Origin of the sequence: Chryseobacterium oncorhynchi, assembly GCF_002899895.1 — a bacterium.
In the GTDB taxonomy this organism is placed as follows: Bacteria; Bacteroidota; Bacteroidia; order Flavobacteriales; family Weeksellaceae; genus Chryseobacterium; species Chryseobacterium oncorhynchi.
Genome location: NZ_PPEI02000001.1, coordinates 1 through 115,343 on the forward strand (window position 1 = coordinate 1; position 115,343 = coordinate 115,343).

Consider the following 115,343-nt stretch of genomic DNA (forward strand, 5'->3'; position numbering starts at 1 on the left):
ATAGAGGGCTTCCCACCACCCGTATGACAGATTATCTGGATGGATTTCAGTATTCCTATCTAGAAGATGGAAGCACATGTTCTACATGTAGAACAGAATCTGCATATGAAATACAGGCCTACTCGAAGGCTATTGGTCCAATAATTTCAAAACCTAAGTGGAACCTAGATTTTGTACCTACTTCGGAAGGACTTTACAGTTTCACGGAAAACCGTTATATTTACCAGTATAAGGATCACTTGGGTAATGCAAGGGTGAGCTTTGCCAAAAACAGCGTAGGTGCTCTTGAAGTTACTGATACCAATAATTATTATCCGTTTGGATTAAACCATATTGGAGGATCTTCTTCAAACATTGGAAGTTACCACAGCTATAAGTACAATGGCAAAGAGCTTCAGGAGACTGGGATGTATGACTATGGTGCAAGGATGTATATGGCAGATCTGGGAAGATGGGGCGTTGTGGATCCGCTGGCGGAGAAGTATCCAGGATGGTCAACCTATGTTTATGTTAATAATAATCCTCTTAAATATATAGATCCCACAGGTATGTATCTTGAATTAGGATACTTGTTAAAAAAAGGAAATGAAGAGCAGTATAAAGCTTTTGTTTTATTTGCTAAAACGAAAGATGGTCAAGCATTTCTAAGTAAATTCATGGAAAAAGGACAGAAAATATCTTACGGTGGGAAAACTGTATTTGAGGCCAAAAATGATGGTGAATATCATAAAGAGGGTGTTAATTTAGTATATAATGTTAGAAATAATGAAGAAACAGGAAGTCATACTTTAATGCAAAGAACAACAGACAGAAGAGGAGAAAGGAATATTGTTGTTAGTTTATCTAGAAAACCACATGGTACATCGGGAAGTAATATGTTTAATACGGTGGGACATATTGCGCATGAATCTTTTTTCCATGCAGAAGATGATGCAGAAGACTTTTTAGATGATGGATATTCAAATAACTCAACTTTACCTAAGGAATATAGACAATATGATAATGTTCTAGGGTCACAAAATGCAGATCATTACTATATTTCTAAAGAATATATTAAGAACCCAGAAAGCACGAATGTTAATAAAGTTTATAATGTTTTAAAACAAGCTAATGAACAATTAAAACTTAAACTTGGAAATACTCAAATAAAGACGCAGGTTTGGAATTTTGATGGATCATTGGTAAAAGTAAATAGAGATGGAAAAGAAGAATATAATGCTAAAAAGTAGTTGGACTTTTTTACTCATTTGCTTAATGTTGTCAGGATGTGGTAAAAAAGAAATAGAATTTATTGAAATAACTGAAGGACGTAGTACGAATCCATCAGAGCCTAGAATAGGAATAAAAGTTACATCTAACAATGACTTATATTTGTGTAGAGAGATAATTATTGACGGAAGAAAAACTGAAAGATACATATATTATAAAAATATTGAATCTGTTAATTTTGAAAAATTTAAAAAGGATATTGTTGATAATTTTGAAACAAAAATAGACCCCACTTATATTAAAGCCAGCGATGCAAAATATTACCAATTGTTTTACAAGGTTTCGTCAAAAGTATATAAATCAAGGTTTATTGAAAGTGATTTAACAGACGTACAAAATAAAGTATTATTTGAAATAATAAATTTATCTAAATTGAGAAATTATAAAGAGATACCGAAATATGAATTTTCAAAAGAGTTGTTACAGGAGAAGCTTCCTCAACCCCCACCTTTATAATCTCTGCTGAGCTCATGACAGGAAGTACCTGGCTTTCGTACGATTGTATCGTGTGGCAGAAACAAGACCATCGCAATTGCGATGGTTTTTTATTTTATAATGCTACTGCGTTTTTAGCAAAAAAATCTTTAAATTTTTGCTAGTAATTATTTTATTTATCATTTTAAAAATCATGAGCTTAAAGACAAGGGTTTTGTATTTTTTCCTACTGCTGAGGGTATTATGATTATAAAAAAGATCAGTATATTTACCAGTATAAGGATCACCTTGGAAATGCAAGGGTAAGTTTTGGTAGAAACAGCGTAGGAGCTCTTGAGATAACAGATACCAATGATTACTATCCTTTTGGGATGAATCATTTGAAAACGGGAATTCGTTTTAAGGGTTCTTACAAGAACTATAAGTATAACGGTAAGGAGCTGCAAGAGACGGGTATGTATGATTATGGTGCAAGGATGTATATGGCTGACCTTGGTAGATAGGGTGTTGTTGACCCACTAGCGGAACAATATCGTAGATGGTCACCTTACAACTATGCTATGAACAATCCAATCCTTTTTATTGATCCTGATGGTCGAGGTACAGAAAGCACTCATACAGATAAATTTGGAAATGTAGTGAAAGTTATAGAAGACGGAGATTTAGGGATTTATCGTCATAACGGTAATACTAAAGAAACCCAACAGGAGCTTAATCAAAAATATTCGAAAGATAATACCTCGGGAGGTGGTGAGAGAATGGGAAGAACACTTGTTTGGAATTCATTTACTCAGTTTGATGGAGATAAAACACCAGCAGGTAAAATAAATTTTGGTTCTTACCAGGCAAGAGACTGGCTTAATAATTTTAGTGATGCAGTCTCTAAAGATACTGAGGCCAATGGAGGATTTGTAGCAAGGATGAATTATGCCTGGAATGGCGGCGGCGATAAATTTGATTATAAAACACAAAATGGAGGTGGGTTGTACGCTGGTTCACAAATAGCAGAGGGGATATACATTTCAGCCAGAGATGTTGGAAATTTTGCGGCAGGTAGGGCAGCTGCAATAACAGGACAAAATAAAATGGATTTCATGCTGAATGCAGGAGGGTTTAACATATCGAGGAATAGTAAAATGGGGTTTATATTTAACAATTCACACTGGAAAAATGAAGCCCAAAAAGAAGATTTTCCTGCTTATGGAGAACATTTTAACTCCAATCTATTTCAGCGTTTAGGGTATGAAAATGTAACAACAGCTCAAGGAATGATCAAAAAAAGCAAAATAATATGGGGGGACAAAAAATAAAAAGTATCTATTTGCTTTTACCATTATTGCTATCACTTATAGGATGTGGAAATTCCAATTTTGATAAATTGGAAGGCACCGGTTTTTCTTATCAAATAGGTGCAGGCAAAACAGATATAGTGCGTGTTAGATATACTACTGATGAAGGAGCACCTACAATACAACTTTTTGATACAGAAGGAAATTTTAAACAACAGGCTACCATTACTCCTTATAGTGGTTTAAAGTTGACCTCAGTAAAAAACGACACTATACAAATAACCTATATTACTGGAGAAAACGACCAGATGTTTTTAAATTGGTTTAAAAGAATTAATTATATTAATCCTACTCGCATAGGCAATTACTCGATCCGCTATAATTATGAAATACGAAATGAATATAATATAGATCAAGATTCACTACACGTAGATTCATTATATATTGATAAGAATACACAAATGATGTCCTTATTTTTAAAACAAAAATTAATAGCTAAAAAGCCGATGTATTTGTTTATGATCAGGTCTTCTGACATTGCACTCTACGACCCATTAAATAAATCAAATATACCCTATACATTTGCAGATAATAAAAGTATTGTTGAGGAGTATCTTAAAAAAGTTCTTGCTTTGTATTAATAAGGGGGCTCGCACGATTGCAACGTGTGACATAAATAACTAGGTGACTAGTTTTATAATTCAAATAGATTTAAATCAGAGTAGGATTTTTCCTATTCTGATTTTGTTTCTGTATAGTAGATAAATTAAATTGTAAAACTACAAAAAAAGAGCAGGACATAATCCCACTCTTTTTTATTAAATATTTAAAAATGATTGTTTTATCTTTCAATCAGAATATTCCTTACAATACTTTGTCCATCTGCCTTTAAAATTCCAAGATATACACCATTTTCTAATGTGGAAACATTAATTTTTGTTTCATTATCTACCTTAAGCAAAGACCTCCCAGTTAAGTTGGTAATTTCAAAGCTGAAATTTTTGGCCTTAAGATCGGATAGCTCAATATTGAGAAGATTATTTGCTGGGTTGGGGTAAAATTTTACTGATTCCAGTGTATTGGTAGATGCTGTTTTATTTGCTGTCAAGGTAACAGATGCAGACGCAAAATGTTGTAAAGCTCCTACAGTAGCCTTTCCAATTTTATACACATATACTGGGTCGACATTGGCAAAAGTATCCTTTGAAGTGTGAGGGTAGTTGCTTCTTATTCTTTCAAAAAATCCGGTGATAACTTCACCTTTCTGTTCAAAAGGAATATAATCTGTATCCTCAGCAGGATCTACTTCAGTGAGTAGAGTAGAGTAAAGTGCAGTACAGTTTCTAAGCTGTTGTGTTACAGAAGCAGAAGCCGCATTGTTGCTGGAAAGTCCTCCCATGTCTTCATCACAATACACCGTATTATTGTTATTGCCTTTTACACCTCCAACCTGATCAAGATTAAAGACCATTTTAATATCCAATTTACGTACGCCTCCCTGATATACAACATTATTTACGTAATGACTGCTTCCTATCAATCCTTGTTCCTCACCAGAAAAGTGGATAAATTTGATGGAATATTCTGTAGGTACATTTTTCAAGATTCTGGCTGCCTCTAAAATAATAGAAGTTCCACTTCCATTATCATTCACTCCAGGGCCATTAATCGTATCAAAATGTCCGCAAATAATCACATATTTGTTTGGGTAAAGTGTTCCTGTTTTTGTAATGATAAGATTTTTGGAAGTGGCAGATCCGTAGGTAAAAGGACTCTCTTCAATTTGACTGGCAGTATATCCGTAAGAGGTATATTTGTTTTTAATCCAGTTTAAAGCATTCGTATTGGCAACTGTTCCGGTTTTTTTAATACCAAAACTACCGAAATCCTGAAGATTGGCAGTAATGTTGGCCTGGGTTACCATATCAGCCCTGTCTTTATAAGTCTGGATAAAAGATTGTGCTACCATGCCCTGAATCATTAATGAGGTACATAATAATGTAGTAAATTTTTTCATATTATTTATTTTAGTTTGGTATTGCGAATGTAGTAATTAAATCACAATAAAGTGTTTAATATTTTATGGATAACATAAATTTTTAATACTAAAATAGAAATAGAGGTGATTGAGAAATGGATAAAGTATTGATTTATAATTATTCTCTATAATAATAAAAAAGCCCTTGAATTACTTCAAAGGCTTATATTTTTCTAATTATTAATAATAAACTTATTTAGCTACAAGAACTTTTCTCACCACAGTCTGATCTCCAGCCTTTAAAACACCTACATAAGCACCATTTTCAAGACTTGAAACATCAATTTTTGTTTCATTTGAGGTCTTAAACAAAGAGCGTCCTTGGAAATCCGTAATCTCAAAACTAAAGTTTTTTATTTTAGAGTCAGGAAATTCAATATTTATGAGGTTCTTTGCAGGGTTAGGGTAGATGTTTATCCCTTCCAATGAATTTTTTGAAATTACTTCATGGGTACCTAATGTACCTGTAGCAACTGCAAAATGCTGTAATGCTCCCACAGAAGCTTTTCCGATATTATAAATGTATACCGGATCTGTATTGGCAAAAGTATCATTAGCAGTATGAGGAAGATTACTTCTTATTCTTTCAAAAAAACCTGTGATAACTTCACCTTTTTGTTCAAAAGGAATATAATCTGTGTCCGCTGCAGGATCAACTTCTGTCTGAAGTGGTGAATATAAAGCTGTACAATTTCTTAATTGCTGAGTGACAGCAACAGATGCAGCATTGTTACTTTGGAGTCCTCCCTGATCTTCATCACAGTAAACAATTGTATTATTGGCGCTATTGCTCATTTTTCCGCCTACCTGATCAAGGTTGAAGACCAATTTAATATCCATAACACGGGAGTTTCCCTGATACGCAACTGTGTTGGCATAGTGATAACTGCCTTTTAAACTTTGCTCTTCTCCTGAAAAATGGATAAACTTAATGGAATATTCAGTAGGAATCGTTCGGAGGATTCTTGCTGCTTCTAGCATTATAGTAGTGCCACTACCATTGTCATTGACTCCAGGGCCGTTTATGGTGTCAAAATGCCCGCAAATAATCACGTACTTGTTAGGATATACCGTACCTGTTTTAGTAATAATAAGGTTCTTCGAACTAATTCCTGAAAAACTAAATGGATCCTCTGCAATTTGATCAGCAGTATACCCATAGGAAAGATATTTGTTTTTTAGCCAATTCAAAGCGTTAGCGTTTTCCTGAGAACCGGTTGTTTTTACTCCAAAACCAGCAAATTGCTGCAGATTGGTGATAATATCCGTTTGAGAAACAGCATCAGCCCTGTCTTTATAAGCTTGAATAAAAGTCTGTGCACTAATGCTTTGTGCTATCATTGAGGTTAGTAAGAAAGCAGCGATTTTCGTCATTATTGATTATATTTCTGAATTGCTAATATAGCAATTAATTATAAAATAAAATCAATAATTTAAAGAGATAGAGTGTATTTAGTTGTTTTATTAATAATAATATAAGTTATTATGTTGTTTATCATTATTTTAATTTAAAATCTTTTCATTTAGGAGTATCAATTAATTTTTTACATCTTATTGGCTTTTTGAATGATACTTTTACGGTTAAGTATCACTTAGCTGGTGTTGATGAATTAGGGAAATAAAAAATCCCGGGCAAAACCCGGGACCTATATTGATAACAAATACTATTCTACATTATTTTACTTGATCTACAACAGCTTGGAAAGCTTCAGGGTGATTCATTGCTAAATCTGCTAAAACTTTTCTGTTAAGTTCGATGTTGTTCTTTTTAAGAGCTCCCATAAATTGAGAGTAAGACATTCCGTGCTCTCTAGCTCCCGCGTTGATACGAGTGATCCAAAGTGCTCTGAAGTTTCTTTTCTTCTCTTTTCTACCACGGTAAGCATATTGCATTGCTTTTTCTACCGCGTTTTTAGCTACAGTCCAAACGTTCTTTCTTCTACCGAAAAAACCTTTAGCTTGCTTAAAAATTTTCTTTCTGCGAGCTCTTGAAGCTACGGCATTTACTGATCTTGGCATAATTTAAATTGTTTTTTTTGAAAAGGGCGGTAACTGTTGTTACTCTTTATTAGCACCGTTTCAGGGTTAAATTGTTGAATTTGTTTTGAATTCTTATAAACCGAATATAGATTTATAAAAACTACTTAATTGCTAATTGACGTTGAACGCTTTTTTCGTCCACTTTAGCTACGTAAGAAGTAGTAGTAAGATTTCTCTTCTGCTTAGTTTCTTTCTTAGTTAAGATGTGGCTTTTGTAAGCATTTTTTCTTTTGATCTTACCAGAACCAGTAAGAGCAAAACGCTTTTTAGCACCTGATTTCGTTTTTAATTTTGGCATTGTTTTGCTTTTTTATTGTTTTTGTTATCAATATCTGTTTTGGTTACCCCTAAGGACATTAGGAATAATAGTGTGCAAAGATACAAAAAAAATCAATTCGAACTTCCATAATCTTCGATTTTATCATATCTGTATAAAATCCCACCTCTGTAAACAAGCCGCTATTGTTTTTGATTATTTTAAGAATACTCATTAAAGCTTATCGGTTTTATTAGTGCTTTCCTTTCATTATTACTCTCCGAATAATTTTTATTATAACATTGTAATCTATTCATAATGAATATCTTAAGCAATTTTTAATATCTCTGGATTAAAAACAACGTCATTAATAGCTTAGTTTAAGTACAAAAGCCACATCCTATAAAATGTGGCTTTGAAATAGTATATAATTTAAAGATTATGATTTGAAGAATGCTAAAAGATCTTTATTGATCGTTTCCGCTTCAGTAGTCGGCATTCCATGTGGGAAACCGGGATAAGAAATAAGTTTTCCATTCTTAAGCAGGGTAGCAGCTACTTTACCTGTTGTTTCAAATGGAACAATTTGATCATCCTCACCATGCATTACCAGGACTGGAATATCCACACTCTTAAGGTCTTCTGTGAAATCTGTTTCAGAAAAAGCTTTTACACAATCATAATGAGCTTTAATAGAACCATTCATACCTTGTCGCCACCAATTTCTTTGGATGCCCTCAGAAATATTGGCTCCTTCCCTGTTATATCCATAAAAAGGGAATGTGATGTCAATAAAGAATTGCGACCTGTGTTGAGCTGTATTATTTCGGATGTCATCAAAAACAGAAATAGGAACTCCATTTGGATTATTTTCATTTTGAACCATGATAGGAGTTACTGCACTCACTAAAACAGCTTTTGCAACTTTTCCATTGCCGTGTTTGGCTACATATCGGATCACTTCACCACCACCTGTAGAGTGTCCAACATGGATTACATCCTTTAAATCTAGGGCTTCTACAATTTCGGCAACATCAGATGCGTAAGTGTCCATATTATGCCCGTAAGGCGTCTGTTCTGATCTTCCATGTCCTCTTCTATCGTGAGCGATAACTCTGTAACCTTGCTCCAGAAAGAAAAACAGCTGCGCATCCCAGTCATCACTGGATAGCGGCCATCCGTGGTGAAAAAATATAGTTTGTCCTTTTCCCCAATCTTTATAATAAATCTCTGTTCCGTCTTTTAAGGTAAGTGTACTCATTGTTTCTTTTTTTAATTATTAATAAATTGATTTGATTATTATAACAAATGTATGACTAAACCTTTTTATATGAATTGATGTAAGGTAATATTGAATAAAAAAAACCTCAAATTACTTTGAGGTTTTATATTTAAAATAATGACTTAATTATTTTGCTGGTTTTTTAGGACTCATCATCATAATCATCCTTTTTCCTTCAAGCTTAGGAAGCTGATCTACTTTCCCAACATGCTCTAGTTCTTGAGCTAGTTTTAAAAGCAAAATTTCTCCCTGATCCTTAAAGATAATCGAACGTCCTTTAAAAAATACGTAGGTCTTTAATTTAGAACCTTCTTCAAGGAATTTTTCAGCATGCTTTTTCTTAAATTCATAATCATGGTCGTCAGTCTGAGGCCCGAAACGGATCTCCTTTACTACCACTTTTACTTGCTTTGCTTTAAGTTCCTTTTGTTTTTTCTTTTGCTCATATAAGAATTTTTTATATTCTAATATTCTAGCAATAAAAGGTTCTGCTTTATCAGAAATTACTACTAAGTCCAATTCTTGTTCCGCAGCAATCTGTCTTGCTTTGTCAATTGGATAAATTCCTGGCTCTACGTTATCGCCCACCAAACGAAGCTCTCTCACACGAATTTTATCGTTGATCAAGTGTAAGTCCTCCTGTACAGGACGTCTTTGTGGGCCCCTGTTGTTAAATCTTTGTGCTATTGTATTATAATTTTATTGGTTAATTTTCTATTTAAATATTTAAAAATCAAATGATTAAAAGACTATTTTACTTTAGGTAATTTTGTTTTTTAATCTTTAATAATTAAATCGCTGCTTCCTTTTTGAAGTAAGTTACGAAATCTTCAAGTTTCATTACTCCAAGATCTCCTTCACCACGTCTTCTTACAGAAATCGTGCCTTCATTTTCTTCATTTTCTCCTACTACAAGCATGAAAGGAATTTTATTCAATTCAGCATCACGGATCTTCTTACCTGTCTTCTCGTTTCTATCATCAATCTGACCGCTAATATCGTGATTTTCCAAAAATTGTGAAACTTTTTTTGAATAATCTACATATTTTTCACTGATAGGTAGAATAATAAACTGATCAGGGCTTAACCACAGTGGGAAATCTCCGGCAGTATTTTCAAGCAAGATAGCAATAAAACGCTCCATAGAACCAAATGGCGCTCTGTGGATCATCACTGGTCTGTGCTTTTCGTTATCATTTCCGATATAGTGAAGATCAAATCTTTCCGGTAGGTTATAATCCACCTGAATAGTTCCTAATTGCCATTTTCTTCCTAATGCATCTTTCACCATGAAGTCAAGTTTAGGACCATAGAATGCTGCTTCTCCGTATTCAACAACTGTTTTTAAACCTTTCTTCTGAGCTGCATTGATAATTGCACTCTCAGCTTTTTCCCAGTTTTCATCAGATCCGATATACTTTTCTCTGTTTTCAGGATCTCTTAATGACACCTGAGTAACAAAATCTTCAAAACCTAAAGATTTGAAAACATATAGCGTTAAGTCGATAACTTTTTCAAATTCTTCAGAAAGCTGATCCGGAGTACAGAAAAGGTGAGCATCATCCTGAGTAAATCCACGAACTCTTGTTAATCCGTGAAGCTCTCCACTTTGCTCATATCTGTAAACAGTACCGAATTCTGCATATCTTTTTGGTAAATCTCTGTAGCTCCATTGTGAAGTCTTGTAGATCTCACAGTGGTGCGGACAGTTCATTGGCTTCAACAAAAATTCTTCTCCTTCATTTGGAGTTTTGATGGGCTGGAAGCTGTCTGCTCCATATTTATCCCAGTGTCCGGAAGTTACATACAATTCTTTTGCCCCGATATGTGGTGACATTACGAATTCATAACCTCCTTTTTTCTGAGCATCCGAAAGGAAATTCTCTAATTTTCTTCTTAAAGCAGTACCTTTTGGTAACCAAAGTGGTAGTCCTGCACCTACTTTTTCAGAGAATGCGAATATTCCAAGTTCTTTACCTAATTTTCTATGATCTCTTCTTTTTGCTTCTTCCAATCTTTCAAGATATTCAGTAAGGTCTTTCTGCTTAGGGAAAGAAATACCATATACTCTTGTAAGCTGAGGGTTCTTTTCATTTCCTCTCCAATATGCTCCTGCTGCATTTAAGATCTTAACTGCTTTTACAATTCCCGTGTTAGGAATATGTCCTCCACGGCATAGGTCTGTAAAGTTATCATGGGTTACAAAAGTGATTTCTCCATCATTAAGATTAGTGATCAATTCTACTTTGTAAGGATTGTCTGCATATGTTTTTAAAGCATCTTCTTTAGAAACCGGATACAAAGAGAAAGTAGAACCTTTCTTTGCATTTTCAAGGAGCTTCTTTTCAATCTTCTCAAAATCTTTTTCAGATAAGCTTTCATCCCCGAAGTCTACATCATAGTAGAATCCGCTTTCAATTGCCGGACCAATGGTCAACTTAGCATTAGGATAAAACTCAAGGATAGCCTGCGCCAAAAGGTGGGCAGAAGAATGCCAGAAAGCTTTCTTTCCAAGATCATCATTCCAGGTCAAAAGTTGTACCGTTGAATCCGTGGTTATAGGCGTGGTCGTCTCTACTTGTGTACCGTTAACAATTGCGGAAATGGTATTTCTAGCCAATCCCTCGCTTATCGATTTTGCCACATCTAGAGGAGTAACTGCTCCTTCGAATTCTTTGACACTACTGTCTGGAAGTGTAATTTTTATCATTGTTTACTAAGAAATTTTAAGAGGCAAAAATACGCATTTTTTAGATAAAATACTATATTAGCATATATTTAGAATGATAATTAATATTAAAAATGAAAAAGATACTGGTTGTTTTTGTCTCGCTGAGTTCTGTATTTAGTTTTTCACAACAAAATACATCCAAGTTTTCTGTTAATTACAATAAAAATATTGAAACTTATTTTCTGGCAGAAATCCTTTCAGCAGAACACCGAAAAAATAATAAAGATTTCGAACTCTATAAAATAAAAGAATGTTCTGAATACCAGCCTATTGTAAAGAGTGCGTTATCGAAGTATAAGAGATTGAAAAACTCAGATATTGCTATTTCTACAGCTAAAATCAATGATGTTTTGCTGGAAAAATATGGTTCAGGAAACGATATTCTGATGAAATCCTTACTATACCATAAAGAATTTCCTTCCACAGAATGGCTCAATAATTATGAATATAGCAGCAACAATCTGACAAAGGAACAGAACGAAGAAATTACTCAATTAATTAAAAATTATCTCTCAGAACTTTCAAAATTTTATATTCAGGAGAACATTGAACAGTTTTTTACAGAAAATAAAAGCTTTTACAGTGGTGGAATAAAAGAGTACAGCAAGCAGATTCCGTCTGGTTTTACCAAGGCAATGGAACAATTTTATGGTGAAAGTTTTAATGCGTATACCATTCTTATTTCACCCATGATGATGTGGCCTATTGAGGATAACGAAGGGAGAGGAATTGGTACAGACGTAGTTTTAAAATCGGGACTTAAGGATATTTATGAGATTGCAAGCCCGTTTATGAAAGTTCAGAAAGAAGGACAATTTGGGTATGATAACCAGTTTCAGGCAAGATTTCTAAGCATTCATGAGTTCGGGCATTCATTTGTTAATAAAGAAGTATACAAACATAAGAGTAGCCTCGAAAAATTCAAGAACTTGTTTGAAACTTCAAAATTAAAGGAAACAATGATCAAAACAGGTGGCTATGGCGATTATCAAACGTGTGTTGCTGAGCATTTGGTAAGATTGGGGGAAATTCAAACGGCAAGAATTCAAAAAGATTTTGAAAGAGCCAAGAGACTGGAGGAGTATCATTTAAGAAATAACTTCATTTTTATTCCACAGTTAGAAGAGAAATTGAAAGAATATAATTCCAATAGAAAAAAGTATAAAACATTTGGGGATTTTGTTCCTCAGTTGTTAGAGGTTTTTGAAAATAGCAGTATTGAATTTATCAATAATGCGTTGACAAGCGACAAGAAAGAAAAACCATAAATTGCATCTAACTATGAATACAATAAACATTGACTTACACTGCGATCTACTATACCATTTACTAAGAGCAAATTCAACCATTGATGATAAAGAAATAGGCTGTTCATTACCTTATTTAAAAGAGGGAAATGTAAAGCTTCAGGTGATGGCTATCTATTCTGGAACAGGCATAGATAGTACTGTTTATGGATTAGAGCAAAGCAAATTATTTTCAAATTTGATCAAAAATGAAAACTTTTTTCTCTTTGATCATGAGAATTATAAAAATCCAGAAAATAAAAATCGGGTAGGAGTTATTGCTTCCATTGAAAATGCTTCTTCTTTTTGTGATGAAACTGAAAGTCTGGAATCTGGTTTTAAAAAGCTGGAAACCATTATCCAGAACACCCAAAAAGTTCTTTATATAGGAATTACCCATCATTTGGAAAATCGTTTTGGAGGCGGAAACAATGCTAAAGCAGGCTTGAAAGAGGATGGAAAGATATTAATAGATTATATTGCTGATAAAAAGATTGCTATTGATCTTGCTCATACCAGTGATCAGTTAGCCTATGATATTTTCACTTATATTGATCAAAAAAATTACTCAATACCAATTCTGGCAAGCCATTCCAATTACAGAACAATCTATAAGAACAACAGAAATCTGCCGGATGAATTAGCTAAAGAAGTGATTAAAAGAAAAGGATTGATTGGTCTCAACTTTATCAAAGATTATATTGATCTTGAAAACTCCGAAAGACTGTATGAGCATATCCAATACGGCCTTGATTTGGGTGGAGAAGACTGTATTGCCTACGGAGCAGATTATTTCTACTGGAAAGATCACCCGGACACCTCGCGCCATCCGTTTTTCTTTGAAGAACATTCCAATGCTTCAGTATATCCGGCAATCAATAGTGAAATTGAAAAGAGATTTTCTTCTGAATTGGTAGAAAAGATCAGCCACAAAAATGCTTTGGATTTTATAAAAAATATCTATAAATAAAATATTGTACTAGAATATTTAAGATCATTTATTCGCTCACAGATTTAGCAAATTAAGCAGTTTTTTTGTATGCCTGCGATGTCAGCTAAATCTGTGAGGGAGTATTATCAAAATAAATTATTCATTTTTTTTAGGTTTAATTATACATTAAATAAAATATTCTAATATATTTTGATATAGTATTTTACGATATTTTATTTAATGTTTTCTTTTGTACTTTACTTTCTGCTTAATAATTTCAATTACATCCACATTCTGTACTTTAGATCTGATCCATCCATGAATATCAATATAAAATAATGAACGTCTGTAATATTCATTGTTAGAGAATTCTTCCAGTTTTTTATCAAAACTTTCAAATGCTTTTTGTCTTTGATCCAATACTTGATTATTAAGATTCTTAAAAAACTGAATACTTTCAAAATGAAACTCCTCCGGCTTTTTCATTTTTTTAGCAAACTTAAGCGTGGAAGTGATAAATTCATCATAATCTTCATCATTTCCTGACTCATATTTAGACATTAAAATCAATATTCGGGTATGGAATAGCAGATCTTCCTGTACATTACCTTTCGATTCAATGACACGCATGGAATATTCAATAGCTTTCTTATACATTTTACTTCCAAAAAACATGGCAGCCATTTTAAGGTAAAGGATCATAAAATGGTGTTCATCAATTCTCTCCCGAAGCTTTTCCATTTTCAATTCAATCTCCGGAATAAGCTTTGTCCCTGTGAAAAATTCACCTTTTACAAAATGAATATTCATCAATGTGTTGTAGCGCGTTAGAAAAATAAGGGATTGAAGGTTTTCATTTTGGGAAAAGTTTTCGGCATTAACCATGGTATTAAAATCTTCAAAATTCTCCTCTAGAATATCGATATTTCCATACAGGAAAAGAATTTTCAGTAGGTAAGTATTGCCTTTTATATACCAAACAGGATGGCTATGGATCATTTCAGGATTTTTATGAAATAAATCTACCCATTGATAAGCGTATTTCAGAGTATATTTATAATCTTGCAGAAGCTGATTTTTCCAAACATGTGCCTTAAAATACCAAAGTTTTTCAGTGAAATTCAATCTGTCAAATCTGATATTTTTAATCTGAGCATTAAAAACCTCCAGAACTTCTTCCCTGTCTACACCGTTTTTTACATAGCCATGAGTTAGCATTTCACTGTATAACTTCAGAGAAAGATTAGAAAGTTTTGTGGTATATCGATTCTGTTTACTAAGCTCCTGAGATTGTCTGATTAGCTCTTCAGCTCGCCCCTCAATACTTCTTGTAATAAATTGAGATTCAATTACTTTTTCAAGATCAATGATTTCAGAGGCAATACTTTTTTCATCAAGTTCCAGTGCTGTCTGCTTCGTTTTGTCAAGAATTTTTAAAGCTTGCTTATAAAGTCCTTTTTGATACAGAATATTTGCAAAATCAAGCTGTTCCCGAAGTTGAATCCTATAATTCTGATGACTCGGATTCATGCGGAGACTTACCAGAATTTGCTTATAAAGATGTGCCTTTAAATTGGAAAGCTGCTGCTTTGTAGATATTTTTTTCTCAATGATGATAGCTTCATCATACTCTTTCATCTTGTCCATTTCAGAAAAAAGGAGTAGAAATTTGGCATCTACGTTAATACCGAGACGGTTAACATACAACTTAAACTGTCGTTTCTCAGAGGTGGTCAATGACTTTACCAATACAAACAAAAAATCTTTCTGCAATTCTGCCATTGTAAATTTTTGGAATTTAAATAATTAATTATCAATTAGATAAAACTATCTCTTCAACTATTGAATATTGTAATTTTTAGGGAAAATAAAAATTTTAAAATATTGCAAGCTGTAGTTTTGAACCAAAATTAAGTAAAAAACTTCATTTATGAATTCCGAAAAAATTGAAATTTTTGATACCACACTGCGAGATGGGGAACAGGTTCCAGGATGTAAACTGAATACGGAACAAAAACTGATTATTGCTGAAAGGCTGGATGAACTAGGAGTTGATATCATTGAAGCAGGATTTCCGATTTCAAGTCCGGGAGATTTTGAATCTGTTTCTGAAATTTCAAAACTGGTAAGAAATGCAAAGGTATGCGGACTGACAAGAGCTAATAAAAAAGATATTGATACAGCTGCTGAAGCTTTAAAATTTGCAAAGAAACCAAGAATACATACCGGAATCGGAACTTCTGATTCTCATATCAAGTATAAATTCAATTCCACAAGAGAAAATATTATTGAACGTGCTGCTGAAGCAGTACGATATGCCAAGGGTTATGTAGAAGATGTAGAGTTTTATGCTGAAGATGCTGGAAGAACGGATAATGCTTATCTGGCTCAGGTATGTGAAGCAGTAATAAAAGCAGGAGCTACTGTTCTAAATATTCCTGATACTACAGGATATTGTCTTCCAGAGGAATATGGTCAGAAAATCAAATACCTGAGAGAAAATGTAAAGGGAATTGAAAAAGCTGTTTTATCATGTCACTGTCATAATGATCTGGGTTTGGCAACAGCAAATTCTATTGCAGGGGCCATCAATGGAGCCAGGCAGATAGAATGTACTATCAACGGATTGGGAGAAAGAGCAGGAAATACAGCTTTAGAAGAGGTTGTGATGATTCTGAAACAGCATAAAGATTTAAATCTGCACACTAATATCAATCCAAGAATGCTGAATGAAATGAGTACAATGGTTTCTGATCTGATGGGAATGTCTGTACAACCCAATAAAGCAATTGTGGGAGCTAATGCATTTGCACACAGCTCTGGGATTCATCAGGATGGGGTAATCAAAAACAGAGAAACCTATGAGATCATTGATCCTGCAGAAGTAGGTGTAAATGCTTCTACCATTATTCTTACAGCAAGAAGCGGGCGTTCAGCATTGGCGTATCGCTTTAAACATATTGGTTATGATGTAACGAAAAATGAGCTTGATTATCTGTATCAGGAGTTCTTAAAGATTGCAGACCTTAAGAAAGAAATAGACAATGAAGATCTAGCCTTGATCATGGAAATCTGCAGCAGAAAAATAGTATAGGTTTGATTTAATTCAAGATAAAGTAAAAAATGAACAACGATAAAAAGACACTTTTTGATAAGGTTTGGGATGCTCATGTGGTGGACACGGTACCTGACGGACCGCAAATTATTTATATAGACAAACATCTGATTCATGAAGTAACAAGTCCACAAGCCTTTGCAGAGCTTGAATCCAGAGACCTGAAAATATTCCGACCAGAGCAGATTGTAGCCACTGCTGATCATAATGTGCCAACACTTCATCAAGAGGAGCCTATTCGGGATGAGTTATCAAGAAATCAGGTTCAGCAACTGACGGAAAATTGCCAGAAAAACAATATTGAATTATTCGGGCTAGGCCATCAATATCAAGGGATTGTTCACATTATTGCGCCTGAGCTTGGTATTACACAACCTGGTATGAGCATTGTTTGTGGTGATAGCCATACTTCTACACATGGAGCATTTGGAGCTATTGCATTTGGAATCGGAACCAGTCAGGTTGCACAGGTTTTTGCCAGCCAATGCTTATTGCTTAACAAACCAAAATCCATGAGAATTACTGTGAATGGTAAGCTTAATGAAAATGTTCAGCCTAAGGACGTTATTCTTTACATTATTTCTAAAATAGGAACAGACGGCGGAACGGGATATTTCTGTGAGTATGCAGGAAACGTATTCGAGGAAATGTCTATGGAAGGAAGAATGACTGTCTGTAACATGAGTATTGAAATGGGAGCCAGAGGGGGAATGATTGCCCCTGATGAAACGACTTTTGAATATGTACAAGGACGAGAGTTTGCTCCAAAAGGAGAGGGTTGGGATGAAAAAGTAGCCTATTGGAATACCTTGAAAACAGATGAAGGAGCCGTTTTTGATAAAGAACTTTCCTTTGATGCTTCAGGAATTTATCCAATGATTACCTATGGAACAAATCCGGGGATGGGAATTTCAATCCGCGAGACTATTCCTGCACCACAAAGTGAATCTGAAGCAAAAGCTTTACAATATATGGGGCTGAAAGCAGGGCAGGCTCTTTCCAGTATCAAAGTAAATTATGTATTCATAGGAAGCTGTACCAATGCCAGGATAGAAGATTTCCGTTCTGCAGCTCAATATATTAAAGGGAAAAGTAAATCAGAGGCGGTAAAAGCATTGATTGTTCCCGGTTCACAGCAGGTTGTAAAGCAAATTTATGAAGAAGGATTGGATAAAATCTTTAATGAAGCCGGATTCCAGATCCGTCAGCCTGGTTGTTCTGCTTGTCTGGCTATGAATGATGATAAAATTCCTGAAGGAGAATATTGTGTGTCTACTTCTAACAGAAACTTTGAAGGAAGACAGGGGCAAGGAGCAAGAACTATTTTGGCAAGCCCGCTTACGGCAGCTAAAGCAGCAATAGAAGGTAGAATTTCAGCCTTTGAAAACTTAAACTAGATAGAGAAGTACATGCAAAAATTAGTTATTATAAAATCCCGAGCAGTTCCATTGCCGGCAGAAAATATAGATACAGACCAGATTATTCCGGCAAGATTCCTGAAAAGTATAGATAGAAAAGGTTTCGGAGAAAATTTGTTCAGAGATTGGAGATTTAATATTCATACAGGAGAACCGAATTCTGATTTCGTTTTAAATAATCCTAAATTCGAGGGTAAGATTCTGGTGGCAGGAAATAATTTTGGTTGTGGAAGTAGTCGTGAGCATGCAGCCTGGTCTTTAACGGATTATGGCTTTAAAGTGATTATTTCCAGTTATTTCGCAGATATCTTTAAAGGGAATGCACTGAATAACGGACTTCTTCCCGTAAAGGTTTCCGAAGGTTTTTTAAAAGAGATTTTAGAAGGAATCAATGAAAATCCTGACAATGAAATTGCTATTGATGTGGAATTACAGTCGATCAGCTTTAAAGATGCCACTGAAACCTTTGAACTTGATTCATACAAAAAAATATGCCTTTTGAACGGCTATGACGATATTGATTTTTTAATCAGCAAAAAACAGGCGATTACAGAGTTTGAACTAAAAACACAGAAAACAAATGAGCAACAATTATTTTAAAATCGCGGTTCTTCCAGGAGATGGAATTGGGCCGGAAATCATTAGTGAGAGTATCAAAATTCTGGATGTCATTGCGGAAGCTTTTCAATATAAGTTTCACTTTGACTATGGGTTAATTGGTGCAGAAGCAATTTTTAAGACTGGTAATCCTTTACCTGAAGAGACTTTAAAAATCTGTAAAGAATCAGATGCTGTACTTTTTGGGGCGATAGGAGACCCGATATTTGATAATAATCCTGACGCCAAAGTAAGACCTGAGCAAGGGTTATTGAAACTCCGTAAAGAACTGGGATTATTTGCAAACATCCGTCCATTAAAAACTTATGCTTCACTGATTGATAAAAGTCCGCTTAAGCGAGAAATTATTGAGGGTGCTGATATTCAGATTTTCAGAGAGTTAGTAAGTGGAATTTATTTCGGTGAAAAATTTACGGATCCTGAAGGCGAATATGCTTATGATGTATGCAAATATAGCCGTGAAGATATTCTTCCTATTGCTCATATGGCTTTTCAGGAAGCTCAGAAAAGAAATAAAAAACTTACTCTTATTGATAAAGCTAATGTTCTTGATACATCAAGATTGTGGAGAAAGATATGTCAGGAAATTGCTTCAGAATATCCGGATGTACAACTGGATTATATGTTTGTGGATAATGCCGCCATGCAGCTGATTCTTAATCCAAAACAGTTTGATGTGATTGTAACAGAGAATATGTTTGGCGATATTATTTCTGATGAAGCCAGTGTAATCGGAGGGTCTATAGGATTGCTTCCATCTGCGTCCGTTGGTGAGAATAATGCGTTATTTGAACCTATTCACGGATCTTACCCACAGGCAAAAGGAAAGGGGATTGCTAATCCTATTGCCTCTATTTTGAGCGTGGCGATGATGCTGGATCATCTTGGTTTGCAGCCTGCAGCCAATAAACTGAGACAGTCTGTAGAACATGCTATTGAAAATAAATATGTCACCATTGATCTTAACACGAAGCAATATTATTCTACCAGTGAAGTGGGGAACTTTATTGCAGACCATATCAGGTATTCTGAGAAGTCGTATTATAATTTTGAAAATGTAAAAATCGGAAAATCTACCATTGTATAGTTTATAGTTCACTTAAATTAGATAGTTAGTAGAAAGGTTCTGCCTCATAATGAGACAGAACCTTTCGTCTTTTTAATTATAAATAAGCTTTAACAGCTTTTTTATGTTATCTGTTTTTTCTGATCAGCCTCCAGTTTTTCCCGATTTGCTGGCGGAAGACTTTCGAATATCCTCTTTTTCAACTTTTTTAGGGGATGATTGGACGTTTTCTGATTCTTGTCGAATCTCTTCAGTTTCAGATTTGTTTTTAATGTTTTCTTTTGGATCCATAGTATTAAGTCTTAGAGACCTAATATACTAACTTTTCCGGTTTTATCCTCTATTGTATAATTCAGGGCTTTAGCCAAAACGAAGATATTATTAAGATTCTCTATGAGCTGCTTACGTCCCTCATTTCTCAATTGATTTTGATCAATGGATTTAATCGCAGTCTCCTTGGCCTTTACTGTTACATTTTTAATATCTTTTTCTGAAATTCTATTAAAAAAAGAGTCGTCCAAAGATTGAATTTCGACGCTCGGTGTAATTCTAATATCTGCATCAGGAAGTTCAGTAATAATGAGCTTTTTATTTATGGAATCTACTTCAATCTTCATTTTATTCAGATCATAGGATACCTGTGCATTGGTCTTTGTATAAGTAATAATGCTATTGCTGGATACTTCCTTACCCAATACTTCATATCCCATTTTGGTTTTCTGCATGCTGGAACTGTTTTGTTCCATCACTACCATTTTATTCATCTTGGAAATCTGGTTGGTCAGAATATAATAATCCGACTTCTCCGTTTTTTCACCAAGATTCAGGCAGGATTTAAGACCAAAGAACAGAAGAACCATAGCTCCTGCACCTGCAACAAATGATATGATTGTTTTATTATTTCTCAAAATCTATTTAAAAATTTCTTTAATTACAGAAGAGTCGTTCTTTTTCAAAATTTCAGCTAAATCTCTTTCAATATAACCGCTGGTCGGCATTTCTACAATTCTTCCTACCTCTTTTCCGTATCTTTTAAGGATAATGGTTGGAACTTTCTGTATATTATAAAGAGTTTCATCTCCGGCAGGAGATTCTTTTTTACGGTTAACAGCAATAATCGTTAGTTTGTTATCAGGATAGCCTATTTCATCCAGTATTTTCATTAATCTTGGAAAATCTCTGTGACTGTCTTCACACCAGGTTCCAATGAACGTGATGATGTCATAGGTACCTAGTTTTTCTTTTTTAAGTTCACTGATAGCTTTTTGATCAAGGGCATACTCATCATGCTCCTTTACATACCAGTCTGCATAAGGAGCTTTTAAGAATTGTGCTTTTAGTTGATTCCCCAAAAGCATTTTCCCGTCTTTCTGAGTTTCAACCTCGCGATTAACCACTACTTTTTGAGCGCTAAGCTGCTGAGTAGCTAAAAATAAACTTGAAGCGGCAACAATATTTGTAATAAATTTTTTCATATTTTATTTCTCAATAATTGATTTTAAATCAGCAGGAGAGTAGTATTTGTTCTTTAGCACTTTATGATCTGCCTTTCTGTATACATTAAATTTTTCTCCAGACTTTTCATAAAAAGATTCTACTTCCTTTTCTTTGTAAAATTCAACAGTTTCATTGGCCTGCTCTTCATTATCACATGCTTTCGACATATTAGAACGCTGAACTTCGTTGAATAGCTCTACAAATTTATTGCCAAGTCCAAATTCCAGCACTGCACCACTCAAAACATACTGTAAATCGGACAATGCATCTGCAATTTCTACGATATCGTTATCTGCAATGGCTTGTTTCAGTTCATTTAATTCTTCCTGTAGAAGTTCTACTCTAAGATTGCATCTTTCTGGGGAAGGGATTTGTGGGGTGTCTAGAATAGGGGCTTTGAAAGTAGTATGGAATTCTGCTACTTGGTTCAAACTATCAATTTTATCCATGAAATTTTTTATTTATGACAAAGATAGAAAACGATTTGTTAATGGTAAAATGTACAGCGTAAAATATGCCTATGAGAGAGAAAGAATAAGATATTATAAAAACACAAAAGCCACAACTTTGAAATTGTGGCTTTTGAATTAAAATTTATGATTGGTATTCAATTATTCTGCTTCTTCATATTCCCAGATTCCGGAAATGTTTAAGACCTCTAATCCCGGTTGCCATTCACCATAGCTAAATACACAAATATATGTTGATGAGCAAGATAAACAATTGGTTCCGAAATATAAGGTGGGTAAATCATTTACGGTAAGTTCCCCAAAATGCTGCATCCTTTGTGAAGTTTCCGTGGTCATACCATGTTTCAATAGTTCTGCTTTCGGTAATACTTTATCACCTGTATAGATTTGAACAATGGGAAATCCTGATTGATATGGTGAAATTTCAATGGTATTTTCCTGATTACAGCTACAGCAGGTGAAAGTGGTTTTTGCAGCGGGAATAGTTTCATCATTTATGAATTTATTCTTTGCAATAGTAGTTTTTTTACCAATGTTTATTTTTTTTGATATTGAATACATCTGAGTTTAATTTATTACTGAATAACGGTTCCTACCAAGTTATTGTATTTTCCGCTTGGACTTTTTTTGATGGTGATCTTTACATATCCTTCTTCTGCCAGTTTATTCCATGTTTTCTGAAATCCTGTTGTGATATCAATCGGAATTTTCCACATGGTTTGCTTGCCATTTCCTTTCTGATTAAACCAAGGGATAATGTCTGCAGTTTGAGACTTGAAAGGTAGTGCATTATTTAAAACATCAATTTCATAATAGAAATCATATTTATTTTCTTCCTGATTTAATGCTCTTTCTGTGAAAGTATACACATATCCATTGATGATAGGGCTGGTAAAGCTTCCTCCTAAAGTAGGATTTCCGCTCCCGCTGTAGTTGATGGCTCCACTATATCTGTCATATTTTTGTCCGGCCAGAATAGGAACTTCATCAACGATATTGAAACCTCCGTTTGCTGGTGGCCAGCCGCCATTAAGATTATTAGCTTTAAAAAGAGCTTCCAGTTCTTTCCATTTGCCTAGTTTGTATAAGTCGTAGGCCTGATTTCTGATGGTTTGATTGACTGTACCGTTTGTATCATAGGTTGCTGCAAGTTCATCAGCATTTTTATAGAATACAATCTTAACAGGGTTAGGTGTATTCTCAATTTCGTCTTCTCTATCCGAGCTACAAGCAATGGAAAAAGACGCAATGGTAAAGAAAAAAATGTACTTAAATAAATGTTTCATATATAAAAATTAAAATTATGTAGAAAATTTAGTCAGGTATTATCGGGGAAAAGCAGAAGGAATTTATATTGAAAAAGATTCTTTCTCAATTATTGACAATGTTTTTATAGTACAAAAATATTTTAAGCATTGTTTTGATGTAACATGTTTAAAACAGTGCTCATTCATAAAAAAATAAAGAAAAAGTACCATAATGGTCAAGAAAATAACCAAAGAGTCTTCCCTTAAATACAAACTGGGTAAACGGTACAATGATAAGAATAATATTGAGCGTAAATTTAATTAAAAAACTCAAATAGTAGTGATATTATTTTATAATAGCCAAATATTAAAAATAAACTACGCGTATTTCTATTTTTAAATGACTTTTTTTCATTTTAAATTAACCATGAAGTTGACATAAAAAAGACCGCTCATAATGAGCAGTCTTTTAATATCTGGATTTGGAAGTTATTTATTTTTTAATAAATCTCTTTGCAAATTTTCCAACTTGAATCACATAGGTTCCTTTTACCAATCTACTTACGTTTAGGGTTCCGCTCTGAAGGTTACCCTCCATTACTAGTTTTCCTGACATGTCATAGATTTTATATTCTTCATTCTTCGTATTTGAAAGAGTAAGGATATCTTTCACAGGATTAGGATAAAGCTTGATCTCGGTAGATCCAGCCAGTGTTGTTTCTGAAGTTGACAATTCATTTGCTGCTACGACAATATTGGCATTATTCACATCAAAGAAGATATGGTTACTTCCTTTAATCATAATTCTTCCTGTACTAGTTGTAGCATTAGGAATTGTTACCGCTTCCGAGCCATCATTTGGAGTCCCGGCTAATAGAGTAGTCCATGAATCTCCGTTGTCAGTTGACCAAAGAATATCCACATTAGCAGCATTGATATTGTTAGCCGTAGTTCCTGCTACATTCCATGTTACGGTCTGTGAACTACCTCCTGAATAAGAAGAAGCGCTGTTTTGTGAAGTTATTGTGAAAGGGCCAGCGGCAGCATTCACTGTAATTTTGGTGTCATCTGAGCTGTTTCCTGCACCTCCTAATTTATTATCTCTTACTGTAAATCTGAAATTAAGATCTCTTGCTACGGAAGATAGGGCTTCTACGTTAATTTCCATTCCGGCTGTAGTGGTTGCTCCTGTCAGAACAGAGGCCATTTTTGGGAAATATCTTACCGGAGAAGCTGTAGGTACCCATGATCTGAATGTCGGACCTGCAGTTTTTGTGGCCGTAGCAGCAGAATTACTTCCTGTTTGGGAAGAAGTTCCTTTATCCATCTGTTCCCAGATATAAGTAAGAGAATCCCCGTCTGCATCAGTTCCGGTACCGGTTAGTACAAAAGGTGTACTTTTAGGAATGGTATAATCTAATCCTGCATTGGCTGTAGGAACGGTATTTCCTGTAGGTGTATTTACAGAACAGGTTTTTGCCTTAATGGTGTTTGTAATTTGTTCTATACTTCTAGCATGAAAAAACGGATCTGAATTTTTTTGAACATCATAACTCGTAATTCCTGCATATCCCATAATGGTAGATCCTGAACCTGGTTCTACGGGCTGTAAGCTTGATTGAGAAGTATAAGACCATGTATGGTTTCCTCCAAATTGATGACCCATTTCATGAGCTACATAATCAATGTCAAAAGTATCTCCAGATGGGACACCGTTGGCTGGTGATGTATATCCGCTACCTTTATAATCGTTAGGGTAAGTTATCCCTTGATATACATAAGTAGACATATCATTGCTGCAGATACAGCCTATGCATCCTGCATTACCGCCACCACCATCTTTACCAAATAAATGGCCTATATCAAAATTTTCATTACCAATGGTAGAGTTTAGTGCATTCATAAGCTCAAAATTCCACTTATCCATTTGTGAAGAAACGGAAAATGGATCTGTAGAAGCATTGGTATAAATGATTGCATCATTGTTAGGAATAAGTACCATTCTTGCTGCAAAATCATTTTCAAATATTGCATTTACTCTTGTCATGGTATTGTTCATTGCAGCCAAAGCCTGCGATTTTGTTCCTCCGAAATACGTCGTATATTCTCCTGTACATGAAAGCGCCAGTCTGAATGTTCTCAATATAGCATCATTGGCATTTTTAGCCGCAACTGTATTGGAAGCTCCTTTTTCAGCAGTTTCCAGTACTTTACATTCAAGTTTATTTAAATCATCTCTTCTGTCAGACTTTTTATAAACAACATAGGTAGAAAGGTCCTTGGTATAAGGTTCAATAAAAACAGCGGATTTATCCCCATATATCTCCATGGAAGATAGCCCCAGAGGAGATACACTAAAATAAACCGTTGAAGATTGATCTTCTATTCCTTGACCTATATAAGATTTAATATCCGGATATTTTGCTGCTAATTCAGGATCGAAATTAGAGTTTTCAGTTACCCTGAAGTTTTCCATTTTTCCTACTGAATTAGGAAAAGAAATAATGATACCCGATTTTTCTGTTAATCTTTTAGGTGTTCTTGCTAATAAGCTTTTCAAACTATTGATATCCAAGTGGAAAAGTCTAGGTCCATCAATATTTGACATGTTTTCAAAAATTGATGAAGAATTTTTTTGAGATCCCTTAGTCCATAGACGATCTGTCTGCGCAAAAGAAATACCTGACAGGACAAGCATTCCCATCATTAATAGTTGTTTTTTCATGTAGCCACTAATTTTCTTTGTATTTATCAAATCTAGTAAAAATATTATAAAAAAAATAATTTTCTTTAGAACGATTTTAAATAATAATTAGAGGAAATATTCAACTTACTGAGTATAAATAAATAAAAAGACTGCTCTGTATAAGAGCAGTCTTCACATCGTTTAAAATTTTAATAGACTATTAATTCTTAATGAATCTCTGAGCCTTTTCTCCGATCTGGATCATATAAGCTCCTTTAATCAGGCCGCTTACATTTACAGAACCTCTTTGAAGTTTTCCTGAGTCAATTAGTTTTCCACCCATATCTAAGATTTTATAATCTTCAGATTTTGTATTTGAGATATTTAATATGTCTTTTGCAGGGTTAGGGTATAGCTTAATACCTGTGATCAAATCTTTGGTATTGCTAAGCTCACCTCTTCCGGAAGAAACAATATTAAGAGTATAATCCTCAACTTGTCCATACGTATAAGCTTCACATGAAGAAGTAGGGATAGAACTATACTTCATCATTACTCTCATTCTTGTAGAACCAACAGTAGCAGTTGCCGGAATCGTAATAGATCCTGTAACCGGAGAGGTTGTGGAACCTGCTTTTGACCAAGCTAATTCTCCACTGTCTGTAAAGTCTCCGTCTCCATTGTAATCAATATAAACTGCATATGCTTCACTATATTTTGTAGAAGTCCAAACTGGAGTGACAGAGATTGTATATGCACTTCCTTTTGTAACGTTTGTAGAAATAGAAGTGAAATTTTCGTAACCTGCTGTTCCTGTTGAAGTATTGTTAATGGTTCCGAAGCTCACATTTCCAATTCTTTCATCCGCTGTATTGGAAGCAGAAGATGAACAATAAGTAACAGTTCCTCCACTTGCAAGAGTAGTAACACTTACTGTATTACTCGAAGAAGAAGCATTCCCTGCAGCATCTTTTGCTTTAACGGAGAAGCTATACGTTGTGGAAGAAGTCAATCCTGTTGCTGTATAGGTTGTAGAAGCTGTAGAACCAATTAATGATGCTCCTTGATATACATCATAACCTGTAACTCCTACATTGTCAGTAGCTCCTGACCAAGAAAGGTTAGTGCTTGTGGAAGTTGTGCCTGAAGCGGCAAGGGTAGGAGCTGTAGGTGCAATCGTGTCAGGAGTTCCTGAACCTGCATTTACAGAAATATTAGCATTATTTACATCAAAGAAAATATGGTTAGATCCTTTTACCATAATTCTTCCTGTAGTCGTTGTAGAATTAGGAATAGTTACCGCTTGTGAACCATCATTTGGAGTTGCTGATAATAGAGTAGACCATGTATTACCACTGTCTGTTGACCAAAGAATATCTACATTAGCTGTATTTACTCCGTTTGCAGTAGTTCCTGCCACATCCCAAGTTATATTTTGAGAACTTCCTCCGGCATATGTTGTTGCAGAGTTTTGTGAAGTTACGGTAAACGGACCTGCTGTTCCATTAACTGAGATTACTGCATCGTCAGAATTATTTCCAGAACCTCCGGATCTATTATCACGAACAGTAAATCTGAAGTTTAATGTTCTGGCTACTGAAGAAAGAGCTTCAACTGTAATTTCTGAACCAGCCGTTGTTGTTGCACCCGCTAAAATAGAAGCCATTCTTGGGAAATATCTTGTAGGGACAGTAAGCGGGGTCCATGATCTGAAATTAGGACCAGAAGCTTTTGTAGCGCTTGCTGCGGAACTTGCTCCTGTTTGAGAGGAAGAAGCATTATCCATCTGTTCCCAGATATAGGTTAAAGAATCTCCATCAGTATCAGTTCCGGTTCCGGTTAATACGAATGGTGTTCCTTTTGGAATAGTATAATCTAATCCTGCATTAGCTGTAGGAATTGCATTTCCTGTACTTGTATTTACAGAACAGGTTTTCGCTTTAATATTATTGGTGATTTGCTGAATACTTACTGCATGGAAAAACGCATCCGAGTGAGGTTGAACATCCTGGCTGGTAATTCCTGCGTATCCCATAATCGTTGATCCTGATCCAGGTTCCATATTAACACCTGTTCCTTCATTTCCATGGGAGAATGTATGATTTCCACCGAATTGATGTCCCATTTCGTGGGCAACATAATCAATATCAAAGTTATCTCCTGATGGAATTGCATCTGCAGGTGAAGTGTAGCCACTACCTTTTGATCCATTTGTACAAATACAACCAATACAACCGGCATTTCCACCACCTCCGGAAGCTCCAAATAAGTGTCCGATATCATAATTAGCCTCACCAATCACAGAAGTAAGAGTACTTTGCAGTTGAGAATTCCAGCTGCTCATGCCGGATGAAGCAGAATAAGGGTCTGTAGAAGCGTTGGTGTAAATAACAGCATCGTTATTAGCAATCAGCACCATTCTTGCTGCGAAATCTTTTTCAAAAACACCGTTCACACGAGTCATCGTATTATTCATTGCTGCTAAAGCCTGAGCTTTTGTACCTCCGAAATATGTGGTGTATTCTCCTGTACATGACAATGCCAGTCTGAATGTTCTTAATTTAGCATCGTCAGCATTCGGTCTTGCTGCAATATTTGCATTGGTTACTCCTTTTTTAGCAACATCTATTACTGTACATTCAAATTTGCTGAGATCATCTTTCTTGTCAGATTTTTTGTAAACAACATACGTAGAAAGATCCTTGGAATAAGGCTCAATAAATACAGCAGATTTATCTCCATATATCTCCATAGAAGATAATCCGAGAGAAGAAATACTGAAATACACTGTAGAATTTGGATCTTCAAGGCCTTCTCCTACATAGGATTTGATATCCGGATACTTTGCCGCCAGTTCCGGAGTAAAGTTGGAATTCTCTTTCACTTTGAAACTTTCCATTCTGCCATCAGAATTTGGAAAAGAAATGATGAGTTCTGATTTTTCGCCAACTGCCAGTCTTTTTGGAGCTTTTGCTAAAGCATTCTTTAATCCGTTAATATCCAGGTTATATACCTTTGGATTTTGGATGCTGGATTTGTTCTCAAAGATCTCCGAAGATGATTTTTTGGAGTCCTGGGACCATAGACGGTCAGTTTGTGCGTAGGAAACTCCTGTGATCAGGAGCATTCCAATCAGGGTTAATTGTCTTTTCATATTAAATATTTGTTTTTGTTATGGTAAATCGAAATTAATAAAAAATATGTTACGAAAAACAAAAATTTTTATGAAAAATTTAGAATATCCATTTAATATATTATGTAATACATTGAATATAATTTAAATAAAGTGGAGTTAAAATAGAAATGGCATACGTAAACACGCATGCCATTTCAATTATTAGTATAATAATTTTTTAATTACATTTTATCATCAGCGGTGGGACCGTAAAGTCCGGGAACTTTATTTCCTGTTGATCTTAAATAAACGACCAATTCACCTCTGTGATGGTACAAATGATTATAAAGAAAGCCTCGTACTACCTGAATTCTTGGGGATGGAGGAAAGAGAGCATTACCATGCATTTCCATTTTCCATTCATTGAAATAGGTGGATTCATCCGATTCTTCAAGCGCTTTTTGTGCTTTTGCTACATTTTCTTCAAATTTAGCAACAATATTTTCCGCCTTGGAAATATCTCCTTTATCATACTGATAAGTGCCCATATCAAAAACATCCTGATTAAAAGTGGAATCATACCAGTTATAAACTTCTGCAATATGAGAAGCCAATTGACCAGTAGTCCAGTTTTTTTCAGATGGTTTCCAATGTAAAGCACTGTCGGGAATTGCTTTTAAAATTTTTCTTGTGTTTTCTGCTTCATGCAGAAATTCACCTAATAAGGCTTGTTTGATCATTTGTATATGTTTTTAAAATTATGGTTATTTTGTAATATCTCTTCCAATTACCAATCTCTGGATCTCAGAAGTTCCTTCACCAATAGTACAAAGCTTAGAGTCTCTGTAGAACTTCTCAGCAGGGAAATCTTTTGTATATCCGTAACCACCAAAAATCTGAACAGCATTATTGGAAATTCTTACACATGCCTCAGAAGCATATAGCTTTGCCATAGCCCCTTCCTTAGTCATCTTTTGTTTTGCATTTTTCAGAGTTGAAGCTCTTTGGATAAGAAGTTCAGAAGCATCAATTTCTGTTGCCATATCAGCAAGCATAAAGTTGATCGCCTGGAATTCAGAGATTGACTTTCCAAACTGATGTCTTTCTTTTGCATATTTTAAAGCAGCTTTATAAGCTCCTCTTGCTGTACCTAAACTTAATGCAGCGATAGAAATTCTACCACCATCCAATATTTTCATGGCTTGCTTGAAACCTTCACCTACTTCACCTAAACGATGCGAGTCTGGTACACGTACATTGTCGAAAATAAGTTCTGCAGTCTCAGAAGCACGCATTCCTAATTTGTTTTCCTTTTTTCCGGATGCAAATCCAGGCATTCCTTTTTCTAAAACGAATGCTGTAGAATTATTTTTAGCTCCTATTTCACCTGTTCTAGTCATTACCACAGCAATGTCTCCTGAAATAGCGTGAGTAATGAAGTTTTTTGCTCCGTTGATGATCCATTCATCCCCGTCTTTTACGGCAGTGGTAGACATACCTCCGGAATCTGAACCTGTATTATGTTCTGTTAATCCCCAAGCTCCGATTACCTTTCCTGAAGCTAACTGAGGAAGCCATTTGTTTCTTTGTTCTTCATTTCCAAACTCATAAATATGATTTGTACAAAGAGAATTGTGTGCAGCTACAGAAAGACCAATAGATGGATCTACCTGAGAAATTTCGTCCAGAATAGTAACATACTCATGATAGCCCAAACCGGAACCTCCGTACTGCTCAGGAACTACAATCCCCATAAATCCCATTTCTCCTAATTGATGAAATAGATCTTTTGGAAATGTTTGGCTTTCATCCCACTCCATAATATTCGGTCGGATATTCTTTTCTGCAAATTCTCTAGCTGTCTCCGCTATCATTTTGATGTTGTCAATTGTCTCTGTGTTCATATAGATAATAGTTAGTTCCCAAAGATAATTAAATTGACGGAATGCTAAAGAAAATTATTGCATTCATAATATTATAGAGTTCAATATTTTAATTTCCAATTTTTTATGTTTTGAGAATTAATATTTTCTTAATAAAATATTCAAACTTGTACGCATTTTATTTTACTATTTTAGCCTCCCAATTTTAAGGCATGAAAAAAATTCTACTTCCTATAATTTTAATTTCCACTTATATTTCTGCGCAGGAACCTGCCGGATATTATAATGGAACAGCTGGGTTAACGGGGTACGTCCTAAAATCAAAGCTTCATGATATTATTTCGGATAAAATGATCAACTGGCATTATGATGACCTGAAGGTGCTTTATAACCAGACTGATCTTGACAAATATTATGATCATGATGCTTCCAATACTCAATATCTGTTGGATATCTATTCGGAAATACCGTCGGGACCCGATGCTTATGAATACAAGACTGATCAGTTAATAGCTGGTGCAAGTGGAGAGGGTGTGGGTTATAACAGGGAGCATATGATGCCACAAAGCACATTCAGTACAAGCTCATCTATTAGTGATTACCCTATGTATTCGGATCTGAATTTCATTATTCCTGTTGATGCTTATATCAACCAGCGAAGGAACAATTACCCTTATGGAATAGGGAACAATACGAATCATTATATTTTCACCAATGGTTCGAGAATGTCTAACGCAGCCATTCCAAATTATCCTTATACAGGAAGAGTTTATGAACCTATTAATGAGTTTAAAGGAGATGTTGCAAGGACTTTGTTATATTTTGCAGTAAGATATGAGGGGAAACTAGGATCATTCAATACGGCTTATACTACGTCAGCAAACATAACGCCGGCTACAGATCAGTGTCCGCTTGATGGAACTGAGGAAAGAGCCATAGATCTTCCATATGTTGCTATGCTGAAGCAATGGAGTGCTGCAGATCCTGTGTCGCAAAGGGAAATTGACAGGAACAATTCCATTTATACGCTACAAAAAAACAGAAATCCATTTATTGATCATCCTGAATGGATTGATATGATCTGGTCCGAAACTCCGGATAATATTGCTCCGGCAGCTCCGGGATCCCTGGTTTCAACACAGCAAAATGCTTATTTTGTGAATTTGAACTGGGCTTCTTCTCCTGATGCTGATGTTTTAGGATACAGAATTTATATGAATGGGTCAGCAACGCCAGTAGCTGTTACAAAAGGAACTTCTATAAGTATTGACCACCTAAGCCCGTCAACAACCTATACTTTTACAGTAAAAGCTTTTGATAAAGGATATTTGGAGTCTACATTCAGTAACACAGTTACTGCTTCAACGATTGCTTCAGATTCATATGCTCCGGATCTTATGATTACAAAGTATATATCAGGAACCAATAACAGCAATAATACCATTAAGAATAATGCGCTGGAAATCGTTAATAAAACAGGGCATGAAGTCAATTTAAATAATTACAGAATCAATATCCAGTTTAAAAATAACACTTCAGGAGCTATTTATAGTGGGGATACTTATGAACTGGAGGGCAAAGTAGCAAACAATGAAACTTTTGTTATTTTGAATCCAAAATCTACCTTATCGTGCTATACTAATGCTCAGGCAAAATTCGTAACTGCTTCTGATCCTCTAACGTTTACAGGAGGAAACTATGTAGAACTTGCTTATAACAAAACAGTTACTGTAGATGCTATTGGAGTGAAGTATACCACTAATAATAACGGAAACGTATCTTTATATAGAAAAGACAACATCAATCAGCCTGCCGGCACATTTAATATCAGTGAGTGGGATTCTTATTCATCCAATTACTGTCAGAATCTGGGCGGCACATTATCTACTACAGAATTAATCGCTTCCAATAACGAGTTTAAAGTTTATCCAAATCCGGTTGATGATATCCTTTTTGTAAGTGGTACCGTAGAAAAAGTTAAAACAGTTCAAATTATTGATCTTGCAGGAAAAGTGATTTATACTGAAAAAGATCCGTTCAGAAATAAGAAAAATATTTCCGTGCAGGGACTTCCAACGGGAATTTATATCCTTAGGGCTGATGATAAGATATTACAATTTATTAAGAAGTAGTATTGAGTTTTAATTTTTTCACTTATCATCATTTCATCTAAAGTCTTAGAAACCTTGTGTTTATCATAAAATCGATATAAGCAGATTCACTAATAATTAATATCTATAAGTGTTTCTGCTTATATTTTTTATTTATAAGTAATTATGCTTATATTTGCAGTATGATAGCGGTCATTACCGGTGATATTATAAATTCACAGCATGCGGACACTGAAGTTTGGATTACCAAGCTTAAAAATCTTCTCGAAATCTGGGGAAGCGCTCCTGGCACATGGGAAATCTACAGAGGAGATGAATTTCAGTTCAAATGCAATATAGATGACGTTTTCTGGCATTTTCTAGCCATAAAATCACTTATCAAGAGTCAGGAAAATTTAGATGTAAGAATTGCCATTGGTATAGGTGAAGAGAGTTTCTCATCCGAGAAAGTTACCGAATCTAACGGTACAGCCTATGTAAATTCCGGCAGATTACTGAATGATCTTAAAAGTGACGGGCACACTGTTGCCATCAAAACCTCCAGTGATTCTGTAGATAGGGATCTAAACATCTTATTGAAATGGTCATCCAAAGATTTTGATAACTGGACGATGGCTACATCAGAAATTATTCATGAAATGATCATGAACAAGGATATCACACAGGAAGATCTTGCTAAAAGATTTGCTATTTCACAGTCTTCAATAAGCCAGAGACTGAAACGAGCTAACTATGAGCTCATCGTGGAAACCAACCAGTATTTCAGAAAGAAAATCTCAGAACTATAGGCATGATCTTTATCAAACTCATATTGGCACATCTACTCGGAGATTTTACACTTCAGCCAAATTCATGGGTTGCTGATAAGGAGCACTATAAACTGAAAAGTAAGTTTTTATATTTCCATATTCTGATTCACACCGTTTTAAGCTTTATTTTTCTTTGGGACTTACAATTGTGGTGGGTTGCTGTTTTGGTAGGGGTTACTCATTTCATTATTGATGCCGCAAAGCTTAGCTTTCAGAATGTAAAAACAAAGAAAAGATGGTTTTTCATTGACCAATTACTTCATATTTTGGTTATTGCAGGAGTTTCTTTCTATTTTCAGGAATTCAGTTTCAGCTTTTTACAAAATCAAGAATTTCTAAAGATCATTATGGCAGCATTGTTTCTGACAACGCCTGCTTCTATCTTTATCAAATTACTATTGTCATCATGGACGCCCGCTCCGGATGGCCCAAACAATATTCAAACCGAATCTTTATCAAGTGCCGGAAAATATATAGGAATTTTAGAACGCTTGCTGGTCTTCACCTTTATTATGGTGAATCACTGGGAAGGCGTAGGTTTCATGGTGGCTGCCAAATCTGTTTTCAGGTTCAGTGACCTAGCACAGGCAAAACAGAGAAAACTTACAGAATATGTATTAATTGGTACACTGCTGAGTTTTGGACTGGCTGTCTTAACAGGAATAATAATAAAATAAATCAATAAATCTAACTACAATTTAGAAAGTAAAATTATGAGTCAAAAGAAAGAAATGTTGTACGAGGGGAAAGCGAAACAAGTATTTGCTACCGATAATCCTAATGAAGTAGTAGTACGTTTCAAAGACGATGCTACAGCATTTAACGCTCAAAAGAAAGGTCAGGTTGATCTGAAAGGGGAAATGAACAACGCGATTACTACCCTTATTTTTGAATACTTAAATGAAAAAGGAATCAAAACTCATTTCATCAAACAATTGGACGAAAGAGAGCAGTTGGTAAAAAAAGTTTCTATCATTCCTTTGGAAATGGTCGTAAGAAATTACTCTGCAGGAAGTATGGCACAAAGATTAGGAGTAGAAGAGGGAATTAAATCTCCTGTAACAATCTTCGATATCTGCTACAAAAAAGACGAATTGGGAGATCCACTTATCAATGATCACCATGCTGTTTTCTTAGGTGCAGCTACATACGAAGAACTTGATGAAATGTATGAACTAACTTCAGACATCAACGAAATCCTTATCGACCTGTTTGACAAGATCAATATCATCCTGGTAGACTTCAAAATCGAATTAGGAAAAACTTCAGATGGTGAAATTATCCTTGCTGACGAAATTTCTCCGGATACTTGCAGACTTTGGGATAAAGATACTATGAAAAAACTGGATAAAGACAGATTCAGAAGAGACTTAGGAGAAGTAACAGAGGCATATGTTGAGATCTACAACCGTCTTAAAAATCTTCTACAGAAATAAATTTCGGATATTAAACATCAGGTATCAGATGTTTATTCTGAAAAATACTTTGTTAGTTAAAACAAAATTAAAATTTGAAGTTAACTTAGACTAATTTCTAACATCTAATATCTAACTTCTAATCATTAGAAAAAATAGAAATGAAAAGTTTAGACATTCATAAAAGTGAATATTTAAAACAGTTTGAAAACCAGATCTACGGAAGAAATCTTTTCAGAACTCAGGAAGAGGAAAGATTAGATGCTCCTAATGAAGAATGTGGGATCTTCGGATTATATTCAGACAATGATCTGGATACATTCTCTCTTTCACAGTTCGGGCTTTTTGCATTACAGCACAGAGGCCAGGAAGCTTGTGGTATCTCTGTCTTAAAGGATGGAAGAATTACCAACATGAAAGATGAAGGACTGGTTTTGGATGTTTATAAAGACATTCAGGAACCTGAAACTTTTATGGGAAATTCTGCAATTGGACATACTCGCTATACCACTGCAGGAGATAAAAAGAAATATAACTTCCAGCCATTTTTCGCCAAAAACGAATATGACCAGATTATACTTTCCATAGCACACAACGGTAACCTTACCAATGCCAAGGAATTAAAGCATGAGTTAGAAGCTGAAGGCGTAGTTTTCAGAGCAACTTCCGATTCTGAGGTTATCTTGAGACTGATCCAGAAAAACCTAGACCTGGGACTTCGTGGAGCGATTAAAGCTACAATGGAGAAAATTAAAGGGGCTTATTCTGTAGTAGGAATGACTAGAAATAAATTCTTTGCATTCCGAGATTTCAATGGTATCCGTCCATTGGTGTTAGGTGCAATTGATGAGAACTCTTACGTAGTTGCTTCAGAATCTGTGGCATTAGATGCTGTAGGTGCTCAGTATGTACGTGACATTCTTCCGGGAGAAATCATTTATACTAATGAAAATGAACCGGGAAAACTTCAATCTTATATGATGGATGAAGCAAAGGGCAAACAAAGAATCTGCTCGTTTGAATACATCTACTTTGCAAGACCTGACTCTACCTTAGAAAACATCAATGTTTATGAGATCAGAGAAAAGTCAGGCGAAAAAATCTGGGAGCAGGCGCCTGTAGATGCAGATTTAGTAATTGGTGTTCCGGATTCCGGAGTTCCTGCTGCTATTGGCTTTTCTAAGGCTTCAGGCATTCCTTTCCGTCCTGTATTGATTAAAAACCGATACATCGGAAGAAGTTTTATTGTTCCTACTCAGGAAATGAGAGAAAGAGTAGTCAACCTGAAATTAAACCCGATTATTTCAGAAATGAAAGACAAAAGAGTAGTTATTATTGATGACTCTATTGTTCGTGGAACAACATCCAAAAGGTTGGTTAAGATTCTAAAAGATGCAGGGGTAAAAGAGATTCACTTCAGAAGCGTTTCTCCTCCAATTATTGCTCCATGTTATCTGGGAATTGACACCCCTTCAAAGGATGATCTGATCTCTGCAAACATGACTACAGAAGAACTTAAAAATTATTTAGGAGTAGATTCTTTAGAATTTTTAAGTATAGATAACCTAAAGGAAATATTAGGATCTTCCAATCATTGCTTCGGATGCTTTACTGAAGAATATCCGGTAGGAAAAGGAGAGGAGGTAGAATTATTCAATTAATTCTTTATTCAAATATAAAAACAAGAGAGTCAGGTTATGCCTGGCTCTTTTTCTGTTTTACTTAAACATAGCAGAACCTTAATATTCCTGTATTATACAGTATACATGTAAGTTTTAATTTTGTAAGATTAAAATTTCAGAATATGAAAAACGTATTTCTCACAGGTCTTTTTCTTGTATGTACCCAATTTTATTATTCCCAATCTTTCGATAAACAAGCCCATCGTGGAGGAAAATCTCTATATCCCGAAAATACGATTCCGGCAATGAAAAATGCCTTAAAAATGGACATTACGACATTAGAAATGGATTTGGCTATTACAAAGGATAAACAGGTAATTCTTTCCCATGATGCTTTTCTTTCGCCTGAATTAATAACAAAACCAGAAGGAACTTATATTCCGAAAGACTCCGGTTTTTACTATAAAATTTATGAAATGCCTTATGCAAAGATTCAAACATTTGATGTTGGGATGAAAAAGCTTAATAATTATCCTGATCAGAAGAAGATGAAAGCTCAAAAGCCTCTTTTTTCTGAAGTAATAGATGCATGCGAAGCTTATTCCCGTGCATTGAAAAGACCTTTGCCTTTTTATAATATTGAAACGAAAACACGTCCTTTCTCGGATAATATCTTCCATCCGGAACCGAAAGAATTTGTAGATCTGATGATGAAGATTATTGTTGAGAAAAAGATTCAGGATCGGGTAATTATTCAGTCTTTTGATCCCAGAACGCTGGAGATTATTCATAAAGAATATCCTACAATTATGACTGCATTATTGGTAGAAAAGGTTGATAATAAAAAGTTGGCTCAGCAGCAGGCTTATTTTAAAAATATACCCACAGAGAAATTCAAACTGTATCCTGACCATCTGAATGGGGTAGCAGGAGATATGAAGTTTCTAAGCTTTACTCCAACTATATATAGCCCAGATCATACTCTTGTTACTCCACAACTTGTGCAAGAATGTCATGCATTGGGTATGAAAGTAATCCCATGGACTGTTAATACAAAAGAAAGGCTACAGGAATTAAAAAGCATGGGAATAGATGGAGTGATCAGTGATGATCCTAGAATATTTCAATAGTTTTTTTACATTTTATTTAAAAAAATAGCCGAAAGAAAAATCTTCCGGCTATTTTATCAATGCAGAAAACTGCATCTGGAGTTAAAAAATTGGTTTATTTTTATTAGAACTTATAGTTCACACCTAACTGGAAAACTCTGTTATTGTTTTCAGCAGCAGGTCTGCTCTTATCAATCTTTGTCAAGCTATTTACATATCTTGCGTTGATACCGATGTTAGAAGTAATATCATACCCTAAACCAAGACCTAAACCAAAGTTGAATTTGTTAATCTGGTCTTTATCAATATCCTCAGAGTGAGAGCTTGTAGTGGTAGTGGTAATACCTCCTGTAGTACTTGCTACAGTAGCTTCACCTTTATTCTTCCCGTTAATGAAATAACTGAATTCAGGTCCAGCTTCAATGTAGAACTTTTCTGTAGGTCTCATCTGAACCATTAACGGAACAGAGATATAGTTCATTGTTAATTTATCCTGTAATTTAGTTTTTACATTAGTTGTACCGTTATCAGTTTCTAAAGAAGAGATCACGTCTCTTGAACCCATTTGGTTATACAATACCTCAGGTTGGAAGCTAAAGTGCTTAGAGATTGGAATATTCACAAAAGCACCCGCATGAAAACCTAATTTCTGGCTGTTCATACCAAATTGTTGTTGGCTGAAATAAGCAGAGTTCCCTCCAGCTTTAACACCAAATCTTATAGGTTGAGCGTCTTTTTTAAGAGGAGATGTATTGGTTGTTGTCGTTTCTTGTGCAAAGGCTAATGTACCAGCTGTTAAAGCCAGTCCTAAAAATAACTTCTTCATAATTTTATTTTTTAATTTTACTGTTTACTACTTAAAATGATTTTTCAATCACTTGCCATTTATTTTGCAAAATGCTTGCCAAACTCAAAAAACCATGATTAACAAAGGTTTTGCAGTAGTTTTTGTAAGTAAAAAAATAACTATTTCCTCTTGTTGTTTCTAAAATATATCAACATATATGGAATTTTTATGATAAAATTTATGTTAAATTCAGTTCATTTAGTAATAATTTCTTAATGAATGTAATGATTGAATTTATTAGAGCAATCTTTTTAAATTCTTTATTTTTTTAAACAATTCAAGAAAAAATAATAAAAATATCTAAGAATACACCCCAAATAAAAATGCCAGACTATAAAATAGTCCGACATTGATTTAAAGAAGAACAAATAGTTCTATTTGAACTTATAGGCTACTCCAACCTGAATAGCATTATTTCTAGATTTATTATCATTTTCTGAGATGTCATTCTTTAATAAACTTGTAAGGCCTGCAGTAAATCTTGCAGTCACTCCAAAGCTTTGAGTGAAGTAATATCCGGCACCAATTCCTACTCCAAAATTGAATTTGTTATAAAGATCCTTTGGTATTTTATTGGAAAAACTATCAGAATATGTATTTGTTTGGTTTCCCATTGATTCTGTAACAGTGAAATCTCCTTTTGATTTTCCGCCAAGCAATAATCCGAACTCAGGACCAGCTTCTACATAAAGCTGAGGAAGAATATTATACTGAACCATCACAGGAAGAACTAAATAATTGAAGTTTGTTGTATAAGTAGATGTTCTTCTGTATCTATAACCATTTGATCCAAAATTAAGATAATCCTCAGTTTTTGATCCTAGCTGACTGAAAAGAAGTTCTGGCTGAACACTGAATTTCTCAGCTACAGGAATATTTACAAATATACCTGCATTAAAACCGGGCTTCAGTTTCTCATTGTTATCATAATTATAACTGTCGTTGCTAGTAACAGTGGAAGCATTGAATCCTGCTTTAACACCAAATGTAATAGGAGAAGATGACTTAACTTTTTCCTGCGCATTTACAAAAAGGCATCCAGCGAATGCCAACCCCATAAAGAGTTTTTTCATGATTTTTAAGTTTTAATTTAATTTCCAGAATTGAAGCAAAACTTTCGCCAAATAAAGGAAACTGACAAAAATCATATTAAAGCGAAAAAGTCAGATTTAACAAGTAAACCTGACTTTTTCTATTGAAATCAAAATGTATTCTATTTATTGAGATTAATCCTAATCTATTATCTTTCCTTACAAGTGCAATCTATTAAAATGCCTTTGTTTATTATTGGTTTTTTAATGAGTCAAATACAATTCATTATTACCAAATAGAAACTATAGATATAAATATTCTGAATTAGGATATAATCAGTAGATACTACGCAAATTTCTTGCCAAAAATATTTGCTGAAAATTTTATATAAAAAAACCGGATTAAATACATAATCCGGTCTTTATAATTTGTTAAGTGTAAGCTTAGAATTTGTAAGCTAAACCAACTTGGAACGCTCCATTTTTGTTAGAGTCTGAACCACTAGGTCTGTCTTTTGCGATGTCTGTTAAACCTGCAACATATCTTACGTTAACTCCGATGTTAGGAGTGAAGTAGTAACCTGCTCCAAGACCAAGTCCGAAATCAAAAGTTTTAGTTGCGTCTTTAATATCTACAGAATTAGATTGGTATTTTGCTTTAGCACTTACCAAGAAGCTGAATTGAGGACCTGCTTCTAAGTATAGGTTAGGAAGTGCATTGTACTGGAACATTACCGGTACAGCAATATAATCAAGATTAGCTTTTACATCACTATTAGATTTTGCTTTTGCTCCCATTCCGCTGTATAATACCTCCGGTTGAACAGAGAAATCCTGTGCTACTGGAATGTTAGCGAATACACCACCATAAAATCCAGCTTTTGAATTCCAACCGCTTTCAGTAAGGCTAGAAACGTTAAGACCAGCTTTTAAACCAAATCTAACTGGAGATGAAGCAGCTGTATTACTAGAAGTTTTTTGTGCAAAAGTGAAAGTACCTGCTACTAATGCTAGGCCTAAAAAAATCTTTTTCATAAGTTTATATTTAATAGTTTTTAAGTTTTATTTAACATTTTGTTTATAATCAAACGGCGTGCCAAAAAATATAATACTTGATTTTATTAATGTATTTATTCACATATGTGAATGTATATGAATGATTTGTCTGTTTTGTGTTGTATTCGTTTTTATTATTTCTTAAAAAAATAATAGGTATTTCTTTAACATTTTTTAAGTTTTAAAATAAAAAAGACCAGATTAAAAATAATCTGATCTTTCTTATTGAATATAAAATTTGTTAGTGAATGTATGAAGCTTATTTAAATTTATAAGCTAATCCTACTTGGAATACATTATTTCTGACTGCATCAGATCCGCTAGGTCTGTTTTTAGCAATGTCTGTTAAACCTGCAACATATCTAGCTGTAATTCCTAAGTTTGGAGTGAAATAGTATCCTGCACCAAGACCAATTCCAAAGTTGAATGTATTGAAGTTGTCTTTGTAATTATCTGATGTAGAAGAATCTCCATTAGATTCATTTTTCAATTTATTTTTAGCGCTTACCATGAAACCGAATTCTGGACCAGCCTCTAAGTAAAGGTTTGGAAGAGCATTATACTGGAACATTACCGGTACTGCAATATAATCTAGCTTTGTAGAAGCTGAATATTTTGTTCCCAATGCTGTAAAGTCTGATTTGTTACCATACTGTGAGTATAATACCTCCGGTTGAACACTAAATGAAGCGGCTACCGGAATGTTAGCAAATACACCTGCATTGAAACCGATTTTAGATTTTTGGTCATCTAAACCACTATCTTTTGAAAGTGAAGAAACGTTCATTCCTCCTTTTACCCCAAATGTTACAGGATTAGAAGAAGGTGTTTGTTGAGCGAACGCTAATGTTCCTGCAGTTACTGCTAATCCTAAAATTAACTTTTTCATAACTTTAATTTTTTAATTTTACTCTTTCTTAATTTTAAATTTTACTACTTGTTCACATTTCTGTGGAACGCAGAGTATCTTTCAAATTGCTTGCCAAAAATGTTTTTCGCTCTTAAAATAAATAAAAAAAGCACTAGATATGTAAGGTGTTTTATTTTTAATTACTTGATTAACAGTATTTTGAAAAATTAAATAAACATTTGTTTAGAAGATATCTAAATTGACAATTTTGTCAAAAATATTCCTAAAAAGCTGATAAAATTAATAGTAAAGTATTTGGTATCGTTGAATTTTTATAAAATTAATGGCTTTAAAGAGGGTAGACTTTAGTTCTTTTGGCTCATATTTTAAAACAGTACCCAATTAAATAGATTCTATTTGCTGTCATTGCATGACTATAATTTCTGTAAAAGAGCTTTGCTAGGCCTTATCTATCTCATTTTCTTTATTAATTTTGTATTCTTTATACAATTATAATCTGATACTCTTACCAAACGACTCATTGAGTTTTGTAAGAACTCATTAACTACTATACCATGAAAAAATGTACCCTGCTGCTGTTATTTCTTTTATTTGAAAACAATTTCCAAGCTCAGGTGGGAATCAATACAACAATACCTAATCCATCTTCAGTACTGGAGGTTGCTGGGTCTAACAAAGGTCTTTTAATCCCTAGAATCGCACTGACGGGGAGTTCAGATACTGTTACAGTACCATTACCGGCTAATTCTTTAATGATCTACAACACAGCTGCTGTTAGCGATGTTCTTCCTGGTTATTATTATTGGAGCACAACTGCAGGCCGATGGACCAAAGTACTGGATGATCTGAGGCCTATTGTGATGACGGGATGGAGCCTCACCGGAAATTCGGGTATGGTCAACGGAGTTAATTTTATAGGAACGTCTGATAATGTAGATGTTATTTTTAAAAGGAATAATATTGTATCAGGTGTATTAAATACAACGAATACGATCTTTGGGGTCAACAGTTTAACAGCTAATACAATAGGATTGAACAATACTGCGGTAGGAACGAATAATTTAATTTCCAATACTACAGGAAGTATGAATACAGCCATAGGATCAGACGTGTTGAGCAGCAATAAAACAGGGATACAAAATACAGGTTATGGGTACCGGGCTTTATATTCGAATCTGGATGGAAATAATAATGTTGCCAACGGCTATTTCTCACTCTTTTCCGCTAAAAGTACGATAGGCAACGTTGGAATTGGGGCAAGTTCACTTCGTGAGCTTATCTCCGGAGATGACAATATAGGAATAGGAGGAGATGCTTTCCGGATGCTTCCCGGCGGAAGGGGAAACACTGCTATTGGCGGATCTGCAGGATATAATGTGAATACGGTGAATAATTATAACACTTTCATAGGTTTCCGTGCTGGTGCAGGTCTTGTTTCCGGGAAATCAAATACGATTATCGGAGCCAATGTAAGCGGACTGTCTGCCTCGCTTTCCAATAACATTATCATTGCCGATGGTGATGGAAACAGGAGAATTAATATTGACCAGAACGGAAATATTGGTATTGGGACGAATACTCCAAAATTCCCGTTGGATATTAGATTAAAGACCACAACATGGCCTCTGGCAGCAACAAGTCTTACCTATTACGGGATAAGTCCCGATTCAGGCTCTTTTGACGGAACATTGACTACTTATTCTAATTACACTAATGATATCGGTACTTTCAATACCAATACATCTATTTATGCAGATGGTAATATTATTTCAGTAGGTAAATTGAGTGTGGCACAAACTTCTCTTTTTTCAGATAAAAGAATCAAAAATATCATAAGTAAGTCAGACAGTGGAAAGGATTTAATCACCTTAAGAAAACTCAGTATTACCAATTATCGTATGAAGGATAAGGCATTATATGGTAACCAGGAATTTAAAAAGGTAATTGCGCAGGAGGTGGAAGCTGTATATCCGCAGGCAGTCAGTAAAAGTGGTGTGAAGACTTTTATTCCCAATATCTATCAGCTGGCAAAACAAAATGGTGCTGTTTTTACTTTTGAAAAACCTGTTGCTATTGCTAAAGAAGATAAATTTCTTAAAATCTATGATGAAACTGGAGAAATCATATTGGAAATACAGGGCAGTACACCTAACAGTATTACAGTAAATCTGGCTGGTAAAAGACTTAATGGGAAGCTATTTGTTTACGGAACTGAGGTGTCCGATTTAAGAACTGTAGATTATGATGCCTTATCTATGCTGAATATCTCTGCAACTCAGGAATTGGCTAAGAAAATAGAGGTCTTAGAAAATGAAAATGAGGCTTTAAAGAAATTAAATATAGAAATGCAGCGTACACAAACTATTTTTGAAGAACGTTTAAAACACTTAGAATCTTCCATTGTACAATAGAAATACTTCTTTCAGAATTAAAATTAATGAAACCCCACCTATTGAGTAAGTGGGGTTTGTTTTTTATAATATCTTTTTAATAATCAAGTTCTTTTGAAGAACTCATTATGCGTCATTTAATTTTCTATAAAAATGAATGGAATCAATGATATTCTTTTGATTGCATTGGTGATCATAGGTGCATGAACCAATACTTGAAAGTAAAGAGAAATTGATTTTGCTGTCTATATTCTTTTTATCATTTAAAAGTAGAGCCGTAATATCTTCATCTTTGAAATCACTGATATCTAAATAAGGATAATAACGCTGAATATTTTCAATAATAGCCTTTGAATCTTCTTCTGAAATAAGGTTTTCAAGAAAAGCAAGATGGGCTTCTGAAATCATTCCCATAGCAACAGCTTCTCCGTGTAGGATAGGGTTTCCTTGTTGTAAACATAAGCTTTCCACAGCATGTCCAATAGTATGTCCAAAGTTCAATGTTTTTCTGATATTGCTTTCATGGAAGTCTTTTTCAACTACTTCCTGCTTGATATCCATTGAGGTCTGAATATGTGGTGTTACCGCTTCCACATCAAGTTTATGAATTTGAATTAGTTGATTCCAATGTGCTTTATCGGCAATAAGTCCGTGTTTCAGCATTTCTGCAAATCCGCTTCTTAGTTCTTTAAAAGGCAGGGTTTCCAAAAATTTAGGATAAATAAAAATCTGTTCCGGGAAAGCAAATGTTCCCACCATATTTTTATAATGCATTAAATCGATCCCTGTTTTTCCACCAATGGAGGCATCACACATGGATAAAAGGGTAGTAGGGATATTGATAAACTGTATTCCTCTTTTATAGGTAGAAGCTACAAAACCGCCCATATCTGTAATCACTCCGCCTCCTAAATTAATAATCAATGCTTTTCTGTCTGCCTGCATCTCTGTAAGAATTTCCCAAAGTTGGTTGGCAGTCTGAATATTTTTCATTTCTTCTCCCGCTTCGATCTCAAGAATCTCAAAACCAAGATCTGTTTCCATATTTCCTAAAAGGATAGGAAGGCAGTATTCATGGGTGTTTTCATCCACCAAGATAAAGATTTTACTGAATGTTTTTTCGTGAAGAAGTTCGTTTAGCTGAGAAAAATTATCGTTTAATATTGTTATCATCTTAGATTGTATATAAAGTTAAAAACGTAAACTATATTGCAAAGTTATGATTCTTAATTTTTAACTCGTAACTAAATTACTATCTTTGCAGAAATTTTTAGAATGAGCAGAGATAATAATAATTCAGACAGACCAAAGAGACCAAGAATTTCAACCAAGAAAAGTTCTGATGATTCTCGTGCTTCCAGATCTGGAAATTCTTCAGGATCAAAACCTTTTAAAAAACCTTTCTCTAAAGATGGAGGAAAAAAAGGTCCAGAACATTCAGGATCCAACTCAAGATTTGAAAAGAAACCATTCAAGAAAAATAACGAAAGCTTTGATGGCTCTAGTGATAATTCTGAATCAAAATCTGAAAATAGAGCTTATATCACGAATAAAAGTGAGAGCTATGCGAAAAAATCTTTTGGAAAACCTAAAAGAGGTGCAAAAAGTTTCGATACGAGAGATAAGTACGAAAGAGGTAGCCTAAAATATGGAAGAAGACCATCTAATGGTGATGAAAGAAATGAAGATAGAGCAAGATCTTTTGTACAGAAAAGAAGACTGAACAAGATTGAAAAAGATGTTCATAAAGACAGCATCCGTCTTAATAAGTATATTGCTAATTCCGGAATCTGTAGCAGGAGAGAGGCCGATGAGCTTATCACTCAAGGCTTAGTAGAGGTAAACGGAAAGGTAGTAGATGAAATGGGATACCAGGTACAGAAAACGGACAGAGTAGTTTTTGACGGACAAAATATCACTCCGGAAAAACCTGTTTATGTACTTTTGAACAAGCCAAAAGGGTATATTTCAACAACAAAAGATGACAAGGCAAGAAAAACCGTAATGGATCTTGTAGCTAATGCTTCTCCTTACAGACTTTTCCCTGTTGGAAGACTGGATCGTTCTACAACGGGTGTGATTTTGTTGACTAATGATGGGCACATGACCAAAAAACTGACGCATCCTTCTTTTGATGCTAAGAAGATTTATCATGTAACTTTAGACAAGAAACTGACTAATGAAGATCTACGTCTTATTGTAGAAGGTATTCGTCTTGATGAAGGAGTGGCTACTGTTGATCAGATTTCATACATTGAAGGGAAACCTAAAAATGAGATCGGAATTGAAATCCATATCGGATGGAACCGTGTGATCAGAAGAATTTTCCAAAGATTAGGATATGAGGTAGAAAGCTTGGATAGAGTAATGTTTGCTGGAATGACGAAGAAGAACATCAAGAGAGGACACTGGAGAATCCTTACAGAACTGGAAGTAAATAACCTTAAGATGCTTTAAAAAGATCTTTTAAGTTATAAAAAAATAAAAATCGCAGAATTTTCTTCTGCGATTTTTTTTGTTATAATAGGTTTTAAAATAAATGTCTCAAATTTGAGACATTTGTCGTAGTTTTGTGGTATTTAAAAAATATGAATACTCAGCAAAAAATTATTGAAACTGCGATATCTGTTTTAAATGAGAATTTTTCTGCAACATTTGAGGATATTGCATTGCATTGTGGCATTAACAGAAGAACGATTCATCGGTATTTTAAAAACCGTAATGAATTATTAGAAGCATGTAATAGGAATATGATGGAGGCATGGGAGCTTGCAGCTATTAAGGCCTGTAAAAGTTCCGAAGATCCTTTGGTACAACTTGAACATTTATTATACGAAGGAATTGACAGTGGAACAAAGTATGCTTTTCTAATGAAACTGAATGATGATGTTCAATCATTTTCAACACCTTACAAAAGTGAGCAAAGTGAATCCTATTTTAAAATAAGAAATCAATTATTTAAGGCCATTCAGGAATTACAAAAAGAGAAAGTGATAGATAATCAGTTTCCGTTACCCTGGATAAAAATTCTTTTTACCAGTATAATTTCTGCAACGATTACAGCATTCAGATCCGGAGATATTGCTCATAATAGCGTAAAGAAACTAGCTTGGCAGTCATTCAGCAGAAGTATTGGAATCCAATTAAATAATAGAAAAAAATGATACACTCCTTTTTAATGATAGGTCAGTCAAATATGGCTGGTCGCGGCTTTGTTAAAGAAGTTCCACCCATCTTTGATGAGCATATTAAGATGCAAAGAAATGGATTATGGCAAATCATGTCTGAGCCTATTAATTTTGATCGTCCCAGTGCCGGAGTCGGACTTTCGGCTTCATTTGCAGCTTCATGGAGGATCGATAATCCGGAAGGCGAAATAGGATTGATACCCTGTGCTGATGGAGGAACCAGCCTTGATGATTGGGCTGTAGGTGGTTCTTTATTTGAAAATGCAATATCACAGGCCAGGCTTGCACAACGAACAAGTCAGCTTTCAGGTATTTTATGGCATCAGGGTGAAAGTGACAGTACTCCGGAAAGAGCTGGAAAATATTGTGAAAAATTTTATAAAATTATTGAAGCATTCCGTAAGGAATTAAATGTTCCGGAAGTTCCTGTTGTTATAGGAGGTTTAGGAGATTTCTTATCTAGTGGAATCTTTGGGAAATATTTTGAGTCTTACCCCTTAATTAATAAGGCATTGGAAAGTTTTGCCAGTACACATGCAAACTGTTACTTTGTTACAGCGAGAGGACTTACGGCTAATGCTGATGGTATTCATTTTAATGCCCTGTCCCAAAGAATATTAGGAGTTAGATATTATACAGCTTTTCGTGACCTAATACATATTTCTGATCCTCTTAATGATGAAGAGGATATATTGACAGCAATCTATAATCGCGATTATACCAAAACAGAAAAAATAAAACTGCTTGAACACGAATTTGCAGTTGGAAATATTGAAATTAAGGATTATCTGACAGAATTAGCCATAGTGGGTAAGGAGTAAAATATGACAAAAGCCATATAATAACATCAAAAACAAAACAACAGCACCAAAATGATACTGTTGTTTTGTTTTTGAGACATGTTGATTTATACTATTTTATCCCAGTATTGTTACTCCTTTTTCTATCATTTCATAAATGGCATCTCTACCGTTATCAGGTCTTACATTTACGGCACGTGTTCCGTTAAAGTGAAGACATGTCACATATCCGTTGGCTACCGCATCCTGGCAAGTAAACTTCACGCAATAGTCCATCGCTAATCCAACAATTTCTAACAGTTGAATATCATGGTATTTCAAGAAATCATCTAATCCTGTTTTCATAAAGTGATTATTGTCCTGAAAACCGCTATAGCTGTCTATTTCAATATTTTTTCCTTTTTGTATGATGTGAGTTACCTTATCCTGATTTAGATCTTTGTGGAATTCTGCTCCAAAAGTTCCCTGAATACAGTGATCTGGCCACATAAACTGAGGAACACCATTAAGAATAATGTTTTCACCCACTTTTTTACCATTGCTGCTGGCAAAGCTTTTATGCCCTACAGGATGCCAATCCTGTGTCAAAATAACCTGATCATATTCATTCTCCTCCATCAAAAGATTGATGTACGGGATAATCTCATTAGCTCCAGGAACTGCAAGTGCTCCGCCTTCACAAAAATCATTCTGTACATCGACTATTATTAATGCTTTTTTCATATTTAGATTTCTCGAATTTTTGATAAATTTACAAAACTAACAGACAAAAATTTGTCCAAAATTGAATTTTCGGACAAATCGGCAAAATATTTTTTTTAACTCATAAAAAAGCCGTAGAAATTTAAAAAGTTAAACTTTGTTGATAGAGTATTTTATTTCGAAGGGTAAACCAAATATCAATAGCTTATCTTTGCAGTAAATAAATATTTTTATGTCATTTGAGTCTTTAGGATTATCACACAATATTATTCGTTCTGTTAACAAATTGGGTTATTTAAAGCCATTTCCAATTCAGGAGCAAGCTGTTCCTGTTATTTTGCAAGGAAAAGACCTAATGGGGATTGCACAGACAGGTTCCGGAAAAACGGCTTGTTTTGTGATGCCTATTTTAGAAAAATTACAGAATTTGGAGGCTAAAAAAGGCCGTAATATTCAGGTTTTAATATTGGTTCCTACCCGTGAATTAGCAATTCAGATTGATGAAGTTTTTAGAGCTTTCACAGAAAATTTGAAGCGTGAGATCCGTACAATGGCAGTTTATGGTGGTGTTTCTATCAATCCACAGATGAAAGGAATGTTTGGTGTGGAAGTGCTTATAGCAACTCCGGGCCGTTTATTAGACTTAATTGATCATAATGCATTAAGTATTTCAGAAATTCAGCATTTGGTGATTGATGAAGCAGATAAAATGTTTCAGCTAGGTTTTGGCGAAGAAATGAATAAGCTTTTCGCTATGATGCCTGTGGTGAAACAAACCACTTTATTTTCAGCGACTTTAAATGATAAAGTTTCTGAAATGAAAGAACGTTTATCCATTAATCCTACAATTATTGAGATTAAAAAAGAGGAGGTTGAAATTGATAATATCGAGCAATTGGCATATCATGTTTCTCCGGAAAATAAAGGTCCTTTCTTACGTTATTTAATTAAAGAAAAGAAAGTTGAAAAAGCTTTGATTTTTGTTTCCTCTACAAGATCAGCAGATAATTTGGTTGAGAAACTTAAAAAGAATAAAATTAAGGCAGTGGCTATTCACAGTCAGAAGTCACAAGGTGCCCGTAGAAATAATTTAGAAGAATTTAAAGTAAACGGAGCCCAGATTCTAGTCGCGACAGACTTAATTGGCCGTGGAATTCATATCGAGTCTCTGCCATGCGTTATCAATTACGAATTACCGCGTTCGCCTTTAGATTATATTCACCGTATTGGTAGAACGGGCCGTGCCAATGAAAAAGGAACTGCTATTAATATTCTAACAGATGATGAATTACAACATTTCAGAGTAATTCAGAAGAAAATGGGTAAAAAAGTACCTTTACAAAGAACGGAGGGAATTGATTTGCATGGATATTAGTCCATCAATTAAAATAATAAGAGCTTCAATTTTAATGAATTGGAGCTTTTTTTATGCAGTGAAAGTATTTTCCTTTGTACAATTAACGCTTTCTTCATTTTAAATTCTTGAATTTTTGATAAATTTACACAGATTACGATAAAAAAATGCCCATACCTGAATTTATCAGAGAAATCGATAATATAAAAATTAAAACATTGAATAAATGAATGATTTAGAAAAAAAGAAGTTCCCAATAGGAGAATTTGAAGTTCCGGAAAACATTTGCGACACCACTTTAGATACCTATATCAAAGTTATTAAGGACTTTCCCGGCAGGCTGAAGAATCTTATTGAGCATTTTACAGATGAGCAACTGGATACCCCTTACAGAGATGGAGGCTGGACGGTAAGACAGCTTGTGAACCATCTTTCAGACAGCCATATAAACAGTTTTATTCGTTTTAAACTGGCATTAACGGAAGATAACCCAACGATTAAACCTTACGATGAAGCTAAATGGGCAGAGCTTCAGGACAGTTTTCATATGCCGATAAAACCGGCCATGAGAATGTTAAAAGGAACTCATCAACGATGGACTGTACTTCTTAAGAGTCTTACCAACAAGCAATTTGAGAGAACTTTTCATCATCCTGAACATCATAAAAACTATGATCTTAGGGAAAGTCTTGCGATGTACGTCTGGCATTGTGATCATCATTTTGCACATATTGAAAATCTGAAGAAAGAAAAAGGTTGGTAAAAAAGACTCTTAATAATCCAATATACTTTGAGGAAATTATAGAAAGAATTTCCAAATTATCTGAAAATACTCCCAGAAAGTGGGGCAAGATGGATGTTAGTCAGATGCTAAAACATTGTGACCTAGTTCTTCAGGTCGCTTTAAGAAAAATTGAACTTCCCCCAATTAATATTCTTTACGAGGCAATAGGAATCGTTACTAAAATGGAAATGTATGTTTTCAATAACGGAATTCCTAGAAACATGCCTACTTTTCAAAAACTAATCATTAATTTTGAGTGTGATTTCGATGAATCAAAAACCAATCTACTGAAAACACTGGAGGAATTTCGGACAGCCTATAAAGATAAGAAGCTGCCAAACAGCCACAGATTATTCGGAAATATGACTGAAAAAGACTGGGGATTTTTAGAATATAAACATCTTAATCATCATTTAAAACAATTTAGTGTATGAGTTTTTTTGATAAAATATTCGGTGGAAAAAGTGAAACACCTGATCAAAAATCTTTCTGGAAAAAGATAGAGTCTGAAGAAGATCTGGCACAAGCCATTGAACATTCTTACCAACATAAAATAGCTATTTTCAAGCATTCAACGAGCTGCTTTATTAGTAAAACCGTTTTGAGAAACTTTGAAAAGGAGGTTGAGCACTCTGACCAAAAAATAGAACTGTATTATTTGGATTTATTGGCTCACAGGGCTATTTCAAATAAAATTGCAGCAGATTTTGGAATAAGACATGAAAGTCCTCAGATAATCGTTATAGAGAACGGAAAGCCCGTCACCAGTGCTTCGCATGAAGATATTTCTTTAAGCCAGATTATATAATGAAGAATATTAATAATTATTTAGCCAAGGTCTTAAATGTTCCCCTTCAAAATGTGAACACCTGCAGTCTGCACTATGAAGTAAAGAAGATTCCTAAAAATCAGTTTCTTCTTCAGTATGGCGAAATATGCAGACATATATTCTTTGTAGAAAAGGGTCTTTTAAAGATGTATTCCATTGATAAAAATGGAAAAGAGCACATTATACAATTTGCTCCCGAAAGCTGGCTGATTTCTGACCGAAGCAGCCTTTATTTTAATGAAAAATCCAACTATTATATTGAAGCTGTAGAAGATTCTGAAATATTGTTTCTGCATCCTGATTTCTTCAATAAGCTGGTAGAGCAATTTCCAAACAGCATTGAAAGAAGTGATTTTCTACTTCAGAAACATATCAGAAGTCTTCAGAACAGAATCAATTCTCTTCTAGGCGAGACTGCAGAAGAAAGGTATATGAAGTTTATTAAAATGTATCCTGATCTGCTTCTTAGGGTTCCTCAATGGATGATTGCTTCCTATTTAGGCATTACTCCTGAGAGTTTAAGCCGTGTAAGAAAGGAATTGGCAAGAAAGAATTTTATTCCGGACAACAAATAGGGTCTAGATCCTTTTGGCAAGATTTCCTACCTGTCTGAGCTTTGCCTGTGTTTCTTCTGACCATGGAAGTCCAATACAAAGCCTCATACAATTTTCAAACTGCTCCTGAAAGGTAAACATTCTTCCGGGAGCAATACTTATATTCTGTTTGATCGCTAAATCATAGAGTTCGGTCGTTCGTATTTTTTTATCAAATTCTACCCATAGAGATAATCCTCCTTGTGGACGGCTGGTTTTTGTTCCTTCTGGAAAGTATTCAGCGATGGTCTGTACATAGTTTTGATAGTTACTTTGCAGAGTTTTTCGAAGTTGTTGAAGATGTTTTTCATATCTGCCGGATTTTAGAAAATTAGCAACAGCTTCATTTACAATGGAAATAGAGGAAGTGGAATGCAACAATTTAAGTTTTAATATTTTATCCTTATATTTTCCGGGAGCAATCCAGCCCACACGATATCCGGGGGCCAATGTTTTTGAAATAGAGCTGCAATAGAGTACATTTCCATCTTTGTCAAAGGATTTGCAACATTTAGGACGGGTGGAACCAAAGTAAAGATCACCATATACGTCATCTTCAATCAAAGGAATATTATTTTCTGACAGAATTTTTACAACTTCTTTCTTATTTTCATCCGACATACAACTTCCTAAAGGGGAATTAAAATTAGGAATCAACAGGCACAGATCAATCTTGGGCATTAATTTTTTTAATGCATCTATTTCTATTCCGGTGGTGGGGTGGGTGGGAAGTTCCAACACCTTTAATCCTAATCCATTCGCAAGCTGTAATATTCCCGGATAGCACGGGCTTTCAATGGCAATAGTATCTCCGGGCTTTCCAAGAGCCATTAGACAGAAAGACAGCGCATTCATGCCGCCGTTGGTAGTAATCAGATCATTTTCATTAAGGTTTCCTCCCCATTGTAATGAGCGTACAGCAATCATTCTCCTTAGTTTCAGGTTTCCCTGAAGTTCCTCATATTCTGTTCCGCCATCTTTTAGTTCTCTTATGGCATGTACAATCTCCTTTTTCAGTTTGGCCTGAGGCAGGAGATCTCCGGACGGAATTCCGATGGAAAAAAAGGTAATGTCTTTCTTTCCCATATTTTCATACACTTTACTGATGAGTTCATCCGGCTCGTCATTGTTTGCCATTAAAGAAGGACGACTTACTGCAGATAATGGGAGTTTTAAAGATAATAACTGGCTCACAAAATAACCCGATTGTGGCTTTGATTCTACGAGAGACTGAGATTCAAGTTCAAGAAAAACACGTTTTGCCGTATTCATGCTTACCTGATGTTCACTACAAAGCATTCTTACTGACGGAAGTTTGTCTCCTGCCTTTAAAACACCACTTTTGATTTGTGCAGCAATACCATCTGCTATTTCTGTATATAAAAATTCTTTGCTCATTTTTTTAAACTGTGCTCATGCAAATATACAAAACTGATACTGTGTTTATCAAATTATCCTCTCTAATTTTGACCCATAATTGAAAACTTATTAAAATGATGACAGATACAATTTCAAAAGATCAGGCTGTAAGCGGTTGGATTAATGGTTTCATAGGAGTATTGCTTTTTAGTGGCTCGATGCCTGCTACCAAGCTTGCTGTGATGGAAATGGACCCTATATTTGTGACTATTGCTCGCGCTGTGATAGCCGGAGTATTGGCTCTTTCTGTTTTATTAATTTATAAAGAAAAACGTCCTGCCAAAAATCAGATATTTTCTTTAGTATTGGTTGCCATAGGATGCGTCATTGGTTTTCCTTTGCTTTCTTCATTGGCGTTGCAATACCTTACTTCTGCACATTCTATTGTATTTTTAGGAATGTTGCCTTTGGCTACGGCTATTTTTGGAGTTTTTCGTGGGGGGGAAAGACCACATCCGATATTCTGGTTGTTTTCAATAATCGGTAGTCTTTTGGTGATTGGGTATGCTTTTTCTCAAGGAATTTCAGCTTCTCCCATTGGAGATATCCTTATGCTTCTGGCTGTCATCTTGTGTGGATTGGGCTATGCAGAAGGGGCAAAACTTTCTAAAACGTTAGGTGGGTGGCAAGTAATTTCATGGGCTTTGGTATTATCTTTACCTATTATGCTTCCGTTATTTTTTATTTATTTTCCGTCTAACTTGGAAGCAGTAAGCTCTAAGGGCTGGTTTGGGCTTGGTTATATTTCCTTATTCAGTATGTTTATTGGATTTATATTTTGGTATAAAGGATTAGCCCAGGGGGGAATTACGACGGTAGGACAACTTCAGTTGTTACAACCTTTTTTCGGACTTGCTTTGGCTGCATATCTGCTTCATGAGCAGGTGAGCATAGGTATGCTGGGTGTAACGATTGGTGTTATTCTCTGTGTTGCAGGCACTAAAAAGTTTGCAAAGTAGATCACTTCTGTACTTCATAACTCAATGACAATAGGTAGATTCTTACTGGTGAACAGAAAAGAATCTGCCTAAAATATTTAATTTAAATCCTTAGCCTTTATTGATCCTAGGTTTAGCTTTCATAACAGCAAAATAAGAAGTTGTAAAAGCGGAAAGACTTTGATAGCCTACTTTATAAGCAATTTCACTTAAAGTATACTGCTGGGTGTCTATCAGTTCAATACTTTTCAAAATTCTGGTCAGTTGAAGGTATTTTTGTAGGGTAATTCCTGTTTCACTTTTAAAAATACGCTGCAGGGTTCTTACAGACATCGTTGCCTTTTCAGCCAGAGAATCTATATCCAGATTATACTTAAAATTGGCATTAATATCATTACAAACGGGAATGAGCCTTGCATCTCTCGGAACAGGAATTTCGAGTCCGCTACTTTCTTTATAAAAATTGGGAAGACTTTTTAAAATGGCTTTAAAAAAAATGTCTTGTTCCTCATTACTTTCTAATGACTGGTTCCATTTTGAAGCATAAAATAGCATTTCTTTCAGAACAGGAGGAGCTGCAAAGACCTGTACATTCTGATAAAAATCTTCATCAAAGACAGATTTGAATAAAAAGACCATGAGATTAACCGTTTTTGCCTCCGAGGTAATTTTATGTGCTTTTCCGGATGGAACCCAAATCACATGGTGTTGTGGGACAAGATAAATTTTCTGATCAATATGAAAATACTGATAACCATCCTCTACAAAAGTAAGCTGAGCACGGTTGTGAATATGTTCGTAGTCATCATGCTTCCAGTTTTTTTCGCACCAAACATAAGCTTCTTTTTCGATGGTATCTACAAACTGGCTTTCCGTTTTTTCAATCAGTCCACATTTCATACTGTCGTTTTGTATCTATTTTTTGGCAAATTTAATAAAAACGCCAATACTAATTTTGTATTATTAATTTATATCCTATTCAGAATGAAAAAAATATGTTCTTTTTTTATTTTAACTTTACTATTAAGCACCACCTACATTATGGCACAGAATAAAGCTAAAGTACTTGTACTTATCCATTCGGATAATGGCGGAACCTATGAATTGGCTAAAGAAATCGCCAAAGGAATTGAAAGCGAAAACAATGCTGTTTCATCCATCAAATTGGTTAAAGCATCACAAAACCCGAATCTGAAAGGACTTCCGGTAGCAACAGTAGATGAACTTACCAATTATGACGGAATAGCCTTTGGTTCTCCGGTTTATTTTGGAAATATAAGCACTGGAATGAGTGAGTTTTTATCTAAAACGGTACAAATCTGGACTAGTCATGGGCTGGAGGGTGTTCCCGCAACGGTATTTATGTCAGCAGGAAGCGGAGCAGGAAAAGAACTTGCCCTTCAGGCTTTCTGGAATAGTCTTGCAGTACACGGAATGGTTTTGGTATCCAACGGAATTCGTGGTACTGAAGAGCTTAATAAAGCAATTCCACAAGGAAATAGTGTATTGGGAATTACAAGCATGGCTTCTCTAAAAGATGTTGAACGTCCTACAAAAGGAGAACGTCATTTGGCAGAGCTTCAAGGAAAAAACTTTGCAAAGGTAGCTTTAGCCCTGAAAGACACTCGTTCTAAAAAAAATACGCCTATCGTGGAAAATCATCAGAATTTTAATGAGATTTTAAAACAAAAAAATATTGTTCTTCCCCAGGTTCCTAAGCCTGCCGGAAACTATCAACCGTTTGTACGTTCCGGAAATCTTGTATTCATCAATCAGGTTGCTTTAAAGGATGGTAAAATCTTCAACGCCGGAAAGTTGGGAATAGATGTCAACGAACAGCAGGTAAAAGATGCTACAAAAGTTACCATGCTGAATGTATTGTCAGTCCTTAATGAAGCGGTTGGCGGTGATTTAGGAAAAGTAAAGCAATGTGTACAACTTACAGGAATTTTTAATACTAAAGATGATTATACCAAACATGCAGACCTTATGAATATTGCTTCGGATCTGGCTGTTGAAGTCTTTGGAGAGAAAGGAAAACATGCAAGAGCTACATTTGGAGCATCATCCATACCTGTTAACTCTTCAGTTGAAATTCAAGCTGTTTTTGAAGTAGAATAGATCCCTTTTGATTTACAGAATCTTTAAATAGTAAAAGTCTTTTTAAAGTTTTTCTCGCAGATTTGGCTGATTGAGCAGATTAATATGACATCTGCGTTATCTGCAAAATCTGCGAATTTTTTTTAAGGACATATATAATTTCAATTTTATTGTAAACAAAACCCTTGTAACTTATTACATAGCTAAAAACGTTTTGCACTTCTAACAAACTAATTATTCAGATAGTTTAGCAAAAACTTCGGAAATGATTACAATACTTTGCTCCAGCTGATCTTCTGGGAGCGAACCATAACTCAATCTGAATCCATTTACATAATCCCGACTGTATTGCATCGGGTAGATGATCTTAATATTCTTTTCCAGTAATAAGGCGGTAACAACATCCCAATCCATAGCGGTTTTAGGTGTAATCCAGAATGCTAAACCTCCCTCAGGCAAGGTGAAATCGGCAACATCTTTCATATATTTTTTCAAAAGGCTGTACACAAAATCCCTTTTATTCTTGTAATGAACAGTCGCTTTTTTAATGTGTTTTTTTACGGCTCCGTCCTTAATTAACTGTAAAACGGCCTGTTCCATAATGACATCCCCATGCACATCAATAATCTTCCTTAAATTTCCTATTTTATTTAATAAATCCTGATTTTTAGTCGCTAAATAGCCAATTCTTAAAGCAGGTGCTACTACTTTACTCAATGTTCCTATATAAACATAATTGTTAAGTTCAGGAAAGCTTGAAAGTGGTAAGATAGGACGGTATCCAAAATGAAATTCATTATCATAATCATCCTCAATAATTGTGATATTGTGCTTATTAGATAGCTCTATCAACTTTAGTCTTCTTGATAAGCTCAAGGTAACCGTTGTAGGATATTGTCGGTGAGGTGTTATGTAGATTGCCTTTATATTTTTATGTTGAATTAAAAGTTTTTCAACAGCTTCAATATTAATCCCTTCTTCATCCACAGATACAGGAAGTAGAGTAGCACCGGTATATTCAAAAGCTTGCCAGGCCGGTTGATACCCTGGGTTTTCTACAATCACACAATCACCTGAAGTTAAAAGGCTTTGAGCGGTAAGAAACATTCCCATCTGGCTTCCTCTGGTAATGGATATTTCATTTTCCTGAATCTGCATTCCGCGTTGATGATTCAGCATTTTTGAAATCATTCTTCGGAACTCAATATCTCCATGTTCGTCTCCATAACCCATCATCTGCCATTTTGCTTTGATACTGAAAATCTGTCTGTAAGCTCTTGCCAATTCTGTAACAGGAGCAATTTTACTATCCGGATGTCCATCATCAAAACTAATTAACATCCCATTAGCTGTCATAGGCTGATATTCAGTTTCTGACGTCCTGCTCATGTTCTTTGAATGCAGCACCGGTATTTTATCAGATACAAAAATACCTTTCCTTTCCTTGGAAATAACCCATTCTTCATTCATTAAAACCTGATATGCTTCTACTACTGTATTTCTATTGATTTTAAGCATTGAAGCCATATTTCGACTGCCCGGAAGTGCATCTCCGGCTTTTAATCTTCCTGATCGGATATCTGTAATAATCGTATCTGCAATTTGTAAGTAAACTGCTTTATCAAGTTTTTTATCGATTTCAAATTCTAATTTCCAAGGTCGTAGCATCTGGACTATTTATTTATGTGAAAACTGACTCATTTAACTAGTCCAAATATAGGATAATTTTGTCATGCAATAAAGCACAGAACATTAAATTTTAAAATCATGGACAAAAAAGAATTCAGTTCAAAAGACTTTCACGAAACATTTGCAAGACCAAAGTATGTAAAGCCGGCTTATTTAATTCATAAAAATGTAGAAAATGCAGGGGAACACAATCAATTTTCAACAGAGAGAAAGCACCCTGTGTTTTTTGTAGATCTTCCCAGTAAAAATGTAAGCATGACTATTGGAGGGCTTCTTCCGGCACAACAAACAAACAGACACCGCCATACCTATGAAACCGTATTGTTTGTGCTTGAGGGAAAAGGCTGGACAGAAGTAGAGGATGAGCGCGTTCATTGGGAAGCAGGAGATGCTGTTTATATTCCTTCATGGGCGTGGCATAAGCATCAAAACCTTAGTGATACTGAACCTGCTAAATATATTGCCTGTGAAAACGCACCACAGCTTCAGAATCTGGGGGTTGCATTGAGGGAAGAAGAGGGAAGAGATCTTTAATCTTCAGCCATTAAGGGGTATTAAGAGTTTGGACTTTATCAGTTTTTCATTCATATTAAACTAAGTTCGTCTTACTATCCTCTTAATGGTTCATTTAAAGCATTTCAGAAAAACAAATTTTATTCTAAATAAAAGAATTTATGAAAAACGTACCGTTTAAGGGAATTATAGCATATCCTATTACTCCTTTTGATAAAAATGAAAAAGTAGATATTCCTCTTTTCAAGCATTTGGTAGAAAGGCTGATCACTTCCGGAAGCCATGGAATTGCTCCATTGGGTAGTACAGGAGTAATGCCCTATCTGTCTGATGAAGAAAAGGAGGAAGTTACAGAAGCAACCTTACAGCAAGTAAAAGGAAGAATCCCAACCCTTGTTGGAGTTTCTAATCTTACAACGGAAAAAACAATTCACCACGCTCAGTTTGCTGAGAAAGCGGGAGCTGATGCAGTGATGATCATTCCGATGAGTTACTGGAAGCTTACAGACGACGAGATTGTATCGCATTATGATGCGGTAGCCAGTAAAATCTCCATTCCGATTATGGCCTACAATAATCCTGCAACAAGTGGGGTAGACATGTCACCAGCCTTGTTGAAAAGGCTGCTTGAAATTCCTAACGTAACGATGATTAAAGAAAGTACGGGAGATATCCAAAGGATGCATTATCTGAGAAGAGAATTGGGGGAAGAAGTGGCATTCTATAACGGTTCAAATCCCTTAGCTCTCGCTGCATTTTCTGCGGGAGCAAGAGGGTGGTGTACCGCTGCACCTAATCTTATTCCTGAACTTAATATCGGACTTTATAATGCGGTTGAAGAGGGTGATCTTGAAAAGGCAAAAACGATTTTCTATCAACAGTTTGACCTTTTAAAATTTATTGTCAATAAAGGATTACCAAGAGCTGTAAAATCAGGTCTTAATATTCTGGGTGAAGATGGTGGAAATTTAAGAAGTCCTTTAAAACCTCTACACGAAAAAGAAACCGAAGAATTAAAAAATATTATTAAAACTCTTATTCATTAATACAATCTTATGAAAAAATCCATTTTTTATCATGCAGGATGTCCTGTATGTATCAGCGCAGAACATGATATCGTTAACCTTATAGGTTTGGAAAATGTTGAAATTATCCATTTAGGAAATGACAAAAACAAAATTGAAGATGCAGAAAAGGCAGGTGTAAAATCTGTACCAGCTTTAGTAACTCCCAATGGGAATGTACTTCACATTAATTTTGGAGCGTCTATGGAGGATGTGAAAAATTAATATCATTAATCTTGTATCAACGGCTCAATTTCTTGAGCCGTTTTTTTTAATCTCTCGATGATTTTGCAGATCTTTCCAGAATCATCAGCGAAATCGGCGAGAGAATTTATTGTTTATTTTGTACCTCTAAATTATTGCATTTCCCTCTATACCGTCAGAATTATTGGTTTTATGCCCAATTATTGCTGAAGTAACAAAACTGAATAAACTGACCAGTTTTCCGGCTTTGGTATCCCAATAATAGGTTTCTTTAGGTTCTACCCGGATAATGGTAACATTGGGATCATCCTTTCCATCAAACCAGGCTTTGGCCAGAGGAGACCATTTTTTTTCTATAGTAGCTTTATCCTTATAAACAGAAGCTTCTCCGTACACCGAAAGGTATTGGGAATCACCATTGTTCATAAAAAATAATTGTACTCTGCGGTCTTCTTTTATTTCAAAATTCTTATTGCTGGTTCCACTGCTGATAAACCAGAGATTTCCGCTGTCATCCGTTTCCTGGAGTGTCATCGGTCTGGAATTGATAGGAGTAGTTTCCAATTCTGTACAGAACATACATATTCGGGCTTTTTCTGACAATTCTTTGATCTTTTTGATCGCTTCGAGATGGGTGAGATTTTGTGTTGACATAATATAATATTTTAAGTGATTGGTATTAATATATTCAACAGAATGAAGAATAATATGTTATAAACAATTCAAATACCTGACCAAAAGGGAATAAAATATGATACCCAGGCTAGGCCCTTTTCAAATAACAGATGGATATTTTTTTAGAAAAAGCAGGAATGTAATGGGATTTTGTATGTTTACACAAATATTTTACTAGAGACAAATTAATGCATTTTTTTCTCGTTGATTTTGCAAATTAAGCAGATCTTTTCACAATTATCTGCGCAACATGCTTGATATACAAGAGAGTTTTAAGGTATAATTTTACATGTCTCAGGATATTTAGAATGATAAGTTTTATGTACATTTGAATATGCAGATTTCACCTCCAAAACATCTTGCTCCTTTCATCCGACATTATATCTTTTTAGAAAACTCTAAAAATGAGATAAAAAATGTAAGGCTGTTCACAGACGGAAGTACCGGGCTTATTTTGTCTGGTAATATGAATCTGTATTCTCATCTTTCAGAGGAGCGTATGCCGCTTTCTTTTTTTTATGGCGGACTAAATAGCTACAAGGATTTTTACTCAAAAGGAACATTTTCTTTGATTGCAGTAGTTTTCCAGCCCTATTTTCTAAATATTCTTCTGAAGGTTTCTGCAAAAGAGGTTAAAAATCAGATAATCTCGGTAGAAGATGTCCTAAAGAACAAATTACAACCTTATCAGGAAGATCTTTTTAATAAAGTAAATCCTTTATCGGTTATTCATAGTCTGAATATATTTTTCACTAACTTTTTATCTGGAGAAATAGATTTTGACTTTCATTTTATAACAGCTGTTCAACAATATATTTTTCAAAATAAAGGTTCTGCTTCGTCAAAAGATCTGGAAATATTTTCAGGGTACTCAGAACGTCATCTTGAGAGAAAATTTGAGAATTATATGGGAATGACACCAAAAAAATACAGCAATATTATCAGGCTACATTATTTTTTAAGCCTTATGAATAAGGGAATAAAAGATGAAAATATGACTGCTCTTTCTTATCATGCAGGATATTCTGACCAGTCCCATATGATCAGGGAATTCAAAAATAATATTGGACTTACTCCCCGACAATATGTGAAAACAGAAAACAAAATGGCGGTTAATTTCCTTGAGTTGTAATCATCATGTCGGTTTTATACAATTTTTCGACAATGCTATGATCTAGTTTTGCTGAAAAAAATAATGAATATTAAAATTTCAACAGCACAATTTGAGAATAAAAGCGGAGATAAGGAATATAATCTTTCTGTTATAGAAAAACTGTCTGCACAAGCGGCTTCCCAAGGTTCAGATGTCATTGTCTTCCATGAATGTTCAATCACAGGATATACTTTTGCCCGAAAACTTTCAAGAGAACAGCTTCTCGATATTGCCGAAATCATTCCTAATGGAGAAAGTATTCAAAGGCTACAACAGATTGCTATGCAGCATAATATTACAATACTGGCCGGTCTTTTTGAAAAGGATGAGCAAAACAATCTGTTTAAAGCCTATGTATGTGTAGATAAAACCGGATTGAAAGCGAAGTACAGAAAACTGCATCCTTTCATTAATCCACACCTTACGCCAGGAAATGAATACTGCGTATTTGATATTTTGGGATGGAAGTGCGGAATTCTGATCTGCTATGACAACAATATTATTGAAAATGTAAGGGCAACCAAACTTTTGGGTGCTGATATTATCTTCATGCCTCATGTTACGATGTGTACCCCTTCTACAAGACCGGGAGCAGGCTTTGTAGATCCTCAACTTTGGGAAAACAGAATTGCTGACCCTACTTCTTTACGATTGGAATTTAATGGCATGAAAGGAAGAGACTGGTTAATGAAATGGCTGCCGTCAAGAGCTTACGACAATGGTGCTTATATTGTTTTTTCAAATCCTATCGGGATGGATGATGATCAGCTTAAGAATGGATGCTCCATGATTATTGATCCTTTTGGAGATGTTATTGCGGAATGCCGTTCGTTTGAAGACAGTTTTGAAACAGCTATCATTACTCCTGAAAAATTAACACAGGCGGGAGGGTATAGGTATATTAAGGCGCGAAGACCTGAATTATATGGCAAAATTATTGGACAGGATCATTTTTCTGAGCAGAAAGTGGTGTGGCTGGATGATAAAAACAAGTAAGAAGAGCTGGCTGTGCAAAGATGCAAAAGCCTTGGATACTGTATGTTGTAAGACGCAAGGATTTTATCTCCGATAAAATTAAAGGTTGTGTATTCTTTGAGGGATAAAATTATTTACTTCTCGCAGATTTAGCAGATTTAGCAGATTAATACGATTAAATTATCTGCGTCATCTGCAAGATCTGCGAGATTTTTTTGTATTTCTGCTCGTTCAGAATATCAGATTGGATAGGGTCTTAAAATAGTAGTAATTGATGGATGATGAAATAAGTTGGTTTCGCAAAGGCGCAGGAGTTTTTGATACTTTATGTTGTAAGACGCAAGGATTTTATCTCCGATAAAATTAAAGGTTGTGTATTCTTTGAGGGATAAAATTATTTACTTCTCGCAGATTTAGCGGATTGAGCAGATTAATATGATTAAATTATCTGCGTTATCTGCAAAATCTGCGAGAATTTTAAAAATCTTGTTTATTATATTTTTACGAGTTTTCTGTTCATTTTAAATTTCATAGATCTCTGCATCTGTAAAAACAAAAAACTTACTTTTCTTAGGCAGATTTTTAGTATCAAGCCCTGTAAACTCGCTGAATGCAGGTAACAATAATTGGTTTTCGCTAAGAGCAAAGCAGGGAAGTCTGATACTTTTTACGGCAGAGTTTAAAACAATTCCGGGATGAATATGTCCGGTAATCTGGAAACCTGTTTTTGTTTTATCAAAATCATGAATAAAGGTAAATCCATGAACTTCCAGTAAGGGTTCCTTAAAGTTCAGGCAAAGCTTTTTCTTTAATTGTTGTGAAATCCGGTCGTGATTGCCTTCAATAAGATGAAAATAGAGATCAGGATATTGATTTCTCCACGTGCAGAATTCATCTACATCAGAATTATCCCCTGCATGAAGCAGATCTCCGACAACTATAAATTTCTTAGGCTGGAAGTATTCAATCAATGCTGACAGTCTTTCCAGATCACTTTTCATAATATGATTGGCTAGTGCAATCCCATTTTTACGGAAATGAGCGGTCTTCCCGATGTGAAGATCAGAAAGTATCAGTGCTTTTTCCTTATTCCAAAATACAGCACGCTGATTGGTTAAAGTAAAAACTTCGTTTTGAATTGAAATATCTTTTGTAACAATAAACACGATGACAAATTATAAATTTAAGGTCTTGTACTTTTTATACAAAAAAACTAGTTTTCTTTTCTGCTTACATGAAAGTTTTCATCAAAAATATAGGTTATAGGAATACCTGTTGCAATTTCTCTTTCTAAAATTTCGTCAGGTGATAAGTGTTCAAGGTACATAATCAATGAACGAAGACTATTTCCATGGGCAACAATCAGTACATTTTCTCCTTTTTTTAAAAGTGGGGCAATCTCTCTTTCAAAATAGGGAATAACTCTGTTATAGGTATCTTTAAGGCTTTCTCCACCTGGTGGTACAACATCATAGGACCTGCGCCAGCTATAAACCTGCTCATCCCCGTATTTCTGTGCTGTCTCTGCTTTGTTAAGTCCCTCGAGATCACCATAAGACCGTTCATTCAATGCTTTATCCATAATGATGGGAATATTGGGTTTTCCTATTTCCTCAAGGATAATGGAAAGGGTATGTTTTGCTCTGATAAGTACAGAAGTAAAAGCGACATCTATTTTTTCTTTCCTTAGGGCTATTCCTGCATTCTTTGCTTCTTCAATTCCAGTTTCTGTTATATCGATATCCTGCCAGCCTGTAAATCTGTTTTCAAGATTCCAGAGTGACTGTCCGTGGCGGACTAAGAACAATTTTGCCATGATTTTAATTTTATTTTACTCTTCGAAGAATATACTCTAAGTTACGAATTTGTCAAGAGTTATGATGCACAAAAGACATGAAATTTTCGTAGTATTTAGCCATCAGATTAGCATAACTTTTGCATTCATAATCGCTAATGAATGATACTTTAAAGTTTCAACATTCTTTTAATTCTTGCATCAAGCCCTTCACTGGAAAGCGTCTGTCTGAGACTATCTACCTTTATAGGAAAGCTTAGTGGAGTAAAGGAATGAGAATGCTTTAAAATAATTTTAGACTTTTCAATTCTTTTAAATGCTTCTATTAAACGTTGTTCCTGAAGCTGAATATTAAAGACTTCCGTATAGGCCTGCCTGATTAGAAAATGATTAGAATCATAATCATCCAATACTTTAAAGATCAATCCGGCTGAACTCTGTAAGGATTTATTGGAACGTTGCTTTCCTGCGTAATTTTGAATGACCATTCCGGAGATCACAGCTATATCCCGAAATTTTCTCCTTGCCATTTCTGCAGAATTAATACTGGCTATCATATCTGTCATCAGGTTCTCTCTGCTTAAAATCTGCTGTATATTTTCTTCATTTAAAGGGATTTCCTTATCACTGAATAATTCGAATCCATAATCATTCATCGCCATTGAAAAGGAAATTGGGGCCAGTTTTGAAATTCTGTAAGCGATCAATGCCGCCATCACTTCATGTACCAGACGGCCTTCAAAAGGATACATAAACAAATGATATCCTTCACGATTTTTAATCATTTCAATCAAAAATTCATCTTCTTTAGGAATGTGGGAGTTTGCTTCCTGATTGACCAAAAGGGGGTGCAGGAATTTCAATTCTTTCTCTGAAGCTTTCGGGTTTAATGCGTGTGAAAGTTTTTCTCTTAAAAAGTGACCCAAATCAGAGCTCAAAGGCAATCTTCCTCCCAAATAACTGGGTACAAGTGCTCTTCCTTTGGCCGATCTTACATAAACGGTCATATCTTTGATCATCGCTACTTCCAGAGTACGTCCGGCTAAAATAAATTTTTCTTCTTTTTTTAATTTTGAAATAAAATATTCTTCAATCATTCCAATATAACCCCCGGAAATAAATTTAACCTTTAGCATGGCATCGCTTACAATTACTCCCATATTCATCCGGTGAAGCATTGCTATTTTCCGTGAGGTTACCTTGTATAAACCATCATCCAAAATCACAATTTTATGGAATTCTTCATAACTTTTCAGAACACTGCCGCCAATGGTCAGAAACTCAAGAATACTTTTCCATTCTTCATCCATCATTTCCTGAAAGGCATATACCTTTTTGATTCTTTTGTATACTTCATCGGGATAAAAACCGTTTCCAACCGCCAAGGTCATTAAGAACTGAACCAAAACATCGAAGCATAAGACTTGTGGTTCCCTTGGTTCAATTACTTTTTGCTTTACGGCTTCCTTTAAGGCAGAAACCTCAATCAGTTCCAGAGAATGAGTGGGTACACAATAAATTTTGGAAGTTTCAAAAGGGGAGTGCCCACTACGGCCTGCCCGCTGAAGAAATCTGGCTACTCCTTTTGCGGAACCGATCTGAATGACAGTGTCAACAGGTTTAAAATCTATTCCTAAATCTAGCGATGATGTAGAAACAACAGCTTTTAATTTCCCTGAACTCAGATTCTCTTCAATCCAGATCCTTAAGTGCGCATCAATGGAGCTATGATGAATGGCAATCTGCCCTGCAAAATCAGGATAGGCATCCAGCAGCAGCTGATACCACATTTCACTTTGGCTTCGGGTATTGGTAAAGACAATGGTAGATTTTGAATTGAGAATAATGGGTACTACCTTATCCGCCAATTTATTCCCAAGATGTCCTGCCCAAGGCAGTATTTCGATTTCATCCGGAAAGACAGGAATAATATCTATTTTCTTTCGTTCTGCAGCTGTAATTTGAGTCTTTTTAATATCATAAGGAATCAGTACTTCCATAGCTTCTTCCAGATTGCCGATTGTTGCTGTAATACCCCAGATTTTCATGTTGGGAACGTAACTTCTAAGCTGTGAAATTCCCAATTCTACCATTACACCGCGCTTTGAACCTAATAATTCATGCCATTCATCCACAACAATACATTTCAGATCGCGAAAAAAGGTCTCATGATTTTTCTGAGCAAGAAGTAAGTGTAAACTTTCTGGTGTTACCACGAGAATTTCGGGCATTTTCTTTACCTGTTGCTGTCTCACTTTAGGGTCTGTGTCTCCGTTTCTGACTCCTACAGTCCAGTCAAGTCCAATTTCATCAATGGCTTCCTGCATGGCCTTCGCAATATCCTTGGATAAAGATCGTAGCGGACTTATCCAGATCATTTTTAAGCCTTTTTTATAATGTTCAGGATGATTCAGAAAGTCTGAAACCAGTGCTAAAAAAACGGAAAAAGTTTTTCCAAATCCTGTAGGGGCCACAACCATACCGCTATATCCGCTTCCGAATCTTCGCCAAGTATCTATTTGAAATTTAAAAGGGGACATTCCTTTATCAACCATCCATTGTTGAATGATTTTAAATCCATTGGTATGTTCAAAAGCCGCCACGTTATTGTATTAATTTTTTGATTTCTTCAAGATGATCAATTTCGTCTACGGTCTTATCTTTTCTCCATCTTACAATTCTTGGGAACCGAAGGGCTACACCGCTTTTGTGACGATTACTGAGTCCAATTCCCTCGAAAGCAATTTCAAAGACAAGCTCTGCTTTTACGGTTCGTACCGGACCAAATTTTTCAATGGCATTTTTTGTTACAAATTTGCTTACTTCCATGATTTCTTTATCTGTCAATCCTGAATAGGCTTTCGCAATGGTAACCAATTTATCCTCATTTTTTACGGCGAAAGTATAGTCGGTGTAATAAGCACTACGTCTGCCACTACCTTTCTGGGCATAGATCAGGACAGCATCTATTGTAAAAGGATTGATTTTCCATTTCCACCAATCACCTTTCTTTCGCCCTGAATGGTAGGGTGAATTTTTCTGTTTGAGCATCAATCCTTCGCTGTTTACCGTTCTTGAATTTTCCCGGATATGGTTCAGTTCTTCCCATTTTTCAAAATTGATGCTTTGAGAAATCTTAATATTATGAGGCTTTTCATTAAGCAAGAATTCCTCCAGCATTGCTCTTCTGGCAAAGATTGGTTTCTCTCTCAAATCATTGTCTTCAAGCTCCAATAAATCATAAACGAAGACTTGTATTGGAATTTCCGAGAGCATTTTCTTGGTTAAAGTTTTCCTGTTTAATCTTTTCTGTAATTCATTAAAATTTAAAACTTTACCATCTTTCACTGCAAGTATTTCTCCATCTAAAACGAAGTTCCCGTTCATGGCTTTTATCACTTCAGTAATCTCGGGGAATTGCTCTGTAACAAGCTCTTCACCTCTTGACCAAATAAAGACTTCGTCATTTCTTCGGATAATCTGTCCCCGAATTCCGTCCCATTTGTATTCTACCAGCCACTCATTGGGTTCGCCAAGGGCATCAAGCTCTTTTTCTAAAGGATAGGCAAGGCAAAAAGGATATGGTTTTGAATTGTCCGGGTTTACATTTTCTGCGGCAATCAGTTCCCTGAAAGAAACATCATTAGGATTCCATTTTCCCATCAAGCTATGCATCAGCGCACTGGATTCCTGACCGGAAAACTTTGTCAATGCATTGATTAATGTTTTATCAGAAACGCCAATCCGGAAGCTTCCGCCAATTAATTTATTGAAAATCAATCGTTCTGTATAATCCAATCCGTTCCATGAATTTAATACAAATTCTTTCTTTTCAGTTTCAGTTTTATCTTTTAAATCAACAATATCATTCATCCATTGTGACAGGCTTCTTTCTATTTTTTCCTGTGGGGGAGGCAGAATCAAAGAAAGGGTTTCACCAAGATCTCCAACGGAGGAATAACTTTCCTGAAAAAGCCATAGTGGAAGTCCTGTGATTTCCAACGCCCACTCTTTCATATAATTGGTATTGATGTTTCTTTTGGGTCTTTTTCCTGTAAACAGGGCAATAAACCACACTTTGTCTTCATCCGGAGTTCGTTCCAGATAATCCATAATTGCATCAATTTTAGCATTGGTTTTATTGGTTGTTTCCAAGGCATTGATAAGGTCTGCAAAATGTTTCATGGTTCCGGATTTTCAATGGTTTCTTTTTCCGATTCTTCTTCATCTTCACCATACAGGGTTTCTACAACATCTGCACGAATACCAATTTCATTCAGATATTTTGAGAAAATTTCTGTCTGCCCATGAGTAACATGAACAATTTCTGCTTCGGTAGCTTTTACAGTTTGCAGCAATCCTTTCCAGTCTGCATGATCACTCATGGCAAATCCGGCATCTGCACTCCGCCATCTTCTGGCACCGCGCACCTGCATCCATCCGGAACATATGGCCGTGGCCGGCTCCGGAATTTTTTTAATGATATTACTATCCAGTAAAGCGGGTGGAACAATTACAATTTCATGTTCCACTTCCTTTGAACGTTCTCTGAAGTCGGCAATGGTATAATCAGGAAGGTTAATTCCAACAGATTCAAAAGCCTCATTTAGCTTTCCGATGGAGTAATGTACATATATTTTTCCCAGCCCCTCTACAGCTGTCATAATTCGTTGGGCTTTTCCAAGAGAATATCCGATAAACACTGAGGTTTTGTTATTTTCTTTGTTTTTCAATACCCAGTTTTGAAGTTTTTGATTTAAATCCTGAACTTCAAGCCAGTTGTAAATAGGGAGTCCAAAGGTACTTTCGGTAACAAACTCATTGCATTTTACTAATTCAAAAGGAGTGCTTAATCCATCATTCTGAATCTTATAATCCCCAGACACAACAGTTACATATCCTTTATATTCCAGCCTAATCTGTGCGGAACCAATAATGTGGCCTGCCGGATGAAGAGAAACTTTTACTCCATTAATGGTAATTGTCTCTCCATATGCCACACTCTGGCATTCAATATCGCTCCCAATCCTTTGATGGAGGATAGGCTTTGTAAAGTGATGGCAAAGGTATTTTTTCATTCCCCATCGGGCATGATCTGCATGTCCATGAGTGATGATGGCCATATCAACAGGCCGCCAGGGATCTATATAAAACTTTCCCTGCGGACAGTAAATTCCTTTTCTGGTAAATGTGATTAGCTTCAATGGTGTGACTGGTTTTATGGAATAAGCTTCAAAAACTTAACCAATTTATGATAAACTGCATATTTTATTATTCTTTTGGATTAGATTTCAGTGGGATTAAATATATTTTTAGCCTTTTGCAAAGGCATGTCTTTGTTTTAGTTTTATAAAGATGACCTAGTTTGAATGTAAAATACTAACTTCTTAACATAATATATTTCTATAAAAAGTGATTAAATTAATTCTTTATATTTGTCATCTAATCTTAGAATTAACACAAACATGAAAAAAAATTTAATCTATGGACTTATACTATTGTCCACAGCATCTTTTACCCTCAATTCTTGTAGAACAGATGAGATGCTTACAGAAGCAGAACAGGTGCAGAAAGAAAAAATAGCATTTTTTGAACGCTTTGAAAAAGAAAAAAGTCTTTCTAAAAACTCATCATCCAATAATTATGCGATTCCCTTTAGAAACTCTATGTTGGCCTATTTCAATAATTATCCGGAAAAGAAAATAGCGCTTGAGAGTAAATATGGAACTGTGGATCTTAGAGTGTCTTCTCAGGATCTAGATCTGGATAGTGGGAAAAAATTGTTAATGTTTCCAATGCTTACGAATGGAAAAGTAACAGCTGTAATAGGTGGTGTGATTAATGGAGAAAGAGATTTTCTTTACTTTGATGCATATAAGGAGAGTCATCCTGATCATGATTATCTCATCAAGACATTTCAAGAGCATTATACTTCTCTATCAATAAGTAAGGTTACTGACGTAGGAGAAGTTGTTATTATTGTAAAAAAACCACAATTAGCAAAACCTGATCCGTGGGATGATCTAGGTGGTAACGGTGGCCATGACATGGGTGGTGGAAATGGTGACTACGGTGGTGACGGTGGTGGTGGTGGAATTGGAACTCCAACTGCACCTGTTTTCCCCCCACTACCTCCAGATATTCCGATTAAGGATATTAAAAAATTCTTAAGTTGTCTTGATACTAGCAAACCTGCGAATTTAACTGTATATGCAGCTAAAATGTTTTCTTCAAGTAAACCTGGGCATGCTTTCATATCTATTACTCAAGGAAATAATACAATGACATTTGGGTTCTATCCCGAAAATGGTTTTCCTTTAACTGTGACAGGTCCTGGACAAATGGGTGATGATAGTGGACATACTTATAACAATGCATGGAATGTAGGAAACATTACTCCGGCACAACTTCAAAATATTATAAATGCAGCTGGAACTTACTCAAATAGTATATATGATGTTGGATTTAATAATTGTGTTGATTTTACTGTAGCAATATTAAATTATGCAGGAATAAATTTTACAGCAATAGGAGTTGATACGCCTACTACTTTTGCAAATAGCATACAATCTTCAACTACAAGTACAAATGGTACTGCTCCTCAAACAAAAAGAAATTGTAATTAAAATAAATATTCAATGAAACTGAAAATTATTAAAATTATTTCTGTTATCTCATTTTTAATGATTTGCAGTTTAGGTAAAGACGATCTCCCAATATTTGTGTATATACTTTTTTCGTTATACCAATTTATTAATGATATAGTTTCTTTATCTTTTTCTCAGCATGATATTTTTTGGGAAGGAATTACTGCTATACCTATTATTGGTACATTATACATTTTCTTATCATCTAGATATTATAAAGATCGTTATTTAATGCTATTCTGTTTTATAGCATTATTATCAATAATAATTTCTTTGATGATTCCTAATACATATTATAGTGATATTATGTCGAAACTGCGACTCAGTTTTATAATTCCTTTTATAATATTTGTAGTGAGTTCTATATATGCAGTAATCCTGATTTTTAGAAATAAGATAAAGTAAATAATTATAATCCCGGATCATTAATCCGGGATTTTTTTTCCTTTGTTCTTCAATTCTATTTCCATTTTGTTGAATGATGAAAAATATACTTGTGAACAAAAGATGGCAATAGATAATCCTCTTTCTGACAATCGATTATTCTGTAAGGCTGATGAACTTCTCAACACTATAAGTTTGGACTTTACGCCAATATAAACCTCTTGAAAATCTTTGAAATTTGTAACAACAAAAAAATAAAATACAATGAGTAAAACAATTCTAATTACAGGAGCAGCAAGCGGATTTGGAAAAATTGCAGCCTTTGAGCTTGCTAAAAAAGGACATCAGGTAATTGCAACCACACAGGTATATCCTCAAATGAGTGACCTAATTCGTGAAGCTTCAGCGCAAGGTGTGACTTTGACAGTTGATAAGCTAGATGTAACCAATTCAAGGGATATTGACTATATTTTAAACAAATATGATATTGATATTCTGATCAGCAATGCGGGTATTATGGAAGGCGGTCCTATTGCAGAACAGCCTGTTGATATTATCCGATCTATGTTTGAGGTAAATGTATTCAGTGCGTTGGAACTGGCACAGGGCTTTATTAAAAAGTTTATTGAAAAGAAAGGTGGTAAAATTGTCTTCACTTCATCAATGGGAGGTTTATGGACGGTACCCTACGTGGCCGCTTATTGTGCTTCTAAACACGCCTTGGAATCAATTGCGGAAGGGTTGAAAACAGAGCTGGCTCCGTTCAATATTAAAATTGCAACCTGTAATCCGGGGGTATTTGGAACAGGGTTCAATGACAGAGGAGTAGACTCTATATTCCGTTGGTATGATCCAAAGGTAAATTTTACTCCGGAAACAGCCTTCGATGGAGCCTCTGAATCTCTTGCTCATCAATTAGATCCATATTCTATGGCAGAAGTTATTGTTAATGTAGCTCTTGATGACAATAGTGATTTTAGGAATGTACATCCCAAGGAAACTGAAGATTTTGTAAAACAGCTTCAATCTGAAGCGTGGACTGCTAAAAGTTAATAATATGATTGGAATCAGTTATGAACTAGCAGAAAAAGCACTGCATGCTGCAATAAAGAAAGCAAAATCACTAGGTATTCCTGTAAGCATTGCCGTGGTAGATGCAGGAGGACATCTGGTTGCTTTTGCAAGGCTGGACAGTGTATATGGAGTGATCGATTTTGCTATAAAGAAAGCCAAAACCGCTATTATGTTTGGAATTGATAGTGATGTAATGGGAAGCATTATTTCAGGAGCCGAGATTCATGGATACGGAATGCTGAACTCCAATAATGGACTTTTAACCCTTGCGGGAGGTGTTATCATTAAGGATGAAAATGGAGCGATAATTGGCGCTATAGGTTCATCCGGTGGTACTCCTGAACAGGATAAAGAGATCGCTCATACAGGAGCTTCTGTTATTGTTTAAATTTCAGATATTTGTGTTATGGAAAAGACTTCTGAGATTATATTTGACAAACTGGTTTATTCATGTGCCTTTGATGCCTACAGAGGCCACGAGGAATTTATTCCGGATCATTTTCTGGGTTTTCAGATCTCTGGGGAAACGCATGCTTTTCATGATCAGGGAAAGACCATTATCCGGGAAAATACAGTAGTTTTGGTTAGGAAAAATCAATTAATCCGAACGATTAAACAACCTTTAAATGGTGAAAAGTATCAGTTTATTTCCATTACGCTGGATGATGAAACCCTTAGGCAATATGCCAGTGAGCAAAAGATGGTAATGGATACTCCTTTTGTGGGTAATCAGCGGTTATTCTTTGAGTCTGATGAATTTTTTAAGAGCTATTTTGCATCATTAATTCCATACATCGATAAAACGAAAGAAATACCTCCAAGGCTGGCTGTATTAAAGGTTAAGGAAGCAATTGAACTTCTTCTGCAAGCTCATCCCGAGATCAGAAATCTTCTTTTTGACTTTTCTGAACCTCATAAAATTGATCTTAAAGAATTTATGAATAAAAACTTTATGTTCAATGTATCTGTGGAGGCTTTTGCCCGACTTACAGGTCGCAGCCTTTCAGGTTTTAAGAGGGATTTCAGCAAGATATTCAACATGACTCCAAAGCAATGGCTCAAGGAAAAAAGATTGAACGAAGCTTATTATCTGATTAAAAACAAGAATAAAAAACCATCGGACATCTATCTCGATCTGGGATTTGAGAATCTGTCTCATTTCTATTCTTCATTTAAAAAGAAATACGGAATAACTACCACTGCATTATAACCTGATAAAATAGGTGCTGGGAACAAATATTTTTAATTGCAGAATCTTAGGATTCTGCAATTATTTTTGTAAGTTAGTAAGGTTAAAAAGTCTTACTTTATAAACAGCTTATTATCTTTAAGGAATTACATTCTCAGCTCTTAGTCGCTCAAACAGTTCAATAAAAGAGTCTTCTGTACTTTTATAGGCAGTAAATCCAAGCTTTCTGCTATTTGACATATCACACATTACTTCCAATGGTCTTCCGAGATCAAGATCCGTATGCCATGCGGACGATAATTTGCTAAGGTTTTCCTCTTTTAAATGATATTTTTTTGCAATCTCACTCCAGATTTGAGCATCGTTTTCCAATTCTTTTTCCAGAGGTCTGATCATACCATTAAATCCTTCTGCTTCTATTCCAAACCAGTCAGCTAATCTTTTCCAAAGCCATTTCCATCGAAAAACATCTCCGTTCGTAATATTATAGGCCTGATTTTTTGCAGATTCAGTGGATGAAGCCCATACCAGCTGTTTGGCTAGTACTTGTGCATCTGTCACATCAGAAACTCCATTCCATTGTGCTTCAGATCCCGGCCATATGAACTTTCTTCCCATTTCTTTGCAAATACTTGCATAGATAGCTAATGTAGTTCCCATATTCATCAGATTGCCCACAGCATGTCCAATTACAGTATGAGGCCTGTGAATACTCCAGGTAAACTCATCTCTTTCCGAAGCCTTGTACACTTCATCTTCCTGGGCATAATAGAAATTGGGAAGAGGAAGCCTTGGATGCTCTTCCCGAACAGGTGTTTCAGGTAAGATCCCTTGCTTTGCATAGGCTTCGAAAGGCCCTAGATAATGTTTCAATCCGGTGACTAAAGCTACATGTTTAATCGATTTTTTAGGTGATAATACATTCAGAAGATTTCGGACAAGTAAACTGTTTACACGAATATTTTCTTCTTCTGTATCATTTCGCATCCATGTCGTGAAGTAAATATGAGTAGGAGAGATCCCATCCAATGCTTCCATCAGGTTCCGTTCATCCAAAAGATCTGCTTTTATGCTACGAAGACCGGAAATAGTAGAGTTTGGATTTCTGGATAGCCCATAGGTAGTCCAGCCTTGTGCAATAAGTTCTTCTGTAAGATTGCTTCCTGTAATTCCGGTAGCGCCTACTACCAATGCTACGTTTTCTTTATTTTCCATAAGTATTGTAAATTTTCATTACAAAATTATGGCTGTGAACAGGCTAGTATGCTTGATGTGAATCATGCATTTGGATTGATCTGTATCAAGTATTGTTAAGAAGATTTTTTTTACGGATCCTGCTCACTGTTTCAGGAGCAAGCCCTAGATAGGACGCGATAAGATTATGGGGAACCCTTTTGATCATCTCAGGGTTTTTCTGTGCCAGTTGCAGATATTTTTCCTCAGCAGTATAGCTATTAGAAACAATCAGTCTATGATCTTTTGTTACAAGGCTATTTTGATAAAGAATTCTAAAATAACGATCCATTACTGGAATTTCCAGCATCATTTTTTCATAATCATCTAAAGTAATCATCAGTACCTCAGTTTCTTCAATGGCATCAATATTTAAAACCGATTTTTCCTGATGAATGAAACTATTGAAATCGGAAATCCACCAGCCCTCAAAAGCAAACATATTGATATGTTCATTCCCTTTTTCATCCAAAAAATAAGATTTCAGCAATCCCTTACTTACAAAAGACAGACATTTACAGATCTCTCCTTCCTGCAATAGATATTGCTTTTTTCGAAGTTTTTTTACAGTAAAGAAAGCCTGAACCTGATTTTTCTGTTCATCGGTTATAGCAACTTTATTCTGAATATGGGAAAGAAGTACCTCAAACATTAAAAAAATATTTTATCAAAAATAAGACTTTCAGTATATTATTCTTCAAAATTATAGAGATTGATTCCTATTTCCTCATCTTTTATTTTTACAGCTCTGGTAGTAAGCGGATAAAAAATAAATTCTCCTGCTCCCCGAATTCTGGCGTCTAAAAGATGCCCTGCCAAAGCAGTATAATCTTCTCTTCCTAAAGTAATATGCAAATGGAGTAGAGGTTCTCCGTTTATTATAGAAACATTTCCTGAGATATTGGTTACCTCCATTTGTTCCTTAAATGTTTTATCCACATATTTTTTGGTGGACGGAACAAAGAAACGTAAAGTTGCTTCATCTACTGCTCCAATTCCTGTAACCTCTCCTGATTGAATCTCTTGGCTTCTCACAAAATCTGTAAGCGCTTCAATGATACTTGATTGATTTTTTATACTGACTAGATAAACATGATCTACTTTTTTTGCTGACCAATGGCTTCCTTTTAAATTTTGTGCATCCATACTTATAAAGCTTTATTTTGTTTTTAGATGTTTTTTCTAAGCATTCATCGCTTTCAATAAGCAAATGCAATAATCATGCTTGTCAATTTGTTTGTAATGATTTTGAAACAGGAAAAATATAATGTTAATGGGAAATTTATATTCCTTTTACTTGTAAACTGGTAAAAATTACAGAAATTTGCAGCAAATAAAAATCAATGAAGATCGTAGATATTGAAAGCTGGAACAGAAAGGAGCATTTTAATTTTTTTTCTAACATGGCAAGTCCCTATTTTGGCTTTACAACGGAAGTAGATTGTACAAAGGCCTATGATAAAGCTAAGGAAAATGGATACTCATTTTTTGCCTATTACTTTCATAAATCTATGGTAGCTGTCAATACGGTTGATGAATTGAAGCTTAGAATTATTGACGGACAGGTTGTGCAGTTTGATACAGTACATGCCGGAAGTACCATTGGCAGACCAGACGGAACCTTTGGCTTTTCATTTACCCTTTTCTCTGAGGACTTTGAGACGTTCAATGCGAATCTGCAGGAAGAAATAAAGGGAGTACATGAGACTTCAGGACTTAGAATAAGTAATGACAGACTGGGTAAAGACCACGTAAGACATACCACAATTCCCTGGAACTCGTTCAGTGCAATTCTTCATCCAACAGATTTTAATACCGGAGAATCAATTCCTAAAATTGCTTTCGGTAAATTCAATATCCGTGAGGGTAAAAAATATCTTCCCGTTTCAATTGAAGCTCACCACGGTTTAGCAGATGGAATTCATATTGCAAAATACCTTGAAGAGTTTCAAAGACAACTTGATTTATAGGCTATAGAATTTTGAAAATAAGACTTTAAGCATAATTATTCTTATAAAAAATATAGAAATTTGGGGTATATTTTATTCCCCATTTTTTATTTCTATCACTGCTTTTTCCAGATCATGATAAAGTAGAATTTTCCAATGGTTTTCTCTTGCTTTCTTTTCCCATTCAAGTCGTAATTCCATTGCTTTTCTGCCATCAAAATCACTTTTGTAGGCTAAATGATACTTCAGGTAAGAAGCCTGTGGAAGATCGTCTGCACCATAAAAAACGGTTTCTCCATTTTCTTTGATCCAGAAAACCTGCATAAACGGAGTATGACCACCCACTACTTCATAGAAAATTTCATCAGTAATTTTACCGTTATCATCATTCATCCAGATAATATTGGGCAATTGAATCAGGTTTTCCAATACTTCAAAATCAAAAGACGGATTCCCTTTATTTTCCATGGCAAAATCCAGTTCACGTTTTTGAATATATATTTCTGCATTAGGAAAAGTAGGTTCATAGCCATGATCCGTAAGTCTTACAGCTCCTTCAATATGGTCCTTGTGAAGATGGGAAAGAAGTAGCTTTGTAACCTGCTCCGGACGTATACCTTCTCTTTCAAGAAGCGTTGAGACCACAGAAGTTCCATCCTCATTTTTCCAACCAATGCCGGCGTCCAAAAGAATATAATCGTTTTCTGTGATGATAAGGAAAGGTTGTACAGACATTTTAATTCCGGTAACGGTATCAAAGTTTTCGTCTGTTAAAAGAGTAAAGTCCTTGGTTTTGCTAGCTGAAAAATTACCTTCTTTAAGTGGAATGATCTTCATGCTGCAAATTTCCTCAATATTTCTAACATTCAAAAGCTTTTTCATCAATGCAGACCATTGGAAAAAACAATGAAAAGGTATCTACCAGTTATTCAATCCATTCTCCAATGCTTTCACATAATTTTCTTCATCAAAGGAGTAAAGATCCGGCGACTTATGCGCGCCACCTCTTCTCTGCTCATCAAGCTTCTTTAAAACCCCTAAATTCTTTATTTTTCTATAAAAATTTCCACGGTTGAGTTCCTTACCCAATATCGCTTCGTATAATTTCTGAAGTTCAGAAAGTGTGAATTTTTCAGGTAACAAATTATATCCGATGGGCTTGTATGAGATTTTTTCTCTTAATGTAAGAAGAGCTTTTTCAATAATTTCGCGATGATCCATGGCCAGTTCAATGGTAGGGAGGTCTCTTAAATAAACCCACTCACAAGCTTCACTTACATCATCCATAACAGGACTAATATCCGCAGAATTATACAAGGCATAATAACCTATGGAAATAAAACGTTGCTTCTGAAATAAGGTTTCATCAAAATCCTCAAAATAAAATTCACTTCTATTTTTTTTCCCAAAAACTGCAAATTCCTCCAGAAAAACATTGGTAACACCGGCCCTTGATTTTAAAACCCTCATTACGCCTTCATCCAAATCTTCGTCTTTTCTTATAAAACCTCCGGGAAGAAGCCATTGTTTTCGGTAATTCATTCTTACCAACAAAACTTTTAGTTCATTTTGATCAAAACCGAAAATAACCGGATCGGCTGAAATATGAGGTAGAAAAATTTCTTTTGCTTCAGCAGACTTTTGTAAAATCTGTTCCTTGGAATCCATATAATCCATAAAAATACATGTGTTATTACAAATGTAAAGATAAAATTGGATAATGCTTAAAAAAACTCTTTATTAAAGCCATTTCTAAGAAAAAAACATCTATCTCACCCAAAGGTTAAATCAATCATGATATTATATGTTTTTTATTAAAATGCCTACCTTTGAAGCTGTTAAAAATGTATATCCAAACTGTTAAATTATAGGATATATTTCTGTTCAATAAAAATTTCATCATGCAGGTAAGCTCTACCAACGGTATTTCTCGGGCTGTAGTCTGGTTAATGGCCATCATTTCAGGACTTGTTGTAGCCAACAATTATTATAATCAGCCTTTACTGGCACTTATTTCAGAAGATTTTCATGTTTCTGAAGCCGCAGTAAGCAAAATTTCAGTCCTTACCCAGATAGGATATGCTTTGGGATTGTTATTAATTGTACCGCTTGGAGATAAGTTTTTCCGTAAAAAATTAATCCTGATTGATCTGTTTCTTGTTTTCGGTTCATTACTTTGGATGACGTTCGCCAATCAGCTTTGGATGTTGTATGCTTCCAGTTTATTGATTGGAGCTACTTCTGTAATTCCTCAACTGTTTGTACCTATTGCGGCAGAACTATCTTCTGATAAAGAAAAATCAGCCAATATAGGATTGGTTATGTCCGGACTTTTATTGGGAATTCTTCTTTCGCGTTTCATAGGCGGAATTGTGGGTGAGGTCTGGGGATGGAGAGCGATGTTTGGCATTGCTGCAGGGTTAATGATCTTGGTATGGTTTGCCGTTTATACTATGCTTCCTGAGCTTTCCCCGAATTTTAAAGGGACCTATAAAGAATTAATGCGCTCTGTGGCTCATCTTGCAAGAACACAGCCTATTCTTCAGCTGGCTTCATTCCGTGGGGCAATGGCTTTTGGATCTATGTGTGCCTTATTTACAACTTTGGTTTTTCATATGGAAAAGCCACCTTTTAATGCTGGTTCATCCGTTGTAGGCAGCTTTGGCCTTGCAGGAGCAGTAGGAGCTTTGGCAGCTGCAAAAGTTGGAAATTTGCAAAAATATTTAGATATCAACCGTATCATACTGTATTCCTTACTTATTTTGATAGGGAGCTGGGGATTCACTTATTTTGCGGGAGAAACGTATTGGGGATTAATAATAGGCGTAATCCTTGTTGATCTTGGGGTACAGTCAAGCCACATCATGAACCAGACCAATTATTTTATGATCAAATCCAATGCTGTGAACAGGTTAAACACAGTTTATATGGTTTCTTATTTCATTGGGGGTTCATTGGGAACCTGGCTTGCTTCTTTGGCTTGGCAGAAAGCACAATGGACGGGAGTATGCCTTGTAGGAACCGCTTTCGGAGTGCTGGCACTGATTGCTCATATTCTGTTTTGTAATAAGGTAAACAAGGCTTGATTTTAAAAATAATTATACCTTAATCTTAACTGAAGAATACAACGATTTTATCTGCAATAAAATTGATTGCTGCACTCTATGAATTAATATATCATTCCTTAAAACCTTTCATGCCCTAAGAAATAGAATTATTCTTCAGAAATTTCTTGTTTCTGAATAAGTTTTCTGTGTTTTCCTCCCCAATCACTCAATACACTCCAGATGGGGATCAGCTCTCGTGCAATAGTGGTAAGTTCATAATCTACGCGTGGTGGAACTTCTGCATGTACCGTTCTTTTGACCAAACCTTCTTTCTCCAGTTCCCTCAACTGAAGGGTCAGCATCCTTTCTGTTATCCCCAAAATAGACTTTCTAAGCTCACTGAAACGCAGTTTTCCATCCTTAAGTTTATCCAGAATCAAAAGTTTCCATCGTCCGCCAATCTTACATACGGCATAGGTTAAATCGCATTCGTGGATGTATTGTCTGTTAATATTATTCGTTGAATTTTCTTTTATTTTCCCCATTACTTACAAATTTGTTAGTACCATACAATTCGATGTATACAATGCAAATGTAAGGTTTGAAATTTAATTTTGTACCCGAAAGTAAAAAATATGCAGCAGCAAAAGAACAATAGCGCTAATGTTCTCTGCAAAAAACAATATTAACTTAAATAAAAAAATGAAAATGCAGTTAACACCTAAAATCAACCAAATTTTAAATCACTTAGAAAAAATACAGCCGTTTAATGCTCTGGATTCAATGGATGGTACCCGTAAATATCTTGAAACCATGTCTTTTCAGTTAAGCGGAAAGAAAGAAGCAGTTGCTATGATTGAGGAACTGAATATTACACCGGAAAACCATCAGATTCCAATCCGTATATACCGTCCAAAAGGAAAAACCAATCAGGAAGAGCCTGCCATTATCTATGTTCATGGAGGCTGGTTTATAGCCGGAGGTTATGAAACACATGATGCTGTTGTCCGTAAATTGGCTAATAAAACAAAAGCAACTATTATTTTTGTTGATTATCGTCTTGCCCCTGAACATCCTTTTCCTGCAGGTTTAAATGATTGCATTGATACCGTAAAATGGGTTATCGAAAACTCTGAATCATTAGGAATTGACAAAAATAGAATAGGAATTATTGGTGATAGTGCCGGCGGAGCACTTGCCACAGCTGTTTCCACGCAAATAGGAGAGCAGCTGAAATTTCAGATATTGATTTATCCTGCCGCTGATAATCAGTTCAATACATCATCTTGGGAGACATATGAAAACGGGCCCGTTCTTAATAAACAAGGTGGTATCGAAGCATGGAAATATTATCTTCCCGAACAGGAATTAAATAATTCTCTGGCTATTCCGATTTTGATTAAGGATTTTAAAAATACCCCCCGAACACTGGTACTCCTTGCAGAACATGATCCATTAGTAGATGATGGAAAATCACTTGCTGAAAACATGAAAAATGCAAATATTTCTGTTACAACAAGCTTTTACAAGGATATGGTTCATGGCTTTATGCACATGGGAGAAATATTGGATGAAGTACAGACTGCGATAGATGAAATGGCTGATTTTGCTTCTCAAAATTTTGACCCAGCCAAAGAGTAGTCATCATGAAAAAATATGCATATATCGGATGCCTAGGCTTTGTTGCAGTTATTACAACAGAATTTGGGATTATCGGGATTCTTCCACAGGTTGCGGAGCATTATAAAATTAGTATCGACAAGGCAGGCTATCTTCTCAGTGCGTTTGCCTTGGTCATTGCCCTTACAGGTCCTTTTATGACTTTACTTACGTCTGGAATCAACCGTAAAAATATAATGCTTGCCGCTATTTTTATGTTTCTGATCACCGGAATTGTATCCTCTTTTTCACCTCCATTCTGGCTATTGATGTTGGTAAGGATACTTCCAGCATTCCTACAGCCCGTATATATTGCCACCGCATTGTCCGTTGCAATATCTAAGGCAGACGAAAGTAAGAAAAATGGACTGATGAGCATTGTCTTTAACGGCGTGGCCATTGCAATGGTAACAACAGTTCCTTTCGCGACTTGGATTTCAGGCCTTTGGTCATGGGAATACTCATTTATGATTCAATCCATAGTAAGTTTGGTTGCTTTAATTGCTATTTATTCTTTCCTGCCATCCATGCCGGTTAAGGAAAAGAAATCCTATGGCAGTCAGGTTAGGATATTAACACAATCACCATTTATTCTCAGTACATTAGCCAACTTTTTTATGGTGACCGCTTGGTTCTGTACTTATAGTTATTTTGCAGAATATCTGGGAAAAGGGAAAGGAATGAATACTTCCATGGTAAGCTATATGCTTCTTTTATTTGGAGTAATAGGCATCATAGCTAATTGGATTGCCGGTAAAATGCTTAATAAAAATATAGCCGGAACAATGGCATTCTTTCTGTCCGGAACTATTCTTATTCCTGTATTATTATACGTTTCGGATGGAAGTTCATGGGCAACAATCCTTGTCATAGCGATCTGGGGATTTCTATATTCGCCAAGTTTTTTGAATGCATCATCGTATATGATTTCATCAGCACCCAATGCCTTGGAATTTGCCAACAGTCTGGCTACTTCATTCGGAAACCTTGGAGTAACATTAGGAACAACAGTAGGGGGCTGGATTATCATTACAAAAGGAGTTGAATATACTCCTTGGATAGGTTCTGTTTTCGGGCTTTTAGCATTTTTAATGATGATCATAAGAAATCTGCTTGAAAAAAAGCGAAGTAGAGAACTTTCAGGCTGTCAAATCTAATTGTAATATATTTTGTTACATTAAATAAATGTCGTAACTTTGATTTATTAATTAAAAAAAATGAATCAATGAAAATAGAAATCTGGTCGGATGTAATGTGTCCGTTTTGCTATATTGGAAAGAATAATTTTGAACAGGCATTAGAAAAACTTCCTTTTAAAGATGAAGTAGAAGTAGAGTGGAAGAGTTTTCAGCTTGACCCGACTTTAGACCCCAACAAGACTCAAAATACTATTGAGTATTTCAGAGAGAAAAAAGGAGTTCCCGAGTCTCAGGCTACCCAAATGTTAACTCAGGTAATGCAAATGGGAAAAGGTGCCGGAATAGATTTTGATTTTGAAAAAGCATTAATTACCAATACATTCAGTGCCCACAAATTACTTCATTTAGCTAAAAAATATAATAAGTCAAATGAAATGGAGGAAGCTTTGTTTATTTCTCATTTTATTGATGGCCAAAATGTAGGTGATACAGAGGTTTTGGTTTCTCTTGCTGAAAAACTTGGAATTGATAAGGACGAAGCAAGACAGGCTGTAACTTCGGATCAACTGGATTATGAAGTAAATCAGGATATTCTGGAAGCAAGAAATAACGGTGTCTCAGGGGTTCCTTTCTTTGTATTGAATGGAAAATATGCAGTTTCAGGCGCACAACCTGTAGAGGTTTTTGAAAACGCCCTTCAGCAGACTTATAAGGAAACGGTAAGTCCTTTTAAAGATATTTCTGGCAGCAACGGAGCATCATGTGATGCAGACGGATGCAGTATTTAAAATGAAACCCCCAAGACGATTTACAATTGTTTTGGGGGTTTTAATTTGTTTTTTTAAGTTAACTTGGAAAATTTATTAAGCAGCCTATGTTAAATAGATTTTTCAACGTAAAACTCTCGTATCTTTGTCATACAGTATAAATCTATATTCTTCAATGATAAAAATTAATAATGAACTTCATTATCCGGTTGCAGATACACTTTTTGTTTTCGCACTGGATTCGGAGGCAGGAACGGTGTTTGCCGGAAAAAATAAATTAGTAACAGGGATAGGGAAGGTAAATGCAGCCATTGAACTGACGAAAGAAATTCAGCTTAGAAGACCGAAGCTAATTGTTAATTTGGGTTCGGCGGGAAGTAAGGGTTTTCATAAAGGAGAAGTGATATGCTGTACAAAATTCATCCAAAGAGATATGGATGTAAGAGGTCTTGGTTTTAAAATGTATGAAACCCCGTTATCAGGAGTTCCACCCATCTTGGAATATGGTCTTAAAATGGAAATACTGAAAGAAGGAATTTGCGGAAGCGGTGACAGTTTTGAAATGAACCATTCTGAAACAGATTATAATATTGTAGACATGGAGGCATATCCATTGGCCCTTATAGCCCAAAAGGAAAACATTCCGTTTTTGTGCTTAAAATATATTTCGGACGACGCAGGAAGTGATGCAGCCGATGACTGGAGTGTACAGGTACATCTTGCTTCTGAAGCTTTCCGCAGCCTATTATTTTCATAAAAATATTATTTAAGATGACATCAATTATCATAAACAAAGCTTCTGCTGAAGATATAGATATTGTACAGAAGCTTGGGATTCAAACCTTTTCTGAAACTTTTGCAGAAGATAATTCTGAAGAAGCCATGAAGAAGTATCTGGAAGAAAGCTTTAATACGGAAAAGGTTAAAGCGGAGCTTAACAATCCTGATTCCCTTTTTTATATTGCTTGGGAAGAAGATAATCCCGTGGGTTATCTGAAAGTAAATTCTGGTAAGGCACAAACAGAATTGCAGGATGAAACCAGCCTTGAAATTGAAAGAATCTATGTGAAGAAAAGCCATCATGGTAAAAAAGTAGGCCAGCTACTTTACAATCAGGCATTGGAAACTGCTAAAAAACTACATAAAGTCTATGTATGGCTAGGGGTTTGGGAACAAAATGAAAGAGCCTTGAGTTTTTACAGAAAAAATGGGTTTGTTGAATTTGACCAACATATCTTCGTACTCGGAGATGATAAACAGACAGACATCATGATGAAAAAAATGATAGATTAAGGTATATTTTCTTGCCAATTTTGAATAATAATCTAATAAATCTGCTCAATTAGGCCAATCTGCGAGAGATAAATGATACTACTTTTAAATTATAGAAGATAAAATCCTTGCCCTTTAGCAACATATAAATTGTATAAACAAAAACTATAATCTACAACACCCAAGCTACTTTCTCTTTCAAAAATGAACAGTACAGAATTTTTACAACAAGTCAATCAATACCATCCCCTCTCAAAGGAGTCGATAACAGCCTTGTTAAATATCTGTACTGAAGAAAAGTATCATAAAAATGATCTTCTTCTGGAATCAGGAAGTATGGCAAGATATTATTATTTTATAAAATCCGGTTTAGTAGGGTATTACACGATTGATGAAGAAGGAAATAGTATTTATAAGATTTTCTTTGAAGAAAACAGCTTTGTTGCTTCTACGGCTGCCATCATCAAAAATGAGCCTAGCGATTTCAATATCATTGCTCTTGAGGATTGCTCAGTAATACAATATCCTGTCAAAACGTATCGTGAATTACTCGAAAAGCATCATGATCTTGCTCTTTTTCACATTCATTATTTAGAGAAAAACTGGGTTGTCAAAAAAGAGCCATTGGAAGTTTCCTTAAAATTTGAAAATGCAAAGCAACGTTACTTATTATTGCTTGAGAATCAATCCTTATATAAACGGTTAAAACAACATCACATTGCGTCCTACCTTGGAATAACGCCTACTCAGCTAAGCCGCATCAAGAAAGAAATTAACAGATAAAAGAAAATAAATTAACAAAAGCTTCAACATATGTTGAGGCTTTACTTTTTTTTCCATTGCATCTTTGCCATGTCATAAGGTTGAATGTACCTTATTAAATAGGACTTAAGAATAATAATTTTATGGGACAAAGGTCTTAACTTAAAATAAAACATCTTAAATTTATACTTAACGTACGTTCAAATTATGCTCATTATTAATTAAATATTTTAAAGCATGAAAAAGTTTATCAACATTGTTGTTGTACTGACCACTTTTGTACAATTATCAGCACAAAAAATCATTCATCAGGAAGTTTTCAGTCCTAAAATGAATAAAAAGATCAAAACCATTATTATTACCCCGAATCTTCAACCCAATACAACCTATCCGTCAGTATATATTCTTCATGGCTTCAGTGGGAATCCGGACAGAACCATCAAGCAGGATATTCCGGATTTGGTTCAGAAAGCAGAGGAGTACAAAACTATTTATGTATTGCCCGATGGAAACTTCAGCTCGTGGTATGTGGATAGCCCAATCCTTAAAGACTCACAATATCAAACTTTTATTGGAAAGGAGTTGGTAGATTTTATAGATAAAAATTATCCGGTAAAAGCAGAGAAAAAGTCCCGTGGAATTTTAGGATGGAGTATGGGAGGCTATGGCGCAACTAATATTGGTGTTACTTACAATAAGACATTTGGTATAGTGGGAAGCTCTTGCGGGGCCTTAGATTTTAACTCTTTTGGCGAAGGCTACAATAAATACCTGGTCAATAACGTATTAGGCCCACTAGAGTTCATCAATCCTAACTTCCTTACGGATAACAAAGTAAAACTAATGGCAGGGGCCGGACAAAGCTATATTTTTGACTGTGGCACAGAAGATACACAAATGATAGGAATGAACAGAAATTTTCACAAGAAGCTTACCGAGCTGAAAATCCAGCATCTTTACACAGAATCCTTAGGAATTCATGACGATAAATACTGGAGCAGATCTCTTTCTGAGCAACTTACCCTTTTTGATAAATTTTTTAAACAATAAAATGTAATCCTGTACTACAAAACATACAGGACCCTACCAATACACAGAACTATAACAAGTATGGGTATGTGATGAACAATCCGATGATGTACAATGACCCGGATGGGGAGTTCTGGATGTGGCTGGCTGGGGCTGTAGTAGGAGGATATTTAAATGGTGTGGCCGCGAATGGAGGAAATTGGAATCCGACGAAGTGGAACTGGGAAAAAACATGGAGTGCCGTACTAGGCGGTGCCATAGGAGGAGCTGCCATTTCAGGGGCACTGGGAAATATAGCCATTAAAAGCTTTTTGCCTGGTATTGTCTCAGGAGGATTAAACTCTGCATTTAGTGGAGGAAATTTCCTGGGAGGTATTCTAAATGGAGTGTCCTACTCTGAAAGTTTATTTTATAATAAAGTAACATCATCAAATATCTCTGAACAGCTTAATAGAAGAGCTGAATATGATGAAACTAATTCATTTTACGATATTTTATATTATGATTTTCTATTTAGAAAAGATGGTTCTTCTATATTAAAAGATCAACTTAGCAAAAACTATCAATTAAGTGGATCTCCCGATCTGTCAGACGCTGGGTTAATGAAAATGGTAGATGTTACACCGGAACTTAAAAGATTATATGAATTGGGAGGAAAAAGTGCTAAATTTAACATGGTTAGAGGAATTCCAAGTAGCAGACTTGGAGCTGTAACTTTAGGAGAAACTCGGGGAGTAACAGTAATTTTATCTAGAATGGGTATTTTGAATAATTTTGATTTAGCGTTGACTATTGGTCATGAATTTATAAATGTTTATCATAACGTACGATATAGGAAAGAATGGATGAGTATATATAAAGATACATCTGGAAGAAAATACACAAATATTTCAGAAATAGAAGCACATACATGGAGTAAGCTAATGGGGGATCCTTCTGCTGATGAAAACCTAAAATTTTATAGAGATTATTTATTAAAAACATATCATATGAATTATAAACCTCAAAATGCATACTGATGGAAAAATTTATTTTTGTATTTATATTGTTAACTAATATGGCTCTTGCTCAGGATCTTGAAATTGAGATTCCTTCTAGCAAAATAGTGCTGAGATCAGAAAATAGAAGTAATTTATGTTATAAAATTAAAAATAATTCAACAAAATATTATAAGATTCTTGCGGATTCGACGGGATTTAGTACTGCCGAAAATGAAGTAATTGATGAACCTTATTTAGGATTACTGAACCTTAGAATTTTTGATGGTGAGCAGTTGTTAGCTCCTATATCTGGTTCTCATGCATATGAAAAGAACCCCAAAGAAATTAATCCAACTGATAAAGAATTAATAACATTTAAAGATTTGCATCAATTGAATCCTAAAAATATTTCTGAATTATATATATTTTATAAAATATATTATAGGAGTATATATATACCTCCAAAGAAAAGTACGGTTGTTTGTACTAAAATTAGTCTTCCAATTTATAATTCTGCTGCTGACGATGGATCGTTATTTTATGATATAAAAAGTAAAAGAGAATATGATCTTCAGTTACACTTAAACATTCCTTCAAAGATGCTTAAAAAATATTCTAAAGTTTTCAATCAAGGACCAAAGAAATATAAAATATTTTCAGGAGAAATTATTTCAAATAAGGTCAGTATTACTTTAAAGGATGAATAAATTTAGAAGTAATTGAAAGGCTTTTAATTTTATTTAAGAAAAAATAAGAGTATACCATACATATCATAGTGATATTTAAAAAGCACTTTAAAATGAAAAAAAATATATATTTAATATTATTTTCTCTGTTTATTCTTTTTTCTTGTAAAAAAAAGAATAAAGTACATGGCTTTAGTTTATCTTATAGCAAGAATAATAAAGATATTGTGCTTCATTTTGAAAATAATACTTCCCATAATATTATTTTTCCTGCTCCAAATACACTTGAATTTGGTGATAAAAATTTTAAAGATTTTTCTACTCAAGGAGGAAAAGAGAAAGACTTTCCTATAAATGTATATGCAATAATAGAGAATAATCAATCTTCTAAATTTTATCAAAAAAAATTAGATAGTATTTATAATGCTTTTTTAACTGAAATTGGTAATACTGATTTTATCGGAGATAAAAAACCTGGTGATGGCAATTCTGTATTTTACTTGAAAAAAATGGAAAAGGTGAAAGTAAAGTATAACTTAACCATCAAGCAATCTTCTCCCATACATAAATATTCTTCAAAATTTAAACAAAATTATTATCCTTATGATAAAGTATTGAAAGGAAATTATCCTGAAGCAGAATATTTAAGAAGATTTTCAAAGCTAAATTTTGCAAATGCAAAGTTTGTAGCACAACCTACTATCGAGGATAGTTTATTTTTAAATATCTCACACAACGATGCTAATAAATAGTGATTCCTTACAATTATAAAGATATTTCTAGCTTAATATAGTAGCTCCTACAGCTCATAGTAGGAGCTTTTTCAAAATATCAAAAAAAGGGACAGGTATTTATAACCATTAAATTTAGATTATGAAAAAAATTGTTTTATTACCTTTTTGTCTTTTATTTATTTTTTGCTCGAATCAAATTAAATTGAATAAGGGAAAAGATATTGATATTATATTTCCTTTAAAACATATTGATACCCAATCAACAGAAGCTATAGAGGAAATTATAAAAAACAACACTAATAACACCTATATTATTGATCCTTTGGGGTTTTATGGCGAATCTTTTGTGTTAGAAAATGGAAAAATATTAAATCCTTATTTATATTTTAGAAGTGGATATTATTCTAGAAACGATAGATCTTGCCATGAAGATTTGATTATTTTAAAACCATTTCAAGCAATACATCATTCAATAATCTTCGATAAAAACAATCGAGCTGTTTATAGATATGCTAAATCTAATAAATATGAGCAGATTGTTAAATCTTTTCATAACAGATATAACGCAACAATTTTAGGTTGTGAATCTTATGTCAAAGAGTTGGAATCTAAAGGTTATAAGATTCTGGAAGATAGTATAGTAACTAAAATACCTTTACAACCCTAAAAATTTTTATAATAGTATTGTAAGTACATATTAAATTGAACTCTAATTATGATTTTACATTTCTTCTTTAAAGATTCGATTAAAAATGTAGGGTTGTTAAAGGAAACTATAAAGTAATTTTAAAATAGAGGGGCAGTCCCAAAGACCAGCCTCTTTATTATTATGAATAACCATTTAACATAATCAAAACAAAAGTGGGAAATCCTGCTTTTGTTCTATTAAAGAATGAGCTATCTAAAAATGGGACTGGCAGAATACATGGAGTGTAGTGTTAGGGGGAGCGACTATACGAAAAGCATAAGATTAAAATGATGAGAAATAACTTGCTCTTTCCATTACTATACATTTTTATTACTTTTCTAATTTTACTCATGTCTGTTATTTTATTGCCCATAATCCGTATTTTTTTACGAATGTATGACCCGAACAACATAAAAAAAATAAGTAGTATTTTATTGCAAATTTAACCCAAAGAATAGGTGCTCAATTTGAATTGGAATCAGGTGGTCAGTTTGCTCCGAAATCACTGGTCAATTTGACTGGCTTTTCCAGTAACCACTTAAATGGTCAAAACAAAAGTAGGAATACTCCTACTTTTGTTTATTTATTCCAAAATTTTTATAAAAATATATTATATGAAAAAACAATTACTAAGCTTATGCGTAGTTATAGGAACTATGTCATTCGCCCAATCCACGAAGGGACCAAGATTTGGTATTAAGGCCGGAGGTAACCTTTCAAGTATAACTGGAAGTGATTCCAAGTCAAAATTCGGATTTTATGCAGGAGCATTTGTAAATTTTCCAATTTCTGAGACATTTAGTATTCAGCCAGAGGTTGTCTACAGCCAACAGGGAACAAAGGCAAAAGATAAATATATTTTGGGAGTTATTCCTATAAAGGATATAAAACAAATCCTCAACTATATCAATGTTCCTGTAATGGTTCAGTACAATGCCACTCCTAAATTTTATCTGGAAGCAGGGCCAGAATTTGGAATCCTCGTAAATGCAAAGGCTGAAGAAACTTTTCTCGGTAAATCTTTTAGTAGAGATAATAAATCCTCATTAAATACTTTTAATTTTGGGTTGGGGATTGGTCTTGGATATAAGTTTACTCCTAACATTGGAATTAACGCCCGTTATATTGCTGGCTTAACTGAAATTGTTAAAGATGGAGAGGGAGATTCTTCAAAAAACACTAATTTCCAGCTAGGCATAAACTACTATTTTTAAACAGTAAAAAAGGGAATTAAGCATAAAATCTATTAAATTTGTAAGATGGGATGGAAAGTTCTCTTTACCTATCTATAACTAACTTTATATTTTTCGCTCCTATTATAAACTGTAGGAGCTTTTTTCAAAATATCAAAAAAGGCGACAGGTATTTATATAACCATTAAATTTAAATTATAAAAAAATCCTTTTTAAGATTGTTCTTAAAAAGGATTTATCATTTTGTGATTAACTTAAAGACTACATTCTAAAGATGCTGAAAGTTTTTCCCTAAATGCTCTTCGATTACAAAAAAAGGATCTTCTGTAAGCGTATGGGCTCTCATATCAATAAGACTCACCTTACTCATCATACGAAGCATGATTCTTCTTTCACAAGGATGTTCTATGCCATCAATATTTCTTACTCCTGCACGGAAAGCTGATCTTCCATGAGCACATAAATGATTGTTGACCAGGATAACATCTCCGGCCTGGGGCGTAAAACCTGAATAAATCAAGTGTCTTGCCTCTTCCCAAAACTCTGTTAAATACTGCTGAGCTTCATCAGTTTGTTTTATACTTGAACTGAAAAGCTGTTCTGCAGCATCAAACCTCATAAACGGAAGCTTGTAATTTCCATAAAGTACAGAATCCAGTGTATCTTCTTCATTTTGTTCCGTTTCAAGATTAGCATCTTTCGGGATCTTATAAATACGATCAAAAAGAGGTCTGTAATTTTCTCCAATAGATTCGTGAGAACGGATGGAATAAAGAGTGGAAGGAACCTGCTCTTCATTTCGGACATACATAAAGCTCAGAAAATCGGCCTGATGTTTCAAAAACGCATCCTCAGTATGTACATAAAGATCAGTTGAAGATCCTGATCCAGTTTGCGTTTCCCTCATTTTTTCATCGGGAATAATCGCATGAATTAATCCACCTCCCTGACGTTGAGAATAATATTGCACCGGCTTGGAGGGCAAAGCTCCATGAATAAGAGCACAAGCAAATCCATAAAGGTCAAATTTTGAATAATCGGCAGACTGCCAATTGGGTGGAGTAGATCCTATATTTTCCTGATCTATTTCCATTAATCCCTTAAAGATCAATGCTCCATATTGATTCTTAGAGAAATCGCTGGCAAAATCAGCAGCTATGTTTAGTATTCTCTCGGGTAGAAAATAAGAAGCCAGCTGATGTACGTGCCTAATAAAATCCCGATTTTCATAGTTCCCATATTTTTTCTGAAGATGTATTGCAGCATCTTTTATCATTCTCTGCTCCTGAGATGTGATCTCAATGACTGTAGGAAGCAGTTTTACCTGCGTCAAAGTGTCGTTATCTAAAATTTTTATAGAATTCATTAAAAAAAATTTGGTGTTAAGTAATAATTTTTATCTTTGTTTTTAATTATTCTAAATAACAATAGCGAGTTCAAATTTATGAATAATTACTCAACCACCAAATAAAATATATAAAAAATGTAAAATTTAAAAACTTGACAATCAATTACATATGCATATATGTATAAAAACCAAAACAATTCACGATTTAAAAAAATCACCATACAAATAATTTATGAACAACAATTTAATATCCCTAGGAGAGCTCTCAAGTGTAGCCTCGCCCCACAATTCGGGGAATTTTGGGAATATTTTTCACCCTGACAATTATGATCACTATCGTAATGCTGTCAATAGTACTTTAGACCTTGTACAGGAGTTTCTTGATAGAAACAAAAAGCCATTCAGTGGCATAGAGGCTAAGGAAATGAAAAGAATGGTAGAACAAATCGACCTTAATCAAAAGCTTTCAAACTATAACGAGCTTCTTTCTGAAGTAGATGATATTTATGTAAAACATGCAACAGCATTTCACCTTCCGGAATACGTTGCCCATCTCAATTGTCCAATTGTTATTCCCGCTTTAGCAGGAGAAATTCTGGTAAGTGCTATCAATTCTTCACAGGACACTTATGATCAAAGTGCCGGAGGAACCTTTATGGAAAGAAAACTGATCGACTGGACTGCTGGTGAGATCGGGTACAACACTAATGAAAGTGATGGTGTTTTCACAGCAGGAGGATCACAAAGCAACTTAATGGGATTGGTTATGATGCGTGACTGTTTCTCCCAGAAAAGATATAATCATAATATTAAAATGGATGGCCTGCCTCGGGAAGCAGATCGTTTCAGAATATTTGTTTCAGATAAATCTCACTTCAGTAATCTGAAAAATGCGTCAATAATGGGGCTTGGAGAGAAATCTATTATTAAAGTTCCTACTGATGATGAATTCCGTATGGATATTTCTCTGCTGAAGAAATATATCAAAAGGGAAGAACAAATGGGAAATATTCCTATCGGTATTGTAGCCACAGCCGGAACTACCGACTTTGGAAATGTAGATCCATTGGAAGACATCGCAAATATAGCAGAACATTATAGTACCTGGATGCATGTGGATGCAGCATATGGATGTGCTTTGCTATTAAGTGAAAAATATCGCCATCTATTGAATGGGATTGAAAGAGCAGATTCAGTGACTATTGATTATCACAAGTCATTCTTCCAACCTATCAGCAGCAGCGCTTTTATCGTTAAAAATAAAAAAGAGCTATTAATTCTTAAACACCATGCTGATTATCTGAATCCTAAAGAAATGGATGAGGAGGAAATTCCGGCTCAGATAAACAAATCTATCACACAGAGTACCAGACGATTTGACGCTCTTAAGTTATGGTTTACTTTAAGGATGATGGGTAAGGAACAACTTGCAGAATATACAGACACTGTTATAGATCTTACAAAGGATGCAGCCTCTATGATCACTGAAGATCCTGATTTTGAACTTCTTTCAGAAACTGATCTAAGCGTTCTTGTTTTCCGATATATAAGACCTGAAATCAATGATCTGGATGCCATGAACCAATATATTAAAATGAAGCTTTTCTACAGCGGAGAAATATTGGTGGCAAGTACCAAGGTAAACGGAAATTTCTATCTGAAGTTCACATTCCTTAATCCGATAACCACTACAGAAGATATCCACAAAATCCTCACTAAAATCAAAATGCATGGAAAAGACTTTAGTACAGAAAAGTAGAACCGGAGAAAAAGCCCGGGAAATCACCTACAGGATTCTTCTGAACGGAATGCTGAGGGAGCTTGGAAACGGAAAATTCTATCAGGGAATTCCAAAGTATGATCTTCTTACAGCACAAGCTCTTAAAAAAAGTAATTATACCCTGCACCTTAGGTTTGAAATGAAGAAAAGCGGACTTTTTTTATTCGCTCCCGTTTCTTACCGTTCTGAAAGTGCATTTCACGAATATGATTTTCCTGTTTGGGCTGTAGATCATAACAATAATAAGACGTTTGAAGTTAACATTCAAAAACTTATCGAATTGATTTACAAAGAATTTTCTGATCGATATACTGAAACAGGATTGGAAAATTTTGAGAAAAGGATTCAAAGCAGTTTAAGAAACCTTGAACTCACTACTGAAGCCTGTTTACAACAACAGAATCTTTTAAGTTATTCATTCTTAGAATCTGAACAAATGCTTCCGGCAGGACACAATCTTCACCCTTTCACCAAATCCAGAATGGGATTTTCTGAGGAAGAACAAGTATTGTACGGTCCTGAATTCAAAAATGGATTTCAGTTGGAGTATTTCCTTATTCATAAAGATTGTATTTCCGAAAAATCACTACCGGGGATATCTGCAAAGGAAATATTTGGGAACCTGGCTTCAATACCTGAAAATTACGATTCTAAAACCGCAAATGATTATTATGTAGTTCCTTGCCATCCATGGGAAGCCCAATATCTACAGACGACAAAGGAATATGCAGATCTTCTAGGTTCCGGAAAAGTGATACACCTTGGGCCATCCGGAGAAGAATTCTTTGCAACATCATCTATCAGAACCCTTTATAGTCCTAACTTCAATTGGATGCTAAAATTCTCTCTGCACGTTCTGATGACCGGATCCGTAAGGACCAACAGTCTGAAAGATCTCAAAAGAGGGTATGCTTCTTCTATATGGTGGGAACAGGAAAAAGCATCATTTGAAAAAGCTTTCCCAGGTTTAAAACTACTGTTAGAGCCTTCTTCTTTAAGCGTTGATTATAATGGAGAAAATATCGACAGTTTCAATATCCTGATCCGTGAAAACCCTTTTTCATCTAAAGATAAGGTTCTTCTGTTAGCAAGGCTTTGCCAGGATGAAACTACTGACAGTTCTAATTTTACTACGCATTTCTTTAATGATGTTTCTGCTCATTTAGGAATAGAAACCGAACAAGCCATCATCAATTGGTTTAAGAACTATACCCAACTACTTATTTCTCCTCTCAACAGGTTATTTAATCAATTGGGAATGGCTCCTGAAGTTCATCAGCAAAATCTTCTTATACAACTCAATGATCAACTTCTTCCGGAAACAATCTATGTAAGAGACGGGCAGGGATATCTTTTAAGAGAAAGCTTTAAAGAAAAGTATAAACAATCTATAGAAAATTGCCCTGAAATTGAAACCCTGTTTATAAGAGACGAACGCCTTCTGGATATTGTTTCTCATCATCTTTTGGTAAGCAATTTCAGCGCATTAATTTCGTCCATAGGCAAAACGGGACTCATTGAAGAGCAAAAGCTAATCAATATTCTTTATCAGGAATTTGAACGTGTACATCAATCTGAACCTTCAGATTTCACAAATTATGCTTTGCATCAAAGGTATTGGGCTGTAAAATCAAACCTTCAGTCAGCTGTTCTTGATGTAGATGGTGGTGTGAATGCCTCTACCATTGCTTATGCTAAAGTTCCCAATATTCTTCACAAATATTTCTTTTCAGAACAATTGATCCATCCGAAAGGGAAAGAAGTTTTCTTTAAACGTTATTTTCCGAAAGAAGATGTAACGACAGGAATGCGACCGATAGATCTTGAAAACGATCTTGAAATGCTTCATGAGTGGTTCAACAGAGAACATGCTGTAAAAATATGGCAGATGAACTGGCCAATTGATGAGCTGGAAACCTATTACAGACTGATGCTTCCAAGCGATGAAGCGCACAGTTATATTGTTGAAAGCAACGATGAACCAACCTGTAATATTGAGGTGTACTGGGCATGCAGAGACATTGTAGGAGATTATTATGAAGTATTGCCTACAGATTACGGAACACACCAGTTTATAGCACCTATTGATCCTAAAAAGAAATTTGTATCCCCTTCAACACAATCTATGGTTGACTATGTTTTTGCACAGCCACAGGTTGGGAAAATGGTAGGTGAAGGTTCTGTGGATTCTCTTGCATCTATGATGAATAAAGCTCATGTTGGGTTCAAGGTAGAAAAGGTAATTGAAATGCCTCATAAAAAAGCCAATCTTAATTTCTGCTACAGAGAATGGTATTGGGAAAAGTTTCCGCTGAACAAAGACGTACAAATCACCACAAACATCACAAAAAATGAATAATGAAACCATTTATAATGTAATAGGTATTGGCATAGGTCCCTTTAATCTGGGGCTTGCTGCCTTATCTAATCCAATTCCGGAACTGAAGACTCTTTTTCTTGACCAAAGAGATGGTTTTGACTGGCATCCGGGATTAATGATTGACCATGTAACGCTGCAGACTCCATTTTTATGTGACTGTGTTTCAATGGCTGATCCTACCAATCCATTAAGCTTACTTAATTATTTGAAAGTAACGGGAAGACTTTATAAGTTTTTCATCAGAGAAAACTTCTTCATTCCCAGAAAAGAATACAACCGCTATTGTCAATGGGTGATTGAACAACTTCCACAATGTCGTTTTTCAACCCAGGTAACCGACATTGAATATGAAAACGGCCTTTATTTGGTCACTACTATTCATACCAAGACTAAGGAAAAAACAGTTTTAAAGACGGAAAGATTAGTTTTAGGAACTGGAACACAACCTCATATTCCTTCTTTTATTCCTAAAGATGATTCCCGTATCATTCATACAAGTTCTTATCTGTATAGAAAAGAAGAGCTTTTGTCTAAAGGCCGTAAGATAGCTATTATTGGTTCGGGCCAGAGTGCTGCGGAAGTTTTTTATGATCTTCTCCAAAATAGGGATGAAAACACCGAATTAGGATGGTATTCCCGTCCTGACAGATTTTTCCCTATGGAATATTCTAAACTGACGCTGGAACTAACGTCTCCTGATTATGTAGAATATTTCTATAACAGAAACAAGGAAGCCAGAAAAACCATTCTAAGCAAGCAGCAGAGTCAGTTTAAAGGAATTAATTATGACCTGATTAATGATATTTATGATTTTATCTACGATCTTAATATTGACAATGGAGATCCGATGCTTAAAATCATTCCGAACAGCCAGCTGAATAGGGTAGATAATAGTAATCAGGACACTATTAATCTTGAATTCACACAATTGGAACAGGAAGTTCCTTATGAACAGGAAGCTGATTATATGATCCTTGGGACCGGATATCGTTATCATGAGCCTGCATTCCTTAAAAATATTCAATCTAGAATAAAAAGAGATGCTGACGGGTTATTTGATGTTAACAGAAATTACTCAATAGATCACAACAACGGAGAAATCTATATACTTCATGCAGAAGTACATACGCACAGTTACATTTCTACAGATTTGGGAATGGCTGCCTACCGAAATTCCTACATCATTAATGATATCCTTGGAAGAGAGCATTATAAAATTGAGAGAAAAATAGCTTTCCAGGACTTTGATGTAGAAAAATACGCTGATTTACCCACTGCCAACATTTAATATTAAAAAATGAACACCAACTTAAAAAATAATATCATTAGCCAGGAGCACTGGCAGCAGGCCAACAGAAATTTAATGGCCAAAACCATTGCAGAATTAATGCATGAGGAACTATTAAAACCTGTCCCATCCTTTGAAGATGAAATGGGATATACCGTATTCACCCTGGAAACTGGTATTGAAAATATTGTTTATCACTTCCGCGGACAGGAAAGAATGATGGATTATTGGAATATTGATAAAGACAGTATTTCTAAAACTGAGAATGGTGAGAAAACATCTTTTGTAGATGTAGCTGCTTTTTTCCTGGAAATGCAGTCTGTATTTGATCTAGATCCTTATACCATTGCAAGATACACAGAAGAATTACTGCATACTTTATATTGTGATGCTCTGATTCTTGCCAAAGGAGTAATGCCATCAAAAGACCTTGCTACAGCAGATTACCAGGCCGTAGAACATAATATGACCGGACATCCGTGGGTAATTGTAAACAAAAGCAGACTTGGTTTCTCACCACGTGATCTTAAGACATTTGCTCCTGAAGCCGAGGAAAACCTTAAAGTAATTTGGCTGGCATCTCATAAGAGCAGATCGACATTTCAGTCATTAGAACATATCAACAAGGAAGAATTTTACCGTTCTGAAATTGGAGACACCCTGTATAACGATTTTCAGCAAAAATTGATAGAAGAGGGAAAACTTGTTGAAGACTATCATTTTATTCCTGTACATCCTTGGCAGTGGGAACACAAACTTCAGATTCATTTTGCAGGAGATATTGCCAACGGGCTTTTAATTCAACTGGGAGAGGGTGAAGATATTTATAGTCCACAACAAAGTATCCGTACTTTATTCAACGTAGATCATCCTAAAAAAAGATATCTGAAAACAGCTGTTTCTATTCTGAGTACAGGAAACATCAGAGGGTTGTCTCCTAAGCAGATGAAAATAGCTCCATCTATCACAGACTGGGTAAAAGGTTTAATAAAAGATGATACCTACCTGGAGAACAAAGGAACCATTTTCTTGGGTGAAGAAGCTTCAATTGCCTATTTACATCCACAATACGGAGCTATTACCGGAGTGCCTTATCAATACAATGAATTCCTTGGAGCTTTATGGCGTGAGAGTGCAGAAAACTACCTTACAGAAGACGAGCAAATGGTTACTATGGCTTCATTGCTTTATGTAGACGATAACGGAATTCCTTTGGTTCAGGCTTTTGCAGAGAAGGCAGGAATGAGTATCAAGGAATGGATAACCGGTTATCTTGATGCCTATCTTACCCCATTACTTCATATCTATTACACCCATTCATTATGTGTAACTCCACATGGTGAAAACATTATGGTCGTATTAAAAAATGGAATACCGCAGAGAATTGTTATCAAAGACTTTGTGGATGATATTGTCCTGACAACAGAAGCAAGAGAAAAACTTCCTGCACATCTTGCAGATGGGTTAATACAGTCTTCTAACAAGGAAAATATCCCGCTTTTTATCTTGCTAGGTGTATTTGATGCATTCTTCAGATACCTTTCCAATGTACTGCATACCTATTCCAACTTTCAGGAAGAAACATTCTGGACTCTTGTTCATGAGTGTATAGAAAGTTACAAAGCAGACAACAGACACCTGCAGGGACGTTATGAAAAATACGATCTGTATGTTCCAACATTCAAGAGATTTTACATCAACAGTCTGCGTCTGAAAAATAATGGGTATAGTGAAAATAAAGCATTCGCCATTCCAAGAAAAGATGGAGCATTGACTAATCCACTTTATCAGATAGCCAATAAAAATTCTGTAGTTGTCATATGAGGAAACTCCTGCATATACTAAAAAATGGAACGGCTTTCGCCTACGGAGCCTTAGCCGGAAAAAAAGTAGAACTTACTTCCGGAAGCATTAACCGTTCCATTTTTAGCTTAGCAATTCCAATGGTGATGGAGCTTGTGATGGAATCCGTTTTTGTCAGTGTCAACCTTTTGATTATTGCCAGGTTAGGTGATAAGGTTCTTGGCCTTGTAGGAATTACGGATAACTATATCAATTTTGCCTATGCCATTGCAGTAGGACTCGGTATTGCCGCGGCAACCCTTACAGCAAGAAGAGCCGGTGAAAAAGATAAAGAGGGAATGGGCAGAACCGCTCATTATATTATTCTGTTAGCTCTCTTTTTTGCAATCCTTATTGGTGGAGTTTCCTGTTATTTTGCTTCTGAAATTGTAGGATTTCTGGGAATTAATGCCAATACGGTAAACGAAGGAGTATCGTTTTCAAGGCTTGTATTTCTTAGTATCGGACTTGTTATCCTGCGTCTTTCTGTGAATGGACTTTTCAGAGGGGCCGGCGATGCAGACCTTGCCATGAAATCCCTTTGGATTTGTCATATTTCGAATATCATCTTTGCTGTAATCCTGGTCTTTGGATTAGGATTTATTCCAGCTTTCGGATTGATGGGATTGGCTTATGCAACAGTTTTATCCAGACTTTTAGCAGTCTTGTATCAGGGCTTTATTTTTCTGTCCGGAAAGACAAGTATCAATATCCTTATGCCTTTCCACTTTGATCTGCCATTGCTCAGAAAGATTTTGAAAATCGCCTTTGGAGGACTGGTTCAATATATCATTCCAACGTCCAGCTGGCTGATTATGGTAAAAATTATATCCACTTTCGGTACTTCAGCTCTTGCGGGATATATTATTGCCCAACGTATTGCTTCAGTAGCCACTATGCCTGCATGGGGAATAGGAAACGCCGCAGGAGTGCTTACAGGGCAGAACTTAGGAGCCGGTGACGCAGACCGCGCAGAAAAAACAGTATGGAGAGCCGGGACAATTAACATGAGCTATCTGCTTGCAGTAGCATTATTCTGGCAGCTTGCCGCCGAATATGTAGTAAAATTCTTTACTACAGAACCTGAAGTCGCAAGATATGCCGTACAATATATTCATGTCGTTTCTATGGCTTATCTGTTATTAGGATTTACAATGGTTATCAGCCGTGCCCTGAATGCTGCGGGAAACATCATGCAGGTCACCTTATTGTATATCGTCATGTTCTATGTAATTCAGCTTCCATTGGCTTATCTCCTGGGAGTAAGATTTCAATGGGAACTGAAAGGGATATTTACGGCTATCGTTTCCTCGGAAATCGTATTAGCCATATTATTCTTAATGATCTTTAAAAATGGTAAATGGAAAACAATAAAAATTTAAAATGAACACCACAGAAGAATTTTATGAAATTATCGCATCTGCAATTGCAGTAAAAAAAGAATTGGTAAACGAAAACCTTACGTATCAGGAAATTCCGGAATGGGATTCTATGTCTCATCTTCTTATTGTAGAAGCTCTTGAGCAGTTTTACCAAATCAAATTTGACTTCAATGATATTCTGGAAATGGGTACCGTTGGAAAAATTCGTGAAAAAATGAAAAAATACGAGGTACTCGTAGAAAACTAAGAATATGAAAATTTTAGAAAATGTAATTGCCAACAAGAATCTGGTATTTACAGAGGCTTCAAGCGGTAAAACCATACCGATTGGAGCCCTGTATCGGTCCTTAGGCTTAAATCCTGTAGAAAAAGGGCTCCTCTTTTTGTACAATGACAACCAGCTGCCTGGTATTGAGGTTCTGCTCAATTTTTACGGAACAGCACACGCTATTGCCTTACTGGGACAAAAGCTCAATTCGGAGTTCAAAGACCGGATTGAAGCTGAATATCGTCCCAAATACATCTTTGATCCCCAAAGGGAAACCATTCCGGGATACAGTCTGAAAGAGTTCTCGGATACGATTAAAATCTTTACCCGAGATAATTACAAAAGCGAGGTTAAAATTCATCCGGAAATCAAAATTCTCTTGAGTACTTCGGGAACCACAGGGATTCCGAAGCTAGTGAAGCTATCGGACGAAAACCTTTACCAGAATGCCATCAGTATTCTTAAATACATGCCCATTCTGGAATCTGATGTAGTTCCTTTAAATGTGCCAATCAATTTTGTGTATGGATTTTCCATTTTCACCACCAACTGCATGCGTGCCGGAAGAATAGTATGTTCTGATAAAGACATTATGCAGAAAGCTTTCTGGGATGAAATGGATGAGTACGGATACAGTACCTTGGGAGGTGTTCCTTATTTGTATGAAAACCTAAACAGAATAGGTTTTTTCAGGAAAGATAGTCCTAGTCTGAGGTATTTTACTCATACCGGCGGTGTCATTAACGGAGAATTGAGAAAAACACTTTTTTCTTACTGTAGCGAGTATGGAAAACATTTCTTCGCGCAATACGGCCAGACCGAAGCAGGAGGAAGAATGGCTTATCTCAATACAGAAGGATTATTAGAAGAGGAAACATCCATCGGAACTCCTGTAGAAGGCGGGAGCTTTAGCATTCATGATGAAACAGATGAATTACTCTTTTCACATGTTAGTATTTTCGGAGGCTATGCCAATACGCTTGAGGATCTTGAATCCTACGAGCAGCCATCGGTATTGCACACCGGAGATACAGCCACAAAAGGTGAGAACGGAATATATTATATCACAGGCAGAATAAAGCGTATCATGAAGCTTTTCGGAATACGTCTTAATCTGGATGAGGTAGAATTTATTCTTAAAAACGAACTGACGGGAAATACTTTTGTTTGTCTTAATTCCAATGACAAGAAGATCGTTGTGCTTTATGACAATAAGGATATTGACCCTCAGATCATCACAGAAACCATTAAAAACAAATTGCGCATTAACCCACAATATGTGCGCACAGAGCTTATAGAATCATTTCCATTATCACAAAACGGTAAAATAAATTATCCCCTGTTACAAAACTTACAACATGAAAACATTTAAAACCCTTATATTACTTTTTACACTTGCCTTATTTTCAGGTTCTCTTTCTGCGCAGCAGAGTGAACGTATTCGTGGCAAGATCATGTTGTCTGAACAGACACCCGTAAAAAACGCACTTTTAAGACTTGTGAACACGTCTTATCAGGCAAAAACCAATAATTTAGGAGAATTTTACTTTGATAATGTTACCCCTGGAGAATATACGCTCCAGGTGGTTTTAAATGACATCGAACTGATGCGGGAGCAAATCCATATTAAGCAAGATGTCTACGAAATTCCTACTGTTTATGCCCCTGCGCATAGCAATGACATTGAAGGGATTACAGTATATGCTTTTAGTAGAAATAAATTTCTGGCGAAAGACAGTACTTCAATCTCTAAAATGCCACTTAAAAGCTTAGAAAATCCACAGGCTTATACTATTATCAACCAACAGATTTTAAAAGAACAGCTTACCTATGATGTTTCAGAAGTACTGAAAAATGTTCCGGGTATGGTAAAAATGCAGGGAAGTCCGGGAAGAGGCTCAGGAGACGGAAGTTTCTATTACAGCCTTAGAGGTTTCCCTACAAAAATCTCAATGGTAGACGGTGTTCCTGCCAATACCAATGGTGAAGTTGACCCTGCGGATATTGAACATATCGAGGTGATTAAAGGACCATCAGGAACTTTATACGGAGGAGCAGTAACCTCTTTTGGAGGATTAATTAATGTAGTTACCAAAAAGCCAAAGGATTATTTCGGAGGTGAAATTTCTTATTTGATGGGAAGCTACAACCTGAATCGTGTAACTGCAGATGTTTATGGGCCAGTTACGGATTCCCGAAAAACATTATTCCGTCTTAATGCTGCATATCAGTATCAAAATGGTTTCAGAGATTCTGAATTCAGAAAATCATTCTTTGTTGCACCTACATTAAGCTATCAGGTAAATGATAAGTTGAAATTTAGCTTAGGAGCTCAGATTTACAATTATGAAGGAACCAATACACCTATTATTTTCCTTGCCAGATCAAGACCTTTTGTAGCGCATACACCTGAAGAGCTTGGATTTGACTGGAAAAGATCATATTCCAACAATGATATGACCTTGAAAGCTCCATCTATCAACGTAAAAGCTGAGATTAATTATAAAATTTCGAAAAACTGGAGTTCACAAACCCTGATTTCAAGAAATTATAGAAAAACTGAAGGTTTATACCAATATCAATTCATCAGAGGAGATAAAAGTGATGCAATGCTGGAACGTAATGTACAATGGCAGAACTCAGAAGCTGCTTCTACAAGTGTTCAACAGAACTTTAACGGACAGTTTAATATTGGAAAAATCAAAAATAAGGTGTTGATTGGTTTAGATTATTTAAATCAATCCCTGAACAACAACCATTCACCTATCATTAAGTTTGATACCATCAACGGACAGGATCTTACCGCTAAATATGGTTTTATCTCAAGAGATCTGGCTATGCAGAAAATTCAGGTATCAAAGGCTGCTTTAACAAGAACGACAACGTCTAGCAATGTTTATGGAGCTTACCTTTCTGATGCTGTTTATATTACCGATAGATTGATCACTTTATTGAGTTTACGTGTAGATCATTATGAAAGCAAAGGACAGCTTAATCTAAACAAAAATGAGCGTCTGGGTGAGTTTAAGCAAACTGCATGGTCTCCTAAAGTAGGAGTTGTTTATCAGGTATTTAAAGACCGTTTATCAGTATATGCTAATTATATGAACGGTTTCAGCTATACACCTCCGGTTACCCAAGGACTTGCCGATTATGACGGAAATATGAAGCCACAAAAATCCAACCAATGGGAAGCTGGATTCAAAGGAAATCTTTGGAGAAATCGTATTAATTTCACGGTAGGATACTATGATATTCTGGTTGATAATATGCAAAGAGAAATTGAGGTGATGCGTAATGGAAAAGGATACAGAATCACCATTCAGGATGGAGAACAAAGAAGTAAGGGAGTTGAGGTAGAACTAATTGCAAATCCACTTCAAGGCTTGAACGTTATGGCGGGATATGCGTATAACGACAGTAAGTTTGTGAAAGCAGAACCTACTGTAGACGGACGTCGCCCGGGATCTGCAGGACCAGCAAGTGTATTTAATTCATGGGTAAGCTATGTGCTTCAATCTGGGCCTTTGGATGGACTAGGTTTTGGATTTGGAGTAAATCGTGTAGGACATCAGATTACAGAGCATAAAACTACTACAGGAAAATTCACTTTCCCAGCTTATACTCTCATCAATGCATCCATCACTCTTGAAAAAGAAAGATACAGACTAGGATTTAAAATGAACAATTTAGGCAATGTGCAGTATTTCGCAGGGCAAGGGGTTGTAGTAGCTCAGATGCCTCGTAACTTTGCTGCTGAGGTTAGCCTTAAATTCTAACTATGAAGCTTAAATTTAGAAAAATAGCATATCAGCTACATCTATGGCTCGGACTAACGTCCGGGCTTATAGTTGTTATAATGGCAGCTACTGGATGTATTTTAGTATTTGAAGAAGAATTAAAACATATTGTTCACCCTGAAAGATATTTTGTAGAGAACATTGGAAGCAAAAAATTATCGCTGTCTGATCTTACAGCAAAAGCCGAAAAAGCCCTACCTGAAGGATTGAAAGTTAAAAGAGCTATGATTTCTTCGGATCCTTCCTGTACTTATGTATTCCGAACTCTTAAAATGGATAACGAAGCTCTGACCTATTGGGGAACTTATCTTTATTATTATAGAGTTTATATAGACCCGTACACCGGGAAAGTTCAGGAAGTAGAAGATGCAAAAAAGGATTTTTTTGAAATTGTACTGGATCTTCACCGAAGGCTGTTGCTGGGAGAAAAAATAGGGAAAACCATTACAGGATATTCTACATTGGTTTTTGCCATTATTCTTCTTTCGGGATTAGTGATATGGTATCCGCGAAAGATGAGCAAAGCTATGTTGAAAGGCATGTTCTTCATTAAAACTTCTGCCAACTGGAAAAGAATCAACTATGATGCTCATAATGTATTAGGGTTTTATGCCATAATTCCTTTATTGTTTATTTCTTACTCCGCATTAATATGGAATTTTGAAAGTATGGATCAATGGATCAAGAATACATTGAATGGAAATATACCCACAGAAAAGAAAGCAAAAAGTAAAATTCCTACGGAAGAATCTGATATATCTGTCAATATTTTGGATATGATTGGCAATAAGGTAGAAAAAGGGTTAATCAATAAAGAATCGGCACTTGTTAATTTTCCAAGAACAGAGGAAGGAACCTATTATACAGAACTTACTTTAGGAAAAAAACAATACCAGAACGAAAATTATAATTTTGACCAGTATTCTGGTGAAATTCTAAAACATCAATTTTATAAAGACAAAAATATAGGATATGGTACCGCACTAAGGGAAAGAAATTACGATTTACACACTGGAAGTCTCTTCGGAATCACCGGAAGAATTATTTATCTTTTTGCCGGAATTATCGCAGCATCACTTCCCATTACAGGTTTTATTATTTATCTCAACAAGAAAAAGAAGAAACCCAAAAAGAAAAAAGCATAAGTAAAATTGACCAAGCCTCTATTATTGTAGAGGCTTTTTTATGGAGATATTCTTATCAGACTAACTCTTTTACATTGTGGGAAAGAATATCCATACTTTTTTTCATCTCATCTACATTCAAATCTCCGAAACCAAGCCTCATAGCTGTAAGTCCTTTATTTTGATAGAGCAGAGTTTTCGGAATAAAAAGATTGTCCTGAGCACATTTTCGACTTAGCTGCATCAGATTAATCGAAATATTCCATTCCAGCCAGATCGCCAATCCACCTGAAGGTTTTTCAAAGGTGATATAATCGCCAAGGTTTTCTGTAAGCAAAGCAGAACAATAGTCCCGTCTTTCCTGATACACCTTTAAAGATTTTTTCAGATAGCGGTTAATTTCTCCCTCCTCAATCATTTCTCCCAACGTTCTTTCCATAAGAATATCGCCTTGCCTGTCGATAATTCCAAGATGCTTTCTCATTTCCACCATCAGGTTTTCAGGCGCTACGATAAATCCGGTTCTGAATCCCGGAGCAAGAGACTTTCCAAATGATCCTATATAGATTACCATTCCGTTTGTATCCGCACTGGCCAAAGGAAGAATTGGACTTTTATCATAGTGAAATTCATAGTCATAATCATCCTCAAGAATAACAAAGCCGTACTCGTTAGCCAGTTCCAACAGTTCCAACCTTCTCTGAGCACTGAGCGCAACTGTAGTAGGATAGTGGTGGTGCGGAGTAAGATAAAGCATTCTTATTTTCTGCCTTTTACAGGCTTCTCTTACGCTTTCCACAATAATTCCGTCTTCATCTATAGGAAGAGTTACAATATTTACCCCTGCTTTCTGGAAGATCATATTCACCGAAAAATAGCTTAAAGCTCCTACCAGAACTGTATCTCCGGCAGAAAGAAGAATTTCGGAAACAATATAGATACTCATTTCCGTACTTCGGGTAATCAGTAAATTATTCTTGGAAATAGGTAATCCACGGGATAAATTAAGATATTGAGACAAATGTTCCTTAAAAAACTCACTTCCGTCATGGTTGTAATGTCCTAATCCTTTTTGATTGGATTTGCGTTTAAGAATAGAACTGTAAAACCGTGAGTGTTGGCCAATCTGGGTAAGTCTGATATCCGGAACACCATCATTCAATACAAATTCACAATCTGAATGTTCAAAAGGGTTATCCAGTATATTGGATGTTTTAAATGAAAAACCAGTTGTTTTAGGATAGTTTAAAAGATTATTCTCTTCAAAATCCTTTACTTTTACAGGCTTTTCCTGATCCTTGCCAATGACAAAGGTTCCTTTATTCGGAAAACTTTCTACCCAACCCTGAGCACACAGTTCGTCATATACCGCTACCGCTGTATTTCGATGAACATCCAGTATTTCACTGAATGCTCTTGTGCCGGGAAGCTTCGTTCCAAAAGGCAGATATCCCCGTTGAATAGAATTTACCAATTGATTGGCAACCTGCAAATAGATTGAAGTATCTGATTTTCTATCAATTTTTATAAAACTTTCATAAGGAATCTTAACCGGACTATCCATAATATCAAAACTGGCACCATTCAACCATCCGGCAATATACTACTTTTGACATCAAAATAAAAATCTATGGAATTTCATCATCTGTTAAAAAAGATTGTGCAGGATGGCAAAACCCATGCAAAATGGCTCAATACGTTATCCTTTATGGAAAATGCCGGCGCACGAAAAATCTCAAAATGCGAACATCCCATTCTTGTAAGTGAGATTCAACTGAAACATGCTGCTGAAGAACATCGTCATGCCTATTATCTAAAAAAGCAGATTAGAAAAATAGATCCTGAACTCTGCAAAACCTATGAAAACAGTGAACTTCTGGCTCCGATAGCAACAAGACAGTATCTCCATTCCTTAGACATTAAAGCATGCAGATATCTTCAGGAAGCATTTCAATTGAGTAAGGAAGATCTTAAATATGCAGCTTATCTTTTTGTAACCTATGCGATTGAAGTAAGAGCAGATGAACTTTATCCGGTCTACCAGCAAGCACTTACCGAAGAATCTTCAAGAATTATGGTAAAATCCATTATTTTGGAAGAAGAGGGACACTTGGAAGAAATGATTAATCAGTTAAACGAATTTTCCTCAGACTGGAAGCTTCATGCTGAACATATTCTTACTATTGAAAAAGGGCTTCATGAAGTATGGATCAATGCTGTTAAAGAAGACGTAGAGCAATTAAGTTATGCTTAAAAGCGTTCATCATTTTCAGGAAACTCTCGACAAAAGAAAAGAAGAGGGCACTTTAAGAAAGCTTCAATCCCGCTCTGAGGGAATTGATTTTTACTCCAATGATTATTTAGGGTTTGCAAGAAGTAAGGAACTCCAGAATATTTTATTAAAAAAGATCAATGACAATCCTGATTTACTATCAGGAAGTACGGGTTCTAGGCTGATTAGCGGAAACAGCGATGTTGTAATAACGACCGAAAGTTTTATTGCAAAAAAGCATAGAGTTTCATCTGCTTTGCTATTCCCATCGGGGTATAACGCTAATCTTGCATTGTTTTCCACACTTCCTAATCGCCATGATACGATTATTGTGGATGAACAGATTCATCGTTCTGTACATGATGCCTGCAAAATGTCGAATGCCAGAAAGATTAAGTTTAAACATAATGATCTGAATGATCTGGAAAATGTATTAAAAAAACAGGACAGGCACTGCTACATCGCCATAGAAAGTCTTTACTCAATGGAAGGAGATTTTGCTCCCATTCAGAAGATTTCAGAAATAGCAAAGCATTACAATGCAGACTTATTGGTAGATGAAGCCCATGCTTTTGGTGTTTTTGGACATGGATTGATTGAAAAATATGATTTGCAGGATCAGATTACAGCGAGCATTATTACCTATGGTAAAGCATTGGGAGCACATGGAGCGGCTATTCTTTGTAATGATACTGTGAAATCTTATCTCATCAATTTTGCTTCACCCTTTATTTATACCACTTCAGCGCAGGATTTTCAATGGATGAGTATAAAAACAGGATATGAATTCCTGGAAAGCAATCATGAAGCAGCAGAGAAACTTCAGCACAATATCAAAACATTCCGAGGACAGAGACTGAATTCTCCTTCCTCTGAAAAAAGTCCGATTCAGGCTATTGTTATTCCTGATAACCAAAAACTAGGGCTTCTACAGAAAACTTTATCCAATGAGGGCTTTGCAACGTATGCCATATACAGTCCAACAGTAAAGGAAGGAACAGAACGACTTCGAATATGCCTCCATAGCTTCAATACAGAGGAAGAAATCATCAGACTCACAGGAGTTATCAAAGAATTTAATTAAAGCAAAATAGCTGAAACAGCAATATGAAACTATTTATAACAGGAATAGGAACTGAAATAGGAAAAACGGTTTGTTCCGCCATTTTAGTACAGTATTTCAAAGCTGATTACTGGAAACCGGTACAATCAGGAGATCTACACTATACTGACAGTAAAAAAATTGAAGACTGGACAGAGAATACAATAGGTCATCCGGAAACCTATCGACTGCAATTGGCCGCGTCTCCCCATCAATCTGCCAGAGCAGAAAACATAGACATCAATCTTGATGCATTTCAATTACCGGAAACCCAAAATTCATTGATTATAGAAGGAGCCGGAGGGCTTATGGTTCCTCTTTCGGATCATAGCTTTATGATTGATTTGATAGAAAAACTAAGGATTCCAACAGCACTTGTTGTAAGGAATTACCTTGGCTGCATCAATCATACCTTGCTTTCCGTCATGGCATTACAGCAAAGGAAAATCAAACTTGAATATCTTATCCTTAATGGAGAATTTCCTGAAGATACGGAAAGAGTAATCTGTTCTTTCATTGAAAAGGATACAAAAATTATCAGAATTCCTGAAATCAGCCCTGATAAAGAAAATATTATAGCTACGGCAAAACAATTAACAATAACAAAATTATGATAATGGATAGAAAAACAGAGATTAGAAATGACTGGACCAAGGAAGAGATTGAAAACATTTACAACCTCCCTTTAATGGAACTGATCTATAAGGCAGCAACAGTGCACCGTGAAAGACATGATCCATCCGAAGTACAGATATCTACTTTACTGTCAATTAAAACAGGAGGCTGCCCGGAAGACTGCTCATATTGCGGACAGGCAGCACGTTACCACACCAACATCAAGGTACAGGCCTTGTTACCCACAGAAACCGTTATTGCTCATGCTCAAAAGGCAAAAGACAGCGGTTCTTCAAGATTCTGCATGGCTGCAGCCTGGCGTGAAGTCCGAAACAATCGTGACTTCGATAGAGTGATAGATATGGTAAAGGGAGTAAATGAACTGGGATTGGAAGTATGCTGTACGTTAGGGATGCTTACCGAAGAACAGGCGATCAGACTTCAGGAAGCAGGATTATATGCCTACAATCACAACCTTGACACTTCTGAACAATATTATGAAGAGATTATCTCTACCAGAACATTTGATAACAGAATCAATACCATCAATAATGTTAGAAAAGCAGGAATCACTGTGTGCTCAGGAGGAATTATAGGGCTAGGAGAGACCCACAGAGATAGAATTTCAATGCTATTGACCTTAGCGACCATGCCGAAACACCCGGAATCAGTTCCTATCAATGCACTAGCAAGGGTGGAGGGAACTCCATTGGAAAACAATGAAAAAGTAGACACCTGGGAAATGGTAAGAATGATTGCTACAGCAAGAATTGTAATGCCTTCATCTATGGTAAGACTAAGTGCAGGACGTATAGAAATGACAGAAACAGAGCAAGCATGGTGCTTCATGGCAGGGGCAAACTCTATTTTCACGGGAGAAAGAGAAACCCTATTGGTAACACCTAACCCCGGAGTATCTGAAGATATGCAGATGCTGGAAAAGCTCGGACTTAGACCTATGCTTAAAAAAGAAACCTGCTGTTAAAAAATTATAAATGATGAGTTATGAGTTTCTGGATATTAATCATGAGCATTCTTGTATTCATCCTGACTCTTGTGTCTGATTTTTTGAATCATTAATACATTTTACATCAATACATGAATACAATAACACAACAGACAAGTCTTACGCAGAGAGACAGAGCCGTCAACTGGCATCCTTACACACAGATGAAGACCGCAGATACAATCATTCCCATTGTAAAAGGTGAAGGGATTTATCTGTTTGACAATGAAGGCAAGAAATATATGGACGTGGTCTCATCATGGTGGGTAACATTGCACGGGCATTCTCATCCTTATATTGCACAACGTATATTTGAACAGCTTAACACGCTTGAGCAGGTTATTTTTGCAGGTTTTACCCACGAACCCGCTATACAGCTTTCGGAAAACCTATTAAAGCTTTTGCCGGTCAATCAGAAGAAGGTTTTCTATTCTGATAACGGATCCACAGCTGTAGAAGTAGCATTAAAGATGTGCATTCAGTACGCTCATAACCAAGGAAATAAAAAGACCAAGATCCTGGCTTTTAAAAATTCTTATCATGGTGATACCTTTGGAGCTATGTCTGTAAGCGGAAAAAGCTTTTGGACAAAACCGTTTGAGAGTATGCTGTTTGAAGTTGTTTTCATTGATACTCCCAATACTGAAAACCTGAAAGATCTGCAATCACAGATCAGAAATTTGAAAGATGAGGTGGCATGCTTTATTTATGAACCGCTGGTTCAGGGTGCAGCAGGAATGCTAATGTATAATGCGGAAGACCTAAGCAGTTTGATGAAATTCTGTAGAGAACTAGGTGTTCTTATGGTCCAGGATGAGGTTTTCACAGGCTTTGGAAGGACAGGTAAGCTATTTGCTGCCAATTATCTTACCGAACGGCCGGATATCATGTGTTTTTCAAAAGGATTAACGGGAGGAACCATGCCAATGGGAATCACCACATGTTCTGATGAAATTTATAATGCCTTTTGGTCTGACGATAAGCATAAAACCTTATTTCATGGACACTCATTTACAGCAAATCCTTTAGCATGTACCGCTGCTTTGGCAAGCATGGAAATATTACTTAAAGAAGACACTCAAATGAATATCAAACGCATCACCCATCAGCATTCTGAATTTGTAAAATCACTGGCCATACATCCTCAGGTAGAAAACGCCCGTCAGGTTGGAACTATTTTGGCTTTTGATTTTAAAACAGAGTACGGAACATCCTATTTCAATGAAATAGGGAAAAGGCTTTACAATGAATTTTTACAGAGAGGAATCATAATGAGACCATTGGGAAATGTCATCTATCTGGTACCGCCTTACTGTATCACTTCTGAAGAATTAGATTTTGTTTATCAAAATATTATGGAAGTATTAGATCAGTTCAGAAACTAAAATATCCATCAATAATTACAATAAAAGGCCCTAAAAAACACATCATAAGCTCAGCCCATTTCCCCATGAATGAAGTTCAGAAAGGATAGGGCCGAGCTTTTTCCCTTTTTCAGTCAGTTTATAATAAACCTCCGGAGGAAAATTATAAACTTCAATCCGTTCAATAATATGATCGTCCTCCAATTGTTTAAGCTGTTCTGCAAGTACCTTTTTGGATACCCTGGGCATATTCCGCCAAAGTTCTACAAAACGTACCGTATCTTCTTCAAAAAGATTGTGCAGAATCAATGGTTTCCATTTTCCGGAAAGAATATCCAGACTCCGTCTGAGACCACAATTTTTAAACTCCTCGAAATTCATAGTTTACTTTAAAGTATATCGTTAACCTTTTGGTAACCTTCGATTGTTTTCATTCAGTTCACCAATAGCTTTGTACTACAAACTTAAACAAATGAAATTACAATTATGGCGCAATGCAACATTGCTATTGAATATTGACGGAACCTCTATCTTAGTGGATCCAATGCTTGGAGAAAAAGGATCGTTGGGAAAATTTCCTATGACAGATAATGAATTATTGAATCCTTTGGTAGATTTACCTTTCAGCAGAGAAGAATTAATTGAAAAGTTAGATAAAATAGATGCGGTAGCCATTACCCACTTGCATCCGGATCACTGGGATACACAAGCCGTACAACTTATTGATAAAGCTACGCCTATTCTTTGTCCTGAAAGCATTTTAGATCAAATTGCACAACAGGGTTTTCAGAACATTATTCCAATAAATAATCATATCCTATGGAAAGATATTGATATTTCAATCACCAAAGGACAGCACGGAACTGGAGAAATTGGAGAAAAGATGGGAACAGTCAACGGATTTGTTTTTAAAAAAGATAATCTATCTGTTTATATTGTAGGAGACAGTATTTGGTATGATGACATCGCTAAAGAAATCGACAAACATGAACCACAGCATATTATCGTAGCGGGTGGAGCAGCAACTTTTTCAGTAGGGGATCCTATTATCATGACCAGCGAAGATATCCTGAAAGTTTGTGAATATGCTCCTAAAGCAATAGTATGGGTTACCCATTTGGAAGCCGTAAGCCACTGTAAAGAAAACAGAGACTTTATTCAAAGAAAAATGACAGAAAAAGGGCATGAATCCCAATGTTTCATCCTGAAAGATGGAGAAGAGACAGAATTATCTTTTCATTAAAATAAATAAGCCTTATAGACTTTGACATCTATAAGGCTTATTGCTTCATTAATCCTCTACATACTTATTTCTGGCAGCTCTCATTCCAAAATAAAGCATGATCAATACTGCAATACTTAAAAAATAAAATGAAATATTCCAGGAAACATCCCAATCATGAAGCTTTCCAAAGATTGGAGGACCAAATGCTGCAATCAGATAACCTACAGACTGAGCCATTCCCGAAATCTTAACGGCATTGATGCTGCTTTTCGTTCTGGTAGAAAAGAACAAAATGGATAAACTGAAAGACAAACCATTGGAGATTCCTATAATCACTGCATTTACATAGATCCACTGTGCTTTCAGGAAGACAAACATCATGGTACTGGTGAACATCAAGGCACAGATGAATAAAATCAGAATCCTTTGATCTTTCATTTTACTTGCAATGATCGGACAACAGAACGTTACCGGAATCATGGTAATCTGAATAACAAATAAAACCCATCCTGCACTTTCGCCTGGCATATTATAGTCGGTAAGAAATGAAGGCAGCCAAGCCACCATACAATAATAGAACAATGACTGTAACCCCATAAAGACACTGATATTCCATGCCTGTGCAGACTTAAACATATTAAAATCAGAAGTTCCCATTGCAGGCTTTGGCTGTCCGGAATTCTTTTTATTAAATATCATTTCCAGTGTTAAGACAAAAAATCCCAAGGCCGCAATGACCAACCAGATTCCCAAAGAGCCTCGCCATCCAAATCCCGTCCATTCTCCAATCCTAACGCTAAACCCTGAAGCTAGAGCAGCCGTAAGATTCATGGCCACTGCAAAAATCCCCGTCATCAAGCCAATCTGCTTTGGGAAATTATTCTTAACATATCCTGGAGTCACTACATTTCCAATACAAATTCCTAATCCGATAAACACAGATCCAATGAATAACAGTATAAGAGATCCGGAAATCCTTAGGAACAATCCAAAACTTAAAATAATCAATGAATACATCAATAGTTTGCTGATACCCAGCTTATTCGAAAACCGACTAACCAAAACGGAACAAACGGCAAACATAAAAAGTGGAATAGAGGTAAGCAGACTAACCTGAAAATTATCCAGTTTTAAAGCCTCTCTCACATCCCCAAGAACAGGAGAAACGGCAACAATAGGCGACCGAAGATTACTGGAGATCAGGATAACCACCAATACATTCAGGATCATTAAAACATAAGAAGCGTTTTTTCTTACTTCGTTCTTCATCATGATAATAACTTTTGTACAAAATTAGTACAGTAATTTTGTTTAATTTTGCCAAAGTTTTAACCTAAAACGACATGAATGCCAACGACAGCATAAAAATAGATGAACTGAACAAACCCTATTTTGTATGGTTTGAGG

At 35.4% G+C, this 115,343-nt stretch carries 110 protein-coding genes (1 of these 110 running past the window's edge); 67 read left to right on the forward strand and 43 right to left on the reverse strand.

Annotated elements, in window-relative coordinates; translation table 11 throughout:
* From C1638_RS00005 to C1638_RS00020, 5 genes are all read left to right on the forward strand, one after another.
* Nucleotides 1-1,229, forward strand: a 1,229-nt coding sequence (locus C1638_RS00005) for an RHS repeat-associated core domain-containing protein (RefSeq protein WP_133247233.1), incomplete at its 5' end; no start/stop codon positions are given.
* The gene (locus tag C1638_RS00010) at nt 1,198-1,725 is read left to right on the forward strand and encodes a hypothetical protein (protein WP_109617055.1); all 528 of its coding nucleotides are present in this window, start codon (nt 1,198-1,200) and stop codon (nt 1,723-1,725) included. The genes C1638_RS00005 and C1638_RS00010, both read left to right, overlap by 32 nt.
* A 350-nt stretch (nt 1,726-2,075) precedes the next feature.
* On the forward strand, nt 2,076-2,207 hold the full coding sequence (locus C1638_RS22725) for an RHS repeat-associated core domain-containing protein (protein ID WP_317047550.1): 132 nt from the start codon (nt 2,076-2,078) through the stop codon (nt 2,205-2,207).
* Nucleotides 2,208-2,264: 57 nt separating this feature from the next.
* Nucleotides 2,265-3,014, forward strand: coding sequence for a hypothetical protein (locus C1638_RS22730; protein ID WP_109617057.1), 750 nt, complete (start codon nt 2,265-2,267; stop codon nt 3,012-3,014).
* Nucleotides 2,996-3,634: a hypothetical protein gene (locus C1638_RS00020; RefSeq protein ID WP_123838301.1), complete on the forward strand. Its 639-nt coding sequence runs from the start codon at nt 2,996-2,998 to the stop codon at nt 3,632-3,634. The genes C1638_RS22730 and C1638_RS00020 overlap by 19 nt, the downstream gene beginning before the upstream one ends.
* A 200-nt stretch (nt 3,635-3,834) precedes the next feature.
* Here C1638_RS00020 and C1638_RS00025 read toward each other — a convergent pair whose 3' ends face one another.
* From C1638_RS00025 to thrS, 7 genes are all read right to left on the reverse strand, one after another.
* Complete coding sequence (locus tag C1638_RS00025; protein WP_109617062.1) at nt 3,835-5,010, reverse strand: M28 family peptidase; 1,176 nt, start codon at nt 5,008-5,010, stop codon at nt 3,835-3,837.
* A gap of 213 nt (nt 5,011-5,223) precedes the next feature.
* Nucleotides 5,224-6,405, reverse strand: a complete 1,182-nt coding sequence (locus C1638_RS00030; RefSeq protein ID WP_109617063.1) for a M28 family peptidase — start codon at nt 6,403-6,405, stop codon at nt 5,224-5,226.
* Between the two features lie 300 nt (nt 6,406-6,705).
* The gene (rplT, locus tag C1638_RS00035; RefSeq protein WP_109617066.1) at nt 6,706-7,050 is read right to left on the reverse strand and encodes a 50S ribosomal protein L20; all 345 of its coding nucleotides are present in this window, start codon (nt 7,048-7,050) and stop codon (nt 6,706-6,708) included.
* A 121-nt stretch (nt 7,051-7,171) separates the two neighbouring features.
* Nucleotides 7,172-7,369: a 50S ribosomal protein L35 gene (gene rpmI / locus C1638_RS00040; protein ID WP_002979658.1), complete on the reverse strand. Its 198-nt coding sequence runs from the start codon at nt 7,367-7,369 to the stop codon at nt 7,172-7,174.
* A 397-nt stretch (nt 7,370-7,766) separates the two neighbouring features.
* Complete coding sequence (locus C1638_RS00045) at nt 7,767-8,588, reverse strand: alpha/beta fold hydrolase (RefSeq protein WP_109617068.1); 822 nt, start codon at nt 8,586-8,588, stop codon at nt 7,767-7,769.
* Between the two features lie 147 nt (nt 8,589-8,735).
* Nucleotides 8,736-9,236 carry a translation initiation factor IF-3 gene (infC, locus tag C1638_RS00050; RefSeq protein ID WP_172625635.1) on the reverse strand — a complete coding sequence of 167 codons (501 nt, stop codon included), beginning with the start codon at nt 9,234-9,236 and terminating at the stop codon, nt 8,736-8,738.
* A 163-nt stretch (nt 9,237-9,399) separates the two neighbouring features.
* Nucleotides 9,400-11,319 carry a threonine--tRNA ligase gene (gene thrS / locus C1638_RS00055; RefSeq protein WP_109617070.1) on the reverse strand — a complete coding sequence of 640 codons (1,920 nt, stop codon included), beginning with the start codon at nt 11,317-11,319 and terminating at the stop codon, nt 9,400-9,402.
* A gap of 92 nt (nt 11,320-11,411) precedes the next feature.
* Here thrS and C1638_RS00060 point away from each other — a divergent pair, with 92 nt between their 5' ends.
* Both C1638_RS00060 and C1638_RS00065 read left to right on the forward strand, forming a co-directional pair.
* Complete coding sequence (locus tag C1638_RS00060) at nt 11,412-12,608, forward strand: DUF4932 domain-containing protein (protein WP_109617072.1); 1,197 nt, start codon at nt 11,412-11,414, stop codon at nt 12,606-12,608.
* Nucleotides 12,609-12,621: 13 nt separating this feature from the next.
* Entirely contained in the window at nt 12,622-13,596 is a 975-nt protein-coding gene (locus C1638_RS00065) for a dipeptidase (RefSeq protein WP_109617074.1), read from the forward strand.
* Between the two features lie 198 nt (nt 13,597-13,794).
* Here the strand turns inward: C1638_RS00065 and C1638_RS00070 are convergent, their stop codons facing one another.
* Nucleotides 13,795-15,339: a hypothetical protein gene (locus C1638_RS00070; RefSeq protein WP_109617076.1), complete on the reverse strand. Its 1,545-nt coding sequence runs from the start codon at nt 15,337-15,339 to the stop codon at nt 13,795-13,797.
* A 148-nt stretch (nt 15,340-15,487) separates the two neighbouring features.
* On the opposite strand from C1638_RS00070, the gene C1638_RS00075 reads away from it, so the two are divergent.
* Genes C1638_RS00075 through leuB form a run of 4 tightly spaced genes read left to right on the forward strand, consistent with a single transcriptional unit; the run spans nt 15,488 to nt 19,795 of the window.
* Nucleotides 15,488-16,651, forward strand: coding sequence for a 2-isopropylmalate synthase (locus tag C1638_RS00075; protein ID WP_109617078.1), 1,164 nt, complete (start codon nt 15,488-15,490; stop codon nt 16,649-16,651).
* Nucleotides 16,652-16,680: 29 nt separating this feature from the next.
* Nucleotides 16,681-18,069: a 3-isopropylmalate dehydratase large subunit gene (leuC, locus tag C1638_RS00080; RefSeq protein ID WP_109617080.1), complete on the forward strand. Its 1,389-nt coding sequence runs from the start codon at nt 16,681-16,683 to the stop codon at nt 18,067-18,069.
* 12 nt (nt 18,070-18,081) lie between these two features.
* Nucleotides 18,082-18,690, forward strand: coding sequence for a 3-isopropylmalate dehydratase small subunit (leuD, locus tag C1638_RS00085; RefSeq protein ID WP_109617082.1), 609 nt, complete (start codon nt 18,082-18,084; stop codon nt 18,688-18,690).
* Nucleotides 18,671-19,795 (forward strand): 3-isopropylmalate dehydrogenase, encoded by a 1,125-nt coding sequence (gene leuB / locus C1638_RS00090; protein ID WP_109617084.1) that lies wholly within the window; start codon nt 18,671-18,673, stop codon nt 19,793-19,795. The genes leuD and leuB overlap by 20 nt, the downstream gene beginning before the upstream one ends.
* A gap of 123 nt (nt 19,796-19,918) precedes the next feature.
* Here the strand turns inward: leuB and C1638_RS22210 are convergent, their stop codons facing one another.
* The 10 genes from C1638_RS22210 to C1638_RS00135 form a co-directional block, all read right to left on the reverse strand.
* Complete coding sequence (locus tag C1638_RS22210) at nt 19,919-20,065, reverse strand: hypothetical protein (RefSeq protein WP_165826481.1); 147 nt, start codon at nt 20,063-20,065, stop codon at nt 19,919-19,921.
* Between the two features lie 11 nt (nt 20,066-20,076).
* Nucleotides 20,077-20,682 (reverse strand): DUF4230 domain-containing protein, encoded by a 606-nt coding sequence (locus C1638_RS00095; protein ID WP_109617086.1) that lies wholly within the window; start codon nt 20,680-20,682, stop codon nt 20,077-20,079.
* A 3-nt stretch (nt 20,683-20,685) separates the two neighbouring features.
* Nucleotides 20,686-21,249, reverse strand: coding sequence for a TlpA family protein disulfide reductase (locus tag C1638_RS00100; RefSeq protein WP_109617088.1), 564 nt, complete (start codon nt 21,247-21,249; stop codon nt 20,686-20,688).
* Nucleotides 21,250-21,252: 3 nt separating this feature from the next.
* Complete coding sequence (locus C1638_RS00105; protein ID WP_109617091.1) at nt 21,253-21,720, reverse strand: pyrophosphohydrolase domain-containing protein; 468 nt, start codon at nt 21,718-21,720, stop codon at nt 21,253-21,255.
* 162 nt (nt 21,721-21,882) lie between these two features.
* A complete protein-coding gene (locus tag C1638_RS00110) occupies nt 21,883-22,302 on the reverse strand; it encodes a hypothetical protein (protein WP_109617093.1) in 420 nt (139 codons plus the stop codon).
* A gap of 14 nt (nt 22,303-22,316) precedes the next feature.
* Nucleotides 22,317-23,027 (reverse strand): glycohydrolase toxin TNT-related protein, encoded by a 711-nt coding sequence (locus C1638_RS00115; RefSeq protein WP_109617095.1) that lies wholly within the window; start codon nt 23,025-23,027, stop codon nt 22,317-22,319.
* A gap of 454 nt (nt 23,028-23,481) precedes the next feature.
* Nucleotides 23,482-25,713 carry a zinc-dependent metalloprotease gene (locus C1638_RS00120; protein ID WP_109617097.1) on the reverse strand — a complete coding sequence of 744 codons (2,232 nt, stop codon included), beginning with the start codon at nt 25,711-25,713 and terminating at the stop codon, nt 23,482-23,484.
* A gap of 181 nt (nt 25,714-25,894) precedes the next feature.
* Nucleotides 25,895-28,828, reverse strand: a complete 2,934-nt coding sequence (locus tag C1638_RS00125; RefSeq protein ID WP_109617099.1) for a reprolysin-like metallopeptidase — start codon at nt 28,826-28,828, stop codon at nt 25,895-25,897.
* Between the two features lie 203 nt (nt 28,829-29,031).
* On the reverse strand, nt 29,032-29,529 hold the full coding sequence (locus tag C1638_RS00130; RefSeq protein WP_109617101.1) for a DinB family protein: 498 nt from the start codon (nt 29,527-29,529) through the stop codon (nt 29,032-29,034).
* Nucleotides 29,530-29,553: 24 nt separating this feature from the next.
* Nucleotides 29,554-30,693: an acyl-CoA dehydrogenase family protein gene (locus C1638_RS00135; protein WP_109617103.1), complete on the reverse strand. Its 1,140-nt coding sequence runs from the start codon at nt 30,691-30,693 to the stop codon at nt 29,554-29,556.
* Between the two features lie 191 nt (nt 30,694-30,884).
* Between C1638_RS00135 and C1638_RS00140 the strand changes: the two genes are divergently transcribed.
* From C1638_RS00140 to C1638_RS00165, 6 genes are all read left to right on the forward strand, one after another.
* Nucleotides 30,885-32,804 (forward strand): endonuclease, encoded by a 1,920-nt coding sequence (locus tag C1638_RS00140; protein ID WP_109617105.1) that lies wholly within the window; start codon nt 30,885-30,887, stop codon nt 32,802-32,804.
* Between the two features lie 161 nt (nt 32,805-32,965).
* Complete coding sequence (locus tag C1638_RS00145) at nt 32,966-33,571, forward strand: SatD family protein (protein WP_076352007.1); 606 nt, start codon at nt 32,966-32,968, stop codon at nt 33,569-33,571.
* A 2-nt stretch (nt 33,572-33,573) separates the two neighbouring features.
* The gene (locus C1638_RS00150) at nt 33,574-34,269 is read left to right on the forward strand and encodes a DUF3307 domain-containing protein (protein WP_109617107.1); all 696 of its coding nucleotides are present in this window, start codon (nt 33,574-33,576) and stop codon (nt 34,267-34,269) included.
* Between the two features lie 36 nt (nt 34,270-34,305).
* Complete coding sequence (purC, locus tag C1638_RS00155; protein ID WP_076352005.1) at nt 34,306-35,028, forward strand: phosphoribosylaminoimidazolesuccinocarboxamide synthase; 723 nt, start codon at nt 34,306-34,308, stop codon at nt 35,026-35,028.
* A gap of 140 nt (nt 35,029-35,168) precedes the next feature.
* A complete protein-coding gene (purF, locus tag C1638_RS00160; protein ID WP_109617109.1) occupies nt 35,169-36,668 on the forward strand; it encodes an amidophosphoribosyltransferase in 1,500 nt (499 codons plus the stop codon).
* Between the two features lie 143 nt (nt 36,669-36,811).
* Nucleotides 36,812-37,759: a glycerophosphodiester phosphodiesterase family protein gene (locus C1638_RS00165; protein ID WP_109617111.1), complete on the forward strand. Its 948-nt coding sequence runs from the start codon at nt 36,812-36,814 to the stop codon at nt 37,757-37,759.
* A 103-nt stretch (nt 37,760-37,862) separates the two neighbouring features.
* On the opposite strand, the gene C1638_RS00170 is transcribed toward C1638_RS00165, so the two are convergent.
* The 4 genes from C1638_RS00170 to C1638_RS00185 all read right to left on the reverse strand — a co-directional run bounded on the left by C1638_RS00170 (nt 37,863) and on the right by C1638_RS00185 (nt 41,561).
* Complete coding sequence (locus tag C1638_RS00170; protein WP_109617113.1) at nt 37,863-38,564, reverse strand: porin family protein; 702 nt, start codon at nt 38,562-38,564, stop codon at nt 37,863-37,865.
* A gap of 395 nt (nt 38,565-38,959) precedes the next feature.
* Nucleotides 38,960-39,658, reverse strand: a complete 699-nt coding sequence (locus C1638_RS00175) for a porin family protein (protein WP_109617115.1) — start codon at nt 39,656-39,658, stop codon at nt 38,960-38,962.
* Between the two features lie 402 nt (nt 39,659-40,060).
* Nucleotides 40,061-40,651 (reverse strand): porin family protein, encoded by a 591-nt coding sequence (locus C1638_RS00180; RefSeq protein WP_109617116.1) that lies wholly within the window; start codon nt 40,649-40,651, stop codon nt 40,061-40,063.
* Between the two features lie 280 nt (nt 40,652-40,931).
* Entirely contained in the window at nt 40,932-41,561 is a 630-nt protein-coding gene (locus C1638_RS00185; protein ID WP_109617118.1) for a porin family protein, read from the reverse strand.
* A gap of 536 nt (nt 41,562-42,097) precedes the next feature.
* Between C1638_RS00185 and C1638_RS00190 the strand changes: the two genes are divergently transcribed.
* On the forward strand, nt 42,098-43,954 hold the full coding sequence (locus C1638_RS00190) for a tail fiber domain-containing protein (protein ID WP_109617120.1): 1,857 nt from the start codon (nt 42,098-42,100) through the stop codon (nt 43,952-43,954).
* A 105-nt stretch (nt 43,955-44,059) separates the two neighbouring features.
* Here C1638_RS00190 and aroB read toward each other — a convergent pair whose 3' ends face one another.
* On the reverse strand, nt 44,060-45,106 hold the full coding sequence (gene aroB / locus C1638_RS00195; RefSeq protein ID WP_109617122.1) for a 3-dehydroquinate synthase: 1,047 nt from the start codon (nt 45,104-45,106) through the stop codon (nt 44,060-44,062).
* Nucleotides 45,107-45,208: 102 nt separating this feature from the next.
* Between aroB and C1638_RS00200 the strand changes: the two genes are divergently transcribed.
* From C1638_RS00200 to C1638_RS00210, 3 genes are all read left to right on the forward strand, one after another.
* Nucleotides 45,209-46,390 (forward strand): pseudouridine synthase, encoded by a 1,182-nt coding sequence (locus C1638_RS00200; RefSeq protein WP_109617124.1) that lies wholly within the window; start codon nt 45,209-45,211, stop codon nt 46,388-46,390.
* A gap of 131 nt (nt 46,391-46,521) precedes the next feature.
* Nucleotides 46,522-47,097 (forward strand): TetR/AcrR family transcriptional regulator, encoded by a 576-nt coding sequence (locus C1638_RS00205; protein WP_109617126.1) that lies wholly within the window; start codon nt 46,522-46,524, stop codon nt 47,095-47,097.
* A complete protein-coding gene (locus tag C1638_RS00210; protein WP_109617128.1) occupies nt 47,094-47,942 on the forward strand; it encodes a sialate O-acetylesterase in 849 nt (282 codons plus the stop codon). The genes C1638_RS00205 and C1638_RS00210 overlap by 4 nt, the downstream gene beginning before the upstream one ends.
* 96 nt (nt 47,943-48,038) lie before the next feature.
* On the opposite strand, the gene pncA is transcribed toward C1638_RS00210, so the two are convergent.
* Nucleotides 48,039-48,644 carry a bifunctional nicotinamidase/pyrazinamidase gene (gene pncA / locus C1638_RS00215; protein ID WP_109617129.1) on the reverse strand — a complete coding sequence of 202 codons (606 nt, stop codon included), beginning with the start codon at nt 48,642-48,644 and terminating at the stop codon, nt 48,039-48,041.
* Between the two features lie 211 nt (nt 48,645-48,855).
* Here pncA and C1638_RS00220 point away from each other — a divergent pair, with 211 nt between their 5' ends.
* The 5 genes from C1638_RS00220 (at nt 48,856) to C1638_RS00240 (ending at nt 52,165) form a co-directional block, all read left to right on the forward strand.
* Nucleotides 48,856-49,998, forward strand: a complete 1,143-nt coding sequence (locus C1638_RS00220) for a DEAD/DEAH box helicase (RefSeq protein ID WP_109617132.1) — start codon at nt 48,856-48,858, stop codon at nt 49,996-49,998.
* 205 nt (nt 49,999-50,203) lie between these two features.
* Nucleotides 50,204-50,740: a YfiT family bacillithiol transferase gene (locus tag C1638_RS00225; RefSeq protein ID WP_109617134.1), complete on the forward strand. Its 537-nt coding sequence runs from the start codon at nt 50,204-50,206 to the stop codon at nt 50,738-50,740.
* The gene (locus C1638_RS00230; protein WP_228427951.1) at nt 50,734-51,195 is read left to right on the forward strand and encodes a DUF1569 domain-containing protein; all 462 of its coding nucleotides are present in this window, start codon (nt 50,734-50,736) and stop codon (nt 51,193-51,195) included. Before C1638_RS00225 ends, C1638_RS00230 begins: the two co-directional genes overlap by 7 nt.
* The gene (gene ytxJ / locus C1638_RS00235) at nt 51,192-51,569 is read left to right on the forward strand and encodes a bacillithiol system redox-active protein YtxJ (RefSeq protein WP_109617136.1); all 378 of its coding nucleotides are present in this window, start codon (nt 51,192-51,194) and stop codon (nt 51,567-51,569) included. Before C1638_RS00230 ends, ytxJ begins: the two co-directional genes overlap by 4 nt.
* Nucleotides 51,569-52,165: a Crp/Fnr family transcriptional regulator gene (locus C1638_RS00240; RefSeq protein WP_106915711.1), complete on the forward strand. Its 597-nt coding sequence runs from the start codon at nt 51,569-51,571 to the stop codon at nt 52,163-52,165. The genes ytxJ and C1638_RS00240 overlap by 1 nt, the downstream gene beginning before the upstream one ends.
* A gap of 3 nt (nt 52,166-52,168) precedes the next feature.
* Here the strand turns inward: C1638_RS00240 and C1638_RS00245 are convergent, their stop codons facing one another.
* A complete protein-coding gene (locus tag C1638_RS00245) occupies nt 52,169-53,581 on the reverse strand; it encodes an aminotransferase-like domain-containing protein (RefSeq protein ID WP_109617138.1) in 1,413 nt (470 codons plus the stop codon).
* Between the two features lie 95 nt (nt 53,582-53,676).
* Here C1638_RS00245 and C1638_RS00250 point away from each other — a divergent pair, with 95 nt between their 5' ends.
* Nucleotides 53,677-54,561, forward strand: a complete 885-nt coding sequence (locus C1638_RS00250) for a DMT family transporter (RefSeq protein ID WP_109617140.1) — start codon at nt 53,677-53,679, stop codon at nt 54,559-54,561.
* A gap of 90 nt (nt 54,562-54,651) precedes the next feature.
* Here C1638_RS00250 and C1638_RS00255 read toward each other — a convergent pair whose 3' ends face one another.
* On the reverse strand, nt 54,652-55,440 hold the full coding sequence (locus C1638_RS00255) for an AraC family transcriptional regulator (RefSeq protein ID WP_228427953.1): 789 nt from the start codon (nt 55,438-55,440) through the stop codon (nt 54,652-54,654).
* Nucleotides 55,441-55,581: 141 nt separating this feature from the next.
* Between C1638_RS00255 and C1638_RS00260 the strand changes: the two genes are divergently transcribed.
* Nucleotides 55,582-56,661: an Atu1372/SO_1960 family protein gene (locus tag C1638_RS00260; protein ID WP_438829973.1), complete on the forward strand. Its 1,080-nt coding sequence runs from the start codon at nt 55,582-55,584 to the stop codon at nt 56,659-56,661.
* Nucleotides 56,662-56,874: 213 nt separating this feature from the next.
* Here C1638_RS00260 and pdxR read toward each other — a convergent pair whose 3' ends face one another.
* Nucleotides 56,875-58,308, reverse strand: coding sequence for a MocR-like pyridoxine biosynthesis transcription factor PdxR (pdxR, locus tag C1638_RS00265; protein WP_109617146.1), 1,434 nt, complete (start codon nt 58,306-58,308; stop codon nt 56,875-56,877).
* Between the two features lie 99 nt (nt 58,309-58,407).
* Between pdxR and C1638_RS00270 the strand changes: the two genes are divergently transcribed.
* From C1638_RS00270 to C1638_RS00280, 3 genes are all read left to right on the forward strand, one after another.
* Nucleotides 58,408-58,863 carry a cupin domain-containing protein gene (locus C1638_RS00270; RefSeq protein WP_076351985.1) on the forward strand — a complete coding sequence of 152 codons (456 nt, stop codon included), beginning with the start codon at nt 58,408-58,410 and terminating at the stop codon, nt 58,861-58,863.
* Nucleotides 58,864-59,003: 140 nt separating this feature from the next.
* Nucleotides 59,004-59,888 (forward strand): dihydrodipicolinate synthase family protein, encoded by an 885-nt coding sequence (locus tag C1638_RS00275; RefSeq protein ID WP_109617148.1) that lies wholly within the window; start codon nt 59,004-59,006, stop codon nt 59,886-59,888.
* Nucleotides 59,889-59,897: 9 nt separating this feature from the next.
* Complete coding sequence (locus tag C1638_RS00280; protein WP_079241639.1) at nt 59,898-60,131, forward strand: thioredoxin domain-containing protein; 234 nt, start codon at nt 59,898-59,900, stop codon at nt 60,129-60,131.
* A 126-nt stretch (nt 60,132-60,257) separates the two neighbouring features.
* On the opposite strand, the gene C1638_RS00285 is transcribed toward C1638_RS00280, so the two are convergent.
* Nucleotides 60,258-60,764 carry a pyridoxamine 5'-phosphate oxidase family protein gene (locus C1638_RS00285; RefSeq protein WP_109617150.1) on the reverse strand — a complete coding sequence of 169 codons (507 nt, stop codon included), beginning with the start codon at nt 60,762-60,764 and terminating at the stop codon, nt 60,258-60,260.
* Nucleotides 60,765-61,119: 355 nt separating this feature from the next.
* Here C1638_RS00285 and C1638_RS00290 point away from each other — a divergent pair, with 355 nt between their 5' ends.
* Together C1638_RS00290 and C1638_RS00295 are read left to right on the forward strand one after the other, a co-directional pair.
* Nucleotides 61,120-61,917: a helix-turn-helix transcriptional regulator gene (locus C1638_RS00290; RefSeq protein WP_109617151.1), complete on the forward strand. Its 798-nt coding sequence runs from the start codon at nt 61,120-61,122 to the stop codon at nt 61,915-61,917.
* A gap of 63 nt (nt 61,918-61,980) precedes the next feature.
* Complete coding sequence (locus C1638_RS00295; RefSeq protein WP_109617153.1) at nt 61,981-62,934, forward strand: nitrilase family protein; 954 nt, start codon at nt 61,981-61,983, stop codon at nt 62,932-62,934.
* A gap of 500 nt (nt 62,935-63,434) precedes the next feature.
* Here the strand turns inward: C1638_RS00295 and pdeM are convergent, their stop codons facing one another.
* From pdeM to C1638_RS00320, 5 genes are all read right to left on the reverse strand, one after another.
* A complete protein-coding gene (gene pdeM / locus C1638_RS00300) occupies nt 63,435-64,079 on the reverse strand; it encodes a ligase-associated DNA damage response endonuclease PdeM (protein WP_109617155.1) in 645 nt (214 codons plus the stop codon).
* A gap of 47 nt (nt 64,080-64,126) precedes the next feature.
* Complete coding sequence (locus tag C1638_RS00305; RefSeq protein WP_109617158.1) at nt 64,127-64,729, reverse strand: 2,3-bisphosphoglycerate-dependent phosphoglycerate mutase; 603 nt, start codon at nt 64,727-64,729, stop codon at nt 64,127-64,129.
* 149 nt (nt 64,730-64,878) lie between these two features.
* A complete protein-coding gene (locus tag C1638_RS00310) occupies nt 64,879-67,311 on the reverse strand; it encodes a ligase-associated DNA damage response DEXH box helicase (protein WP_109617160.1) in 2,433 nt (810 codons plus the stop codon).
* A 1-nt stretch (nt 67,312) separates the two neighbouring features.
* Nucleotides 67,313-68,893 (reverse strand): ATP-dependent DNA ligase, encoded by a 1,581-nt coding sequence (locus tag C1638_RS00315; RefSeq protein WP_109617162.1) that lies wholly within the window; start codon nt 68,891-68,893, stop codon nt 67,313-67,315.
* Nucleotides 68,890-69,912: a ligase-associated DNA damage response exonuclease gene (locus C1638_RS00320; RefSeq protein WP_109617164.1), complete on the reverse strand. Its 1,023-nt coding sequence runs from the start codon at nt 69,910-69,912 to the stop codon at nt 68,890-68,892. The genes C1638_RS00315 and C1638_RS00320 overlap by 4 nt, the downstream gene beginning before the upstream one ends.
* A gap of 261 nt (nt 69,913-70,173) precedes the next feature.
* Here C1638_RS00320 and C1638_RS00325 point away from each other — a divergent pair, with 261 nt between their 5' ends.
* The 4 genes from C1638_RS00325 (at nt 70,174) to C1638_RS00345 (ending at nt 74,023) form a co-directional block, all read left to right on the forward strand.
* Nucleotides 70,174-71,334, forward strand: a complete 1,161-nt coding sequence (locus C1638_RS00325; protein ID WP_109617166.1) for a hypothetical protein — start codon at nt 70,174-70,176, stop codon at nt 71,332-71,334.
* A 669-nt stretch (nt 71,335-72,003) separates the two neighbouring features.
* A complete protein-coding gene (locus C1638_RS00335) occupies nt 72,004-72,792 on the forward strand; it encodes an SDR family oxidoreductase (RefSeq protein ID WP_109617168.1) in 789 nt (262 codons plus the stop codon).
* A 4-nt stretch (nt 72,793-72,796) separates the two neighbouring features.
* Nucleotides 72,797-73,201, forward strand: a complete 405-nt coding sequence (locus C1638_RS00340; protein WP_185140402.1) for a GlcG/HbpS family heme-binding protein — start codon at nt 72,797-72,799, stop codon at nt 73,199-73,201.
* A gap of 18 nt (nt 73,202-73,219) precedes the next feature.
* Entirely contained in the window at nt 73,220-74,023 is an 804-nt protein-coding gene (locus tag C1638_RS00345) for a helix-turn-helix domain-containing protein (RefSeq protein WP_109617170.1), read from the forward strand.
* A gap of 117 nt (nt 74,024-74,140) precedes the next feature.
* Here the strand turns inward: C1638_RS00345 and C1638_RS00350 are convergent, their stop codons facing one another.
* The 3 genes from C1638_RS00350 to C1638_RS00360 all read right to left on the reverse strand — a co-directional run bounded on the left by C1638_RS00350 (nt 74,141) and on the right by C1638_RS00360 (nt 76,381).
* Nucleotides 74,141-75,217: an SDR family oxidoreductase gene (locus tag C1638_RS00350; protein WP_109617171.1), complete on the reverse strand. Its 1,077-nt coding sequence runs from the start codon at nt 75,215-75,217 to the stop codon at nt 74,141-74,143.
* Nucleotides 75,218-75,302: 85 nt separating this feature from the next.
* The gene (locus C1638_RS00355; RefSeq protein WP_109617173.1) at nt 75,303-75,887 is read right to left on the reverse strand and encodes a Crp/Fnr family transcriptional regulator; all 585 of its coding nucleotides are present in this window, start codon (nt 75,885-75,887) and stop codon (nt 75,303-75,305) included.
* Nucleotides 75,888-75,925: 38 nt separating this feature from the next.
* A complete protein-coding gene (locus C1638_RS00360) occupies nt 75,926-76,381 on the reverse strand; it encodes a PPC domain-containing DNA-binding protein (RefSeq protein ID WP_109617175.1) in 456 nt (151 codons plus the stop codon).
* A gap of 197 nt (nt 76,382-76,578) precedes the next feature.
* Here C1638_RS00360 and C1638_RS00365 point away from each other — a divergent pair, with 197 nt between their 5' ends.
* Nucleotides 76,579-77,205 (forward strand): chloramphenicol acetyltransferase, encoded by a 627-nt coding sequence (locus C1638_RS00365; RefSeq protein ID WP_109617177.1) that lies wholly within the window; start codon nt 76,579-76,581, stop codon nt 77,203-77,205.
* Between the two features lie 72 nt (nt 77,206-77,277).
* Here the strand turns inward: C1638_RS00365 and C1638_RS00370 are convergent, their stop codons facing one another.
* The gene (locus tag C1638_RS00370) at nt 77,278-78,021 is read right to left on the reverse strand and encodes an MBL fold metallo-hydrolase (protein WP_109618985.1); all 744 of its coding nucleotides are present in this window, start codon (nt 78,019-78,021) and stop codon (nt 77,278-77,280) included.
* An 81-nt stretch (nt 78,022-78,102) separates the two neighbouring features.
* Nucleotides 78,103-78,861, reverse strand: a complete 759-nt coding sequence (locus tag C1638_RS00375) for an NUDIX hydrolase (RefSeq protein WP_317047551.1) — start codon at nt 78,859-78,861, stop codon at nt 78,103-78,105.
* 224 nt (nt 78,862-79,085) lie between these two features.
* Between C1638_RS00375 and C1638_RS00380 the strand changes: the two genes are divergently transcribed.
* A complete protein-coding gene (locus C1638_RS00380; RefSeq protein WP_109617179.1) occupies nt 79,086-80,270 on the forward strand; it encodes an MFS transporter in 1,185 nt (394 codons plus the stop codon).
* 128 nt (nt 80,271-80,398) lie between these two features.
* Here C1638_RS00380 and C1638_RS00385 read toward each other — a convergent pair whose 3' ends face one another.
* The gene (locus C1638_RS00385) at nt 80,399-80,776 is read right to left on the reverse strand and encodes a winged helix-turn-helix transcriptional regulator (protein WP_109617183.1); all 378 of its coding nucleotides are present in this window, start codon (nt 80,774-80,776) and stop codon (nt 80,399-80,401) included.
* 157 nt (nt 80,777-80,933) lie between these two features.
* On the opposite strand from C1638_RS00385, the gene C1638_RS00390 reads away from it, so the two are divergent.
* The 12 genes from C1638_RS00390 to C1638_RS00445 all read left to right on the forward strand — a co-directional run bounded on the left by C1638_RS00390 (nt 80,934) and on the right by C1638_RS00445 (nt 91,161).
* A complete protein-coding gene (locus C1638_RS00390; protein ID WP_228427955.1) occupies nt 80,934-81,872 on the forward strand; it encodes an alpha/beta hydrolase in 939 nt (312 codons plus the stop codon).
* 5 nt (nt 81,873-81,877) lie between these two features.
* On the forward strand, nt 81,878-83,047 hold the full coding sequence (locus tag C1638_RS00395; protein ID WP_109617184.1) for an MFS transporter: 1,170 nt from the start codon (nt 81,878-81,880) through the stop codon (nt 83,045-83,047).
* Between the two features lie 68 nt (nt 83,048-83,115).
* Entirely contained in the window at nt 83,116-83,817 is a 702-nt protein-coding gene (locus C1638_RS00400; protein ID WP_109617186.1) for a DsbA family oxidoreductase, read from the forward strand.
* 154 nt (nt 83,818-83,971) lie between these two features.
* Nucleotides 83,972-84,553 (forward strand): 5'-methylthioadenosine/S-adenosylhomocysteine nucleosidase family protein, encoded by a 582-nt coding sequence (locus tag C1638_RS00405; protein WP_109617188.1) that lies wholly within the window; start codon nt 83,972-83,974, stop codon nt 84,551-84,553.
* A gap of 14 nt (nt 84,554-84,567) precedes the next feature.
* On the forward strand, nt 84,568-85,089 hold the full coding sequence (locus C1638_RS00410; RefSeq protein WP_109617189.1) for a GNAT family N-acetyltransferase: 522 nt from the start codon (nt 84,568-84,570) through the stop codon (nt 85,087-85,089).
* 183 nt (nt 85,090-85,272) lie between these two features.
* The gene (locus tag C1638_RS00415) at nt 85,273-85,851 is read left to right on the forward strand and encodes a Crp/Fnr family transcriptional regulator (RefSeq protein WP_109617192.1); all 579 of its coding nucleotides are present in this window, start codon (nt 85,273-85,275) and stop codon (nt 85,849-85,851) included.
* A 216-nt stretch (nt 85,852-86,067) separates the two neighbouring features.
* Nucleotides 86,068-86,880 (forward strand): alpha/beta hydrolase, encoded by an 813-nt coding sequence (locus C1638_RS00420; RefSeq protein ID WP_109617194.1) that lies wholly within the window; start codon nt 86,068-86,070, stop codon nt 86,878-86,880.
* A 68-nt stretch (nt 86,881-86,948) separates the two neighbouring features.
* Complete coding sequence (locus C1638_RS00425; protein WP_109617196.1) at nt 86,949-87,878, forward strand: hypothetical protein; 930 nt, start codon at nt 86,949-86,951, stop codon at nt 87,876-87,878.
* Entirely contained in the window at nt 87,878-88,546 is a 669-nt protein-coding gene (locus C1638_RS00430) for a hypothetical protein (RefSeq protein ID WP_123838302.1), read from the forward strand. The genes C1638_RS00425 and C1638_RS00430 overlap by 1 nt, the downstream gene beginning before the upstream one ends.
* A 92-nt stretch (nt 88,547-88,638) precedes the next feature.
* Nucleotides 88,639-89,277: a hypothetical protein gene (locus C1638_RS00435; protein WP_109617199.1), complete on the forward strand. Its 639-nt coding sequence runs from the start codon at nt 88,639-88,641 to the stop codon at nt 89,275-89,277.
* Between the two features lie 121 nt (nt 89,278-89,398).
* Entirely contained in the window at nt 89,399-89,926 is a 528-nt protein-coding gene (locus C1638_RS00440; protein WP_109617201.1) for a hypothetical protein, read from the forward strand.
* A 635-nt stretch (nt 89,927-90,561) separates the two neighbouring features.
* Nucleotides 90,562-91,161 (forward strand): porin family protein, encoded by a 600-nt coding sequence (locus C1638_RS00445; RefSeq protein ID WP_109617203.1) that lies wholly within the window; start codon nt 90,562-90,564, stop codon nt 91,159-91,161.
* Nucleotides 91,162-91,408: 247 nt separating this feature from the next.
* On the opposite strand, the gene C1638_RS00450 is transcribed toward C1638_RS00445, so the two are convergent.
* A complete protein-coding gene (locus C1638_RS00450; RefSeq protein WP_109617205.1) occupies nt 91,409-92,506 on the reverse strand; it encodes a Fe(II)-2OG oxygenase family protein in 1,098 nt (365 codons plus the stop codon).
* Between the two features lie 214 nt (nt 92,507-92,720).
* Here C1638_RS00450 and C1638_RS00455 point away from each other — a divergent pair, with 214 nt between their 5' ends.
* Genes C1638_RS00455 through C1638_RS00495 form a run of 9 tightly spaced genes read left to right on the forward strand, consistent with a single transcriptional unit; the run spans nt 92,721 to nt 106,373 of the window.
* On the forward strand, nt 92,721-94,247 hold the full coding sequence (locus tag C1638_RS00455; RefSeq protein ID WP_109617207.1) for a pyridoxal phosphate-dependent decarboxylase family protein: 1,527 nt from the start codon (nt 92,721-92,723) through the stop codon (nt 94,245-94,247).
* On the forward strand, nt 94,219-96,627 hold the full coding sequence (locus C1638_RS00460; protein WP_109617209.1) for a GNAT family N-acetyltransferase: 2,409 nt from the start codon (nt 94,219-94,221) through the stop codon (nt 96,625-96,627). The genes C1638_RS00455 and C1638_RS00460 overlap by 29 nt, the downstream gene beginning before the upstream one ends.
* The gene (locus tag C1638_RS00465; RefSeq protein ID WP_109617211.1) at nt 96,620-97,936 is read left to right on the forward strand and encodes a lysine N(6)-hydroxylase/L-ornithine N(5)-oxygenase family protein; all 1,317 of its coding nucleotides are present in this window, start codon (nt 96,620-96,622) and stop codon (nt 97,934-97,936) included. Before C1638_RS00460 ends, C1638_RS00465 begins: the two co-directional genes overlap by 8 nt.
* A 9-nt stretch (nt 97,937-97,945) precedes the next feature.
* Nucleotides 97,946-99,760 (forward strand): IucA/IucC family protein, encoded by a 1,815-nt coding sequence (locus tag C1638_RS00470; RefSeq protein ID WP_109617213.1) that lies wholly within the window; start codon nt 97,946-97,948, stop codon nt 99,758-99,760.
* Complete coding sequence (locus C1638_RS00475) at nt 99,757-101,160, forward strand: MATE family efflux transporter (RefSeq protein ID WP_109617215.1); 1,404 nt, start codon at nt 99,757-99,759, stop codon at nt 101,158-101,160. Before C1638_RS00470 ends, C1638_RS00475 begins: the two co-directional genes overlap by 4 nt.
* Nucleotide 101,161: 1 nt before the next feature.
* A complete protein-coding gene (locus C1638_RS00480) occupies nt 101,162-101,407 on the forward strand; it encodes an acyl carrier protein (protein WP_106915662.1) in 246 nt (81 codons plus the stop codon).
* Between the two features lie 4 nt (nt 101,408-101,411).
* Nucleotides 101,412-102,800 (forward strand): AMP-binding protein, encoded by a 1,389-nt coding sequence (locus tag C1638_RS00485; RefSeq protein WP_109617217.1) that lies wholly within the window; start codon nt 101,412-101,414, stop codon nt 102,798-102,800.
* On the forward strand, nt 102,787-105,207 hold the full coding sequence (locus C1638_RS00490) for a TonB-dependent receptor (RefSeq protein ID WP_109617219.1): 2,421 nt from the start codon (nt 102,787-102,789) through the stop codon (nt 105,205-105,207). The genes C1638_RS00485 and C1638_RS00490 overlap by 14 nt, the downstream gene beginning before the upstream one ends.
* A 2-nt stretch (nt 105,208-105,209) precedes the next feature.
* Nucleotides 105,210-106,373 (forward strand): PepSY-associated TM helix domain-containing protein, encoded by a 1,164-nt coding sequence (locus tag C1638_RS00495; RefSeq protein ID WP_109617220.1) that lies wholly within the window; start codon nt 105,210-105,212, stop codon nt 106,371-106,373.
* A gap of 55 nt (nt 106,374-106,428) precedes the next feature.
* Here the strand turns inward: C1638_RS00495 and C1638_RS00500 are convergent, their stop codons facing one another.
* Nucleotides 106,429-107,916: an aminotransferase-like domain-containing protein gene (locus C1638_RS00500; RefSeq protein ID WP_109618989.1), complete on the reverse strand. Its 1,488-nt coding sequence runs from the start codon at nt 107,914-107,916 to the stop codon at nt 106,429-106,431.
* A 66-nt stretch (nt 107,917-107,982) separates the two neighbouring features.
* Between C1638_RS00500 and C1638_RS00505 the strand changes: the two genes are divergently transcribed.
* The 5 genes from C1638_RS00505 to bioA all read left to right on the forward strand — a co-directional run bounded on the left by C1638_RS00505 (nt 107,983) and on the right by bioA (nt 112,732).
* A complete protein-coding gene (locus tag C1638_RS00505) occupies nt 107,983-108,606 on the forward strand; it encodes a hypothetical protein (protein ID WP_109617222.1) in 624 nt (207 codons plus the stop codon).
* Nucleotides 108,599-109,708, forward strand: coding sequence for an aminotransferase class I/II-fold pyridoxal phosphate-dependent enzyme (locus C1638_RS00510; RefSeq protein WP_109617224.1), 1,110 nt, complete (start codon nt 108,599-108,601; stop codon nt 109,706-109,708). The genes C1638_RS00505 and C1638_RS00510 overlap by 8 nt, the downstream gene beginning before the upstream one ends.
* Nucleotides 109,709-109,731: 23 nt before the next feature.
* Nucleotides 109,732-110,340, forward strand: coding sequence for a dethiobiotin synthase (gene bioD / locus C1638_RS00515; RefSeq protein ID WP_109617226.1), 609 nt, complete (start codon nt 109,732-109,734; stop codon nt 110,338-110,340).
* Between the two features lie 2 nt (nt 110,341-110,342).
* Complete coding sequence (gene bioB, locus C1638_RS00520) at nt 110,343-111,326, forward strand: biotin synthase BioB (RefSeq protein WP_109617229.1); 984 nt, start codon at nt 110,343-110,345, stop codon at nt 111,324-111,326.
* Nucleotides 111,327-111,439: 113 nt separating this feature from the next.
* Entirely contained in the window at nt 111,440-112,732 is a 1,293-nt protein-coding gene (bioA, locus tag C1638_RS00525; RefSeq protein WP_109617231.1) for an adenosylmethionine--8-amino-7-oxononanoate transaminase, read from the forward strand.
* Nucleotides 112,733-112,774: 42 nt separating this feature from the next.
* Here the strand turns inward: bioA and C1638_RS00530 are convergent, their stop codons facing one another.
* Nucleotides 112,775-113,092, reverse strand: coding sequence for a winged helix-turn-helix transcriptional regulator (locus tag C1638_RS00530; protein WP_109617233.1), 318 nt, complete (start codon nt 113,090-113,092; stop codon nt 112,775-112,777).
* A 91-nt stretch (nt 113,093-113,183) separates the two neighbouring features.
* Here C1638_RS00530 and C1638_RS00535 point away from each other — a divergent pair, with 91 nt between their 5' ends.
* The gene (locus C1638_RS00535; protein ID WP_109617235.1) at nt 113,184-113,954 is read left to right on the forward strand and encodes an MBL fold metallo-hydrolase; all 771 of its coding nucleotides are present in this window, start codon (nt 113,184-113,186) and stop codon (nt 113,952-113,954) included.
* Between the two features lie 48 nt (nt 113,955-114,002).
* Here C1638_RS00535 and C1638_RS00540 read toward each other — a convergent pair whose 3' ends face one another.
* Nucleotides 114,003-115,208 carry a CynX/NimT family MFS transporter gene (locus C1638_RS00540; RefSeq protein ID WP_228427957.1) on the reverse strand — a complete coding sequence of 402 codons (1,206 nt, stop codon included), beginning with the start codon at nt 115,206-115,208 and terminating at the stop codon, nt 114,003-114,005.
* 71 nt (nt 115,209-115,279) lie between these two features.
* Between C1638_RS00540 and C1638_RS00545 the strand changes: the two genes are divergently transcribed.
* Nucleotides 115,280-115,343: the start of a helix-turn-helix domain-containing protein gene (locus C1638_RS00545; RefSeq protein WP_109617239.1), read on the forward strand. It continues 743 nt past the right edge of the window; only the first 64 of its 807 coding nucleotides appear in the window; the start codon lies at nt 115,280-115,282; the stop codon falls past the right edge of the window.

Coding starts and splice junctions, on each gene's coding strand:
- C1638_RS00395 (WP_109617184.1), top strand. CDS start 81,878: ATGAAAAAATATGCATATATCGGATGCCTAGGCTTTGTTGCAGTTATT.
- C1638_RS00405 (WP_109617188.1), top strand. CDS start 83,972: ATGATAAAAATTAATAATGAACTTCATTATCCGGTTGCAGATACACTT.
- C1638_RS00475 (WP_109617215.1), top strand. CDS start 99,757: ATGAGGAAACTCCTGCATATACTAAAAAATGGAACGGCTTTCGCCTAC.
- C1638_RS00020 (WP_123838301.1), top strand. CDS start 2,996: ATGGGGGGACAAAAAATAAAAAGTATCTATTTGCTTTTACCATTATTG.
- C1638_RS00390 (WP_228427955.1), top strand. CDS start 80,934: ATGAAAATGCAGTTAACACCTAAAATCAACCAAATTTTAAATCACTTA.
- C1638_RS22730 (WP_109617057.1), top strand. CDS start 2,265: ATGAACAATCCAATCCTTTTTATTGATCCTGATGGTCGAGGTACAGAA.
- C1638_RS00125 (WP_109617099.1), bottom strand. CDS start 28,828: ATGAAAAGACAATTAACCCTGATTGGAATGCTCCTGATCACAGGAGTT.
- C1638_RS00270 (WP_076351985.1), top strand. CDS start 58,408: ATGGACAAAAAAGAATTCAGTTCAAAAGACTTTCACGAAACATTTGCA.
- C1638_RS00240 (WP_106915711.1), top strand. CDS start 51,569: ATGAAGAATATTAATAATTATTTAGCCAAGGTCTTAAATGTTCCCCTT.
- C1638_RS22210 (WP_165826481.1), bottom strand. CDS start 20,065: ATGGATCCAAAAGAAAACATTAAAAACAAATCTGAAACTGAAGAGATT.
- C1638_RS00380 (WP_109617179.1), top strand. CDS start 79,086: ATGCAGGTAAGCTCTACCAACGGTATTTCTCGGGCTGTAGTCTGGTTA.
- C1638_RS00275 (WP_109617148.1), top strand. CDS start 59,004: ATGAAAAACGTACCGTTTAAGGGAATTATAGCATATCCTATTACTCCT.
- C1638_RS00435 (WP_109617199.1), top strand. CDS start 88,639: ATGAAAAAAAATATATATTTAATATTATTTTCTCTGTTTATTCTTTTT.
- leuD (WP_109617082.1), top strand. CDS start 18,082: ATGCAAAAATTAGTTATTATAAAATCCCGAGCAGTTCCATTGCCGGCA.
- aroB (WP_109617122.1), bottom strand. CDS start 45,106: ATGATAACAATATTAAACGATAATTTTTCTCAGCTAAACGAACTTCTT.
- C1638_RS00110 (WP_109617093.1), bottom strand. CDS start 22,302: ATGTATTCAATATCAAAAAAAATAAACATTGGTAAAAAAACTACTATT.
- C1638_RS00415 (WP_109617192.1), top strand. CDS start 85,273: ATGAACAGTACAGAATTTTTACAACAAGTCAATCAATACCATCCCCTC.
- C1638_RS00495 (WP_109617220.1), top strand. CDS start 105,210: ATGAAGCTTAAATTTAGAAAAATAGCATATCAGCTACATCTATGGCTC.
- C1638_RS00420 (WP_109617194.1), top strand. CDS start 86,068: ATGAAAAAGTTTATCAACATTGTTGTTGTACTGACCACTTTTGTACAA.
- C1638_RS00375 (WP_317047551.1), bottom strand. CDS start 78,861: ATGGATTATATGGATTCCAAGGAACAGATTTTACAAAAGTCTGCTGAA.
- C1638_RS00010 (WP_109617055.1), top strand. CDS start 1,198: ATGGAAAAGAAGAATATAATGCTAAAAAGTAGTTGGACTTTTTTACTC.
- C1638_RS00385 (WP_109617183.1), bottom strand. CDS start 80,776: ATGGGGAAAATAAAAGAAAATTCAACGAATAATATTAACAGACAATAC.
- C1638_RS00115 (WP_109617095.1), bottom strand. CDS start 23,027: ATGAAACATTTATTTAAGTACATTTTTTTCTTTACCATTGCGTCTTTT.
- bioD (WP_109617226.1), top strand. CDS start 109,732: ATGAAACTATTTATAACAGGAATAGGAACTGAAATAGGAAAAACGGTT.
- C1638_RS00150 (WP_109617107.1), top strand. CDS start 33,574: ATGATCTTTATCAAACTCATATTGGCACATCTACTCGGAGATTTTACA.
- C1638_RS00245 (WP_109617138.1), bottom strand. CDS start 53,581: ATGAGCAAAGAATTTTTATATACAGAAATAGCAGATGGTATTGCTGCA.
- C1638_RS00540 (WP_228427957.1), bottom strand. CDS start 115,208: ATGATGAAGAACGAAGTAAGAAAAAACGCTTCTTATGTTTTAATGATC.
- C1638_RS00325 (WP_109617166.1), top strand. CDS start 70,174: ATGAAAAAAAATTTAATCTATGGACTTATACTATTGTCCACAGCATCT.
- C1638_RS00410 (WP_109617189.1), top strand. CDS start 84,568: ATGACATCAATTATCATAAACAAAGCTTCTGCTGAAGATATAGATATT.
- C1638_RS00140 (WP_109617105.1), top strand. CDS start 30,885: ATGAAAAAAATTCTACTTCCTATAATTTTAATTTCCACTTATATTTCT.
- C1638_RS00500 (WP_109618989.1), bottom strand. CDS start 107,916: ATGGATAGTCCGGTTAAGATTCCTTATGAAAGTTTTATAAAAATTGAT.
- C1638_RS00440 (WP_109617201.1), top strand. CDS start 89,399: ATGAAAAAAATTGTTTTATTACCTTTTTGTCTTTTATTTATTTTTTGC.
- C1638_RS00135 (WP_109617103.1), bottom strand. CDS start 30,693: ATGAACACAGAGACAATTGACAACATCAAAATGATAGCGGAGACAGCT.
- C1638_RS00285 (WP_109617150.1), bottom strand. CDS start 60,764: ATGTCAACACAAAATCTCACCCATCTCGAAGCGATCAAAAAGATCAAA.
- C1638_RS00505 (WP_109617222.1), top strand. CDS start 107,983: ATGGAATTTCATCATCTGTTAAAAAAGATTGTGCAGGATGGCAAAACC.
- C1638_RS00360 (WP_109617175.1), bottom strand. CDS start 76,381: ATGGATGCACAAAATTTAAAAGGAAGCCATTGGTCAGCAAAAAAAGTA.
- C1638_RS00370 (WP_109618985.1), bottom strand. CDS start 78,021: ATGAAGATCATTCCACTTAAAGAAGGTAATTTTTCAGCTAGCAAAACC.
- ytxJ (WP_109617136.1), top strand. CDS start 51,192: ATGAGTTTTTTTGATAAAATATTCGGTGGAAAAAGTGAAACACCTGAT.
- C1638_RS00355 (WP_109617173.1), bottom strand. CDS start 75,887: ATGTTTGAGGTACTTCTTTCCCATATTCAGAATAAAGTTGCTATAACC.
- C1638_RS00350 (WP_109617171.1), bottom strand. CDS start 75,217: ATGGAAAATAAAGAAAACGTAGCATTGGTAGTAGGCGCTACCGGAATT.
- thrS (WP_109617070.1), bottom strand. CDS start 11,319: ATGATAAAAATTACACTTCCAGACAGTAGTGTCAAAGAATTCGAAGGA.
- C1638_RS22725 (WP_317047550.1), top strand. CDS start 2,076: ATGAATCATTTGAAAACGGGAATTCGTTTTAAGGGTTCTTACAAGAAC.
- C1638_RS00120 (WP_109617097.1), bottom strand. CDS start 25,713: ATGAAAAAACAACTATTAATGATGGGAATGCTTGTCCTGTCAGGTATT.
- C1638_RS00510 (WP_109617224.1), top strand. CDS start 108,599: ATGCTTAAAAGCGTTCATCATTTTCAGGAAACTCTCGACAAAAGAAAA.
- C1638_RS00455 (WP_109617207.1), top strand. CDS start 92,721: ATGAACAACAATTTAATATCCCTAGGAGAGCTCTCAAGTGTAGCCTCG.
- bioB (WP_109617229.1), top strand. CDS start 110,343: ATGGATAGAAAAACAGAGATTAGAAATGACTGGACCAAGGAAGAGATT.
- C1638_RS00465 (WP_109617211.1), top strand. CDS start 96,620: ATGAATAATGAAACCATTTATAATGTAATAGGTATTGGCATAGGTCCC.
- C1638_RS00460 (WP_109617209.1), top strand. CDS start 94,219: ATGGAAAAGACTTTAGTACAGAAAAGTAGAACCGGAGAAAAAGCCCGG.
- C1638_RS00365 (WP_109617177.1), top strand. CDS start 76,579: ATGAAGATCGTAGATATTGAAAGCTGGAACAGAAAGGAGCATTTTAAT.
- C1638_RS00535 (WP_109617235.1), top strand. CDS start 113,184: ATGAAATTACAATTATGGCGCAATGCAACATTGCTATTGAATATTGAC.
- C1638_RS00205 (WP_109617126.1), top strand. CDS start 46,522: ATGAATACTCAGCAAAAAATTATTGAAACTGCGATATCTGTTTTAAAT.
- C1638_RS00165 (WP_109617111.1), top strand. CDS start 36,812: ATGAAAAACGTATTTCTCACAGGTCTTTTTCTTGTATGTACCCAATTT.
- C1638_RS00130 (WP_109617101.1), bottom strand. CDS start 29,529: ATGATCAAACAAGCCTTATTAGGTGAATTTCTGCATGAAGCAGAAAAC.
- pdxR (WP_109617146.1), bottom strand. CDS start 58,308: ATGCTACGACCTTGGAAATTAGAATTTGAAATCGATAAAAAACTTGAT.
- C1638_RS00260 (WP_438829973.1), top strand. CDS start 55,582: ATGGCACAGAATAAAGCTAAAGTACTTGTACTTATCCATTCGGATAAT.
- C1638_RS00400 (WP_109617186.1), top strand. CDS start 83,116: ATGAAAATAGAAATCTGGTCGGATGTAATGTGTCCGTTTTGCTATATT.
- C1638_RS00075 (WP_109617078.1), top strand. CDS start 15,488: ATGAATTCCGAAAAAATTGAAATTTTTGATACCACACTGCGAGATGGG.
- C1638_RS00065 (WP_109617074.1), top strand. CDS start 12,622: ATGAATACAATAAACATTGACTTACACTGCGATCTACTATACCATTTA.
- purC (WP_076352005.1), top strand. CDS start 34,306: ATGAGTCAAAAGAAAGAAATGTTGTACGAGGGGAAAGCGAAACAAGTA.
- C1638_RS00530 (WP_109617233.1), bottom strand. CDS start 113,092: ATGAATTTCGAGGAGTTTAAAAATTGTGGTCTCAGACGGAGTCTGGAT.
- C1638_RS00280 (WP_079241639.1), top strand. CDS start 59,898: ATGAAAAAATCCATTTTTTATCATGCAGGATGTCCTGTATGTATCAGC.
- C1638_RS00025 (WP_109617062.1), bottom strand. CDS start 5,010: ATGAAAAAATTTACTACATTATTATGTACCTCATTAATGATTCAGGGC.
- C1638_RS00295 (WP_109617153.1), top strand. CDS start 61,981: ATGAATATTAAAATTTCAACAGCACAATTTGAGAATAAAAGCGGAGAT.
- C1638_RS00190 (WP_109617120.1), top strand. CDS start 42,098: ATGAAAAAATGTACCCTGCTGCTGTTATTTCTTTTATTTGAAAACAAT.
- C1638_RS00290 (WP_109617151.1), top strand. CDS start 61,120: ATGCAGATTTCACCTCCAAAACATCTTGCTCCTTTCATCCGACATTAT.
- C1638_RS00470 (WP_109617213.1), top strand. CDS start 97,946: ATGAACACCAACTTAAAAAATAATATCATTAGCCAGGAGCACTGGCAG.
- C1638_RS00445 (WP_109617203.1), top strand. CDS start 90,562: ATGAAAAAACAATTACTAAGCTTATGCGTAGTTATAGGAACTATGTCA.
- rpmI (WP_002979658.1), bottom strand. CDS start 7,369: ATGCCAAAATTAAAAACGAAATCAGGTGCTAAAAAGCGTTTTGCTCTT.
- C1638_RS00030 (WP_109617063.1), bottom strand. CDS start 6,405: ATGACGAAAATCGCTGCTTTCTTACTAACCTCAATGATAGCACAAAGC.
- C1638_RS00210 (WP_109617128.1), top strand. CDS start 47,094: ATGATACACTCCTTTTTAATGATAGGTCAGTCAAATATGGCTGGTCGC.
- C1638_RS00170 (WP_109617113.1), bottom strand. CDS start 38,564: ATGAAGAAGTTATTTTTAGGACTGGCTTTAACAGCTGGTACATTAGCC.
- C1638_RS00070 (WP_109617076.1), bottom strand. CDS start 15,339: ATGGCAGAATTGCAGAAAGATTTTTTGTTTGTATTGGTAAAGTCATTG.
- C1638_RS00200 (WP_109617124.1), top strand. CDS start 45,209: ATGAGCAGAGATAATAATAATTCAGACAGACCAAAGAGACCAAGAATT.
- C1638_RS00145 (WP_076352007.1), top strand. CDS start 32,966: ATGATAGCGGTCATTACCGGTGATATTATAAATTCACAGCATGCGGAC.
- C1638_RS00450 (WP_109617205.1), bottom strand. CDS start 92,506: ATGAATTCTATAAAAATTTTAGATAACGACACTTTGACGCAGGTAAAA.
- C1638_RS00045 (WP_109617068.1), bottom strand. CDS start 8,588: ATGAGTACACTTACCTTAAAAGACGGAACAGAGATTTATTATAAAGAT.
- purF (WP_109617109.1), top strand. CDS start 35,169: ATGAAAAGTTTAGACATTCATAAAAGTGAATATTTAAAACAGTTTGAA.
- C1638_RS00220 (WP_109617132.1), top strand. CDS start 48,856: ATGTCATTTGAGTCTTTAGGATTATCACACAATATTATTCGTTCTGTT.
- C1638_RS00225 (WP_109617134.1), top strand. CDS start 50,204: ATGAATGATTTAGAAAAAAAGAAGTTCCCAATAGGAGAATTTGAAGTT.
- leuC (WP_109617080.1), top strand. CDS start 16,681: ATGAACAACGATAAAAAGACACTTTTTGATAAGGTTTGGGATGCTCAT.
- C1638_RS00100 (WP_109617088.1), bottom strand. CDS start 21,249: ATGAAAAAATTTATTACAAATATTGTTGCCGCTTCAAGTTTATTTTTA.
- C1638_RS00480 (WP_106915662.1), top strand. CDS start 101,162: ATGAACACCACAGAAGAATTTTATGAAATTATCGCATCTGCAATTGCA.
- C1638_RS00180 (WP_109617116.1), bottom strand. CDS start 40,651: ATGAAAAAGATTTTTTTAGGCCTAGCATTAGTAGCAGGTACTTTCACT.
- C1638_RS00315 (WP_109617162.1), bottom strand. CDS start 68,893: ATGAAACATTTTGCAGACCTTATCAATGCCTTGGAAACAACCAATAAA.
- C1638_RS00345 (WP_109617170.1), top strand. CDS start 73,220: ATGGAAAAGACTTCTGAGATTATATTTGACAAACTGGTTTATTCATGT.
- pncA (WP_109617129.1), bottom strand. CDS start 48,644: ATGAAAAAAGCATTAATAATAGTCGATGTACAGAATGATTTTTGTGAA.
- C1638_RS00185 (WP_109617118.1), bottom strand. CDS start 41,561: ATGAAAAAGTTAATTTTAGGATTAGCAGTAACTGCAGGAACATTAGCG.
- C1638_RS00485 (WP_109617217.1), top strand. CDS start 101,412: ATGAAAATTTTAGAAAATGTAATTGCCAACAAGAATCTGGTATTTACA.
- rplT (WP_109617066.1), bottom strand. CDS start 7,050: ATGCCAAGATCAGTAAATGCCGTAGCTTCAAGAGCTCGCAGAAAGAAA.
- C1638_RS00490 (WP_109617219.1), top strand. CDS start 102,787: ATGAAAACATTTAAAACCCTTATATTACTTTTTACACTTGCCTTATTT.
- C1638_RS00255 (WP_228427953.1), bottom strand. CDS start 55,440: ATGAAATGTGGACTGATTGAAAAAACGGAAAGCCAGTTTGTAGATACC.
- bioA (WP_109617231.1), top strand. CDS start 111,440: ATGAATACAATAACACAACAGACAAGTCTTACGCAGAGAGACAGAGCC.
- C1638_RS00105 (WP_109617091.1), bottom strand. CDS start 21,720: ATGGATAAAATTGATAGTTTGAACCAAGTAGCAGAATTCCATACTACT.
- C1638_RS00060 (WP_109617072.1), top strand. CDS start 11,412: ATGAAAAAGATACTGGTTGTTTTTGTCTCGCTGAGTTCTGTATTTAGT.
- C1638_RS00175 (WP_109617115.1), bottom strand. CDS start 39,658: ATGAAAAAACTCTTTATGGGGTTGGCATTCGCTGGATGCCTTTTTGTA.
- C1638_RS00250 (WP_109617140.1), top strand. CDS start 53,677: ATGATGACAGATACAATTTCAAAAGATCAGGCTGTAAGCGGTTGGATT.
- C1638_RS00430 (WP_123838302.1), top strand. CDS start 87,878: ATGGAAAAATTTATTTTTGTATTTATATTGTTAACTAATATGGCTCTT.
- C1638_RS00335 (WP_109617168.1), top strand. CDS start 72,004: ATGAGTAAAACAATTCTAATTACAGGAGCAGCAAGCGGATTTGGAAAA.
- C1638_RS00305 (WP_109617158.1), bottom strand. CDS start 64,729: ATGGCAAAATTGTTCTTAGTCCGCCACGGACAGTCACTCTGGAATCTT.
- C1638_RS00340 (WP_185140402.1), top strand. CDS start 72,797: ATGATTGGAATCAGTTATGAACTAGCAGAAAAAGCACTGCATGCTGCA.
- leuB (WP_109617084.1), top strand. CDS start 18,671: ATGAGCAACAATTATTTTAAAATCGCGGTTCTTCCAGGAGATGGAATT.